Below are 113709 nucleotides of genomic sequence, written 5' to 3'. Positions count from 1 at the left end.
GCCTTGACCAGGCCCTCCAGCCAGTCGGACGGCGCGGTCTGGCGGTGGAACTCATCGAGCGCGGCCGCGAAGGGCTCCATGGCGCCGGTCGGCTCCGCGTCGATCGCGGCCAGCCGGTCGCGCAGCCGCTGGAAGTGGCCGAATTCCGCCGCGGCCATCTTCGCCAGCTCTGCCTTGTCGTCCAGCGTGGGGGCCAGCTTCGCGTCCTCGGCGAGGCGCTCGAAGGCGGCCAGCTCGCCGTAGGCGAGGGCGCCCAGCAGGTCCACGACCGCCGCGCGGTACTGCGGGTCGGCGGATGCCTGAGCCCAGTCCTGGGCGGCGATCCCGGTGAGCGCCTCGGCGGGCTCGTTGGCGTTCTCAGCGTTGTCGGACGTCTCCATGGAGCGCACAATAGCCCGCTTCGCAACCCGATGAAGGCCCAGGTCAGCCACTTCATCCGGATCTGTCCGAAGGATTGTCCGGACACACATGCGCCTTTCCGGGGTACAGTGGTAATGCGCCTGTCGAGTGTGTCGGCAGGCAGTCCCATGCTGTGTCTTCCGGGGGCGTCTCTCGCCCCAGCCCCTGGACCTCCAGCGGATGCCCGGTCGGTGGCCCGATCGGCTTCCAAAACCGACCGCCCTCCGCGCGGCGCACACGAGACGTGTGCACCAGGAGGGATCCGCTCGCGGCACGTGTGCTCGAGCGAAGGCAGTGGTCCCGCGCCATCCGGCGTCCCCAGGCCGGACAGTACTCCGGCGTGGTCCGTACGACCTTGTACGACCCCCTTCGCCGCCCAGCGCCGCCGCGTCTCACAGAAGAGGCAAGATCCTGTCCACTCCTTCGAACCCCTCGACTTTCCGAGATCTGGGAATCCTCCCCGAGACTGCCGAAGCGCTCGAAGCCGTCGGCATCGTGCACCCCTTTCCGATCCAGGAGATGACGCTCCCGGTCGCCCTCTCGGGCTCCGACGTCATCGGCCAGGCCAAGACCGGCACCGGCAAGACGCTGGGCTTCGGCCTGCCCCTCCTGGAGCGCGTCGTCGTCCCCGCGGACGTCGAGGCCGGCCGGGCGAAGCCCGAGCAGCTGACCGACGCCCCGCAGGCGCTCGTCGTCGTCCCCACCCGTGAGCTGTGCCAGCAGGTCACCAACGACCTCCTGACCGCCGGCAAGGTACGCAACGTGCGCGTCCAGGCGATCTACGGCGGCCGTGCCTACGAGCCGCAGGTCGAGGCCCTCAAGAAGGGCGTCGACGTCATCGTCGGCACCCCCGGCCGCCTGCTCGACCTCGCCGGCCAGAAGAAGCTCAGCCTCGCGCACGTCAAGGCCCTCGTCCTGGACGAGGCCGACGAGATGCTCGACCTCGGCTTCCTGCCGGACGTCGAGCGCATCATCACGATGCTCCCGGCCAAGCGCCAGACCATGCTCTTCTCGGCCACCATGCCGGGCGCGGTCATCTCCCTGGCGCGGCGTTACATGTCCCAGCCCACGCACATCCGCGCCACCTCGCCGGACGACGAGGGCCAGACCCACGCCAACATCGCGCAGCACATCTTCCGCGCCCACAACATGGACAAGCCGGAGATGGTCGCCCGCATCCTGCAGGCCGAGGGCCGCAACCGCGCGATGATCTTCTGCCGCACGAAGCGCACCGCCGCGGACATCGCCGACCAGCTCCTCCGCCGCGGCTTCGCCTCCGGCGCGGTCCACGGCGACCTCGGCCAGGGCGCCCGCGAGCAGGCGCTGCGCGCCTTCCGCAACGGCAAGGTCGACGTCCTGGTCTGCACCGACGTCGCCGCCCGCGGCATCGACGTCGACGACGTCACCCACGTCATCAACTACCAGTCCCCCGAGGACGAGAAGACCTACCTGCACCGCATCGGCCGCACCGGCCGCGCGGGCAAGTCGGGTACGGCCGTCACCCTGGTCGACTGGGACGACATCCCGCGCTGGAAGCTCATCAACAAGGCGCTCGAGCTGCCGTTCGACGAGCCGGAGGAGACGTACTCCACCTCCCCGCACCTGTACGAGGTGCTGGGCATCCCCGCCGGTACGAAGGGCATACTGCCGCGCTCCGAGCGGACCCGTGCCGGGCTCGCGGCGGAGGAGATCGAGGACCTCGGCGAGACCGGTGGCCGTAGTGCCCGCGGCGGCCGTGGCGGTGACCGTGATCGTGGCCGTGACCGCGATCGTGACCGTGGCCCGCGCCAGGAGTCCGAGGAGCGTCCCGCCCGTACGCGTACGCCGCGTCAGCGCCGCCGCACCCGCGGCGGGGCGGTGCTCGGCGCCGAGACCGCGGCCGCTCCGGCCGCGGCCGCCGCTCCGGTGACCGAGAGCGCGCCCGCCACGCCGTCGAAGCCGCGTCGCCGCCGCCGTACGCGCGGCGGTGCGGGCTCGGCCGCCGCCGTGACGCCGGCCGCCACGGAGACCGTGGTGACCACCGAGGCCGTCGCTCCCGCCGAGACCGCCGTCGCGGCGCCCGCCGTGGAGGTTCCGGCCCAGCCGCGCCGCCGCCGTACGCGCGCCGCGAAGCCGGAGGCCGCTGCCGCGGTCGTGACGGCGGAGACGATGCCGGCCGAGGCCGCGCCGGTCGTTCCGGTCCAGGAGACCCAGGAGCAGGCCGAGGCCGAGCCGGCCCGCCGCACCCGTGCCAAGAAGGCTGCCGCCGCCCCCGTGGCGGAGGTCGTCGCCGAGGCCGAGGCCGTGGCCGTGACTGAGGCTCCGGCCGAGGTCAAGCCCAAGCGCACGCGCGCCAAGAAGGCTGCCGCCGCGCCCGCCGAGGTCGCCGCCGAGGCGACCGAGGTCGTCGAGACCGTGGAGGCCAAGCCGAAGCGCACCCGCGCCAAGAAGGCCGCCGCCCCCGTGGCGGAGCCGGCCGTCGAGGCCGAGGCCGAGGTCAAGCCCAAGCGCACCCGTAAGGCCGCCGCTCCCAAGGCGGACGCCACGGAGACCGCCGAGGTCAAGCCGAAGCGCACGCGCGCCAAGAAGGCTGCCGCCGCGCCCGCCGAGGTCGCCGCCGAGGCGACCGAGGTCGTGGAGACCGTAGAGGCCAAGCCGAAGCGCACCCGCGCCAAGAAGGCCGCCGCCCCCGTGGCGGAGCCGGCCGTCGAGGCCGAGGCCGAGGTCAAGCCGAAGCGCACCCGTACCACCAAGAAGGCTGCGGCCGCGGTGGAGCCGGTGGCCGAGGCCGCGACCGAGGTCGCGGAGAAGCCCAAGCGGACCCGCAAGACCGCCGCGGCCAAGAAGGCCGAGGCCGAAGCCGCGGTTGACACCGCCGAGGCCGCCGAGGTGAAGCCCAAGCGCACCCGCACCACGAAGAAGGCCGCCGCCGCGGTGGCCGAGCCCGTGGCCGACGCCGAGGCCAAGCCGAAGCGCACCCGTAAGGCCGCCGCCCCCAAGGCGGACGCCACGGAGGCCGTGGCCGAGGTCAAGCCGAAGCGCACGCGCAAGGCCGCCGCTCCCAAGGCCAAGGCCGAGGCCGGCACGGACGCCTGACGCCCGGTCCGCTGACGAAGGCCGGTCACTCCACTGCAGTGGAGTGACCGGCCTTCGCCGTCCCACCGGCCGGTTCGGCACCGCCGGATACGACGCTGGTGGGTTACGCACCGCTGCGGCGGAGAGAAGTGCCCCGTCCCCGCCCCTTCACCGTTTCCCGGGGGCGAGCCCCCGGCCCCCGCCCGGGAGCCCGGCGGGCGTTAGCCTCGACCCATGAGCAGGCCCCCCTTCCTCACCTTGCCCCCGTGCGCCCGCGCCCACCGGCTGTCCACCCCCCGCGGGGAATTCGCCGTGCACGATGCGCAGCCCTCCTCGCCGCCGCGCGGCACCGTGCTGCTCGTGCCGGGGTTCACCGGCAGCAAGGAGGACTTCATCGCGCTGCTGGAGCCGATCGCCGCGGCCGGGTACCGGGCCGTCGCCGTGGACGGGCGCGGGCAGTACGAGACCGAGGGGCCGCGTGACGAGGCGGCGTACGCGCTGGGCGAGTTGGCGAGCGACGTCCGCGCCCAGGCGGAGGCCCTCGGCGGCGACGGCGGCGGGGTGCACCTGCTGGGGCACTCGCTCGGCGGGCTGATCTCCCGCGCGGCGGTACTGGACGACGCGTCCCCGTTCCGGTCGCTGACCATCATGAGCTGCGGTCCGGCCGCGATCTGCGCCGCGCAGCAGGAGCGTACGCGGCGCCTGGTCGCGGCGCTGGGCGCGTACGACATGGGCGCGGTGTGGCTGGAGATGCGCAGGGCGGACGGGGAGAGCGCGCCGGCCGCGCCCGTCCCGCCGGAGCTCGACGCGTTCCTGCGCCGCCGCTGGATGGGCACGGTGCCCGAGCAATTGATGGCCACGGGCAGGCAGTTGACGGCCGAGCCGGACCGTACGGCGGAGCTGGCGGCGGTGCCGCTGCCCAAGCACGTGATCTCGGGCGCCGTGGACTACGCCTGGCCGGTGCCGTCGATCGACGCGATGGCGAAGGAGCTGTCGGCGGTTCGTACGGTCGTCGAGGGCGCCGAGCACTCCCCCAACGCCGAGCGCCCCGGCCCGACGGCGGAGGCGCTCATCCGCTTCTGGGACCTGTCCTGAGCCCGCCTACGCGCACGGCCGGCCCGCGAGCGGTCAGCTCCGTGCGGCGGTCGTGACCGTGAAGAGCCCGCCGTCGGGGTCGCGCAGCGTCGCCTCGTGCCCCACCTGCGACTCCCCCGGCTCGGCGACGACCGTGCCGCCGGCCGCGAGCGCGGACTCGACGGCCTTCTCCACGTCGTCGACGCAGAAGTAGACGTGCCAGCGCGGCCGAATCTGCGGGTCGGGGGCGGCCTCGATGGCGCCGCCGCGCAGGCAGGCCACGGTGTGACCGCCGGACCGCACCATGACGACGTCGTCCTCGTAGCGGACCTCGCAGCGGTCGGGCCGCCCCGTGGCCCACTCGAAGACCTCGCCGTAGAAGATGGCGGAGGCGAAGGCGTCGCGGGTGCGCAGCTCCAGCCAGGCGGGGGCGCCCTGCCGGCCGATCCTCCACTCGCGCAGGGTCTTGCCCTCCCAGAAGCCGAAGACGGCCCCCGCGGGGTCGGCGGCCAGCGCGGCGCGGCCGGGCCCGACGGTGAGCGGGCCGACGGCGACGGTGGCGCCGCGCTCGCGGATGCGCGAGGCGGTCACATCGGCGTTCTCGACGGCGAAGTAGGAGGTCCAGGAGACGGGGACGTTGACGTTGACGCCCATGCGGCGGGCGACGTTGCTGATGCCGGCGACGGGCCTGCCGTCGGAGAGCGCGACGGAGAAGTCCTCGCCGAGGCTGCCGCGGCGGAAGGTCCAGCCCATGACGGCACCGTAGAAGGCCTGCGACGCGGCGAGGTCGCCGGTCAGCAGGCTCACCCAGCACGGTGCCCCGGGCACGGCACGGTCAGTGAGCGACATGGCCGATCGCCTCGTTTCTGTTCCGGATTGCGGGTCGGGGATCCCCGTCAGGGGTGGCCGGGCCGGTGGCCACGACCCCCTGCCAGGGTTCCACTCGGCTTCCCCGTATGCATTTCCGGCACGCGCGTTCCCCGCGGAGTTCGTCCTATCCGAGGGAGACCCGGCCGCCTGTGCGGACGGCCGCACGGCCGGGCCGCCGGAACCGCGCGGTCGGAAGCGGTCAGAACTGGGTGTGCAGGTGGTCCCAGAATCCGTCCCGAAGTGCCCGCCGCAGGTCCGCGTGCCCGCGCAGGGAGAGCCCGAGCAGCGCCTCGGCCTCGACCAGCAGCTCCTGGTCGACGGCGCCGGGCAGGATGGGGTGGCCGGGCAGCAGCTCGGCGACGGTGTCGCGGCCGCGCGAGGCCAGCCACTGGGCGGCGACCTGGGCCCCGACGAAGCGTACGTCGTCGCGGCCGGGTGCGGGGCGGCCGGCGGAGGCGGCGTCCGCGAAGAGCTCGGCGGCGGGGCGCCGGGTGACGTACGGCTTGCAGAAGTCGAGGTCGAAGGTGCGCTGGCTGTCGACCTCCCACAGCAGCGGCTCGGCCTGGTTGCGCCCGCCGGTCGCCTCGATGCCCCACAGGTGGACGCGGGCGCCGTAGCCCTGGGCGGCCTCGACGGCCGAGACGAGGTCCTCGTCGCCGCCGATGAGGGCCGCGTCGCTGATGGCCCGGTGGCGGGCGAGTGACTCCAGGTCGGTGCGGATGAGGGAGTCGACGCCCTTCTGCTGGTTGTTGGCGTTGAGGTTGCCGAGGCGGACCTTGACGTCGGGGAGCTCGGCGATGCGCTGCTGCTCGGTGGTGTGGATGCGACGGCGGGCGCCGTCGTACCAGTAGACGCGCAGCAGCCGGCTGTCGGGGAAGATCGTGCGCGCCCGGTCGATGAAGGCCTCGATCAGCCCTTCGGCGTCGAGGTCGAAGGAGCGGCGGTCCTCGGTGCCGGCGACGAGGCGGCCCGCCGCGGCGTACACGTAACCGGCGTCGACGAAGATCGCGTGGGTGGACGGGGTGGTCGCGACCTCGGCCAGCACGCGCGTCAGGAGGTCGTTGGTGCGCTCGACGGCGGCGGCGATCGCGCGCAGGTGCTCGGGGGAATCAGCCATAGGATGTCATCTCGTTCGGTTACACGCCGGACACGTTCCGTTGCACGGATTTAACAACTCTTAGTCAAGTTAAAAATTTCCTTAGCGTAGGGAATGTTTTCAGGGGTAACCTCGTTGTACCCGTACGGAACGCGCCCCGCCGACGCGGCGTGCTCCGTCAGCCATGCAGTTCTCCTCAGGAGGATCAGACGAAGGGAGAAGCCTTGCGCTTCGAAATCATGCGCCTGGACGACGTCGACGGCTCGGCCGTCGACAGCACCGTCGTGGACGCCGCCTCCGTCAACCGGATCGTGCAGCAGGCCGCTTTCACCGGCCAGCGCATCTACATCCGCCCAGCCACCTCCGCGGCACAGTAGCGGGCACAGTAGCGCCGACGCTTCTTCGCGAACGGCGACACCCCCGTACGGACTGTCCGTACGGGGGTGTCGTCGTTGGGCGTCACTGTTACCCGGTCTCGTTACCCGGCCTCGATCACCTGCGTGATGCCGTTGATGATCTGCTGGACGGCCAGCGCCGAGAGCATCATGCCCGCGAGCCGCGTCACCAGCACCACACCGCCGTCCTTGATCACCCGGATGATCAGCAGCGAGTAGCGCATCACCAGCCACAGCACGACGTGCATGGCGGCGATGGCCGACCACACCGAGATCTGCCCGCCGACGGAGTCCGCGTGCTGCACCGCGAGGATCACCGAGACGATCGCACCCGGGCCGGCCAGCAGCGGCATGCCGAGCGGTACGAGCGCCACGTTGACGTCCTTGGTCTGCGTCGGCTCCTCCGACTTGCCTGTGAGCAGGTCGAGCGCGATCAGCAGCAGGAGCAGGCCGCCCGCGATCATCAGGGCGGGGGTGGTGATGTGCAGGTAGTCCAGGATCTGCTGGCCGCAGATGCCGAAGACGGTGATCACGCCGAAGGCGACCGCGGCCGCCTGCCAGGCCATCCGGCGCTGGACCTTGGCCGGGCGGCCCGAGGTGAGCGCCAGGAAGATCGGGGTGATCCCGGGCGGGTCCATGATCACAAAAAGGGTGAGAAAGAGGGATCCGAAGACGGCGAAGTCGAACACAGTTGAGCCTTGCGGGAGTGGGTGGTGCGAGCAGGTGCGGGGCGCCCGCCGGGCCCGTACGGGCGTACGGACGGCGCGGGCAGGGGCGTACGGGCGCGGTCACCCGCGCACGGCATCACTGGGATGGGGACGTGCGGACGCGACCGGGCCCGGAAGAGGGGTGGGTGGGTGCGGTCAGCCGCCGGCGCCGGGGACGGGGAACGCGCCCGTGGCCCGGCGCGTGATCTCGCCGTAGATTTCCGGATCGGTGGTGAACTCGCCGAGCGCGCAGGTCTTGCGGCTGCCGTGGTAGTCGCTGGAGCCGGTGGTCAGCAGGGAGAGGTCGGCGGCCAGGCCGCGCAGCCGGGCGCGGGTCGGGGCGTCGTGGTCCATGTGGTCGACCTCGATACCGTCGAGCCCGGCCGAGGCCAGCTCGGCTATCGCGCTCTCGGAGGCGCAGTTGCCGCGCTTGAGTGCGAACGGGTGCGCGAGGACGGTGACCCCGCCGGCCGCCTTGACCAGGCGGATCGCGTCGAAGGGATCGAGCTCGTGCTTCTCGACGAAGGCGCGGCCGTCACCGGCGAGCCACTCGGAGGTGAAGGCGTCGGAGACGCTGCCGACGACGCCCAGCTCGACCATGGCGGTGGCCACGTGCGGCCGGCCGACGGCGCCGTCGCCCGCGATCTGCGCCACACGCTCCCAGCTGACCGGCACGCCGAGCTCGTTGAGCTTGGCGACCATGGCGCGGGCGCGGGGGACGCGGTCGTCGCGGACGAGATCCCGCTCGCGGGCCAGCTCGGGCTCCAGCGGGTCGAAGAGGTAGGCCAGCATGTGGACGCTGAAGCCGTCCGGGCCGCCGAGCCTGCAGGAGAGCTCCGCACCGGTGACGAGGGTCAGCCCGGCGGGGAGCGCCGCGATCGCTTCGGCGTGCCCGCCGACGCCGTCGTGGTCGGTGAGCGCCACGACGTCCAGCCCGGCGGCGGCCGCGTTGCGGACCAGCTCGGCGGGGGTGTCCGTGCCGTCCGAGGCCGTGGAGTGGGTGTGCAGGTCGATACGCACGACACGACTCCTCACGACTTGCGGCGGACAGGGACCGGTTCAGGATAACCGGCCCGCAGCCCCGCACCGGGCCGCGCGGGAACAAGACGGACGGACCGCGCCCGCGACTGCCGGGCCGCGCCCGGGGGACGGCTCGGCCCGGCGCCCAGACGCCGCGCGGCAGCGTCAATACCTATCGCCCCGCCGACGGCAGCAGGCGGGGCGATAGTGCGCCGCACGGCAGGAGGTCGACTTCCGCTCCCGCGTCCCGCAGGTCCGTGAGGACCAGTTCGTCGTACATCAGCAGTCCCGACTGCTCCGGCCAGACCACGGCCCACAGCCACAGCCCGCGCGCCTCGCCCGCGAACACGGCCCGGTCCTCCGGGGCGCCCTCGACGTGCCAGAGGGGGGTGGGGCGGCCGGCGGCGTGGACCTTGGCGTGCGGGGAGCGGTCGACGCGGAGGTAGGGGCCGGGGTCGGGGCCGGCGACGCCCGCGTAGCGCGCGCCGAGGCCGACGCCGAGCTCCTCGGCCACGAGGAGCAGCTCGCCGGGGCCGCCGAGGGGGCTGGGGCCGGAGCAGGCGACGGCGGTCGCCCGCCCGCCGCTGCGGTCGTCCCCCGCGCAGACCACGCCGGTGAAGAGCCAGCCGACGGGGAGGGGCCAGGGCATCCACACGGGCACCTGGGCCCGGCCCGCGACGACGGCCAGGGCCTCCACGCTCGGCGGGACGACGGGCTGCAGAGGGTGCACCGTGCCGTGGACGTCGCACTGCCAGGAGTCGGCGAAGAGACCGGGCGCTCGCACCCGGCCACCGCACTTCGGGCAACTGGGTTCGCCCCTCATAACCTCCAACGGTCCTCCCAGGCCGCCGCCGCGTCAAGGACGATCACCCGTCCGGACGTCGCAGGCCCGGCCGGTCATCCCAGGGGTACCCCGGAGCGCATCGGGTCACGCAGATCGGTGCCGTTCCTCAGCCACCGCTCCTCCAGCGCGGCCGCTCCCTGCACCCTCTTCCAGGCCGCCTCGTTGGGGGTCATGGGCAGCAGCGGGAGGAAGCGGACGGGGTCCATCGGCTCGTCCAGCTCCAGGTCCTCGACCAGGCCGCCGGACCCGGCGACGAGGACGGAGGTGAAGGGCGCCCCGGGCCAGAGCGGTTCGCCGGTGTCGAGGGAGGCGCCGGGCGCCACGATCAGGCCCTCCACCTGTGGGGAGGCGGCGAGGACGGCCAGCGGGCGCAGCACCTTGTCGGTGTCGGCGCGGCCGGCGCGGACGGAGAGGACCAGCTCGGCGCGGGGGCCGCGGAGGGGGTCGGTTACCACGGCCGTCGGGTCGGACATCGGCTGGGCGGACATGCCGAGCGTGGCGTAGCGCACGACGTCCCCGTCATGGAAGCGGAGGACCTCGATCCGGTCCGTGCCGAGGAAGGTCACCGCTGCGCGCGCGTCCGGTTCGCCCAGGGCTGTCCGGAGCCGGGCCTCGACCAGTGCGAGAACGTCTGACATGCAGTGAGCATAGAACGCGTATCGAACGGGCAAAGGAGGGTATTGACGGGTCCAGTGGCTGCTAGCCTTGACCTCTGGTCAGGGAGTTACGTTCGTCCCTCAGCGGGGACCGGCCGGAGGAGGTGGGGCTGCGGTGGATCCTAGTCGACCGTGCAGTACCGACAGTTCTCCCGTCCCTTCGCTCCGGACGCACTCCTCGTGATCTGAGATCTTCCGCCCTCGGCAGTGCCGCCGACGTTTTCCCGGAAGTTCTTTCGCGCCCGCAGCGCCGACGGAAGAGCGCCTTCGTCCCGCTTTGTTCCGTGTTCTCCGCGAAGTTCTCTGCTTCTCTGCGAAGTTCTCCGCGAACTGCCGTCAGCCTCGCCGCACCGCACGAAGCGCCGTCCGATTTGCGGACGTGTCCCGCGCACGGCCTCCCGCCGCTCCGGGCCTCACGTCCACGTTCCGGGCCGCGTTGCACTCGCGCTCCGCACCGGCTGGCGGCCGGCCCGTGAAGGAGCCCTGCCATGTCGATGATCCGTGATCTGCGTGAGGCCGTCCGCCCCGCCCTGCGCCGCGGCGCCCTGCCGTACGAGTACGACTCGACCCGGGATCCGTCCGTCAGCAGTGCGGTCGTCGACTGTGCCGTCTACCGCGACGGCAAGCGCCTCAGCGACCACGTCAGCCCCGCCGAGGCGATGCGCCGGGTGCGGGCCGGCGGCGGCTTCGCCTGGATCGGGCTGCACGAGCCGACGGAGCGTGAGTTCTCGGGCATCGCCGCGGAGTTCGGGCTGCACCCGCTCGCCGTGGAGGACGCCGTCCACGCCCACCAGCGGCCCAAGCTGGAACGTTACGACGACACGCTGTTCACCGTCTTCAAGACCATCCACTACGTCGAGCACGCCGAGCTCACCGCCACCAGCGAGGTCGTCGAGACCGGCGAGGTGATGTGCTTCACCGGGCCGGACTTCATCATCACCGTGCGGCACGGCGGCCAGGGCTCGCTGCGCGCGCTGCGCCACCGCCTCCAGGACGACCCGGAGCTGCTGTCCAAGGGCCCCTCCGCCGTCCTGCACGCGATCGCCGACCAGGTCGTGGACGGCTACATCGCCGTCGCCGACGCCGTGCAGGACGACATCGACGAGGTGGAGATCGACGTCTTCTCGCCCGCCGGCAAGGGCGCCTCGCGCGGCGGCGACGCGGGCCGGATCTACCAGCTCAAGCGCGAGGTGCTGGAGTTCAAGCGGGCGGTCGCCCCGCTGCTGCGCCCGATGCAGCAGCTCAGCGAGCGGCCGATGCGGCTGGTCGACCCGGACATCCAGAAGTACTTCCGGGACGTCGCCGACCACCTCGCCCGCGTCCACGAGCAGGTGCTCTCCTTCGACGACCTGCTGAACTCCATCCTCCAGGCCAACCTCGCGCAGGCGTCGGTCGCGCAGAACGAGGACATGCGGAAGATCACGTCATGGGCGGCGATCTTCGCCGTGCCGACGATGATCGCCGGGATCTACGGGATGAACTTCGATCACATGCCGGAGCTGAAGTGGAAGTACGGCTATCCGATGGTGATGATCGTGACGGTCACCATCTGTTTCGCCATCCACCGCGGCTTCAAGCGGAACGGCTGGCTCTAGCCCTTCTTCAGCCCTTCCTCGGCCCTCTTCAGCCCTTCTTCGCCGCGGCGGCCGGCCGTGCTGCGGTCGGCCATGATGACGAGGCCCAGTCCGGCCAGGATCACCGCCAGCGCCGGATAGGAGGCGGCGGGCGGGGTCTGCCCCAGCCACAGCGCGGCGATCAGGGCCGCGCCGGGGGTCTCCAGGAGGATCGCCGTCGAGGTGACGGACGGGCCGAGCCCCTTGACCACGCGGTTGATCAGCGAGTGCCCGAGCAGCTGCGCGGTGACCGTCAGCGCGGCCAGCTTCAGCCAGGTGTCACCGCTGTAGCCCGCGAGGGAGGAGCCGGAGAACAGGCACGCGGCGAGCAGCAGGACGGTCGTCGTCGCGTAGCAGATGTAGCTGTACGTGACCGTGCCCACCGTCCGGCGCACCTCCGCGCCCAGCAGGACGTAGCCTGCGGCCGCCATGCCGCCGGCGAGGGCCAGCGCGTCGCCCGCGAGGGCCCGCGGGGACAGGGACAGGTCGACGCCGGTCAGGATCGCCACGCCCAGGAAGGCCAGGGCGGTGCCCGCCCACACCAGCGCGGGCGGCCGGTGGCCGCGCAGGCGCATCAGGAGCGTCGTCCAGATCGGTGTGGTGGTGACCAGGGCGGTCGAGGACGCCACCGACGTCATGTGCAGGCTCGGCAGCCACACCCCGAAGTGCACGGCCAGGAGCGCGCCGGCAGCCACGGCCAGCAGCAGGTTCCGGCCACCGATGCCGCGGAACTCGGCGCGGTGCCGGACGAGCGCGAGGGGGGTCAGGGCGCCCACGGCCATGGCGTTGCGCCAGAAGGCGATGGCCAGGGCGGGGGCGGCGGTCGCGGCGATCAGGGGAGCCGACAGGGAGAGGCCGGAGATGGCTATCGCGAGCAGGAACAGGTCCGTACGGACGCCGGGGTGGGGGTGGGGGTGGGCGGTCTCCGCCCGGGCAGCGGTCGCGCCGGGCAGGACATCGCTGCGTGTACGGGCACTGGTCACCCGTCCAGGGTAGATCTCCTGGTCGCGGGCACCGGCGCATACAGTAGGCCGTATGACACAGACGCAGGAGCTGCTCGACCGGGCGCTCATCGAGGAGGCCACGAAGAAGTCCGGCCTCATCTGGGTGCAGGGACCGGCGGGGCCGAGCCGTGCGCTGTGGCACGTGTGGCACGAGGGTGCCGTCCACGTCGTGGGCGGCACCGGTGAGCAGCCGCTGGACGGGCTCGGGCTCGCCGACGGCGCCGAGGCGACGGTGACCGTCCGCAGCAAGGACAAGGGCGGGCGCCTGGTCTCCTGGACCGCACGCGTCGCCGAGCTCCCGGCGGGCGGCGAGGCGTGGACGGCGGCGGTCGCCGAGCTGAAGGCGAAGCGGCTGAACGCGCCGGATGCGGAGCGGGTCACGGAGCGGTGGGCGGAGGGCTGCCGCGTCCTGCGCCTGGAGCCGTCCGGGGCCACGGCGGCGCTCCCGGACACGGCCCTGGCGGCCCGCCCGCTGCCGACACCGGCGACGACGCGCCGCCCGATGCCGGCGGCACTGCCGAAACTCCTCCGGAGGGGACGCCGCGGTACGCACTAGCCGCGCCCTCGGCGGGCCGCAGCCGCACGCCCTGCCCCCGGCCGGGGAGCACCCGTGCGCCGCGCGCCCGTCTCCCCGCCGAGGGGTGTCTACTTCGCCGCGCCCGGCAGTGACGAGCCCTCTCCCCCGGAGGGGATGCGCTTGCCGTAGTCGACCGTGTCCTGCTTCGGCGGGGGCGTCAGGGCGAAGTCCTTGCCCCAGTCCGACAGTTCCAGCTGGCCCGCCCCGCCCGCGCGCCGGACGCGCAGGGGGTACGGCGTGTCCATGAGGGAGACGTCGAGCGTGCCGCCCGAGCCGCCGGCGCCGTTGACCCGGATGGTCGGGGTGCCGGCCACCGTGCCGTGCTCCCCGCGGGCGAGCTTGCCGTGCAGGCCGATGAGCCCGTCGAGCAGGACGTCCTTGTCGGTGAAGCCCTTGAACTGCTGGTACGCGGGGTCGCCGGTCGGCACCTTCACGTACTTCTTCTCCAGCTTGCCCGCGGCGGCCGCGCCGTCCCCCTTGCCGTCCTTGGCGTCCTTGCCGCCGCGCGACCAGAAGGCCGCGGGCGCCTTGAGGAAGAGCTCGTCACCGACCCGCAGCAGCTCGAAGGTGCTGGCGTCGGAGGCGACCCGGCCCGTCCCGCCGTCCCGCTTCAGCCGCATGTCGAGCTTGTAGGTGCGCCCCTGGCTGACGACGCTGCCGGAGAGGTGGACGGAGGATGCCTCCCGCGCCGCCGACCGCGCCTTGTCCTGGATCTTCGCGGGGTCGAGCCTGCCGACGCCGTTCGTCCCGGCGTCGGGGTCCTCACTCCCACCACCACCGCCGCCGCAGGCGGTGAGCGCCACGGACAGGCCGGCGCACAGCGCTCCCACGAGAGCCGCCTTCCGGGTTCGCACGTCGCTCCTGCCTCCTGTTCAGCCCTGTTCAGCCGCTGGAGTACGGCAGCGTACCCGTGCCGCCCGCAGGCGGAAGCAAGCAGTCCGGACGGGCGCCTCCCCCGCGCCGGGGAGAACCCGGTCACGTTAGCCTGAACCGGACACCGGACCACGGAGGAGGTGCGCGGCATGGCAGCAGGCGCCCACCGGGTCTTCGTGTCGCACCTCTCGGGCGTGGCGGTCTTCGACCCCAACGGCGACCAAGTGGGCCGTGTCCAGGACCTCGTCGCGATGCTCCGCGTCGGCGGCCGGCCGCCCCGCGTCCTGGGCCTGGTCGTGGAGGTCGTCAGCCGCCGCCGGATCTTCCTGCCCATGACGCGGGTGACCGGCGTGGAGTCCGGCCAGGTGATCACCACGGGAGTGATCAACATGCGGCGCTTCGAGCAGCGCCCCACCGAGACCCTGGTCCTCGGCGAGCTGCTCGACCGGCGCGTACGTCTGGTCGACGGGGGCGAGGAGGTGACCGTCCTCGATGTAGCGATCACCCAGCTGCCCGCCCGCCGCGACTGGGAGATCGACAAGGTCTTCGTGCGCCGCGGCAAGGGCGGGGCGCTGCGCCGCAAGGGCGAGACGCTCACCGTCGAGTGGTCGGCCGTCACCGGCTTCTCCCTGGAGGAGCACGGGCAGGGCGCCGCGAGCCTCCTCGCGACGTTCGAGCGGCTGCGCCCCGCGGACCTCGCCAGCGTCCTGCACCACCTCTCCCCCAAGCGCCGCTCGGAGGTCGCGGCGGCGCTGGACGACGACCGGCTCGCGGACGTCCTGGAGGAGCTCCCGGAGGACGACCAGATCGAGATCCTCGGCAAGCTCAAGGAGGAGCGCGCCGCGGACGTCCTGGAGGCCATGGACCCGGACGACGCGGCCGACCTGCTCTCGGAGCTCCCGGAGGACGACAAGGAGCGGCTGCTGACCCTCATGCAGCCGGACGAGGCGGCGGACGTGCGCCGCCTCCTGGCGTACGAGGAGCGGACCGCGGGCGGTCTGATGACGACCGAGCCGATCGTGCTGCGCCCGGACGCGACCGTCGCCGACGCCCTCGCGCGCGTGCGCAACCGCGACCTCTCCCCCGCGCTGGCCGCCCAGGTCTACGTGTGCCGGCCGCCGGACGAGACCCCCACCGGCAAGTACCTGGGCACGGTCCACTTCCAGCGGCTCCTGCGCGACCCGCCCTTCACACTGGTGGGCTCGATCGTGGACACCGACCTGCGGCCCCTCCCGCCGGGCACCCCACTGCCGGCCGTCACCAGCTACCTGGCCACGTACAACATGGTCGCCGCTCCCGTCGTCGACGAGAGCGGCTCCCTGCTGGGCGCGGTCACCGTCGACGACGTCCTGGACCACCTGCTGCCCGAGGACTGGCGCGAGACCGAGCTGCACCACGGGGCGCCGGGCATGACCGAGCTGCCGGAGGACGTCGATGGCGGGCAATGAGCGGGGGCGGGAGGGCACCCCGGGCCACCGCCCCGACCGGGCGGAGCGGGTCCGGGCGCAGTCGGAGGCCGTGCACCCCCACCCGCACCCCCGCCCGCGCGTCCGGCTGGACCTGCCGCGGGTCAAGCGGCGCGGCTGGCTGCCGGAGTACGACCCGGAGGCGTTCGGCCGCACCTCGGAGCGGATCGCGCGCTTCCTGGGCACGGGGCGGTTCATCGTCTGGATGACGGTCGTCATCATCCTGTGGGTGGTGTGGAACACCACGGCCCCCGGGCACCTGCGGTTCGACAACTATCCCTTCATCTTCCTGACCCTGATGCTCTCGCTGCAGGCGTCCTACGCGGCGCCGCTGATCCTCCTCGCGCAGAACCGCCAGGACGACCGCGACCGGGTCAATCTGGAGCAGGACCGCAAGCAGAACGAGCGCTCGATCGCGGACACGGAGTACCTCACCCGGGAGATCGCCGCGCTGCGGATGGGCCTCGGCGAGGTCGCGACGCGCGACTGGATCCGCTCCGAGTTCCAGGAGCTCGTCAAGGATCTGGAACAGCGCCGCGTATTCCCCGCGGAGAGTGAGGAACGCGACCGCTGACGGCCCTTTCCGGAGGCCCCCTCACGCGCCGTACCATCGTCGGTATGGCTACCGACACGAACGGCACGTCCCCGAGCGAGGACGCGGTCCGCGCCGCGCTCGCGACGGTGAACGACCCCGAGATCCAGCGACCCATCACCGACCTGGGGATGGTCAAATCGGTGGAGATCGCGGCGGATGGTTCGGTCGCGGTGGCGGTCTACCTGACGGTCTCCGGCTGCCCCATGCGGGAGACGATCGTCAGCCGGGTGCAGGACGCCGTCTCGGGCGTCGGCGGCGTCACCGGCGTGACGGTCGAGCTCGACGTCATGAGCGACGAGCAGCGCCGCGAGCTCGCGGCCTCCCTGCGCGGCGGCACGGCCGAGCGCGAGGTGCCCTTCGCCAAGCCCGGCTCGCTCACCCGGGTCTACGCGGTGGCGTCCGGCAAGGGCGGCGTCGGCAAGTCCTCCGTCACGGTCAACCTCGCGGCGGCCATGGCGGCCGACGGGCTGAAGGTCGGCGTCGTGGACGCGGACATCTACGGCCACTCCGTCCCGCGCATGCTCGGCGCGGAGGGCCGCCCCACCCAGGTCGAGAACATGATCATGCCGCCGTCGGCGAACGGCGTGAAGGTCATCTCCATCGGCATGTTCACCCCGGGCAACGCCCCGGTGGTGTGGCGCGGCCCGATGCTCCACCGCGCCCTCCAGCAGTTCCTCGCCGACGTCTACTGGGGCGACCTGGACGTCCTGCTGCTCGACCTGCCCCCGGGCACGGGCGACATCGCGATCTCCGTCGCGCAGCTCGTGCCGAACGCCGAGATCCTCGTCGTGACGACGCCTCAGCAGGCGGCCGCCGAGGTCGCCGAGCGGGCCGGCTCGATCGCCGTGCAGACGCACCAGAAGATCGTCGGCGTCGTGGAGAACATGTCCGGGCTGCCGTGCCCCCACTGCGACGAGATGGTCGACGTCTTCGGCACCGGCGGCGGCCAGGTCGTCGCCGACGGCCTGACCCGCACCACGGGCACCAACGTGCCCGTCCTGGGCTCCATCCCCATCGACGTCCGCCTGCGCGAGGGCGGCGACGAGGGCAAGCCGGTGGTCCTGACGGACCCGGAGTCCCCGGCGGGTGCGGCGCTGCGCGCCATCGCCGGCAAGCTCGGCGGCCGGCAGCGCGGCCTCTCCGGCATGTCGCTGGGCATCACGCCGCGCAACAAGTTCTGAGGGGGCGCGCCGGCGCGCGGGCAGGCTGCTCTACGGCCCTGCCCGCGCGCCGGCGCGCGCACCGCTAGCCCTGGTGCCCCAGGTCCTTCACCGGCGCCGTGGCCGCGTTCTGCTTCACGGACTCGATGCCCTTCTCGCAGGCCGACCGGCTGTTGTACGACTCGCCGACGGCGATGATCTCGCCGTTGCCCGCCTTCAGGCGGTAGCGGTACTTGCCGGAGTTGTCCTCGTACATCTCGAACTTGCCTGGCATGGCTCATCACCTCTCCGAGTGCTGCCCCCTGCCGGAAATTCAAGCCCGGCACGAGGGCGCGCGCAGCCCGGGAGGGCCCGGCGGGTGACCCGGCGGGCGGCCCGGCGGACCGGCAGGAGCCGGACCGGCGGCGGTCAGCCCCGGTAGGCCGTGATGTCCTTGATCACCGAAAAGCCCATGCCGTAGGCGCTCATGCCCCGGCCGTACGCCCCGATGTGCACCCCGCCGCCGCTACCGGCCCCACTACCGGAGCGACCGTCGCCGCGCTCGTCCGTGGCGGAGCCTGCGAGCACCCAGCCGTACTCCGACTCGCGGTAGCGGAAGTCGGTGGGCACACCGTCCACCGGGAGCGACAGCGTCGACCACGCCGAGTCGTCCAGGTGGTCCGCCAGCTCCCAGGCGAGGGCCGTCTGCTGGTCGAGCCAGTCCTGCCGCAGCGCCCGCTCCATCTGCGCGGGCCAGGTGCACGACAGCAGCCCCGACCCGGCCAGCCACGCCGCGGAGGAGACCGAGGTGGCCTCCAGGACGCCCGTGCCGTCGGCGCTGCGGCGGCCGGGGCGGCCGGCGACGGTCACGACGACCGCGAAGCGCTGCTTGGCGGCGTGGGGATCCGCGCGCTCGCTGCGCAGCGTGGGCTCCTCGCCGTGGCCCGTGGAGCCGTGCTCCACCGTCCCGTCGGCGGCGGTACCGACCTGCATCAGCCAGCGCGGCCCGGTGTAGGCCTCGTCCAGGCCGTACCACGGGAACGACGCCCGCAGATAGCCGTCGGCCGCCCGCCGGTCGGCCGGGCCGCCCGGTGCGTCCTGCGCTGCGGCGTCCACGGCGTCCACGGCGGACGCGTCGGCCGTGCCGGCCCCTTGAGCCCCAACCCGACTCGTCGTCTCCATCTGCGCGGCGCCTCCTTGTTGCCCGGTGTCCTGGGCGAGCCCGCCCCCCTCGGACGACTTCACCCCAAACACAGGGAGGATAGCCACCCCCGTCAATGGCGCACGGGATGCGCGGAACTCAGGTGGCGTCGGAGTCGAACGGAGGACGCTCTCCGGGGTCCGGCTTGTCCTGCTTCTTGAGCAGGTCCGGGCGGGCGGGAGAACCGCCGTTCGAGGGAGCCGGGGCGGCGGCGCCGGAGGCCGGGGCCGCCGTCGTGTCGCCGCTGCGGCCGTGGACGGCGTCGGCGACCTCGTTCATCTCCGACTTGAGGTCGAAGCCGTTGCGGATCTCCTTCAAACCCAGCTCGTCCTTGTCCAGCACGTGCTTGCGGACGAAGGTCTTGGGGTTGAGGTCCTCGAACTCGAAGTCCTTGAACTCGGGGCCCAGCTCGGAGCGGATGTCCTCCTTGGCGCTCTCGGAGAACTGCCGGATCTTGCGCAGCGTGCGGGACACGTCCTGGATCATCTTCGGCAGCTTGTCCGGTCCGAAGATGAGCACAGCGAGCACCACGAGCGCGACCAGCTCGAGGGGTCCTATGTCGAGCACGTTGAAGCTCCTTGATGCGTCAATGGCCGACGGTCCAGGCCACCTATCACGGTACCTGGCCCTGCGGGGTCGAAGGGATACACCTGGGGCAAGATCAGGCCAAAGCCGACGCCGGTGACCGTTCCGGGGCCCGCCCCGGGCCGGCCCCGCAGGACGCGGGCGTCAGCGGGCACCCGCGGAGCCGAGGGTCAGCTCGACCGACCGCTCCCGGCCGTCCCGCTCCACGGTCAGCGTGAGCCGGTCGCCCGGACGATGACTGCGGATCTTGACGATAAGCTCCCGGCCGCTGTGCACGGCCACTCCGTCGACCTTTTTGATCACGTCGTTCGGCCGGAGGCCGGCCTTGTCGCCCGGGCCGCCGGGGGTGACGGGCGCGCTGTCGCCGCTCTTGGTGTTCACCCGGGCGCCGTCGCCCGAATACCCCATGTCCAGCGTCACGCCGATGACCGGGTGGGTGGCCTTGCCGGTGTTGATGAGCTCCTCGGCCACCCGCTTGGCCTGGTTGATCGGTATGGCGAAGCCCAGGCCGATGCTGCCGCCCTGGCCGCCGCCGAGCTCGCCGCTGTCGCCCGCGGAGCGGATCGCGCTGTTGATGCCGATGACCCGGGCCTCCGAGTCCACCAGCGGGCCGCCTGAATTGCCCGGGTTTATCGGGGCGTCGGTCTGCAGGGCGTCGACATAGCTGACGTCGCTGCCGTCCCCCTTCCGGCCGCCCGCGGTGATCGGGCGCTCCTTGGCGCTGATGATCCCCGTCGTGACCGTGCCCGCGAGGTCGTACGGGGCGCCGATGGCGACCACGGAGTCGCCGACGCGGACGGAGTCGGAGTTGCCGAGGGCGAGGGGGGTCAGGCCTGACACGCCCGAAACCTTGATCACGGCGAGGTCGTAGCTGCTGTCCCGGCCGACGAGGGTGGCCTTGGCGGTCTGACCGCTGCTGAACGTCACCGATATGTCACCGGCGGCTCCCGCGGGCTCCACGACGTGGTTGTTCGTGAGGATGCGGCCCTCCTTGTCGAGGACGAAGCCGGTGCCGGTGCCCTGGTCGCTGCCACCGCGGACGTGGATCGTCACCACGCCCGGCAGGGCGCGGGCGGCGATGCCCGCGATGCTGCCCGGGGCGCGCGCCGAGCGGTCCGCGGTGGCCTGGGGCAGGCTGACGTGCCGGCCCATGGCGCCGTCCCGCTCCAGATACGCCCCGACGCCGCCGCCGATGCCGCCGGCGACCAGCGCCACGAGCAGCGCCCCGGCGAGGAGCCGCCCGCGGCCGCGCTTCCCCGGAACGGGCTCCGGAGTACGGGCCGCGGACACGGCCCAGGGGTCGTACTGCCACGGCCCCGGGGTGCCGGGCCCTGCGGGCGGCAGCGGCGTGCCCTGCGGCGGCGTCACCCCGGGCGGCGGAAAGGCAGCGCCATGCGGCGCGGGCGGCCCTGGAACGGGCCCTGCGGCTTGCCCTGCGGGCGGCAGCGGCGTGCCCTGCGGCGGCGTGACGGGCCGCTGTACGGGCGGCGCCGGCGCCCACGGCCCGGGCCGCCCGTACGGAGGCGTGCCATAAGGATCGGGAGCGTGCAAGGGAACGGCCCCGGCGCCGGGAGCCGCATCGGGGCGGTACGGCGGCAGCGGCCGCGTCGCCGGCTCAACCCCAGGCTGGGCAGGCGCGGGCGCCGGCCGCGGGGTGGCGGACGTGTTCGGGCCGTATGCCGGGAGCGGGCGTGTTTCCGCCTCCGAGGGGGTGGTCCCGTCCGCCGGGGACAGGGCCGCGTCCAGGAACTGCGGGCCCTCGTGCCCGGCCGGCTCGGCCGGCGCCGGGTCGGCCGAGCCGACCGGGCGGCTCCACCACTGCGGCGCGGACGTCCGCGCCTTCCCCTCGTCCATGTTCTCCCCACCGATCGCCGGAGGGCGCACGGCATCGCCCGAGGGATGCGCGGCCCACAGGAATTCAACCAGGTCTGCACACAGGTGCGCAGGGGGCCCGGGCGGGGGTCAGCGCCGGGCGGTGTCCCCCGGCGGCGCTCCCGGTGCCGGGTGCCCCCTCCGTATCAGCGGGGGCAGCAGGGGCGCCGCGGAGGGGCGCAGCAGGGACACTTCCCGCACCGGCACGGCGGCCGACGGGGCGGACCCGCCGGAGCGGGCGAGGCGCCGGTCGCGCCCGGCCGCCGACGAGGCTGACGAGGCCGACAGCGGGGTGGTCGCGGTGCGCGGATTCTCGGCGCGCGGGCCCTGGGGGCCGGCGACCGAGGTCAGCGGGGCCGCGCCGCCGAGGGCGAACGCGGCCAGCGAGACGGCTCCGGCGGCGGCGAAGGCGATCCGCCGCCCCCGTATGCCACCGCGGGGCGGCTCGGGCATCTCGTGGATCCGGAAGCCGCCCTCGCGGGGCCGCGCGGCACCGCCGGGGATGAGGCCGAGGGGCGCGAGGGAGTCAGCCCGGGCCCCGAGGCCGGCTTTTCCCGGCCCTCCGGGGCCCTCGTGGCCCTCCCGGGCGTCCGGGCGGTGGTCGGCCCGGCCGTCGTGGTCGGCGCCGAGCGGGGCGCGGGGATCACCGCCGGCCAGGCCCTGAAGCCGGGCCAGGAAGTTCTCCGAGAGCGGCGGGAGCGCCGCTTCCGCGAATACGCTTTTGAGCCGGCGCTGCGCGTCGGCTTCGGCTTTGCACTTCCAGCAGGTCGCCAGGTGGGCGAGCACCCGCTCCCGAGAATCGTGTCCCAACTCCCCGTCGACCAGGGCCGCGAGGCGGTCGCCGAGATGGTGCTCGGCGGGGGACTGACCGCCTGAACCGGTCACGCGATCCCTACCTCCCCACCGAGAGCAACGCCGGGGGCCACGCCCGCCACGGCACGCTGCTCGGCCCGGGCGGCGGGCGAGCGGTGCTGGAGCGCCTTGCGCAGGTGGGAGCGGCCGCGGTGGATCCGGCTGCGGACCGTGCCGAGCTTCACGCCGAGCGTCGCGGCGATCTCCTCGTAGGACAGGCCCTCGATGTCGCACAGGACGACGGCGGCGCGGAACTCCGGGGCGAGCGTGTCCAGCGCCTGCTGGACGTCCGCGTCGAAGTGCGTGTCGTTGAAGTGCTGCTGGGGGGAGGGCTCGCGGCTGGGGAGCCGCTCCGCGGCGTCCTCGCCGAGCGCGTCGAAGCGGATGCGCTGGCGTCGCCGGACCATGTCCAGGAAGAGGTTGGTGGTGATGCGGTGCAGCCACCCCTCGAACGTGCCGGGGGTGTACGTGGAGAGCGACCGGAAGACCCGGACGAAGACCTCTTGCGTGAGGTCCTCGGCGTCGTGCTGGTTGCCGGTGAGGCGGTAGGCCAGGCGGTAGACGCGGGCGCTGTGCGTGCTGACGATCTCCTCCCAGGTGGGAGGCGTCCACGCCTGCGAGTCCGCATCGGTGGCGAAGGTCGCGGTCTGTGCGGAGTCGTTGGTGCGCGAACGGTCAGCGGTCTTGGTCACGGATTTCGGCTCGCCGGCGGACCTGCGAAAGCGCTTGAGCACTCCCCGACGGTCGTCGGCCGCAGCCGCACCTCCCCTGTCGGCTCTGGTGGTGTCCAGTAGAGCCCCTACCATATCCATCCCGCCCGTTAGCTCCGGATAAGGAATTTTGACCTGCATTTGGTCTTGCTTCCCCCGCTCTCCCGGCCATCCCCTCCATTTGCCGTCCCACCCCGCCCCTTCTCGTCAACGCACGGTCCCATCTGCGGGTTCCCGTGGTCAGCGGATACAGTCACGGTTGCGTCGACTACGGGGACAGGAGAGGGCCATTACCGGCAACCGGCAGACGAGCTGGGCGTTCGCCGATGCGTTCGTCGCCGAGGACGAGGCGCTGCGCTGGGCCCGGGACCGGGCCCTGGAGGCAGGCCTGCGCTCGGTGTCGTCCGGCACCGGCGCCGCGCTGCGCCTGCTCGCCGCGGCGGTGGACGCCAAGGCGGTGGCCGAGATCGGCACGGGCACCGGCGTCTCCGGCATCCACCTCCTGCACGGCATGCGGCCCGACGGCGTGCTCACGACGGTGGACAGCGACCCCGAGTGCCAGCAGTTCGCCCGGCAGGCGTTCCGCGCGGCGGGCTTCGCGGGCAACCGCGCGCGCTTCATCCCCGGCCGCGCCCTGGAGGTGCTGCCGCGCCTCGCCGACGGCGGCTACGACCTGGTCTTCTGCGACGGCGACCGGCTGGAGTGCCTGGACTACCTAGCCGAATCGTTGCGCCTGCTGCGGCCCGGGGGCCTCGTCTGCTTCGAGGGCGTCTTCGCCGACGGCCGCACGGTCGACTCCGCCGCCCAGCCCGCCGAGGTGCAGCGGCTGCGCGAGCTGCTGCGGGCGGTGCGCGAGTCGCGGGTGCTGGTGCCGTCGCTGCTGCCGGTGGGCGACGGGCTGCTGTGCGCGGCCCGGCGCGGCTGACCCGGCGCGGGCGCCCCGCCCGCCGGGCGCTCCCCCGGGGCCGGTGCTCCCCCGGAGCCGGTGCCGACGCCCCGGCCCGCCGCCGCCCCGGCCCGCCGCCACGCGCGGCGCGCACCCCGGATGCACCACTGCCCCGGCAGCCGGTGCGGACCGGCTGCCGGGGCAGCGTAAGAACGGTGGTTCGGCGTGCGTCAGCCGACAACCTTCTTCAGGGCGTCTCCGAGGGCCTCGGCCTCATCCGGGGTCAGCTCGACGACGAGCCGACCGCCGCCTTCGAGCGGAACCCGCATGACGATGCCCCGCCCCTCCTTGGTCACCTCGAGCGGGCCATCGCCCGTCCGCGGCTTCATGGCCGCCATGCTCGTTCCCCTTCCTGAAACCAGCTCATCGTCAGCCGACGGCCCCACGACAGGCCCGCGTCACCGGCATCGAACACATTGCTTCCAGGCCATTATCTCGCATCGCGTGACCCAATGAACAACATCGGTCCGTATCCCTTCGGCAACGCGATCGCGCAAAACCACTCAATTCGGCGATCGGACTGCGATACTGCGCCGCTTCGACCATGCATCTGTGGCCGGATTCTTTGACGCAGGTCACATATCGGTGTCCGGTGATCTCCGGCATGCTGGGCCCGGAACGCCGCCGACGGGGCTTGCGACGAGGGAGGGACCGGCACATGGCCGACTCCGTGCTGTACGAGGTGACGGACGGGCTCGCGACGATCACGCTGAACCGTCCCGACGCGATGAACGCGCTGAACACCGACACCAAGGTCGCCCTGCGCGACGCCCTGCAGCGGGCCGGTGCCGACGCCGCCGTCCGGGCGGTGCTGCTGACCGGCACGGGGCGCGCCTTCTGCGTCGGGCAGGACCTCAAGGAGCACGTCGAGTCGCTGGCGGCCGACCGCGCGAGCGGCACGGGGCGCACCATGACGACGGTCAAGGAGCACTACAACCCCATCGTCACGGCCATCGCCGGCATGCCGAAGCCGGTCGTGGCGGGGGTGAACGGGGTCGCCGCCGGCGCCGGGGCGGGGTTCGCCTTCGCCGCGGACTACCGGGTGGTGGCCGACACCGCCGCGTTCAACACCTCCTTCGCGGGGGTCGCCCTGACCGCCGACTCGGGGGTCTCCTGGACGCTGCCGCGCCTCGTCGGTCACAGCCGGGCCTCGGACCTGCTGCTGTTCCCGCGCAACGTGCCGGCGCAGGAGGCGTACGAGCTGGGTATCGCCAACAAGGTCGTGCCGGCGGCGGAGCTGGCCGCGGAGGCCTCGGCCGTCGCCCGGCGCCTGGCCGAGGGGCCCACCGGGGCCTACGCCGCGATCAAGGAGTGCCTCGCCTACGGGGCGGGGCGGCCCCTGGCCGAGGCCCTGGCCAAGGAGGACGAGCTGCAGACCCGTGCGGGGGCCTCCGAGGACCACGGGATCGCGGTGGACGCGTTCCTGAAGAAGGAGAAGCCGCGATTCGTGGGGCGCTGAGCACAGCCCTGCGTCAGGCTGAGCAGAGCCCTGCGTCAGCGGGCCCCCGCGCTCTCCCTCGCGTGACACCCCGCCAGGTGGTCGTTCACCAGCCCGCACGCCTGCATCAGTGCGTACGCCGTCGTCGGCCCGACGAAGCGGAAGCCTCGCTTCTTGAGGTCCTTGGCGAGGGCCGTCGACTCCGGCGTCACCGCCGGGACGTCGGCGGCCGTGCGCGGCGCGGCGGCCGGCTCCGGGGCGTACGACCAGATCAGGGCGTCCAGCTCGCCGGGCGCCCACTCCGCCGCGACCCGCGCGTTGGCGATGGTGGCCGTGATCTTGGCGCGGTTGCGGATGATGCCGGGGTCGGCCAGCAGCCGCTCCGCGTCGGCGTCGGTGAAGGCCGCGACCTTGGCGATGGAGAAGCCGGCGAAGGCGGCCCGGAAGCCCTCGCGGCGGCGCAGGATCGTCAGCCACGAGAGCCCGGACTGGAAGGCCTCCAGGCACATCCGCTCGTAGAGGGCGTCGTCCCCGCGCACGGGGCGGCCCCATTCGGTGTCGTGGTAGAGGCGGTAGTCCGCCATGGGCTCCGCTTCGAGGCCCCACGGGCAGCGGTGCAGCCCGTCCGCCCCTATGACCGGTGCGCCGCTCATTCCTTCTCCCCCTCGTCCTCACGCCGGTCGCGGCTCTCGCTCCCCCCGGGGCCGGCCTTCGCGCCGCCGGCCATGGCCGCGGCCTGCGCGCCCGCGAGGGCGGCCTCCAGCTCGGCGATGCGGGCGTCGCGCTCGGCGAGCTCGGCGCCGAGGCGGTCCAGGGCATCGTCCGTCTCCGCCATGCGGTAGCCCCGCAGGGCCACGGGCAGGCGCAGGGTCTCGACGTCGGCGCGGGCCATGGGGCGGTCCGCGGGGAGCGGCCAGACGGTCCGGTCGGCCGCGGCCTCGGGCAGCGCCGCACCGCTTCCGCCGCCGGCGACGAAGAGCGCGACTGCGGCGACCACCACGACCAGCGCGATGAGCAGGAACCAGAACACGACCATCTCCCAGGAACACGGACTGCGATTCCGTCCACCCCGATCGTGCCATGCCGCACTGACGGTTAAGGTCGCTGCGGACCACCGAGAGGGAGTAGGGACATGCTGCGGCTGGGACGACGCGAGTTCGATGCGCACGAGCCGGTGATCATGGCGATCGTCAACCGGACGCCGGACTCCTTCTACGACCAGGGTGCGACGTTCAGCGACGAGCCCGCCCTGGCCAGGGTGGAGCAGGCCCTCGCGGAGGGCGCCGCCATCATCGACATCGGCGGGGTGAAGGCCGGCCCCGGCGAGGAGGTGACCGCCGAGGAGGAGGCCCGGCGGACGGTCGGCTTCGTGGCCGAGGTCCGCAGGCGCCACCCGGACGCGGTGATCAGCGTCGACACCTGGCGGCACGACGTGGGCGAGGCGGTGTGCGAGGCCGGCGCGGACCTCCTCAACGACGCGTGGGGCGGCGTGGACCCCAAGCTGGCCGAGGTCGCGGCCCGTTACGGCGTGGGCCTGGTGTGCACGCACGCGGGCGGCGTGGAGCCGCGCACGCGCCCGCACCGGGTGGAGTACGAGGACGTGATGGCGGACGTCCTGCGGGTCACGCTCGGGCTGGCCGAGCGCGCGGTGGCGCTGGGCGTCCGGCGCGACGGCATCATGATCGACCCGGGGCACGACTTCGGGAAGAACACCCGGCACTCGCTGGAGGCGACCCGGCGGCTGGGGGAGATGACGGAGACGGGCTGGCCGGTGCTGGTCTCGCTGTCGAACAAGGACTTCGTCGGCGAGACGCTCGACAAGCCGGTGAAGGAGCGCGTCCTGGGCACGCTCGCGACGACGGCCGTCTCGGCGTGGCTGGGCGCGCAGGTCTACCGCGTCCACGAGGTGGCGGAGACGAAGCAGGTCCTGGACATGGTGGCGTCCATCGCCGGCCACCGGCCACCTGCGGTCGCCCGCCGCGGCCTGGCCTGAGCCCCGGCCCACGACCCGGCGGACGGAGTCCGGCGCAGCCTCCCGAAGCCGGTGAGGCGCCCCGGCGCCAAGCCCCGCGAGGAAGGCATCAAGAGGCACAGCCGAAGCCGGTCCTGGACATGGTGGCGTCCATCGCGGGCCACCGGGCACCTGCGGTGGCCAGGCGCGGGCCGGCCTGAGCCGCGGCAGGGCAGGCACCGCCGGGCCGCCTCGTCGTGGTCGCGCGCCGTTGCGGCGGAAGAAGAATCCCGCCGCAACGCCCCCGCGGCGAAGGTCGGCGCCATGCGCAGCCGCCGCGACCTGCGCGTTCGTCACGGCCCGCCGCAGGCGGCTACGCCCCCGCCTCCTTGGTCACCAGCCGCACCGCCTCCTCCACGTCGTCCGTGACGTGGAAGAGGTGCAGGTCGTTCGGGCCGGCCTTGCCTCCGGCGATGAGCGTGTCCCGGAACCAGTCGACCAGGCCGCCCCAGTAGGCGGAGCCGAACAGGACGATCGGGAAGCGCGTGACCTTCTTGGTCTGGACGAGGGTCAGCGCCTCGAACAGCTCGTCCAGCGTGCCGAGTCCGCCCGGCAGGACGACGAATCCGCTCGCGTACTTCACGAACATCGTCTTCCGCACGAAGAAGTAGCGGAAGTCGACGCCGAGGTTGACGTACTGGTTGAGCCCCTGCTCGAAGGGCAGTTCGATGCCGAGGCCGACGGAGATGCCGCCCGCCTCCGTCGCCCCCTTGTTGGCGGCCTCCATCGCGCCCGGTCCGCCGCCCGTGATGACCGCGAAGCCCGACTCGACGAGGCCGCGCCCGATGGCGATGCCGGCCTCGTACTCCGGCGAGTCCCGGGGCGTGCGGGCCGAGCCGAAGACGCTGATGGCGGGTGGCAGTTCGGCGAGGGCCCCGAAGCCCTCGACGAACTCGGACTGGATGCGCATCACCCGGAAGGGGTCCTCGTGGACCCAGTCCGCGGCCCCTCTCGTGTCCAGCAGGTGCTGGTCCGTGGTGCCCGCCTGCATCTGGCCGTACCGGCGTACCACCGGCCCCCGGCGCTGCTCCCGCCGCGCGCGCGACCCTTCGGGATGTGCCATGGTGTGCTCCCTCCGCTGCAGATCGTTGCTGTTCAGCGTAGGCCCACGCGCGCGGTGACCCGGCGGGTCAGGCGGTCAGCCAGGCCCGCAGCCGCTCCTCGCAGTCGTTGATCAGCGAGGCGCGGACGCGCTCGTCCCGCTTGTGGGCGAGCGTCGGGTCGCCGGGGCCGTAGTTGACGGCGGGGACTCCGAGCGCGCTGAAGCGGGAGACGTCGGTCCAGCCGAACTTGGGCTTGGGCGTCCCGCCGACGGCCTCGACGAACGCGGCGGCGGCGGGGTGGGAGAGCCCGGGCAGCGCGCCGGGCGACTCGTCGTCCACGACGAGCCCGGCGAGGCCGCAGTCCGCGAAGACCTCGCGGACGTGCTCCAGGGCCTGCGCGGGGCTGCGGTCGGGTGCGTAGCGGTAGTTGACGGTGACGGTGCACGCGTCGGGGATGACGTTGCCGGCGACGCCGCCCTCGATGCGGACGGCGTTGAGGCCCTCGTGGTACTCCAGGCCGTCGATGACGGGGCGGCGCGGCTCGTAGGCGGCGAGGCGGGCGAGGATCGGCGCGGCGGCGTGGACGGCGTTGCTGCCCATCCAGCTGCGTGCGGAGTGGGCGCGCTCGCCCGCGGTGTGCAGGTGGACCCGGAGGGTGCCCTGGCAGCCGCCCTCGACCTGGGCTTCGGAGGGCTCCAGGAGGACGGCGAAGTCGGCGGCGAGCCAGTCGGGGTGGGCGTCCGCGATGCGGCCGAGGCCGTTGAGGTGGGAGGCGACCTCCTCGTTGTCGTAGAAGACGAGGGTCAGGTCGCGGTTGGGCTCGGGCACGGTGGCGGCGATGCGCAGCTGCACCGCGACGCCGGACTTCATGTCGCTGGTACCGCAGCCCCACAGGAAGCCGTCCTCGTCCAGCCGGGAGGGGACGTTGCCGGCGATGGGGACGGTGTCGATGTGGCCGGCGAGCACGACGCGCTCGGCGCGGCCCAGGTTCGTGCGGGCCACCACGTTGTTGCCGTACCGGTCCACCGTCAGGTGCGGCAGTGCGCGCAGGGCGATTTCGACGGCGTCGGCCAGCGTCTTCTCGCTCCCGCTCTCGGACGGGATGTCGACGAGCTGGGCGGTGAGGGCGGCGGCGTCGAGGGACAGGTCGAGTGCGGCGTCATCCATGCGTGCGACTCTAGCCCGGGCGGTGCGGGCGCGGCCGGGCCGGAGGGCGGCCCCCGGCCGGCGCCTGTCCTCTCCAGTAACGTGGGCCGCATGTCCCGGATCTTCGTCACCCGACGTGGCCGCTTGTTGCGCATCGTGGCCGCCTGCGCCGTGCTGCTGGCGCTGGTCGGCTACGGGATCGCCCAGCTGGTGACGGGCGGCCCGGGAGCGCCGCGCTGCACCGTGCGCGCCGACGGCGCCTCGTACTCCCTCTCGCCCGAGCAGGCGGTGAACGCGGCGACGATCTCGGCCGTGGGGTCCGAGCGGGGGCTGCCGGAGCGGGCGGTGACGATCGCCCTGGCCACGGCCATGCAGGAGTCGGGGCTGCGCAACATCCACCACGGCGACCGGGACTCGCTGGGGCTGTTCCAGCAGCGGCCCACGCAGGGCTGGGGCTCCGCGCGGCAGATCACCGACCCCGTGTACGCGGCGGGGAAGTTCTACGACCACCTGGTGGAGGTGCCGGGCTACTCGCGGCTGCCGCTGACGGTGGCCGCGCAGAAGGTGCAGCGCAGCGGCTTCCCGCAGGCGTACGCCAAGCACGAGCCGGACGCGTCGCTGCTGTCGTCCGCGCTCACGGGCCGGGCGGAGGCGGCCTTCAGCTGCACGACGAGCCCGAGCGACGGCAAGAAGGGGGACGTCGCGGCGGTACGGGCCAAGCTGCGCCGGGAGTTCGGTGCGGAGGCGGTGCCGGTGGCGGAGACCCTGGCGGCTCCGGGGAGCGGCGGTTCGGGCGCGGCGGGCGGTGCCGCCGCGCGGACGCTGGCGGTGCCCGTGCCGGACAAGCCGACGGGGCCGGGCGAGCCGGCCGGCAGCGGCCGGGAGCGGCGCGGCTGGCAGCTGGCCTCGTGGGCGGTGGCCCACGCGAGCGAACTGCGGATCGAGCGGATCTCCTTCGGCGGCCGGGTGTGGACGGCGGCCGGCTCGCGGGACGGCTGGCGCGAGGACGGCAAGGGTGCGGCGGAGGCCGGGAATTCCCCCGGGAACGCGGCCGCAGAGGTACGGATCGCGACCGCTCAGTAGTGCGACCGTCCCCCCGCCGGGGGTAGGCACAACAGCCTCGCGCGCTTAATGGGCAACGCCCGCCCCAGGCGTCCGGATTTCCCGGGAATTCCTTGTGACTAAAGGCTTGTCAGCCTTCCCGACCTGCATACTGCGCGCCCGGTTTGCCCCGCTTTTAGGGGGACAGATAATGCGACGCATTACCAACTCTTTACCGTGGCGCACCGCAACCTTCCACGGATTCGCGCGGTAGTCACTGCGTCCGCTCGCCGGACAGCCAACGTCCTCAACTCCGCTAAAGGAGCATCATGTCCCTCCCCCTGACGCGTCGGATCGCCCGGGCCGCCCTGCTGGTAGCCGCCGGTGCGGCACCCGTCATCGGTGCGGCCGGAGCGGCGAGCGCCGCCCCGCAGGCCACCGACCTGGCGAGCGGCCTGACCGCGGTGGACGGCGCGAACCTCGGCACCAACGTCGACGCGGCCGCCCACAAGGCCGGGGACACGGTTTCGGGCGTCGGCACCAGCGCCATCAAGACCACCGTCCCGGGCGCCGCCGACGCCACCGGCAAGGCCGCCAAGACCGCCGCCCCCGCCGTCCAGAAGGTCGCCGGCCAGACCGCGGGCACCACCTCCGGGCTCGCGGGCGAGGCCACCAAGACGGCCGGCGGCCTCAACGCCAAGGGCCTGCCCCTCGGCGGCGGCCAGCTCCCGATCGGCGGCTGACCCAGCGCACGCACGAGCACGCGAGAGGGCCCGGGAGACGTCTCCCGGGCCCTCTCGCGTGTCCTCCTCCGCGGGCGGCTACTGCGCCAGGCGGCGGACCGCGGCCTCGACCCGCTCGTCGGTCGCGGTGAAGGCGATCCGCACGAACTTCTCCCCGGCCTCCCCGTAGAAGACGCCGGGCGCCACCAGGATGCCGAGCCCGGCCATGGCCGCGACGGTGTCCCAGCAGGGCTCGTCCCGCGTGGCCCACAGGTACAGCGACGCCTCGCTGTGCTCGATGCGGAAGCCCGCGCCCTCGAAGGCGGCCCGCAGGGCGTCGCGCCGGCGGGCGTAGCGCGCCCGCTGCTCGGTCACGTGCGCCGTGTCCCCCAGGGCCGCGACCGTGGCGGCCTGGACCGGGGCGGAGACCATCATCCCGCTGTGCTTGCGGATCTGCAGCAGCTCACCGAGGACGGCGGGGTCACCGGCCAGGAAGGCCGCGCGGTAGCCGGCCAGGTTCGACCGCTTGGAGAGCGAGTGCACCGCGACGATGCCCTCGTACGAACCGCCGCAGACGTCCGGGTGCAGGACGGAGACAGGGTCGGCCTCCCAGCCCAGCTCCACGTAGCACTCGTCGCTGAAGAGCAGCACCCCGTGCTCGCGGGCCCACGCGACGGTGCGGCGCATCTCCTCGGCGGACAGGACGCGGCCGGTGGGGTTGGACGGGGAGTTGAGCCAGAGCAGCTTCAGGCCCGTGGGGTCGAGCTCCGTAGGGTCGTCGTAGACGACGGGCTCGGCGCCGGCGAGGCGCGCGCCGACCTCGTAGGTCGGGTAGGCCAGGCGCGGGTAGGCGACCTTGTCGCCCGCTCCGAGGCCGAGCTGCGTCGGCAGCCAGGCCACCAGCTCCTTGGAGCCGACGATCGGCAGTACGTTGCCGTGGGCCAGGTCCCGGGCGCCCAGCCGGTGCTCCGCCCAGCCGGTCAGCGCGTCGCGCAGCGCGGGCGTGCCCCACACCGTGGGGTAGCCGGGGCTGTCGGCGGCGTCGGTGAGCGCCCGCTGGATCAGGGCGGGCACCGGATCGACGGGGGTGCCGACCGAGAGGTCCACTATTCCGCCGGGGTGGGCTGCCGCTTTCGCCTTGTAGGGGGCGAGCCGGTCCCAGGGGAAGACGGGGAGGCGGGAGGAGACTGCGCTCACGGTGTTCGCTCTCTTGCTCTGGGGGTGACCGGCGATACGCCGCGGCCCCGCACGGCGGCGGCCGTACGGGGCCGGGGGGCCGCTCGGGTCAGTGCTCCGGGTTGATGTCCGCGGGCAGCGCGGCGATGAAGGGGTGGTCGCGCTCGATCAGGCCGAGCTTCGAGGCGCCACCGGGCGAACCGAGCTCGTCGAAGAACTCGACGTTCGCCTTGTAGTAGTCCTTCCACTCCTCGGGAGTGTCATCCTCGTAGAAGATCGCCTCGACGGGGCAGACCGGCTCGCAGGCACCACAGTCGACACATTCGTCCGGGTGGATGTACAAGGACCGGGAACCCTCGTAGATGCAGTCGACGGGGCACTCCTCGATGCACGCCTTGTCCTTCACGTCGACACAAGGCTGCGCGATGACGTAGGTCACGCTGTCGTTCCTCCTCGGTAGGGCTCATCTCGCGCGGGAGCGCGGCGTCGTCGATGCCCACACCTAGTATCTCCGTTCCCGGGCACTTGACGAACAAGAGGGGCGAGGAGAGCTGTGGAATTCACCACGGGCGGACGGCTGGAAATCAGGATCAGTACCGCTGATGTGGGAAAAAGGGTATCCGTACGCCGTCTGAACCCCTCCGCAGGGCCTTCGGAGGGATCTTCCGAACGGTTCACGGACACCGTCGGCACCCTTACCTCCTGGGAGGGCGGAGTGCTGCGGATCACACGGCGGACCGGAGAGATTGTCACTTTCGACGAGGCCTCGCTCGTGGCCGGCAAGGTCGTCCCCGGCCCGCCGCCCCGCCGCCGCGGCCCCGCGGCGACCGTGCGCGAGCTCCAGGAGATCGCGGCCCGCGGCTGGCCCGCGCGCGAGACCGCACGGCTCGGCGCCTGGATGCTGCGCGCGGCGAGCGGCTTCACCGCCCGCGCCAACTCGGTCCTGCCGCTCGGCCCTTGCGGGCTGCCGCTGCCGGAGGCCGTGGACCGGGTGACCGCCTGGTACGCCGCGCGCTCCCTGCCCGCGCTGATCCAGATCACCACCGGAGACCCGGAGCAGGACGCCCTCCTGGACGGCGAGCTGGCCCGGCGCGGCTGGACCGAGGAGCGCCACGCCCTGATGCGGACGGCGGCGCTGGCGCCGATGGCCGATACGGGGGCGGCCACGGAACACGTACAGCTCTCGCGCACGCCCGACGAGGCGTGGCTGCGCGCCTACGGGCGCACGGACGGCGGCACCGCGGACGCCCTCGCCGTGCTGGGCGGCGGGCCCTCGGTGTGGTTCGCGACGGTCCCCGGGGCGCCGGGCGAGGGGCCGGTGGCCGTCGGGCGGTGCGTGGTGGACGGCCGGTGGGCGGGCTTCTCGGCGGTGGCCGTCAGCCCGGAGCACCGCAGGCGCGGGCTGGCCGGCCAGGTCATGGCACGCCTCGCCGAGCAGGCGCTGAGCGAGGGCGCCTCGGCGGCGTACCTGCAGGTGGAGACGGACAACGGCGCGGCGGCGGCCCTGTACGACGAGCTGGGCTTCACGACGCACCACGCGTATCACTATCGCCGTGAGCCGCGTCCGTAACACTCGTTTGCGGTGATCATCCATTCCGCCGGACCCTCGCCGTCGTGGTACCTCACCATGGCGGCGGGGAGGACGGCCCGGCCGTGGCAGCGCGACGAAGGCGTCGCCCTGGCGGCGGGAGTCCGGCGGAATACGCAGTCTGCGCGACCGGCGCGCACCATGGAAGGCGGGAGGCGGAGGCACCATGAACGACACCACCGGACGGCAGCGGTTCGCGGACGCGGCGCGCGAGGATCGGCCCGACCTCGCGCTGCTGTGCCTGCTGATCGCCGCTGAGGCCGACCCGGAGCCGGGCGAGGAGGCGATCGACGCCGCACAGATAGAGCTGGACCGGCTCGCCGGGCTGCTCCCCGCGCTGGGCCGGCAGGCCGCCCCGCGCCGGTGGGCGGAGGCCCTCGCGGAGCTCCTGGGCGAGCGGTGCGGCTTCCACGGCTCCCCGGCCGACTACCGGCGCCTGGAGTCCTCGCTGCTGACCGAGGTGCTCCGGCGGCGGCGCGGGCTGCCGATCCTGCTGTCCGTGGTGTGGATGGAGGTCGCGCGGCGGGCCGGGGCGCCGGTGTACGGGGTGGCGCTGCCGGGTCACTTTGTCGTCGGCTTCGGTGACCCCCTGGGCGGGCACGCCCTGGCCGACCCCTTCGACGGTGGCCGGATCCTGTCCGAGGAGGAGGCGGGCCTGCTGGTGGCGGGCGCGACGGGCACCCCGCTCGCCCCCTCGATGTTCTCCCCCGCCGAGCCGGTGGAGATCGTGCTGCGCGTGCTGAACAACATCCGTGCCTGGGCCGCGGCCCGCCCCGAGCGCAGCGACGTCCAGCTGTGGGCCGTCGAGCTGTCCCTGCTGCTGCCCAGCCACCCGGCCAGACTCCGCTACGAGCGCGCCGAGCTGCTCGTGGAGCGCGGCGACTTCGTGGCGGGCGCGCACGAGATGGAGGAGTACGCGGAGGTCATCGACGCGCTGGAGCCGACGGTCGCGGAGACGGTGCGCCGGCAGGCCCGGGCGGCCCGGGCGATGCTCAACTGACGGGCGCCGGGGGCGGTGGACGCCGCCGTCACAGCCAGCCCTTGTCCCGCGCGATCCGTACCGCCTCGGCGCGGTTGCGCGCGCCCGTCTTCTGGATGGCCGTCGAGAGGTAGTTGCGGACGGTCCCGTTCGACAGGTGCAACGCCCTGGCCAGCTCCGCGTTGGTCGACCCGTCGGCGGAGGCCCGCAGCACCGCGCGCTCGCGGTCGGTCAGCGGATTGGCGCCCTCCGCGAGCGCCGCCGCCGCGAGGGTGGGATCGATGACGCGCTCGCCGCGCAGCACCCTGCGCAGGGCGTCCGCGAGCTGGGCGGCGGGCGCGTCCTTGACGAGGAAGGCCTCCGCGCCGGACTCCATGGCCCGGCTCGATGTCGAGCAGGACCACGTCCAGGTCGTGGGCGCGGGCGGCGTCGAGGACTTCGTCGCCCCGGGAGACCTGGGCGACGACTTCGATGTCGTCCTCGAGCCCGAGCAGCGCCGCCAGCGCCTCCCTGACCATGGACTGGTCCTCCGCGAGGAGGACTTTGATGATGCGTCGGCCGGCCGGATCGGCGAGGTGGTGCTGGTCTGTCACGACGACAGGGTAGGCCGCTCCGGGGCGAGGCTGCGCGAGAGAGGGACGCATGCGCGCAAGCGGAAGCCCCCTCGCGGGCCCGGGCCGGTCTCCAAGCGCCCGTCGGCGAGGTGGAGCCGCTCGGACAGGCCCGTCAGGCCGTTGCCGGGAGGGCCGCCGCCGGGGCCGCGGCCGTCGTCGCTGACGGTCAGGCAGAGCTCGTCGCCCTCCTCGGCCAGCGTGATCTCGCAGCGCCGTGCGGCGCTGTGCCGCACCACGTTGGTCACCGCCTCCCGCAGCGCCCAGGCCAGCGCGCCCTCCTCGTCGGGCGGCAGGTCGGGATGGTCGGTGGCGGCGCGGGTGAGGTCGGCGGCGATGCCGGCCGCGGCCAGGGCCGTCCGGGCACCGGCCAGCTCGGCCTCCAGCGTGGGGCGGCGGAAGCCGCTCACCGCCTCCCGGACGTCCACCAGGGCCTGCCGGCTGACCCGTTCGATGTCGGCCACCTGCTGGGCCGCCTGATCGGGCCGGCCGGGGAGCATCCGCCCGGCCAGCTCGCTCTTGAGCGTGATGAGCGACAGGGAGTGCCCGAGGAGGTCGTGCAGATCGCGGGCGAGGCGCAGCCGCTCCTCGTTGGCGGCGAGGTGGGCGACCGTGGCGCGGGCCTCGCGCAGCGCGCGGGTCGTCATCGCCATCTGACGCACCCCCACCATCGCGAAGCCGCCGAGCAGCGCCGGGATGGCGAGGGCGGCCAGGTATTCGGAGGCGCCCGGCGTCATCGCACCCAGTCCCGCCAGTACCCCCGTGACCAGCGGAATCATGATGCGTGACAGCTTCGTCGGCAGGACCGCGCCGGAGGCGACGCAGACGTAGACGAAGAGGACGAGCCAGGCGCCCCCGAGCGTGAGGGACAGCGCGACCGCGAGGGACACCAGCGCGGCGAGCGCGCCGAGCACGCGGGCGCGCTCCAGGGGACGGGACGTGTGCCGGAAGACCAGGGTGAGGTAGCCGGCGACGAAGGCCGCGAGACCGCCGCCGCCGAGGACGTCGCCGGTCAGGGTGTGGTGGTCGCCGAGGACGTCCTCGACGGGGGCCGCCATGTAGGCGAACCAGATGGTGATCCAGATGAGCTTGATGATCACCTGTCGGCGGTTGTCGGGCTCCATGCCGATGCCGATGGTGTACGACGGGTCGTCATGGACCTCCATGGCGGCGCGCCATGGGTTCCGGAGCCACGGTCGTGCTGCCATGCCCTGCCTGTCTTCCTGGTCTTCCGCAAGTCCGCTCAGGACTTGCGGGTGTCCTTGCGGTACAGCCAGGCTGCCATGCCGGCGAACAGCACGAGGTAGACCGCGAGGAGCGCCACGTGCTTCGCCTCGGGGGCGTTCGCCTGCTCGATCGACCGGCCGAGACCGGCGTACGCGTAGGTGGGCGTCCACTCCGCGACCTTCTGCAGCCACGTGGGGAAAGTGGTGGTCGGCATCCACAGGCCGCCGAGCATCGACAGCGCGAAGTAGATGATCATCGTAAGGGGGCGGACGGCGTCGCCCGTGGCGAGGTAGCCGACGGCCACGCCGAGCGCGGCGAAGACGATGCTGCCCGCCCAGATCGCCCCGACGAGCGCGAACCACTGCCAGGTGGCGCCCATCCGGACGTCCTTGACGAGCGCGGCGACCAGGAAGACCACCAGGATCGAGGGGAGCGAGACCACGGCGGCGGAGGCGACCTTGGCCGTCACGTAGCCGCGGCCGGGCAGGGCGGTGAGGCGCAGCTGGCGCACCCAGCCCTTCTCGCGCTCCTTGGCGATCCGCTCGCTGTTGCCCACGAGGACGGCGGTGATCGCACCGAAGGAGGCCATGGAGACCATCATCAGCAGCGGCAGGGTCAGCCCGGTGCCCTCGACGATCTCGGTGGAGCTCGCGCCGCCCGCGATCATCAGATAGAGGCCGGCGGGGTAGATCACCGAGAAGAACATGAACTTCTTGTTGCGCAGGGTGCGCGCGATCTCGAGCTTGATCAGGGTGTTCATCAGAGTGCGCCTCGCGAAACGGATCCGAGCACTGCGGTGGGGCTGTGGTGGCGGCCGGGGGTCCGGGGGCCGTCCCCCGGGAAGATCAGCATCAGGCCGCCTCCTCGGCGGTGGCGGCGTCGGTGATGGCGATGAAGGCCTGCTCCAGGCCGAGCCCCGCGACCTCCAGGTTGCGCGGGTAGAGGCCGAGCCCGTAGACGGCGTGGACCGTGGCGTCGGCGTCGTGGGACCGGATGCGCACCGTGCGGCCGGATATCTCCAGGGAGGACAGGAACGGCAGCTCGCGCAGGGCGGCTTCGCCGATGTGCCCGTCCAGGTCGAAGACGATGCGGCGGGCCCCGGCCTTCGCCTTGATCTCGGCGGCCGAGCCGTCCGCGAGGACCCGCCCGCGGTGCAGCACGATCACGCGGTCGGCGATGGCGTCGGCCTCTTCGAGGTAGTGCGTGGCGAAGAGGATGGCGCGCCCGGCCCGGGCCTGCTCGCGCATGACGCCCCAGAACGCCTGGCGGGCGGAGACGTCCATGCCGGTCGTGGGCTCGTCCAGCACGATGAGCTCGTTGGCGCCGGCCGTCGCGAGCGCGAACCGCACCCGCTGCTCCTGGCCGCCGGAGAGCTTGTTGACCTGGCGGTCGGCTATCTCGGTGAGATCGGCGGCGGCGAGCACCTGGTCGACGGGGTGGCGACGGGGGTGCAGATCACAGCCGAGCTTGACGATCTCGCGGACGGTCACGTCCTCCATCAGGCCGCCGGACTGCAGCATCGCGCCGACCTTGCCCTGGGCGAGGGCCTGCTGCGGGCTGGTGCCGAAAAGCTCGACCCGGCCCGCGTCGGGGTTCCTCAGGCCGAGGAGAAGGTCGAGGGTGGAGGACTTGCCGGCGCCGTTGGGGCCGAGCAGGGCGACGGTCTCGCCCGGGTACAGCTGCAGGTCCAGATCAGCTACGGCACGCACCGCGCCGTAGCTCTTGCTGACGTTCTCGAAACTGACCACGGGGGCGCCGGTGCGGCGCCCGTCCCCCGTGTACGTGACTGCTGTGGTGGTCATGTGCACCATCGTGGCCGGTGGGCGGGGGTCCGCGGCAGTGTCAGCCGTACGGTCCTGGCGATGACAGATGTCATGGGTGGCCCGACAGCAGCGCGCCCCCGCGCCACGGGGGCGCGGGGGCTCGCACGGCCTGTCGGCCGGCCGGACGGGCGGGCCGTCAGCTGAGCGGGATGGTGCCGATCCGCTCGGCGGGCGTCTTGCCCGTGAGCGCCTTGCGCAGCGCGCCGACCACGTCCTGCGGGGTGACCTCCGTCTTGCTGCCGTTGCCGCGCTGGATGAGGACGCCCTTGAACTTGGTGCCGTACAGCTCCTTGAGCGCTTCGAGGTCGTAGTTCTCGACGAGCTTGCCGCCCACCTCCTTGACGGAGAGGATCTGCGGCAGCGAGCGCTCCGGGCCGAACTGGATGCTGTGCACAGCATCCGTGCGCACCGTGACCAGGCCGGACATCGCGGGCTTCGCGAACTCCGTCATCATCCGGTCGACCTCGGCGTTGCTCACCTTCGGCTGCCGGCTCGCGCTCGGCAGCGCCACCGTGGCCTCCTGGCCGGTGGCGGCGCGGTCCTTGTACGCCTTGGCGACGGCGTCGACGCCCTTGTCGCCGTCGATGCCCTCGTACGGCTTGCCGTAGACCGGCACGGCCTTGCCCGGCTCGAACTTGATCGTGCCGTCCTTGGCCGCGCCCGACTCGCCCGCGAGCGTGTGCAGCGCGGCCGCGATCTTCTCCTCGTCGGCGACGATCACGGGCTCGGCCGTGCGCGTGCCGCCGATGAGCGAGGGGATGACGGTCAGCGGGTTGTAGTCCCGGCCGGCCGCCGCGCGCACCGTGGCCTGGGTGTCGATGGACAGCCCCGCCACGGAGGGCTTGAGCTGCGCCTCCTTGCCGCCGATGGAGACCTTCAGCGGCTTGGTCGCCCGGTCGCCGAGCGCGGAGTCGAGCTTCTGGACGGCCTGCTCCTTGGAGGAGCCGCCGATGTTCACCCCGAGCACGGTGGTGCCGTTCGGCACGTCCGCGTGGTCGAGCAGCAGCCCGGCGCCGTACGCGACACCGGCCAGGCCGACGACCGCGCCGCCCAGCAGCACGAGCTTGGAGCGGCCCTTCTTCTTCGGCTTGGACTTCGCGGGCGCGCTCTTCGCGGGTGCGCTCTGCGCGGCGCCCTTGGGAGCCGCGCCCTTGGCCGGGGGCGGCGGGACGGCCGGCCCGGCGCCGGGGCCCGGCACCTTGGGCTTGGGCACGGCGATGCGCGGCGCACCGCTGTCCACGGGCTTCTTGGGCTGCGCTGCCCCGCCCGGCCCGGGCGGGGGCACGGCGGGCACACCGCCGACGAGCGTCGCGCCGCCCGCCCGTGCGCCGGCCGCGGGGGCCTGGGAGCCGCCCTTCTTGCCGCCCTTGCCCTTGGCCGCCTTGCCGCCCTTGGGCGCCTGGGGCGCCTTGCCGGGGGCCGCCGGAGCCGCGCCGGCGGCGGACTGCGCGCCGACGGGGGGCGCGGGCACGCGGGGCACGCCCTCGTGCGGGGTGTCCGTACGCCCTATGCCGCCGGCGGCGGGGGCGAACGGTGCCGCGGCGCCCTGGCCCATGGCGGGCGCGGGGAACTGCTGCGTGCTCTCCGGCTCGGTCCACTGCGTGCTGGTGCTCGGCGGCGTGCCCGGGGCCTGCATGATGCCCATGGGGCCGGTGCTCACCGGGTCGTCGGGCCAGGGGGAGCCGCTGCCGTTGCCCGGGGCGGGCGGCTGCGGCATCGAACCGGTCGTCTGCGCCTCACCCGGCCACGGCGTGGCGGCCGTGGTGGAGGGACCGGCCGGCCAGTCGTCCACGGGTGCGGCGGGAGCGGAGGAGGCCGACGGGGCGCCCGGCCAGTCGTCCTGCGCACCGCGCCGCTGCGCCCTGCCACCGCCGGCCGCACCACCGGGCACACCCGTACCACCGGACACACCGGCGCCCGGAATGTCGTTCATGCCTGCGTTCATACCCGGGTTCACGCCCAAGTTCATGCCTGCGTCCCACGACGTCGCGCCCGTGGCCGAGGAGCCGCCGGGCCAGTCGTCCTCCGCGGCGCGCCGCTGCGCCGCGCCGCCCGCCTGGGGGGCGACGCCCTGCGTGGTGTCGCGCTGCCAGCCGTTGCCCGGGGCGGGCGGCTGCGGCATCGAACCGGTCGTCTGTGCGTCACCGGGCCACGGCGTACCGCCCGTGACCGAGCCCATGGCCGGGCCCGCGGCGGCAGGAGCCTGCGGGGCGTTGCGCGGGCCGGAGTGCTGCGGAGCACCGGAGACCGGCGCACCGCCCTGCGGTGCGCCCGCGCCGGGAGCACCGCCCTGGGCCGCGGACCGGCGGGCCGCTGCGCTCCCCGAGGGGGCGGGGCCGCCGGACTTGCGCGGGGCGAACCAGTCGCTGGCCTTCTCGCCCTTGGCGCCCTGGTCCTTGTCGCCGGAGCGGTCCTGCGGCTTGCGGCCGGGAGGCGTCGTGGCGGCGGGGCGGCGCGGCAGTTCGGCCTTGCGCTCGCCCGCCGGGGCGCCGCCGGCGGCCGGGGCGGCCGGCTTGGCGGGCGCGCTCGCGGGCCCGGCCTCGCCGTCGACGGGGGTGCGCATGATGACCGGCGGGATGGGCCGCGATCCCGGGATGTTGATACGGATCCGCGTCGTCAGCGTGGTCTCGGTCTTGGGCTCTTCGGGCCTGGAGGCCGCGGCCGCGCGGGCCTGCTCCTCACTGCCGTACGGAGGGGTCCCGGACGGGTAGGCGGCGCCACCGCGCCCCTGGGGCCCGGAGGACGAACTGTCAGATTCACGGCTCAAAGCAGGTTCTCCCGGTTAGCTCCGCCGCCCGTCATGACCTCGCTCGGGCGGCTCGGCGGCGCGCACCACCATACTGGGCACCGCGCACACGCACTTGACGACCGCCGGTTCACGCCGGCGGGCGGGAGCGCGCTGCGTGGCCGCGCGCCGTCGGCCCGTCACGGGACAAGTCCGGCAGATGCCGGATGACCTGCTCGGGAGCCGAACGACACTCAGGCAGAAATCGTCACGTCACTTGCCAAGTCGGACCGAAGGTCCGTTTGGTTGCGGCAGTTTCGGCACAGTGGCGCACATCACAGCCAGCGCCATCCCGCCCAGCAGGAAGACGTACGCGCCGATTCCGGCGCCGAAGAAGAAGTCGCCCTCGGGGCGCGACGAGGTCATCAGGAGCACCGCGACGAGCCAGCCGCCGCCGGCCACCGCACCCCCGGCGCGGGTGCCGGTCGCGGTCACCGCGCCGTAGCTGAGGCCCGCGACGGCGAGCAGGGCCAGCGACAGGCCGCCGGGGAACCAGCCGCCCTGGGTGAGCGCGCCCGCGAAGCCGGTCGCGGCGCCGAGGACGAAGAGGCCCACGAACGCGGCGATGCGCCCGGCGCTCAGCGGGGCGATCATCCCGTTCACGCGTCCACCCCGGCGAACAGGTCGTCCTCGCGGGGGCCCGCGGCCCGGCCGCGGACGAGCTTGTAGTACTCGTCGGCGAGGATCGGCTGGCCCAGGTCGTTGGAGAGCGCGAAGAACGGGCCGTCCACGGCGATCTGGGTGGCGTGGGCACGCATCGCCGCGGCCTTGGCCTCCGCATGACCGGCGGTCGCGATCGCGGCCGTCACCTCCTCGTCGGGGACGACGCCCGGCACGTCGGCCGGGGAGGCGATGCCCGGGAAGGGGATCTCGCGGCCCGCGGCGCGCAGCCGGGCGAAGCCCTCCTCCACGACGGACAGCGGCACGCAGTTCCAGTAGACCTTCGCGATCTCGTGGGGGTCGCCGAGGTCGCGCCGGAAGGCCGGCTCGCCGGCGAGCTCCGCGGCGCGCATCGCGACGCGGTGCGCCTGGATGTGGTCGGGGTGGCCGTAGCCGCCGTTCGGGTCGTAGGTGACGAGCACCTGCGGACGCACCTCGCGAATCACCTCAACGAGGGACGCGGCGGCCTCGTCCACGTCCGCCCGCCAGAAGCATCCGGGGTGGTCGTTCTGCGGCGCGCCCATCATTCCCGAGTCCCGGTAGCGCCCGGGGCCGCCGAGGAGGCGGTGGTCGGTGACGCCGAGCTCCTTCATGGCGGCGGAGAGCTCACCGGCGCGGAACGGCCCGAGGGCGTCCTCCCGGTCGGCGGCGAGGTGGGCCAGATCGGCCGGGATCACCTCGCCCTCTTCGCCGAGCGTGCAGGTCACGAGCGTGACGTGGGCCCCTTCGGCCGCGTACTTGGCCATGGTCGCGCCGTTGTTGATGGATTCGTCGTCCGGGTGCGCGTGCACCAGGAGGAGCCGGCGACCCGGCAGGAAGGAGCTGTCGGTCATGGGACCAGCCTACGAGTCCTGCGGGCCCGGCGGAGCCCCGCCCGCGGACCCGGGGCGGACGCCCTCAGAACTTGATGTTGCTGATCACGTCGGTGGCGCTCTTGGTCACCTGGTGGATCGTCGGCCCGAGGGACGAGCTCGCCAGATAGAAGCCCAGCAGGACACAGACCGCTGCGTGACCGGCCTTCAGCCCGGACTTCCGGCACAGCATGAAGACGACGATCGCCAGCAGCACCACCGCCGAAATCGAGAGTGCCACGGCGGTTCACCTCCAGTAAACGCGCGGTTGGACGGATGACACACGACGAACAAGCGACGAACAAAAAACGACGAAACGCCGAACGGGCAGGCCGAACGGGGTGGAGCGGTTGTCACGCGAAACTCATCGGCTATGCGTCCGTGATCATAACTTTCCAGAGCGTGACCCAGCACTGGGTGCATGGGGGCAATTCCGGGGCGCACGGCGGATTCTCGCCGCCTCGCCGTAGGCTCGGCGGCATGACCGGACAAGTCTCGTTCCCGCGACAGTACGCCCGTACGCAGCGCTTCTCGCTCGGCGCGCCGCGCTCGTTCACCGCGTCACCCGACGGCTCACGTGTCGTCTTCATCCGCTCGCGTTCCGGCACCGACCGCTCGGGCGTGTTGTGGGTCCTCGACCCCGCCACGGGAGGGGAGTTCCCCGCCGCCGACCCGGCCGTTCTGCTGGCCGGGGCCGGAGAGGAGCTGTCGGCCGAGGAGAAGGCCCGGCGCGAGCGGCTGCGCGAGGGCTCGGCGGGTGTCGTCGGCTACGCCGTGGACAGCGCGGTGGAGTTGGCGGCGTTCCCCCTGTCGGGCCGGCTGTTCGTGGCGGAGCTGCGCGGCGGCACCGCCCGTGAACTGCCCGTTCCCGGCCCGGTCACCGACCCGCGCCCCTCCCCCGACGGCCGCCGGGTCGCCTATGTCGCGGGCGGCGCGCTGCGCGTCGTGGACGTGGAGCCGGCGCCGGGCGAGGCGTCCGGCGGGGTTGCGGACCGGGCCCTGGCCGAGCCGGACGGGCCCACGGTGACCTGGGGGCTCGCGGAGTTCGTGGCGGCCGAGGAGATGGACCGCCACCGCGGCTTCTGGTGGGCCCCGGACGGGGAGTCCCTGCTGGCCGCGCGGGTGGACGACGCCCCGGTGCAGCGCTGGTGGATCGCCGACCCGGCCAACCCGGGCAGCCCGCCCGCGGAGGTGGGCTACCCGGCGGCGGGCACGCCGAACGCCGAGGTGACGCTCTCGCTGCTGGGCCTGGACGGGACCCGTACGGACGTCCGGTGGGACCGCGCGCGCCACCCGTACCTCGCGCGCGTGCACTGGTCGGCGGGCGGGCCCCCGCTGCTGCTGGTGCAGAGCCGCGACCAGCGCCACCAGGCGTATCTCACCGTGGACACCGGGACGGGCGCCACGAGCGTGGTCCACGAAGAGCAGGACGCAAAGTGGCTTGAATTGTTCCCCGGTGTTCCCGCCTGGTCGCCCGACGGGCGCCTGGTGCGCATCTCCGACGAGGACGGCTCCCGGGCCCTGGTGGTCGGCGACCGCACGCTGACCGGAAGCCGGCTGCACCTGCGCGCCGTCCTCGACATCGGCGACGACGACGTGCTGGTCTCCGCTTCCGCCGGGGCCGGCGCGCAGGAGCCCGAGACCGGGGAGACGCACGTCTACCGGGTGAACGAGCAGGGCGTGGAGCGCGTCTCGCAGGAGCGCGGCTGGCACTCGGCCGTGCGCTCGGGGGCGGTCACCGTCCTGGTGTCCGCGGTACCGGAGCGCGCCGGGGCCACCGCCCGGGTCCTGCGCGACGGCGCGGAGGCGACCGGCGTGACCTCGTATGCCGAAGCGCCGGTGCTCACCTCGCGCGCACGGCTCACCGAGGCGGGCGCGCGCCGGATCCCGTGCGCCGTACTCCTTCCGACGGGCTATACGGAGGGCGACGGGCCGCTTCCGGTCCTCATGGACCCCTACGGCGGTCCGCACGGGCCGCGCGTGGTCGCCGGGCACAACGCCCACCTGACCTCGCAGTGGTTCGCCGACCAGGGCTTCGCCGTGGTGGTCGCCGACGGCCGGGGCACCCCGCACCGCTCCCCCGCCTGGGAGAAGGCGATCCACGAGGACTTCGCCGGCGTCACCCTGGACGACCAGGTCGAGGCCCTGCAGGCGCTGGCCGCGGACTTCCCCCTGGACCTGGACCGGGTGGGCATCCGCGGCTGGTCCTACGGCGGCTACCTCGCGGCGCTGGCCGTGCTGCGCCGCCCTGACGTCTTCCACGCGGCCGTCGCGGGCGCCCCGGTGACCGACTGGCGGCTGTACGACACGCACTACACCGAGCGCTACCTCGGCATGCCGGACGAGCAGCCGAAGGTGTACGACCGCAACTCCCTGGTCACCAACGGCGGGCTGGCGGAGGCAGCCGCGCAGGTCCGGCCCTTGATGATCGTCCACGGCCTGGCGGACGACAACGTGGTCGCGGCGCACACCCTGCGGCTGTCCTCGGCGCTGCTGGCGGCGGGCCGGCCGCACGAGGTGCTGCCGCTGTCCGGCGTGACGCACATGACCCCGCAGGAGCAGGTCGCGGAGAACCTCCTGCTGCTCCAAGTCGACTTCCTCAAGAGGTCCCTGGGCATGGCCTGACCCCTTCGCCCCCGCACTGCCCGTCCCCTCTCGGTCGGCAGCCCTCTTGACTGCGCTGTGAATCCGTTGCGAAAGTCCGCTCAACCCACTGCGCGCGCGGTGCGTCCGCGGCGGGTTCGACGACGACAGTGCGGGGGATTACGCGATGACGAGTTCCTCCCCGGCCCCGGTGGCGCATCCGGAACCGGTCGGCAGATCACCCGGACAGCTGATGCGGCGGCGCTTCAAACGCGACCGTCCGGGTGTCGTCTCCGCCTACGTGGTGACGTTCTTCTTCCTCGTCGCGCTGGCGGCGCCGCTGATCTCGAAGCTCTACGGCAGGAATCCGACGGAGACCTACGGGCTGAACGAGCCGGGCCTGCTCAACGAGTTCGGCTATCCGGTGAAACCCAACGGAGGGATTTCGGGGAGCTTCTGGTTCGGCATCGAACCCACCCTCGGCCGGGACGTGCTGACCCAGCTGATCTACGGAATCCGTACGTCCTTGCTCATCGCCGCGGCCGCCACGGTCCTGTGCGTCCTGACCGGAGTGCTCATCGGAGTGACGGCCGGCTATCTGGGCGGCCGGACGGACTATCTCCTCGGCCGCTTCATCGACTTGCTGCTGGCCTTCCCGAGCCAGCTGTCCTTCATCGCCTTCACCCCGGTCGTCTACTCGCTCTTCGTGAGCCCGGAGAAGGAGACCCCGACCTATCTGCGCGTGCTGACGCTGATTCTGGTGCTGTGGGTGCTGGGCTGGATGGGGCTGGCGCGGCTGCTGCGCGGGCAGGTGCTGAGCCTGCGGGAACGGGAGTTCGTCGAGGCGGCGCGGGTCACCGGTGCGTCGCCCTGGCGGATCATCACCAAGGAGCTGCTGCCCAACCTCTGGACGCCCATCCTGGTGCAGTCGACGCTGATGCTGCCCAGCTTCGTGACCATCGAGGCCGGGCTGTCCTTCATCGGTGTCGGCATCGTGGAACCCACCCCGGACTGGGGCCGGATGTTCGCCAACGGCGCCCACTACTACGAGAGCGACATCACCTACATCTTCTTCCCCGGCCTCGCGATGATCGTTTTCGTGGTCGCCTTCAACCTGCTCGGGGACTCGGTCCGGGACGCCTTCGACCCGCGGACCGGACGCTGAGGACGTGCACACAGGAACCGCCGACGACGGACAGGCAGGTGCATCGCCCATGACGCCCACGACGAAGCCCACCACGGGAACCCTGCGGTCCAGAGGCCGGCTCGCGGCCGCAGCGGCCGCCCTGGCCTCCGGCGCCCTCGTCCTCTCCGCGTGCAGCAGCGGAGGCGGCGGGGGCGGCGGTGACAAGAGCGCCGGGCCCGGCACGGACAAGAACGCCTCCGCCAACTACTCGATCGGCACCAAGGAGGACTCCGCCGGGCCGGCCCCCGAGGTGCCCGGCGCGAAGAAGGGCGGCACGGTCGGCGTCCTGCAGCGCGACGCCTTCGTCCATCTCGACCCCGGGCAGATCTACTACAACGACATGCTCGCCAACCAGATGCTCTACAACCGCACGCTCACCTCGTACAAGGTGGACGACAAGGGCAAGGTGAAGATCGTCGGCGATCTGGCGACCGACGCGGGCACGTCGTCCGACGGCGGCAGGACCTGGAAGTTCACCCTCAAGGACGGGCTGAAGTTCGAGGACGGCTCGCCCATCACCTCCAAGGACGTGCGCTGGAGCATCGAACGGCTCTACGCCGACTTCGAGACCGACGGCCCGCAGTACATCCCCCAGTGGCTCTCCGGCGACGGCACGGCCTTCCGCAAGGCGCTTCCCGACGGCCCGTACAAGGGCGCGCACCTGCCCGCGTCCGTGCTGGACACCCCGGACGACAAGACGATCGTCTTCCACTTCCGTCAGCCGCACGCCGACACCCCCTTCGCCACCGCCATGCCGAACATCGGCGCCGTCAAGGCGGAGAAGGACACGCAGCGCAAGTACGACAACGCCCCCTTCGCCTCCGGCCCCTACAAGGTCGGCGAGTACAAGGTCGGCAAGTCGCTGACGCTCGTGCGCAACGAGCACTGGGACGCGAAGACCGACCCGATCCGGCACCAGTACGCCGACCGGTTCCAGATCAGCTTCGGCCACCAGTACGCGGACTCCACCCGGCGCTACCTCGCCGACCAGGGCGGCGACAAGAACACCCTGTCGTTCACCAATGCCGTCGCCCCGGAGATGACCGAGAAGGTCCTCGGCCAGGCCGACACCAAGGCGCGCCGGCACGTGGAGATCCAGCCGTACGTGGACTACATCAGCTTCAACATGGACCGGCTCAAGGACGTGAACGTCCGCAAGGCGCTCGCGTACGCGATGCCCAACGGGCAGATCCTCCAGCAGAACGGCGGCGCGACGGCCGGGGTGGTCGCCACCAACTTCCTCTCCCCCGCCATGGACGGCTACCGGCCGACCGACCCGTTCCGGAAGAAGGACAAGCCGGCCGGCGACCCGGACAAGGCCCGCGAACTGCTCAAGGCGGCCGGCAAGGAGGGCCAGGAGATCGTCTACGCCTACGCCAACACCGACATCCAGCAGAAGGTCTCCGTGGTCATCGCCCAGGCCCTGGAGCGCGCGGGCTTCAAGGTGCAGAAGAAGGAGATCGACGCCAACACCTGGCGGACCGCGATCGCCGAGGTGAAGAACAAGTTCGACATCTACCGCACCTCGTGGGGCGCGGACTGGCCCGTCGCCTCGACCGTCGTGCCGCCCCTCTTCGACGGCCGGCAGATCGCCGACGGCTCCCAGAACTACGGCCACCTCGACAACCCGGCCGTCAACAAGGAGATCGACCGGATCAACGCGATCCCGGACGTGAAGCAGGCCGCGCCCGAGTGGCAGAAGCTCGCCGACAAGATCCTCACCGAGGACGTGCCGGGCGTGCCGACCTTCTACAACACCCAGTTCTCCCTGTGGGGCTCGAACCTGGGCGGTGTCCGCTACCAGCCGGTCTACGGAACCGTCGACCCGACCGGCGTCTACGTCAAGTAACGCTCCCCCGGACGGCGGACCATGCTGCGCTTCCTCGCGCGCCGCTCGCTCGGCGCCCTCGTCATCATCGTGCTGATCAGCGCGATCACCTTCACCCTGTTCTTCGCGCTGCCCTCCCAGCCGGCCCTGATGTCCTGCGGCAAGAACTGCACCCCGGACGCCATCGCCCTGATCAACAAGAACCTCGGTCTGGACGAGCCGGTGCCCGTGCAGTACTGGCACTACATGGCGGGCATCTTCACCGGCCGCGACTTCACCGTCGGCCACTGCCCGGCGCCCTGCTTCGGCTACTCCTTCTCCAACCAGCAGCCGGTGTGGGGCACCATCGTGGACCGCTTCCCCACGACCTTGTCCATCACGCTCGGCGGGGCCGCCGTCTTCCTCGTCGTCGGCGTCGGCATCGGCATGATCGCCGCCGCCTTCCGCGGGACCTGGATCGACAAGTTCTTCAGCTCCCTCTCCCTCGTCGGCAACGCCCTGCAGATCTACTTCGTCGGCGTCATCGCCCTGGCCGTGTTCGTCAGCGGACTGCACTGGATGGACAACCCGGCCTACCACCCGATCACCGAGGACCCGGTGAAGTGGTTCACCGGCATGCTCATCCCCTGGCTGGTGCTGTCCATCATCTTCATCGCCAACTACAGCCGGATGACGCGCTCCCAGATGATCGAACAGCTCGGCGAGGACCACGTGCGCGCGGCCCGCGCCAAGGGGCTGGGGCGGCGCGCGGTCTTCTTCCGCTACGCCTGGCGGGGCGCGCTCGCACCCATCGTCACCATCTTCGGCATCGACCTCGGGTCGCTCTTCGGCGGCGCGATCATCACCGAGTTCACCTTCAGCCTGCACGGCCTGGGCCGGCTCGCGGTGTCCTCGGTGAGCGAGACCGACCTGCCGACCCTGATGGCGGTGATGCTCGTCGGCTGCACGGCGATCGTCGTCGCCAACATCGTGGTGGACGCCGCCTACGCCGTCATCGACCCGCGCGTGCGGCTCGCCTAGCCGTCAGGAGACCGCAGTTGACCCCCTTCCTCTCCGTGCGCGACCTGTACGTGCGCTTCGCCACCGAGGACGGCACCGTGCAGGCCGTCGACGGCCTGTCCTTCACCCTGGAGCGCGGCCGCACGCTCGGCATCGTCGGCGAGTCCGGCTCCGGTAAGTCCGTCACCAATCTCGCCGTGCTCGGGCTGCACGACCCGCGCACCACCGAGATCCGCGGCGAGGTCCGGCTCGACGGGCAGCAGCTGACCGGGGCGCCGGAGTCCGTCCTGGAGAAGCTGCGCGGCAACAAGATGGCAATGGTCTTCCAGGACTCGCTCACCGCCCTCTCCCCGTACTACACCGTCGGCCGGCAGATCGCCGAGCCGTACCGCAAGCACACCGGCGCCTCCCGGCGGGAGGCCCGGCTGCGGGCGATCGAGATGCTGCGCCGGGTCGGCATCACCGATCCGGCGCTGCGCGTGGACGACTACCCCCACCAGTTCTCCGGCGGCATGCGGCAGCGCGCGATGATCGCGATGGCGCTGGTCTGCGACCCCGAGCTGCTCATCGCCGACGAGCCGACGACCGCGCTCGACGTCACCGTGCAGGCCCAGATCCTCGACCTGCTGGGCGAGCTCCAGCAGCAGACCGGCGCGGCCATCGTCCTCGTCACCCACGACCTGGGCGTCGTCGCCGGCACCGTGGACGACCTGCTGGTGATGTACGCCGGGCGCGCCGTCGAGCACGGCCCCGTGCGCGAGGTGCTGCGGGCGCCCCGGCACCCGTACACCTGGGGTCTGCTGGGCTCCATGCCCCGGCTCTCCTCCGACGTCGGGCAGCCGCTCACCCCCATCCCCGGCACCCCGCCCAGCCTGCTGGCCCCACCGCCCGGCTGCCCCTTCCACCCGCGCTGCGCGTACGCCGCCGACGTGGCGGAGGACCGCTGCCGCACGGAGCGGCCGGCGCTGCCGCCCGGCCGGGGGGCGGCCTGCCACCTCGGGGAGGAGCGGCAGCGGAGCGTGTTCGCGGAGCAGATCCGACCCCGGCTCGGCTGAGGAGCAGCGACCATGGACGAGAAGAGCCCCCGGGCCGGCGAGCCGCTGCTCGTCGCCGAGAACCTCACCAAGCACTTCCCGGTGCGCGGCGGATTCCCCGTCCGGCGGACCGTCGGCGCCGTGCAGGCCGTCGACGGCATCGACCTGACCGTACGAGCCGGGGAGAGCTTCGGCCTGGTCGGCGAGTCCGGCTGCGGCAAGTCGACCACGGGGCGGCTGCTCACCCGGCTGCTGGAGCCGACGGCCGGGCGGATCCGCTACCGGGGCCGCGACATCACCCACGCCGGGCGCAAGCAGCTCGCCCCCGTCCGCTCCGAGATCCAGATGATCTTCCAGGACCCGTACGCGTCGCTGAACCCGCGGCAGACGGTCGGCCGGATCGTCTCCGGGCCGCTGGAGATCCACGGCATCGAGCCGCCGGGCGGGCGCGAGGCGCGCGTGCGCGAGCTTCTGGAGACCGTGGGGCTGAGCCCCGAGCACTACAACCGCTTCCCGCACGAGTTCTCCGGCGGGCAGCGGCAGCGGATCGGAGTGGCCCGGGCGCTCGCCCTGGACCCGAAGATCGTCGTCGCCGACGAGCCGGTCTCGGCGCTCGACGTCTCCATCCAGGCGCAGGTCGTCAACCTGCTGCAGTCGCTGCAGCGGGAGCTGGGGATCGCCTTCCTGTTCATCGCCCACGACCTGGCCGTGGTGCGGCACTTCTCGCAGCGCGTCGCCGTGATGTACCTCGGCAGGATCGTGGAGACCGGCTCCCGCGACGACATCTACCGTCGGCCGCGCCACCCGTACACGCACGCGCTGCTGTCGGCGGTGCCGGAGGCGGCGGACGCGGAGGATACGACGCGGCGCGAAAGAATCCGCCTCACCGGTGATGTCCCGTCCCCGGTCGCCCCGCCGTCGGGCTGCCGCTTCCGCACGCGCTGCTGGAAGGCGCGGGAGCGCTGCGCGACGGAAGTCCCGGCGCTGGAGGAGGCGGACGGCTCGGCCGAAGGCCACCTGTCGGCGTGCCACTTCCCGGAACCACCGACGACGGTGGCACGGCCCGGCGCCTGACGGGACGAAGCCCCGCGTCACCTTGCCGCAGGCAAGAACTCCCGCCGCAACGGCGCTCAACCACAACGGCGCAGCCCGGCGGTGCCGGACCGGGCCCGGCCGGGTCCCGGCCCGGTCAGCGTGGGGGAAGGGCCTCGCCCGGCGACGCGCGTTCCTCCGCGTAGTGGCACGCCGACGCGTGCGCCTCCGGGCCGGCGCCCTCCAGGAACCAGTCCGGGATCTCCAGGGGCGGTACGACCCGCGCACACTTCTCCTGGGCCTTCCAGCAGCGGGTGCGGAAGCGGCAGCCGGACGGCGGGTTGGCCGGCGAGGGCACGTCACCGGTGAGGATGATGCGCTCGCGCCCCTCCCGCGCCCGCGGGTCCGGGACCGGTACGGCCGACAGCAGGGCCTGCGTGTAGGGGTGCGTGGCGTGCTCGTAGATCTGGGCATCCGTGCCCGTTTCGGCGAACCGCCCGAGGTACATCACCGCGACCCGGTCCGAGATGTGCCGGACCACCGACAGGTCGTGGGCGATGAAGACGTACGCCAGGTCGAACTCGGCCTGGAGCCGTTCCAGGAGGTTGACGACCTGGGCCTGGACGGAGACGTCCAGCGCCGAGACGGGTTCGTCGGCGACGATCACCTCGGGCCGCAGGGCGAGCCCGCGCGCGATGCCGATGCGCTGGCGCTGGCCGCCGGAGAACTGGTGCGGATAGCGGTTGATGTACTCGGGGTTGAGGCCGACGACGTCGAGCAGCTCGCGGACCTTGGCGCGCCGGTCGCCCTTGGGCGCCACCTCGGGGTGGATGTCGTAGGGCTCGCCGATGATGTCGCCGACGGTCATCCGCGGGTTGAGGGAGGTGTACGGGTCCTGGAAGACCATCTGGATGTTGCGCCGGACGGCCTTCAGCGCGCGCCCGGACAGCCTCGTGACGTCCTCGCCCTTGTAGAGGATCCGCCCGGACGTGGGGCGCTCCAGGTGTACGAGGAGCTTCGCGACCGTGGACTTGCCGCAGCCGGACTCGCCCACGATCCCCAGCGTCTCGCCGCGCCGCAGGTCGAAGGAGACGCCGTCGACGGCGTGCACGGCACCGATCTGCTTCTTGAAGAGGACGCCCTGGGTGAGCGGGTAGTGCTTGACCAGGTCCCGCACCTCCAGAACGACCTCGCCGTTACCCGGCATCTTCGAGGGTCTCCTTCCAGAAGTGGCAGGCGCTGGCGCGCCCGGGGGCGACGTCGAAGAGCGGCGGCCGGTCGGTGCGGCAGACCGCCCGGGCGCGCGGGCAGCGCGGGTTGAAGGGGCAGCCGGCGGGGATGTCGGTGAGGCTGGGCGGCAGGCCCTTGATGGCGTAGAGCTCCTTGCCCTTGTGGTCCAGGCGCGGGATGGAGCCGAGCAGGCCGGCGGTGTAGGGGTGGGCGGGCGCGGCGTACAGCTGGTGGACGGGTGCGGTCTCGACGATCCGCCCGGCGTACATCACGGCGATCCTGTCGGCGACGTCGGCGACCACGCCCAGGTCGTGGGTGATGAGGATCAGGCCCATGTTGTACTCGCGCTGCAGCTCGGCGAGCAGGTCCATGACCTGGGCCTGGACGGTGACGTCGAGTGCGGTGGTGGGCTCGTCGGCGATGACGAGGTCCGGCTCCAGGGCCAGCGCCATGGCGATCATGATGCGCTGGCGCATGCCGCCGGAGAACTGGTGCGGGTAGTCGCCGGCGCGTTCGGCCGCGGCGGGGATGCGGACGCGTTCCATCAGCTGGACGGCCTTGTCCCGGGAGTCCTTGCGGGTCATGCCGTCGTGGACGGAGAACATCTCGCCGAGCTGGGCGCCCACGCTCATCACGGGGTTGAGGGCCGAGAGCGCGTCCTGGAAGATCATCGACAGCTTGGAGCCGCGGATCCGGCGCCGGGCCTCCCCGCCCATGGTGAGCAGGTCCCGGCCGCGGAAGAGGACCTCGCCGCCGGTGACGTGGCCGGGCGGGGAGTCGAGGATGCCCATGACGGCCTGTGCGGTCACCGACTTGCCCGAGCCGGACTCCCCCAGCACGGCGAGGGTCTCCCCGGCGCGGACGCTGTAGCTGACGCCGTTGACGGCCTTGGCGACGCCGTCCCGGGTACGGAACTCCACGTGCAGGTCGCGCACGTCCAGCAGGGGTACGGCGGCGTCCGCCTTTCCGGTGGGCTGTGTCATCCGCCCGCTCCTCAGCGCAGTTTGGGGTCGAGGGCGTCGCGGACCGCGTCGCCGAGCATGATGAACGCGAGCACCGTGATGCTCAGGGCGCCCGCGGGCCACAGCAGCATGTGGGGGGCGTTGCGGATCTGGGTGGAGGCGTTGGAGATGTCGATGCCCCAGGACACGGTGGGCGGTTTGAGGCCGACGCCCAGGAAGGACAGCGTGGCCTCCAGGGCGATGTACGTGCCGAGGGCGATGGTCGCGACGACGATGACGGGGGCGACGGCGTTCGGCGCGATGTGCCGCAGCAGCAGGCGCGTGCTGCCCGCGCCGAGGGCCCGCGCCGCCTGGACGTAGTCGTGCTGCTTGGCGGTGACGACGGATCCGCGGGCGATGCGGGAGATCTGCGGCCAGCCGAGCAGCACGATGAAGCCGACGACGGGCCACAGCGAGCCGCTGGTGACCACCGAGAGGAAGACCAGGCCGCCCAGGATGATGGGGATGCCGAAGAAGACGTCGGCGATCCGGGAGAGCAGCGCGTCCCACCAGCCGCCGAAGAAGCCGGCGAGCCCGCCGAGCACGCTGCCGAGCAGGGCGGCGCCGGCGGTGGCGCAGATGCCTACGGTGATGGAGGCGCGGGCGCCGTGGACGGTGCGGGTGTAGACGTCGCAGCCCTGGGTGTCGAAGCCGAAGGGGTGGCCGGGCCGGGAGCCCTCCTGGGCCTTGGCGAGGTCGCACTGCAGGGGGTTTCCGCTCGCGATCAGCGCGGGCCACAGGGCGATCAGCACGAGAAAGACGATGATCAGCGCGGAGACCAGGAAGACGGGGTTGCGCCGCAGGTCGTGCCAGGCGTCGGACCACAGGCTGCGGGCCTTGCCGCTGGCGGTGCCGCCGGGGATCGGGCCGCCTTCGAGCGTCTCCGCGTCGCTGGTGGCCAGCGACGACGCGCCGCCGCCGGCGGGGGTGACGGCTGCGTCGGGGTCGGAGGGATCGAGCTCAGGCATAGCGGATCCTCGGGTCGAGCACGGCGTAGAGGAGGTCGACGAACAGGTTCGCCAGCAGGAAGACGATGACGAGGATGGTCACGAAGCCGACGACCGTGGGCGAGTTCTGCCGCAGGATGCCCTGGTAGAGCTGGAAGCCGACGCCGTGGATGTTGAAGATCCGCTCGGTGACGATGGCGCCGCCCATCAGCGCGCCGATGTCGGTGCCGATGAAGGTGACGACGGGGATGAGGGAGTTGCGCAGCAGGTGCCGGGTGACGACGCGGCGGCGCGGCAGGCCCTTGGCGACGGCCGTGCGGACGTAGTCGGCGCGGGAGTTCTCGGCGATGGAGGTGCGCGAGAGGCGGGTGACGTAGGCGAGGGAGGTCAGGGCGAGGACGATGCCGGGCAGCAGCAGCTCGTCGAAGGGCGCCTCGGGGGACACGGACGGCGAGACGATCGCCCATTTGACCCCGAAGAGGTACTGCAGCACGTAGCCGCTGACGAAGGTCGGGATGGAGACGACGATCAGGGTCAGCAGCAGCACGGTGGTGTCGGCGGAGCGGCCGCGCCGCAGGCCGCTGAGGACGCCGAGGGTGATGCCGATGACGATCTCGAAGAGGATCGCCACGAGCGTGAGCCGGAGGGTGACGGGGAAGGCCTCGCCCATCAGCTCGGTGACCGGCTGGCCGTTGAAGGCCGTCCCGAAGTCGCCCGAGAGGATCTGGCCCATGTAGTGCCCGTACTGCTTCCACAGGGGCTCGTCGAGGTAGAGCTCCCGGCGGATGCGGGCGGCCGTCGCGGGGTCGGGCGCCTTGTCGCCGAAGAGGGCGGCCACGGGGTCGCCCAGGGCGTAGACCATGAAGAAGATCAGGAACGTGCTGCCGATGAACACCGGGACCATCTGGAGCAGCCGCCGGACCACGTACCGTCCCATGGACGCGTCAGCCCACCTTGATCTGCTCGTAGACCGGCACGCTGAAGGGGTTGAGCGTGACGTCGGAGATCCGCTCGGAGTAGCCGGCGCTGCCGTTCTGGTACCAGAGCGGGATGGCGGGCATCAGCCGGGCGAGGATCCGCTCCGCGTCGTGGAACCTGGTGTTGGCCGCGTCCTGGGAGCTCTCGGCGTTGGCCTCGTCGACGAGCCGGTCGAACTGCGCGTCGCTGAACTTGCCGTAGTTGGAGGAGGCGTCCGTGTAGTAGAGCGGCTGGAGGAAGTTCTGGATCAGCGGGTAGTCCATCTGCCAGCCGGAGCGGAAGGGGTTGCTGAGGCGGTGCCCGGAGATCTGGTTGCGGAAGTCCGCGAAGGTGCCGACCGGGTTGACGACGCAGGCGTTGTCGTTGCCGAGGGCGTTATTGATGCTGTTGCAGACGGCGTCCAGCCACACCCGGTGCGAGCCGGTGTCGACGTTCGAGGTGAGGGTGATCCGGCCGCCGGGCAGCCCCCCGCCGTCCTGGATGAGCTTCTTCGCGGCGGCGGCGTCGAAGGTGCAGGCGTCCCCGCACAGCCCGGCCTTGTAGCCGCCCTGGCCGCCGAGGGCGGGTGAGGTCCAGTCCGTCGCCGGGGTGCGGGTCTTGTGGTAGATCTGGTCGGTGATCTGCTCGCGGTTGATCGCCATGGACAGCCCGCGGCGGACCTTCTCCATGCCGCTCTTCGACCAGTTCGTGTCGTACATGGGGAAGACGAGGGTCTGGATGATGCCGGCGGGCTGGTTGATGTAGCGGTCGCCCAGGTCGGTCTTCACGTTCTTGAGCTGGGCGCTGGGGATGTCGTCGACCAGGTCGAGGTTGCCGGCCTGCAGGTCGGTGTACGCGGTGTTGTTGTCGGTGTAGACGCGCAGCTCCACGCCGCTGTTGCGCGCCTTGTCGTCGCCCGGGTAGCCCTCCCACTTGGTGAGCTTCATCGCCGAGCCCTTGGCGTAGGAGTCGACGGTGTACGGGCCGTTGCCGACGGGCTTCTTCAGCCAGGCCGCGTGGTCGTCGAAGAACGCCCGGGGCAGGGGTGCGTAGGCGGCGTAGCCGAGGGTGTCGGGCCACGTGGAGAACTTGGTGCTCAGCTTGACCGTGAAGGTCCGGTCGTCCTTGACGGCGAGCCCGGAGAGGGTCTTGGCGGTGGCGGACCCGCTCGCCGGGTGGACCTTGTCGTAGCCGTCGACGTACTCGAAGAAGGAGGCGTTCTTCTGCTTGTTGTCGACGAGGGCCGCGTAGTTCCAGGCGTCCACGAAGGACTTCGAGGTGACCTTCTCGCCGTTGGAGAACGTCCAGCCGTCCTTGAGGGTGATGGTGAAGTTCTGCTGGTCCGAGGTCTCGATCTTCTCGGCCAGCATGTTCTCGGCGGCGCCGCTGCGGGGGTCGTAGCGCTTGAGCCCACGGAAGATCATGGCCAGCACCTTGCCGCCCTGGACCTCGTTGGTGTTGGCCGGCTCCAGCTGGTTCTGCGGGTCGCCCCAGGAGGAGCGGACGACCCCGCTGCCGCCGCCGCTGCCGCCGCCGCACCCGGCCGCCGCGGCGGCCAGCACCGCCGACAGTGCACAGACGGCCCACCGGGCGCGCGTGGCTCCACGCATCGAGTGCCTCCTCCAGGTCCCAAGTGTCACTTAGGCCCAGATAACACCCCATTCGGTGGTGTGATGCACCTCTGTGGCGGCTTTCCCCGGCCGAACCACACGAAAGGGCTCCCCCGGGGAAACCCGGGAGAGCCCTTTCGGCAGTACGGGCGGCGCTACGCCGCGCCCACCACCTGCTTCACCTCGGCGAAGTGGCACGCCGACTCGTGCGCCGCCGGGGTGTCCTTGCCCTCGTAGAGCTTGGGCACGGCCAGGAGCGGCAGCTCCTCGGCGCACTTGTCCTCCGCCTTCCAGCAGCGGGTGCGGAAGCGGCAGCCGGACGGCGGGTTGGCCGGGGAGGGCACGTCACCGGTGAGGATGATGCGCTCGCGGCCCTCGCGGGCCTCGGGGTCCGGCACGGGGACGGCCGACAGCAGCGCCTGGGTGTAGGGGTGCGTCGGGTGGTCGTAGATCTCGGTGTCCGTGCCGATCTCGGCCATCTTGCCCAGGTACATCACGCCGACGCGGTCGGAGATGTGCCGGACGATGGACAGGTCGTGCGCGATGAAGAGGTAGGAGAGGTTGAACTCGTCCTGGAGCCGCTCCATCAGGTTGATGACCTGCGCCTGCACCGAGACGTCCAGCGCCGAGACGGGCTCGTCGCAGATGATGATCTCGGGGTTGAGCGCCAGGCCGCGGGCGATGCCGATGCGCTGGCGCTGACCGCCGGAGAACTGGTGCGGGTAGCGGTTGACGTACTCGGGGTTGAGGCCGACGACGTCGAGCAGCTCCTGGACCCGCTTGCGCCGGTCGCCCTTCGGCGCCACCTCGGGGTGGATCTCGAAGGGCTCGCCGATGATGTCGCCGACCGTCATCCGCGGGTTGAGCGAGGTGTACGGGTCCTGGAACACCATCTGGATGTTGCGCCGGACCGCCTTCAGCGCCCGCCCGGACAGCTTGGTGATGTCCTGGCCCTTGTAGAAGACCTCGCCGGAGGTGGCCGTCTCCAGCGTCATCAGCAGCTTGGCGACCGTGGACTTGCCGCAGCCGGACTCGCCGACGATGCCCAGCGTCTCGCCCTCGTAGAGGTCGAAGGAGATCCCGTCGACGGCCTTGACCGCACCGACCTGCTTCTTGAACAGCAGCCCCTGCGTCAGCGGGAAGTGCTTGACGAGGTTGCGGACCTGGAGGATCGGCTCCCGCTGACCGGACGCCCCGGCCTTGCCGGCCTGCTCGGCCTGCTTGGTCGCGTCAGCCATGGATCGTCTCCTTCCAGAAGTGGCACGCGCTGCCGCGGCCGTCGAGCTCGGTGCCGTCCTGCTCCGACACCGTCAGCAGGGCGGGGATGTCCTCCCTGCAGACGTCCTGGGCCTTGGGGCAGCGCGGGTTGAAGGCGCAGCCGGTGGGGATCCGCAGGAGGTTGGGCGGCAGGCCCTTGATCGCGTACAGCTCCTGGCCCTTGTGGTCCAGGCGCGGGATCGAGTCCAGCAGGCCGCGGGTGTACGGGTGCGCGGGGCGCTTGTAGAGCTCGTGCACGGGCGCGGTCTCCACGATGCGGCCCGCGTACATCACGGCGATCTTGTCGGCGACGTCCGCCACCACGCCCAGGTCGTGGGTGATCAGGATCATGCCCATGTTGAGCTCGCGCTGCAGCTCCGCGAGCAGGTCCATGACCTGGGCCTGGACCGTCACGTCGAGGGCCGTGGTCGGCTCGTCGGCGATGATCAGATCCGGCTCCAGGGCCATCGCCATCGCGATCATGATGCGCTGGCGCATACCGCCCGAGAACTGGTGCGGGTAGTCGCCCACGCGCTGCCTGGCGGCCGGGATGCGCACCCGGTCCATCAGCTCGATCGCCTTGGCCTTGGCGTCCTTCTTCGACATGCCCTGGTGCACCCGGAACATCTCGCCGAGCTGGTTGCCGACGGAGAAGACGGGGTTGAGGGCGGACAGCGCGTCCTGGAAGATCATCGCCATCTTCGGGCCGCGCAGCTTGCGCCGCTCGCTCTCCGGCAGCTTCAGGATGTCCTGGCCGTGGAAGAGGATCTCACCGCCGGCCACGCGGCCGGGGGGCGAGTCCAGGATGCCCATGATGGCCTGGGCGGTGACGGACTTGCCGGAGCCCGACTCGCCGAGGACGGCGAGGGTCTCGCCGGCGTCGACGCTGTAGCTGACGCCGTTGACGGCCTTGGCGACGCCGTCCCGGGTCTTGAACTCGACGTGCAGGTCGCGCACTTCGAGCAGCGGGCCGGACTTCTTCGCGTCCTTGCCGCCCTTGCCGTCCTGCGGTGCGGGGCCGGGCGCCCCTTCGGTCTTTTCGGTCGTGGTCATCGGGACGTTCTCCTCAACGCAGCTTCGGGTCGAGGGCGTCGCGCAGCCCGTCGCCGACAAACACAAATCCGAGCACCGTCAGCACGATCGCGGTGCTGGGGTAGGCCCACAGGAAGTCCTTGACACCGAGGAAGTCCCTGGCGGAGGAGATCATGTTGCCCCACTCGGGCACCTCGGGGCTCACGCCGATGCCGAGGAAGGACAGCGAGGCCTCGGCCACGACGGCGGTGCCGACGCTGAAGGACACGTACGACATCACGGCCGCGATGGAGTTGGGCATGATGTGCCGCACGATGATGCGGGTGGTGCTCGCGCCCAGCGCCTTCGCCGCCGTCACATAGTCCATCTCGCGCACGGACAGGATGCTGGAGCGCAGCAGGCGGGCGACCGTGGCCCAGCTGAAGACGGCCAGCGAGACGATGACGGGCAGCACGCCGCGGCCCATCACCAGAATGATCACGATCGCGCCGATGAGCAGCGGGAACGCGAAGAAGATGTCGGCGGTGCGCATGATGACGCTGTCGACGGCCTTGCCGAAGTAACCGGACAGGGCGCCGAGGATGCAGCCGATCACACAGGCCAGGAAGATCGAGGCCAGGCCGACGATGACGGCGATGCGGCTGCCGTAGACGATCCGGGAGAACTGGTCGCGGCCGAGGGCGTCGGTGCCGAACCAGTGCTCCCCGCCCGGGTCCTGCAGGGTGTTGCCCAGGTCCTGCGCGTACGGGTCGTGCGTGGCGATGAGCGGCGCCGCCGCGGCGACGATGAAGAGCAGGACGACCAGGCCGAGGCCGACGACGGCGAGCTTGTTGGCCATGAAGCGGTGGCGGATCTCGCCCCACTGGGTGATGCGGGCCGGTGCGGGCTCGGCGGTGTTGTTCGCAACTGCTGACTGTGCGGTCGCGGCGTCCGGCCCCTGGTCGCTCTTGGTGAGCTCAGTCATGGGTGACTCCTAGAACGGGGTATGACCTGGCGGTCAGCTGAGGCGGATCCGCGGGTCGAGCACCGCGTACAGCAGATCGACCAGCAGGTTGAGCAGGACGAAGACGGCGACGCCGTAGGTGACGACACCGACGATGATCGGGTTGTTCTGCTGCTGGATCGCGGTGACCAGCGCGTAGCCGATGCCGTCCCAGTTGAAGATCGCCTCGGTGATGAGGGCGCCACCGAGCAGACCGCCGAAGGAGATGCCGATGTAGGTCACCACGGGGATGATCGAGTTGCGCATGACGTGCTTGAGGAGCACCGTGCGCCGCGGGAGGCCCTTGGCGATGGCCGTCTTGACGTAGTCCGCGCGCAGCACCTCGAGCATGGTGCCGCGCATCAGCCGGGCCACGAGTGCCGCGTCGATGATGGCCAGCGTGAACGCCGGCATGATCATCGAGTTGAACGACCCGTCCGAAATCAGCGGGAACCAGCCGAGGTTCACGGCGAACTGGCTCTGGAGGATCATGCCGATGACGAAGCTGGGGAAGCCGATCGCCATCGTCGTGAGCAGTGTGACCAACACGTCCCAGAACGAATATCTGAACAGGGCCGCGATGAGACCGGCCAGGATGCCGAGCACCACGTCGATGAGGATCGCCGCGACGGCCAGCTTGGCGGTGTTGCCGAGCTTCGGCGAGAGCACCTCCGTGACCTCGCGCCGCTGGGTGTAGTCCTCGCCGAGGTCGCCCTTGACCAGGTTGCTCACATAAGTGCCGTACTGCACGGCGAGTGGCTTGTCCAGCCCGTAACGCTCGCGCAGCTGCTGGACGACGGCGGGGTCGCGCGCCTTGTCACCACCGAGCGAGCCCACCGGGTCGCCGGGGAGAACGAACAGACACGCGAACAGGATGAGCGTCGCACCGAAGAGCACGATCACCATCTGCCCGATCCGCCGGATCACATATTTGCCCACGTTGCCTCCTTGACTTGCTGCCGCCGTGGGGCGTTGCCCGCCGCCTCGGGGAAGGGGGAGGCGAGCCGGGCGCGGCGGGCCACGTGGGCGCGCGCACGCCAGGCGAAGGCCGTGGCACCTCAAGCCGTAGCTCGGGGTACCACGACCTTCACGGGATTTTGGCTAGAGGGTGACGGTTACTTGATGCCGATCTCGGCGATGTTCGGGTCCTCGAAGAAGTCCAGCTTCAGATTGGTGAACTTCTTGGAGTTGGCGAGGCGGTACTGGGTGCGCTTCCACAGCGGGATCGCGGCCTGGTCCTCGTCGATGGCGAGCTTCTCGGCCTCCTGGTACACCTTGGCGCGCTCGGCGGCGTCCTTGGTGTTACGGGCCTTGACGAGCATCTCGTCGAACTTCGGGTTGCTGTAGCGGCCGCGGTTGTCGCCCTGGGCCTTGCCGCTGGCGTCCGGGTTGATGCCGCTCGTGGACAGCAGCGGGGTCAGGAAGTTGTCGGCGGTCGGGTAGTCCGCGGACCACGCCTGGCGCCAGATGCCGATGGTGCCCTTGTCCTGCTGCTTGGCCAGGGCCTCCTTGAACGGCAGGCCGTTCAGCTTGACCTTGACGCCGAGGACGTCCTCGACCTGCTTGGCGACGGCCTGGACCCACTCCTCGTGGCCCGCACCGGTGTTGTAGCCGAAGTCGAGGGTGTCACCCGCCTTCAGGCCGCCCTTCTCCGCGTACTCCTTGGCCTTCGCCTTGTCCTGCTTGACGCAGGAGGAGCACTGGTCCGCCTTGTAGACCTCCTTGAAGGTCGGCGGCAGCAGGGAGGTCGCCGGCTCCTGGAGACCCTGGTAGACACCCTTGGCGATCTCGGCGCGGTCGATCGCGTAGGAGACGGCCTTACGGGCGTCGGCCGACTTCATCGGCCCGTTCTCCTGGAACGTCAGGATGTAGTTGATGCCGGGGCTGTCGAACTTGATCCACTTGCCCTGGGGCTCGTACTTGGCCTTGGCGACGGGCAGCTGCGGAGTGGGCATACGGGCCCAGTCGAACTCGCCCTTCTCGAAGCCCTTGTACTCGAGGGTGGCGGCGTTCGCCGGGTTGAGGATCGTGAACTCGACCTTCTCGACGGCCGGCTTCTGCAGCGCGTAGTCGTCGTTGCGGACGAGCGAGATCTTCTTGTTGTGCTCCCACGAACCGGCCATCTTGAAGGGGCCGTTGCCGATGGGGGCGTCGTTGAACGACTTGTTGTCGCCGGCGCCCGCGACCTTCGGGACGGGCATGTAGACCGGGTGCACGGTCTTCTTGTCGAACTCGAAGTCCGGGTGGGAGAGCTTCACCTTGATGGTGCCCTCACCCTCGGCGGTGGCGCCGGAGAGCTTGTCGCTCTTGCCCGAGTGCAGGTCCCCGTAGCCGACGATGTTGTCGAGGTGGTAGGCCACGTCGGAGGCGGCGTTCTTGGCCGCGGCGCGGGTCCAACCGCGGATGAAGGCCTCGGCGTTGACGGGCTCACCGTTGCTGAACTTGGTGCCCGTCTTGAGCTGGAGCTCCCACTCGTCGCCCTTGTCGTTCGCCTTGGCCGACGTGGCGAGCAGCGACTTCAGAGTGCCGTCGTCGTTCACGCCGTACAGGCCCGTGAAGAGCTGACGGGCCACCAGCGTGCCCTCGGACTCCTGGGCGTTCACCGGATCGATCGCGGTGGGCTCGGTGATACCGAGCCGGAAGACCGCTCCGCCCTTGCCACTGTCCTTGCTGTCACTGCCACCACAAGCAGTTGCCGCCATGGCAACGACTATCGCGCCGACGACCCACTTGGCGCTCTTGGCACCGCGCATGGGTATGCCTCCTCAAGAGTCCACTTTTCACTACGAGAGAGGCGCCGGCCCCACGCTGACACCCCTGACAGCGGAGACGGAACCGGCACCTCGAGTGTGCTCGTGAGTCGGCGCTCCCCACAGCGCGTGACCCATTGACCCGAGCTCAATGAACCCAACTATTAAGTACGTCCGCCTTGTAAACCACACTTAAAGGGTCTCGCTTTGGTCACATCGAGCCCTCTGAGCGGTTCGAAAACCGGACAAAGCCAGCACAGACAGACAGCCGCGAAACGGACTGTTAACACAACTTCCGGCACCGGCGGACCGCTATCCGGACAACTTCGACAAGCGGGCAGCAATGCGGACTGTCTTATTCCGGTTGCCCGGATACGCCGGAGGCCCGGAACCGCTGCCGGGGAAAGCAGGGGTTCCGGGCCTCCGGACGGGGCGTCACTCCTGGCGGAGCGTCAGCCTTAGCGCTTCGCGCGGGACGCCGTGCGGCCGCGCTCCTTCTGGTCCAGGACGACCTTGCGGATGCGGACGGCCTCCGGGGTGACCTCGACGCACTCGTCGTCGCGGCAGAACTCCAGGGACTGCTCCAGCGACAGCTTGCGCGGGGGCACGATCGCCTCGAAGGAGTCGGCGGAGGAGGAGCGCATGTTGGTGAGCTTCTTCTCCTTGGTGATGTTGACGTCCATGTCGTCGGCGCGGGAGTTCTCGCCGACGATCATGCCCTCGTACACCTCGGTGCCCGGGTCGGTGAAGAGCACGCCGCGCTCCTGGAGGTTCGTCATCGCGAAGGCGGTGACGGCACCGGAGCGGTCGGCGACCAGGGAGCCGTTGTTACGGGTCTTCAGCTCGCCGAACCACGGCTCGTGGCCCTCGTGGATGGAGTGGGCGATACCGGTGCCGCGGGTGTTCGTCAGGAACTCCGTACGGAAGCCGATCAGGCCGCGGGACGGGACGACGAACTCCATGCGGACCCAGCCGGAGCCGTGGTTCGACATGTTGTCCATGCGGCCCTTGCGGGTGCCCATGAGCTGGGTGACGGCGCCCATGTGCTCCTCGGGCACGTCGACCGTCAGGCGCTCGACGGGCTCGTGGACCTTGCCGTCGACCTCCTTGGTGACGACCTGGGGCTTGCCGATGGTCATCTCGAAGCCCTCGCGGCGCATCTGCTCGACCAGGATGGCCAGCGCCAGCTCACCGCGGCCCTGCACCTCCCAGGCGTCGGGGCGCTCGGTGTCCAGGACGCGCAGCGAGACGTTACCGACCAGCTCGCGGTCGAGGCGGTCCTTGACCTGGCGGGCGGTGACCTTGCGGTCCTTGACCGCGGACTTGGCGTCCGCGCCCTTGCCCGTGCCGCCGCGGCCGACCAGCGGCGAGGTGTTGGTGCCGATGGTCATGGAGATCGCGGGCTCGTCGACCGTGATCAGGGGCAGCGCGACCGGGTTCTCCGGGTCGGCCAGGGTCTCGCCGATCATGATGTCGGGGATACCGGCGACCGCGCAGATGTCACCGGGGCCGGCGACCTCGGCGGGCTTGCGGGTGAGCGCCTCGGTCATCATCAGCTCGGTGATGCGGACGTTGGAGATCGAGCCGTCACGCTTGATCCACGCGACCGACTGGCCCTTGCGCAGCTCGCCCTGCTCGACGCGGAGCAGCGCGATGCGGCCGAGGAAGTTGTCGGCGTCGAGGTTGGTGACGTGGGCCTGGAGCGGCGCGTCCTCGTCGTACGTCGGGGCCGGGACGTGCTCCAGGATGGTGGAGAAGAACGGCTCCAGGTTGGTGCTGTCCGCGGGGACGGTGCCGTCCTCCGGCTTGGTCAGCGAGGCGACGCCGTCACGGCCGCAGGCGTAGACGATCGGGAACTCGATCTGGTCCTCGTCGGCGTCCAGGTCGAGGAAGAGGTCGTACGTCTCGTTGACGACCTCGTCGATGCGGGAGTCCGGGCGGTCCGTCTTGTTGATGCACAGGATGACCGGCATCCGCTTGGCGAGCGCCTTGCGCAGCACGAAGCGGGTCTGCGGCAGCGGGCCCTCGGAGGCGTCGACGAGCAGCACGACCGCGTCCACCATCGACAGACCGCGCTCGACCTCGCCACCGAAGTCGGCGTGGCCGGGGGTGTCGATGATGTTGATGGTGATCGGCTCGCCGCCGTCCTTGGGGTGGTACTTCACCGCCGTGTTCTTGGCGAGGATCGTGATGCCCTTCTCACGCTCCAGGTCGTTCGAGTCCATGACGCGGTCGTCGACGGACTCGAGCTGGTGCGCGGCGAAGGCGCCGGCCTGCTTGAGCATGGCGTCGACGATGGTCGTCTTGCCGTGGTCGACGTGGGCGACGATGGCGACGTTACGAATGTCGTGGCGGGTGGGCATACTTGCGGCGCTTCTCCCGGAATCGTGGATGGCGGCGCGTACGGTCCGGCACGCGCGCCCGCCGGGCAGATCACGCCGCGGCCACTTCCATGGTACGGGCCCGCGCCGACTTCGGCCGCCCCAGGCCTCCGGCAGGGGCCATGACCTGCGGTTTCGCCCCTCCTCGCAGAGCAGGGAGGCTGCCCCTGGGCCGGAAATATCCCGCCGCGACGGCGGGCAACCCCCACCGGGGAGCCTCTAGCCCGCCGCGAGGCGACCCCGGGTCGCGCCGCCCCCGAACGTCGCCGGCAGCAGCCCGGCCAGGACGATGCCGCCGAGGAGCGCGCCGCCCAGGGCCCGGGCGGGGGGCGGGGTGCCGGGGTCGTAGCGGGTGCCGTAGGTGCCCACGTCGTGTTCGGCCAGGGCGCGGGCCTGGCGGGCGAGGGAGTCCGCGTGGCCCGTCTCCGAGCGGATGGTGCGCAGGTCGCAGGCGGCGCGGGCGAGGGCCAGGTGGCGTTCGGCCTCGGCGAGGCGGGTGCGGGCCCGGCAGCCGACCGCACCCCGGTGGGTGGTGACGAAGTCGCGGGCGGCGGCCACCTCGCCCCGTACCCGGCGCAGGGCCCGCCCGGCCCGGGCCCGCGCCCGGTCCTCGTGCCCGGCGTCCAGGGCGGCAGACGTCTCCTCCACGTGCCGCAGCACGGCCCGCGGGTCGTACCGCCCGCTGTCGACTTCGCGGCGGGCGCAGGCGAGGGCGCGGGCCTGGGGGCTGCCGCGCGGGGCGCGCGCCTCGGCTTCCGCGAGGGCGGCGGGGAGCCGCCTGGTGGCGCCGGTCAGCTCGTGGGCGCGGCGCAGGGCGGCCAGGGTCAGGACGCGGGCCTGGGACAGGGCCGCCTCGCCGGCGCGCAGGGAGATCGCCGCGCCGTCGGTGTCGTCGGCCGCGAGGGCGCGCCGGGCCTCGGTCAGGGCGGCGGTGGCGAAGGAGAGCCGGTCGCGGGCCTCTCCGGGGTGGCGGGCCACGGCGGCGAGGGCGGCCGGGGTGCAGTGCCCGGCGAGGGCGGCGAGGGCGGCCTCGGCGGTGGCGACGCGGGGGGAGAGGGACCGCGCGTCGGCCTCGGCGCGGGCCAGGATGCCGGCCGCGTTGGCCCTGAGGCCGCGCAGCCGGTCGAAGGACTCGGATTCGGCGTCCAAACGCCGGTTCGCGCTGGTGCAGTGCGAGCAGATCTCGTCCAGGGTCCGGCGGCGGATGTCCTCGTCCTCGTAGGGCGCGTCGTCGAGGGCCTGCCGCAGCCGGAAGGCGTCGGCGAGCTCCTCCTTGGCGTAGGCCACGGCCTCGGCGAACGGCCGGGCGGCCTCCTCGCCCAACTGGGCGGCGGCGAAGAGGAGTTCCTCGGCGCTGGTGCGGACCGCGTCGTCGGTCTCGACGAGGGCGCGGACGGCCTCCGCGTCGAGTTCGGGCAGCGGCGTCAGCGGCTGGGCGAGGCGGGCGCGGGCGGGCGGCGCGGCGGGCACGGGGGCGTACGGCCGCTCCTGTTCCGCGCGGCGTCTTCGGGAGGTGCGCCGGGCGCACAGGTACAGCCCCAGGAGGCACAGCCCGGCGCCCATGGCGACGGGGAGCCAGACCCTGCGGTGCCCGGGGACGAGGCCTTCGCCGCCGGGGTCCTTGGTGCCCGGGGAGATGGCGGGCGGGCGCACCGGTTCGCCCTGGAGGACGGCCCGGTAGCCGTCGGCGGCGCCGATGGCCGCCCCGGCCCAGTCGTGCTGGGCGACGGCGGGGGCGATGGCGGTGTCGGCGACGGCCTTGAGCTGGTCGGCGCGGAAGCCGGAGCGCTTGTCGGCGGAGACGGCGTACTGCTGGCCGTGGGTGGCGACGGCGAGCAGGACCTCGTGCTCGCCGAGGCCGTTGCGGTCGGCGGTGGCGTCCGCCCAGGCGCGCGCCGAGCGACCGGAGAAGTCACGGACGTAGGTGACGTAGAGCTGGACGCGCTGGGTGGTGCGCAGCCGTTCGATCGCGGTGGTCACCTGAGCGCGGCGCCGGCCGAGCGCGCCGACGGTGTCGGTGATGCGGCCGCCGGCGTCCAGGTCGAGGGGGGTGTCGGCGCGGGTGGCGGGGGCCGGGAGCAGCAGGGCGCACAGCGCGAGGAGAGCGCCGGCGACGGCCCGTCCCGGCGCCCCCTTCCCGTACCGCCTCGAAAGCCGCGTCACACTTGGGAGCGTATGGCGGTAATGCCCGCTCCGCTACTGGGAGCAAGGAGCTGAATACGGAGCGTATGCACGCTCCCGCGTGCGCCCGGCTCACGCCCGGCGGGCGGGCCGCACCGGGCGGGCGGGGGTCACACCCGGCGGCGGATTTTGCTCCCGAGCCAGACCAGCGGGTCGTACTTCCGGTCGACGGCGCGCTCCTTCAGCGGGATCAGCGCATTGTCGGTGATCTTGATGTGCTCGGGGCAGACCTCCGTGCAGCACTTGGTGATGTTGCAGTAGCCGAGCCCGTGCTCCTCCTGCGCGGAGCGCTTGCGGTCGATGCCCGCCTCGGCCGCCCCGTCCAGCGGGTGCATGTCCAGCTCGGCGACGCGCATCAGGAAGCGGGGGCCGGCGAAGACCGGCTTGTTCTCCTCGTGATCACGCACCACATGGCAGGTGTCCTGGCACAGGAAGCACTCGATGCACTTACGGAACTCCTGGGAGCGCCCCACGTCCTCCTGCTGCATCCGGTACTCCCCGGGCCCGAGCCCGGCCGGCGGGACGAAGGAGGGGACCTCGCGCGCCTTGGCGTAGTTGAAGGACACGTCCGTCACCAGGTCCCGCACCACGGGGAACGCCCGCATCGGGGTGACCACGACGGGCTCGTCCGGGTCGAGCAGCGACATCCGCGTCATGCACATCAGCCGCGGCCGCCCGTTGATCTCCGCGCTGCACGAACCGCACTTGCCCGCCTTGCAGTTCCAGCGCACGGCGAGATCGGCGGCCTCGGTGGCCTGGAGCCGGTGGATGATGTCGAGGACGACCTCACCCTCGTTGACGGTCACGGTGTAGTCGACGAGGGAACCGCCGTCCGCGTCGCCCCGCCACACCTTGAAGTGGGCCTCGTAACTCAAGAGGTCAGCTCCTCGTCCGTCAGGTACTTCACCAGCTCCTCCTTGTCGAAGAGCGCGAGCAGGTCGTCACGGATGGGCGGCATGGCGCGCCGCTCCAGGCGCACCCGGCCCAGCAGCGGGTCCGCGCCCGGCTCCGTGCTGTCCCCGTTCAGCCGGCACTGGAGGTTCAGCCGGCGCCACCGCCGGTCCATCGCCGGGTGGTCGTCGCGGGTGTGGCCGCCGCGGCTCTCGGTGCGCTCCAGCGCCGCCCGGGCCACGCACTCGCTGACCAGCAGCATGTTCCGCAGGTCGAGCGCGAGGTGCCAGCCGGGGTTGAACTGGCGGTGGCCCTCCACGCCGGCCCGCCGGGAGCGGGTGCGCAGCTCGGTCAGCCGGCGCAGCGCCTCCTCCATCTCCGGGCCCTTGCGGATGATGCCGACCAGGTCGTTCATGGCCTGCTGGAGCTCCTGGTGCAGGGCGTAGGGGTTCTCGGCCGGCCCCTGGGCGGCCGCCGGGTCCTCGCCCTCCGCGCTGAACGGGCGCAGGGCCTCCGCCTCCGCCGCCTCGATGTCGGCGTCGGAGACCACGGGCCGGCCAGCGCCGGGGAAGGCGGCGGCGTGCTCGGCCGCGTACAGGCCCGCCCGCCGGCCGAAGACCAGCAGGTCGGAGAGGGAGTTGCCGCCCAGCCGGTTGGAGCCGTGCATCCCGCCGGCGACCTCGCCGGCGGCGAACAGGCCGGGCACACCCACCGCCGCCGCCGTGTCGGGGTCGACGTCCACCCCGCCCATCACGTAGTGGCAGGTGGGGCCGACCTCCATCGGCTCGGCCGTGATGTCGACGTCCGCCAGCTCCTTGAACTGGTGGTGCATGGAGGGCAGTTTGCGCTTGATGTCCTCGGCGGGCAGCCGGGTGGAGACGTCGAGGAAGACGCCGCCGTGCGGGGAGCCGCGGCCCGCCTTGACCTCGGAGTTGATGGCGCGCGCCACCTCGTCGCGCGGGAGCAGCTCGGGCGGGCGGCGGTTGTTGTCGGGGTCCTGGTACCAGCGGTCGCCCTCGGCCTCGGACTCGGCGTACTTCTCCTTGAAGACGTCCGGGACGTAGTCGAACATGAACCGCTTGCCGTCGCTGTTGCGCAGCACCCCGCCGTCGCCGCGGACGGACTCGGTGACGAGGATGCCCTTCACGGACGGCGGCCAGACCATGCCGGTCGGGTGGAACTGCACGAACTCCATGTTGATCAGCGACGCCCCGGCCAGCAGCGCGAGCGCGTGCCCGTCGCCGGTGTACTCCCAGGAGTTGGACGTCACCTTGAAGGACTTGCCGATCCCGCCGGTGGCCAGCACGACGGCCGGGGACTCGATGGCGAAGAACCGGCCGGACTCGCGCTCGTAGCCGAAGACGCCCGCGATGCGGTCGCCGTCCTTCAGGAGGCGGGTGACCGTGCACTCCTGGAAGACCTTCAGCCGGGCCTCGTAGTCGCCGAACTCGCGGTGGTCCTCCTGCTGCAGCGAGACGATCTTCTGCTGGAGGGTGCGGATCAGCTCCAGGCCCGTACGGTCGCCGACGTGCGCCAGCCGCGGGTACTCGTGGCCGCCGAAGTTCCGCTGCGAGATCCTCCCGTCCCGGGTGCGGTCGAAGACGGCGCCCCAGGTCTCCAGCTCCCAGACCCGGTCGGGGGCCTCGCGGGCGTGCAGCTCGGCCATCCGCCAGTGGTTGAGGAATTTGCCGCCGCGCAGGGTGTCGCGGAAGTGGACCTGCCAGTTGTCGCCCTCGTTGACGTTGCCCATGCTGGCGGCGATGCCGCCCTCCGCCATCACGGTGTGGGCCTTGCCGAAGAGCGACTTGCAGATCACGGCACAGCGCATGCCCCGCTCACGGGCCTCGATGGCGGCGCGCAGCCCGGCGCCCCCGGCACCGACCACGACCACGTCCCAGGCTTGTCGGGCCGTACGCGACATCAGAAAGCACCTCTCCCTTGTGCTGTGAACATGTGCCGTTGAAGGCCGGATCGTCTACCGGATCGTCCGCCGGGCCGGATACCCCGCCGGTCAGAAGAAGCGCGGGTCGTCGAAGACGCCACTGGCCACCAGGTAGACGTAGAAGTCGGCGACCGCCACGCTGACCAGCGACGCCCAGGCGAGCTGCATGTGGCGGGCGTTGAGCGCGCTGACCCAGCCCCACATGCGATAGCGCACGGGGTGCTTGGAGAAGGTGCGGATCCGGCCGCCGACGATGTGCCGGCACGAGTGGCAGGAGAGGGTGTACGCCCAGATCAGAACGATGTTGGCGAGAAGGACGAGGGTGCCGAGGCCCATGTGGCCCCACTCGCCCCGCGCATTACGGAAGCCGAGCGCCGTGTCGTAGGTGAGGATGCCCGCGACGATCACCGCGAAGTAGAAGAAGTAGCGGTGGACGTTCTGCAGGATCAGCGGGAAGCGCGTCTCGCCGGAGTACGTGCGGTGCGGCTCGGCGACGGCGCAGGCCGGGGGCGAGGCCCAGAAGCCGCGGTAGTACGCCTTGCGGTAGTAGTAGCAGGTCAGCCGGAAGCCGAGCGGGAAGATCAGGATCAGCAGGGCCGGCGACAGGCTCCACCAGGAGCCGAAGACCTCCCAGTCCGCGCCGTCCTTCATCGGGACGCAGTTCTCCGCGATGCAGGGCGAGTAGAACGGGGAGACGTAGGGCGCCGCGTAGTAGTCGTCGCCCGCGAAGGCCCGCCAGGTCGAGTAGACGACGAAGGCGAACAGCCCGGCCGCGGTGGCGGCGGGCTGCAGCCACCAGCGGTCGGCGCGCAGGTGGCGGGCGGGGATCGTGGCGCGCGAGGGGTGATGGACCCCGCCTTGGGCGGGCACCCCGGCGGAGGTCGCGGATCGGGGGTCGGTACCAGTGGCCAAGAGGGACTCCGGGGAGGAGCGGAAGGGGGGTCGGTTGCTGCCGCGCTGCCCGGCCCCGTCAGGGGGCGTGCCGGTCCCGGGCGCCGAGCCCCTCCTCGTCCGCGTCCTTCCACAAGGACGCGTCGTACGGGGCGTCGGGGATCGGCACCGGCTCGGGGCGCGGCCGCTCCGCGGGGTGGACGTCGCGCAGAAGGGTGACGCTCTCGCGCAGGTGGGCGGCGTCCGTGCGCACCCGGCGCAGTTCGAGGTCCTGGCTGCCCAGGTGCTTCTCCAGCCGTGCGAGCGCCCGGCCGAGATCGTCCAGGCAGCGCTGGACCGCGGTCACTTCGTCTTGCAGGGACATGTCTGACCCTCACTTCCGCTGTCGGCGGTTGCGGGTGGCGACGGTGATGCGACTGAGAGTGTCGCGCGTCACACCCCTCCGGGGGAAGATAGCGATCGCGCCTTCGCCGGAACGGGTGCGGCGCGCGCCGGGGGGCTGCAGAAACGTTCGTTCATGGTGCGCCCACCAGTGGGCGGGGGCCGCGGAATCGTTCGTCCACGCGGGTGGCGTACACCCGGGCGGCGCCGTGTCGGCGCGCAGCCGGACCGACTGTCGCATTCAGTGGTGAGCAGTAGATGCGATCAGCGGCGCATTACGCCGAAAGAGCCCGGCGACCGAGTCCGGCGGAGGTGGCACCACCCATGGCCTTTAACCGATCTCTGCGGTCTCTACGGTCTCTGTGGTCTCCCCGGCCTCCCCGGTCTCTACGGACTCTCCCATCCCTCCGGTCCCGTACGCGCCGCCGTCGCTGTGCCGCCCTGCTCACCGCCGGGATCCTGCTCACCGGCTGCGGCCTCGACCAGGACGGCGACGGCGTCGTCACCCCGCAGGACGTCGCGGCCGCGCCGCGGGCCAAGGTCGCCGACGGCGGCACCCTCACCTGGGCGGTCGACACCCTGCCCAGCACCCTCAACACCTTCCAGACGGACGCCGACGCCACCACGCAGCGGGTCGCCGCCGCCGTCCTGCCCGCCCTGTTCACCACCGACGGGCGCGGCCGCCCCCAGCGCAACGCCGACTACCTGCGCTCGGCCGAAGTCGCCCAGCGCGAACCCCACCAGGTCGTCGTCTACAAGCTCAACCCGAAGGCCGTCTGGAGCGACGGCAAGGCCCTCACCGCCGCCGACTTCGAGGCCCAGTGGAAGGCCCTGCGCGGCAAGGACAGCGCCTACTGGACGGCCCGCAACGCCGGCTACGACCGCATCGACCGGGTCGAGCAGGGCGCCGACGCGCACGAGGTGAAGGTCACCTTCGCCCGTAGCTGCGCCGACTGGCCCGCCCTGTTCACCCCGCTCTACCCGAAGGCCGTCATGAGCAGCGCGGACGGCTTCAACGACGGCGCCCGCAACGAACTCAAGCTCTCCGCCGGGCCCTTCCGGGTCGCCGGGCGCGACAACAAGCAGGGCACCCTCACCCTCGCCCGCGACCCCAAGTGGTGGGGTGACCCGGCCAAGCTGGACCGGCTCGTGCTGCGGACGGTGCCACGCGCCGAGCGGGCCGCGGCGCTGGCGGCCGGCAAGCTCGACCTCGCCGACGTGACCGCCGCCGACGCCCGCCGCATCACGGACGCGAACAAGCCGAAGAAGCAGGACAAGGGGGACAAGCCTCCGGCCGCCGCGGCTCCGCGTTCGCCCGCCCTGCGCGGCGTCGTCGTCCGCAAGTCCCTGGAGCCCGGGTACACCCAGCTCGCCCTCAACGGCGCCGCCGGCCCGCTCGCCGACGAGCGCGTCCGCCGGGCCGTCGCCCGCGCCATCGACCGCCGGGCCGTCGCCAAATCCGTCCTCGGACCGCTGGGCCTGCCCACCGAGCCGCTCGGCAGCCACCTCTTCCTCGCCGGCCAGGACGGCTACGAGGACAACAGCGACGCCATCGGCGGCCCCGACCCCAAGGCCGCCAGGGCCCTGCTCGCGGAGGCCGGCTGGAAGCAGGGCCGCGCCGACGGCTCCAGGACGGCGGCGGGCGCGGACGGAGCCGACGACCGCTCCGGTACGCCCGGCAGGACCGTCGAACTGCGCCCCGGCCCCCGGGCCGGGCCCGACCCCGCCGACGGGGACGAGACGGAGGGCACCGCCGAGGACTTCGCGGACCTGCACGACCTTGAGGACGGCGCGGCCGGCGCGGATAGCGTGGACGGCGCGGACGAGGCCGGCCTGCCCGACGGTGACGGCAAGCGGACCGCCCGCGACGGCGGAGGCAAGGCGGCCGCCGCCCCGGTCCGCATGAAGAACGGCAAGAAGCTCACCCTCCGCTTCGTGGTGCCGGTGAGCGCCGGGACCGAGTCCCTGCGGTCCGTCGCCGACCACATCGCCCGGCGGCTCGACGCGGTCGGCATCGCCACCGAGATGACCAAGGTCGGGGACGTCGGTTTCTTCAAGGACCACATCGCCGCCGGCAGCTACGACCTGGCCCTCTACTCCTGGCCCGCCACCGCCTTCCCCGCGACCGACGCCCGCCCGCTCTTCGCCAAGCCCCAGCCCGCCGCGGACGGCTCCCTGGTCGTGGAGCAGAACTACACCCGGGTCGGCACCGACCGCATCGACCAGCTCTTCGACCAGGCCTCCACCGAACTCGACGCGGAAGCTTCCCGCGACCTCGCCGGCCGCGCGGACGCCCGCATCTGGGCCCTGGCGGGCTCGATCCCCCTCTACCAGCGCCCGCAGCTGGTGGGCGCCCGGAAAACCGTGGCGAACGCGGGCGCGTTCGGGCTGGGGTCGCCGCGCTACCAGGACATCGGGTTCCGGCGGGGTTAGCGGGGGGCGGGTAGGGGGCGGACGGGATGTGGGCGCCGTATAGGCGCCGTATACCCCCGTCCGTACGGGTACCACTGCGATTTCAGGAGCTGCGCCGCCGAGGGCGCGGGTCAGAACAGGCTGGCAGCGGGGGGAGGGGTGGGGGGCTCGGGTCCGGTGGGTTGGCTGTGCGGCCGGTGGGGTGTTGGCCGCCGTACTCCTGCCGTCACGGATGCACGCGCGTAAGGAGACCGGACGCTCCGGCCGTGGCTGAGGGGGAGCTGGCAGCTGCCGCGATGTGCCTGGGCCCGGTGGGGGCGCTTCGCTCAGCGCGCCACCATCGTGGCTGGGCAGGCGGCTGCGGATTGGTGGGGGCTGGCGGCCTTCCAGGCCCGGAAATCACCCGGCCCGCCGGCGTCGCACGGCGGATAAGTGACCCCAGTTACCGTCCCACCGGGGAATCTGCGCCTCGGAAGCCCCGCCCAGGGGCGGTCGGACGCCTCACGCGGCTGTCCCACCAGGGAGCCCGTGTCTCAGAAGTCCCCACTCAGGGACAGCCGGACGCCCGGCCACGATGGTGGCGCGCTGAGCGAAGCGCCCACGACGGGCTGCACCACATCGCGGCAGCAGCCAGCTCCCCCTCAGCCACAACCGGACAGACCGGTCTCCTCACGCACCCGCATCCGCGACGGCGCGAGTACGGCGACCGGCCGCCCACCGGCCGCACAGCCAACACGCCGAACCGAAACCCCCCACCCCTCCCCCCGCTGCCAGCCTGCCTTGACACCGGCCCCTACGAAGGGACAGTCGGCCACGGTCAAAGCAAGTGATCAGCCTTGCCGGCCTTGACCTCACGGATCAGCGCGCGCAAAGCGTCACGGGTGTCAGTGACGTAGTGATCCTCAGCCCCGCTGACAGCGATGTACGCGTTGCCGACGGAGTCGGTGCCTATTCGGAAACATGCATTTCCGTCACCGCAGAACGGGTCTTCCCAGAGGATGTGCGACATGGTCGCCTTCCTGGCAGTCGGCCGCGGTCAGAGCAGGTGGTCGGCCTTGCCCGCCTTGATGTCACGGATCAGGGCGCGCAGGGCGTCACGGGTGTCAGTGACGTAGTGGTCCTCGGCGCCGCTCACGGCGATGTAGGCGTTGCCCGTGGAGTCAGTGCCTATTCGAAAGCAGTTGCTACTGTCGCCGCAGAACGGATCTTCCCAGAGGATGTGCGACATGGTTGCCTTCCTTTAAAGATCGGATGCGATTCTGTGGATGAAGTCGCGCGATTGCGTCACGTCAAGAGCGGCCTGTTCCATCCAGTCCAGGTGGGCCCGGTAACGGGCGATCTGCGACTCCGCGGACAGGAAGATCGGCCCGCCCACCGCGTCGAGCAGAACGGTGTCGAGCTGAGGCACCGGCCCGTCGACGTACGTCATCGCGTTGCCTGCGCCCGGGAATACCCCAGTCTCCACGGGTACCACCCGGAGCACGACGTTCCTGCGCTCGGACATGAGCAGCAGGAATTCGAGCTGCTCCCGCATCACCTTGCTGCCGCCGAACCGCATACGCAGAGCCGCCTCATGGATGAAGCCCGTGTATTCCATCGGGTCGGGATCGTCTAGGACTTGTTGACGCTGCATCCGATGGGTCACACGGAGCTCAACTTCCAGCCGGGGAAGTGCTGGTAGCACCCCGTCGAAGATCGCGCGGGCGTATTCCTCCGTCTGGAGGATCCCTGGTAGATGCATCACCTGTGTGGTGTGCAGTCGAGCTGCGTGCCACTCCAACTCCGCGATGTCCAGTAGCCCTACGGGGAGGGTGCCTCGGAACTGTTCCCACCAGCCACGCTCGCGCTTCTGGGCCATGGAGGCAAGAGCCTCGATGTAGTCCCCGTCCGCGCATGCGTAGTGGCAGGCCAGGGTGCGGAGTCGGTCTGGCGTGATGACGCGTACCCCGGATTCGATGTTGGAGATCTTCCCGCGATCGAGCCCGAGCAGCCCGGCTGCGTAATCGGTCGAAATACCTGCAGCTGTACGCATCTTGCGCAGTTCGAAACCCAGCCGCTTCTGTCGCTCTGTCGGCGTAGTCCTCGGTGGCATAGCTCCTTCCTACAGCCTTGCTGCGCGGAACGTCCGAGTCAGTTCAAACGTCCACTCTTCCGGGTTAATGACCACCGAAAAAGTGGCGCGGGGCCACCATCGACTCTACGTTCATTGTCGCCGCCAGCGCACGGCGCAGCCGGAAGCGCATCGTACGGGCGCCGTACTACCTCCCGCCCTGAGACAGGCCACCGGCTCAACACCCCCACACCTCACCCCACTCCACCCCACCCCGGGAGCCGCCGCATGCCCGCCGCCGGAACCGACCGCACTCTCTGCCCCCTGATCACCCCCGTCCCGTCCAACCCCTCCACCCTCGCCACCACCCACCGCCCCGCCTACATCCCCCGCTCCCCCGACCCCACCACCCTCGCCTACAGCTTCACCGTCCCCGGTGACCCCCGCTCCGCCACCGTCGTCCGGGCCACCATCCGCAGCGTCCTGCGCACCCACGGGCTCACCGCCATCGAAGAGGCCGCCCTCTCCGTAGCCGGGGAGCTCGTCGCCTGCGGGACACGGTTCGCGCCCGGGCAGGACCTCTACCACTCGCTCCGCTGGTGCGACGGCGCGCTCCGGATCGTCAACTGGGACGCCCACCACGCCCACTCCGACACCCGCCAGGCCGCCCACTGCACCGCCTGCCGCAAACGCACCCTGCTCCTCCTCGCCGCCGTAATCCACGAATGCCGCGGGACCTGGGGCATCAGTGAGCCCGGGTCCACCAGCGAGGGGACCCGGGTGTGGGCGCGGATCCCGGTGCCCGGAGCCTGACGTCAGTACAGGCTCAGCAGCGCCTCCACCGCGTCCGGTGCCGGGAACTCCCCGTCCGGCAGGGCCAGCTCGAACCAGACCGTCTTGCCGTGGGGGATGCGGCGGCTGCCCCAGGCGGCGCTCAGCAGGCCGACGAGCTGCAGGCCCCGCCCGCCCTCGTCGGTGTCGCGGGCGCGCCGCCGCCGGGGCTGGACCAGGCCGCCGTCCCAGACCTCGCACACCAGGGTGCGGTCCAGGAGCAGCCGGAGCCGGATCTCGCCCTCGCCGTAGCGGAGCGCGTTGGTGACGAGCTCGCTCACCAGCAGCTCGGTCGTGTCGACCAGGCTTTCCAGGCCCCACAGGGGGAGCTGTTCCCGGGCGAGTTCGCGGGCGCGGGCGACCGAGCGCGGTTCGGCGGGCAGCGTCCAGTCGCCCACGTGCTCGGCAGGCAGCCCGCGCAGGCGGGCCATGAGGAGGGCGATGTCGTCCTCGCCGTGGTGGGTGTCGAGCGCGCCGAGGACGTGCTCGCAGACCTCCTCAAGGGGGCGGGCGGGGCCGGTGAGGGCCTCCTGGAAGGCCTCCAGGCCCTCGTCCAGGGCGTGCTCGCGGGATTCGACGAGGCCGTCGGTGTAGAGGGCCAGCAGCGCGCCGTCCGGCAGGTCGACGACGGTTTCCTCGAAGAGCTCGCCGCCGACGCCGAGCGGCATGCCGGGCGGGACGTCGAGCAGCTCGGCGGGGCGTCCGGCCTTGACCAGGACGGGCGGCAGGTGGCCGGCGTTGGCGATGGTGCAGCGCCGGGTGACGGGGTCGTAGACGGCGTAGACGCAGGTGGCGAGGTAGACCTCGGAGAGGTCGGCGGCGCGCACCCCGCCCCGTACGCCCCGGGTGGAGGACTGCTTGCCGCCGGGGCGGCCGAGCCCGTGGGCGATCTCGTCGAGGGCGGAGAGCACCTCGGCGGGTTCGAGGTCGAGCATGGCCAGGGTGCGGACGGCCGTGCGCAGCTCGCCCATGGCGACGGCCGCGCGCAGGCCGCGGCCCATGACGTCGCCGACGACGAGGGCCGTGCGGTGGCCGGGCAGTTCGATGACGTCGAACCAGTCGCCGCCGACCTCGGTGGCCGCGTTGGCGGGCAGGTAGCGGCAGGCGATCTCCAGGCCGGCGGCCTCGGGGTCGCCGGGGGGCAGGAGGCTGCGCTGGAGGATGACGGCGCGCTCGTGTTCGCGCCGGTAGAGGCGGGCGTTGTCGATGCAGACGGCGGCGCGGGCGGCCAGCTCGACGGCGAGGGCGGTGTCGCGTTCGCCGAAGGGCTCGCTGCCCTTCGTGCGGGAGAACTGCGCGAGCCCCACCACGGTGTCGCGGGCGACCATCGGCACGGCGAGCGTGGACTGGATGACGGCGCCGAGCTCGGGGCCGTCCTCGCCCTCCCGGCGCGGGATGAACTGCACCTGCGCGGTGCGCAGCGCGGCGGCGCACGGCGAGTGGAAGGCGTAGCGGTGCACCTCGCCGACCTGGACGGGCTTCTCGCCGCCGGCCAGGGGCGCGCCGGTGACCGCGCTGGCGTAGGCGACGCGGCGCAGCTCGGCGCTGCCGTCGGCGAGCCCGGGCGGGGCTTCGTCGCCGGCGAGCAGGCCCTGGTAGAGGTCGACGGAGGCGAGGTCGCAGAACTGGGGGACGGCGACGTCCAGCAGTTCGCGGGCGGTGGTCTCCAGGTCGAGGGAGTTGCCGATGCGGGCCCCGGCCTCGTTGAGCAGGGCCAGGTTGCGGCGGACGCCGGCGGCTTCGCGCTCGGCGTGGCGGCGGCGGGTGACGTCGGTGGCGAGCGCGGCGACGCCGATGGGCCGCCCGCTGCCGCTGTGCAGCCGGTAGAGCGAGACCGACCAGCGGCGGCGCTCGCTGTGCCCGGGCACGGGCCCGACGAGCTGGATGTCCGACACCGGCTTTCCGGTGTCGAGGACTTGGCGCAGGGCGGCGGTGAGCCGCTCGGCCTCGCCGCGGGGCAGGAAGTCGTGCGGGGTGCGGCCGCGGTGCCAGTCGGCGGGCCGGCCGAAGGCCTGTGCGAAGCTCTCGTTGACGCGCAGCAGCGTGAGGTCGGTGCCGAAGAAGAAGAATCCCAGCGGAGATTGGCCGAAAACGGCTTCGGAGGCCGCGATGTCGGTCTCTATTCCGCGCAGGGCCCGGACGTCGACGGCGACGCAGAGCGCGGCGCGCTCCCCGCGCTCGTTCTGCGTGGGCATCACGTAGATCTCGGCGAGCCCGGACTGCTCGGCGGCGGTCCTGCCGGTGGCGGACGCCCCGTCACCGGCCCCCGGTCCGCCGCCCGCTCCGGGATGGCGGCCGCCGCGCTGATACGGGATCAGGCCCGTCCACTCGCGCCCGTCGAGGCCGCCCTCGCCGAGGAAGGGGGCGGACGGGTGCGGGCGGCCGTGCCCGTCGGCCGGGGTCAGCACCTCCAGCGGGTCCTTGCCGACGGCGTGCCGTGCCGCTATTCCGAAGAGCTCGGCGGCGCGCTCGCTCCACTGCTCGATCCGCCCGTCGGGCCCGAGGGAGAAGGAGGCGACGCGGATGTAGTCGTAGAGGGATCCGGGCGGGTTGTTCTGCCACATCTCCGTGGCGCGCGATCCCTGCGCCGTACCACCCGCCGCACCCGCTGGCTTTTCGCTCACGTGCCCGTCCCCTCCGGCTCATGTGCTCGCACCGGCATCAGAAGGCCGAGTATCCAGCACAGGGGGCCTTCGGAACACGGACTTCACGATCACAGCACGGTCTCAACCCGCTACGAGTCCTTTCCCCGGTCAGTGGCCGGGCAGGCTCAGTTCGAACCACACGGTCTTGCCCGTGTTCCCCCGTCGCGTTCCCCAGCGGCGGGAGGCGCATGCCACGAGCTGCAGCCCGCGTCCGCCCTCGTCGTCGGGGTCGGCCACGCGCTCGCGGGGCGGGTCGGGGAGGGGGTCGGAGACCTCCACCAGAAGGGTGGGGCCCGCGTGGGAGTACATCCTTACTCCGATCGGTCCGCTCGCGTACCGCAGGGAGTTGGTGACGAGCTCGCTGACGAGCAGCACCGTCACGTCGGTGACGCCTTCCATGCCCCAGTCCTGCAGGGTGTCGCGGACGAGCGTGCGTGCCTTCCGGACGGCGCCGGGCTCGGCAGGGAAGCTCCATTCGGCGAAGCCGGGTGTCGACGCCAAGGTCCCCGCGCTGTCGTTCACGCCGACCACTTCCCAGACCGCTGCGGTCCCGCCGGGTTTACCCGGTTCGGGGTGAATAATCAGCACATACCCGGTATGAGGGGCCGACTATCTTCTTCTGCGGTCCGAGGTCGCCGCACGTGCGGCAGATGGCGTAGCGGGCTGCGCGGGGGCTCATCCGAGCACGCGGGGGGCGGGCGGTGAAAGCCCCGCTCACGGCACCGTGCGCCGCAGCAGCCCCGCGGCGAGCGCCACGGCGGGGCGGTCCTGGTCGAGCCAGTCGACCTCGTCCAGCTCGTCGGGGGTGAGCCAGCGCAGCTCGTCGTGGTCCTGGAGGGGGCGGGCCTCGCCCGCGAGCAGCCTGGCCGTCCAGACGTGCAGCACGTACGGCGGGCGCAGCGGCCACTCTCCCGCGACGCGCTCCAGCGGCTCGGCCTCCACGCCGAGCTCCTCGCGCAGCTCCCGGACGAGCGCCTGCTCGGCGCTCTCGCCGGGCTCCAGCTTGCCGCCGGGCAGCTCCCAGCGGCCGGCGAGCTCGGGCGGAGCGCTCCGCCTCGCGGCGAGCAGGCGCCCTCCGTCGAACAGGGCTGCGCCCACCACTACGCGTACGGTCGTCATGGGCCCCCAGCGTAGGGCCCTCCCGGCGGGCTACGGCCTACGGGTCCGGGTGCGATCGGATCCCCCCGGACCCTCGCCGCCGTGGTCGAGCACCGTCGCGGCGGGGCTGATTTTTCAGGCGGAGCTGACTTTCAGGACGCCGCCCGGCCCACGCGTTCGACTATGTAAACCTGCCGGCGGCCGCCGGCGTCGAGCCGGCCGACCACCTTCTCCGCCTCGGCCCGGGTGGCGTACTGCCCCACGCGGTAGTAGTTGCCGTTCTCCTCCTGGCGGATTACCTGCCACGGCAGGACCGGTCCGCTGTCCGTCATCGCCCCTGCCCTTCCGCCGCGGTGAGCGCCCGCGCACGCCCCTTGTCCATTCCCGGAGAAACCGCAGTACGCATATGCCCGAGCGTACGCCCGACCTTTACGCAGCGGATACGGTTTTTTACGAAGAGGCACGCATTCGGCCACCGGCGGCCGGGGCACGGATGCGAGAAGGGGCGGCCGACGACCCTCGCGGGCCCTCGGCCGCCCCTGCGCGGCACTGGAGATCTTCCGGACTACGACTTCGCCATGGAGGGCTCGGAGCACCCCTCCGGGTCGTCGGAGGCCCCGGAGGCCTCGGCGGCCTCGGCGGCCTCGGCGGCGGCCATCTCCTTCTCGGTCTCGACGAGGGTCGGGTTGCGCCAGGCGCTGCGGACGCCCCAGAAGTAGAACGCGAGCGCGATCAGGGCGACCACCACGATGTCCCAGCCCTGAGCCAGGTAGCCCTTGCCGCCGAACTCGGTGCCGCCGGCCCACGAGACGAAGGCCATGACGAGCAGGTAGGCGACCATCCAGGCGCCGGCCTTCAGGTGCGGCTTGAGCTCGGCCCACGGCTTGCGCAGCTCGTACCAGGCCCAGATCGGCAGGCCGATGGCCATGATGAAGATGACCTTGCCGGTCAGCGGCCAGCGGGCCCAGTACATGACCAGGGAGCCGAAGATCATCGCGATGGGCGCGATGACCGGCATGGCCTTGAGCTTGACCGGGCGCTTCATGCCGGGCGCGATGCGGCGCAGCGACATCACGGCGACGGGGCCGGTGATGTACGAGATGACGGTGGCGACACCGACGATCTCGGCGATCGAGCCCCAGCCGCGGAAGACGGCGAGGAAGACGAAGGAGATCGCCAGGTTGAGCAGCAGGGCCGGCTTGGGCACACCGGTCTTGGGGTCGACCTTGCCGAAGATCTTCGGCAGGTGGCCGTTCTCCTGGACGCCGTTGATCATGCGGGAGGTGGTGGCCGCGTAGATCATGCCGGTGCCGGAGGGCGAGACGAAGGCGTCCGCGTAGAGCAGCAGCGCGAGCCAGTTCAGGCCCCAGGCCACGGACAGGTCCGCGAGCGGGGACTTGTAGGCCAGGGAGTTCCAGCCGCCGGAGAGGTCCGCCGCGGGGACGGCCATCAGGAAGGCGACCTGCAGGGCCAGGTAGATCACCAGGGCGATCAGGATGGAGCCGATGACGGCCTTCGGCAGCGACTTGCCGGGGTTACGGGCCTCGGCGGCCATGTTGAGCGGCGACTGGAAGCCGTTGAAGGCCCAGACGATGCCCGCGACGGCGACGGCGCTGAAAACGGCGCTCCAGCCGTTCGGGGCGAAGCCGCCGTGGTCCGTGACGTTGCTGGTGTCGAAGTGCGCGAAGACCAGCGCGCCGGCGGTGAGCGCGGGCACGACGACCTTGAACACGGTGATCGCGTTGTTCGTCTTGGCGAACAGGGTGATCGCGAACCAGTTCAGGAAGAAGTAGAAGACCAGCAGCACGCTCGCGAGCGCGATGCCGGTGCCCGTGAGCTCCTTGCCGTCGTAGAGGTTCTTGGCCCAGCCGAAGTCCCACGAGCTCATGTACTGGATCGAGGCGGTCGCCTCACCCGGGATCACCGAGACGATGGCGATCCAGTTCGCCCACGCGGCCATGTACCCGGCCAGCGAGCCGTGCGAGTACTGGCCGTAGCGCACCATGCCGCCGGCCTTGGGGAACATCGAGCCGAGCTCGGTGTAGGTGAGGGCGATGGTCAGCGCCACGACGGCGCCGATGACCCAGGCGAAGATGGCAGCCGGGCCGGCCAGTACGGCGGCACGCTCGGCGCCGAAAAGCCAGCCGGAGCCGATGATCGACCCGAGACCGACGGCCGTCAGGGCCGTCGTGCCCAGGGTCCGGCGGTAATTCGAGTGGGAACCCTGTTCGGTACTCAAGCTCCGGATCTCCTTTTCTCTCTACTCCCCTACGCAGGACACAAACCGCGCCATCGTACGAGCGTTTTGGAGGACCGGATTCCGCGAAAAGCCCCTGACCTGGGCGTATGTGAGTTTTGCAACAGAAAAAATGACCCGATTACATCGGGTCGAACCCGGACAAACCGTCCACTACTTACCCGGGGGTAAGGAGCGGTGGACGGGGCCCGGACCCGCCGAAGACGGCGCCGGTACAGGGAGTTCACCCCGGCGCCGTCTTCACGTCACGGCTACTTCACCGGAAGGTGGTACGCGACGCGGTAGCGGTCGGCGAGGGCGACGATCTCGGCCGTCTCCACCGGGCAGCCCCCCGCGAAGTACGTGCGCGTGACGACCACGACGCAGTGGCCGGGGACGCCGCCGAGCGCCAGGACCTCCTCCGCGAGCCCGGGCCGGGCGCCGACCTCCTCCGCGACGTTGTCCACGACGAGGTCGATGGCGGCCATCCGCTCGACGACGCCGCGGCCCGCCAGCGGCCCCTCCTCCGGGAGCATCACCGGCGTCCGCCCGGTGACGGACAGGGGCTCCCAGGAGGTGGAGAGCATGACGGGCTCGCCCTGCGCCCGGAAGACGTAGTCGGTGCGCATGGTGCGGTCGCCCGTGGCGATGCGCAGGCGGCGGGCGACGGCGGCATCGGCCGGGACCTGCTCGCTGCGCGACTCCCAGGTGCCCTTGACCCGGCTGTCCGCCTGCTCCTGGCGGAAGGGCGTCGACTCGCCGGCCGGGCGGTACCCCGTGCGGACGAGGGTGCGCGGAACGGGCTGCTCGCGCACATAGGTGCCGGAACCGGACCGGCCCTCCACCAGACCCTCCGCCATCAGGACCTTGCGGGCCTCCAGGGCCACGGTGTCCGAGACGCCGTACTGCTCGCGGATGCGCGCCTGGGACGGCAGCCGGGTATGCGGCGGCAACTCACCGGCGACGATCTTCTGACGCAGATCGCCGGCCACTCGAAGGTACGCGGGCTGGTCACCGAAGGCCACGGCCACTCCCAATAGGTTGACAGTCCGCAACAGCTTGGCAACCCTCGGTTGCTGCCCGCAACTCAAGGCCATTGATTCACTAGATGTAGTGAATTGCAGCTCAGGGACGCTTAGTTGGCGGCAACACCCACGCATGCAGCGAGGACCACCCCCGGCACATCCGCAAATATGCACCGCCCGATGCATACCCAGCCCACACGCCGCAAACACGCTCCGTTACGGAAGAGGGTGACGCCGGGTCGGCCGCCCTGGCCGGCTATCAGGCGGTCGGCCTGCTGCGTGCGGCGAATCACCGGAATTCCTCCGGCCGGGATGATTGCCTCTTCAGCCTGAGACGCGGGCCGCTACCGTGAAGCCATGACCGCACTGCCCGACTGGATGATCCCGCCCCGTCCCGAGGGGTGGCTCGCGGAGGACCTGGACCGCCTCCAGGAAGCCCCTCGTCACACAGAACTGATCGACGGAGCGCTGATTTTCATGATGTCCCCGCAGCGATGGTGGCACGGCGAGCTCGTCCACTCGCTCACCTCAGCGCTCAAGGAACTGGCCCCCGCCGGCTTCAGGGTCGGGCGAGAGATGACCATCCGGCTCGACGAGCGCAATCGCCCGGAACCCGACATCCTCGTGACCACAGCCCCCTTCGACCGCAACCTCACCTGGTTTACGCCCGATGACGTCCGGCTCGTGGTCGAGGTGGTCTCACCCGAGTCCGCCCACCGCGACCGCACCGTCAAGCTGCACAAGTACGCCGAGGCCGGCATCCCCCACTACTGGTGCGTCGAGGACGAGGACGGCGCCGCCGTCGTCCACGTCTACGAACTGGACGAGCCGACCGCGACCTACGTCCCGGTCGACATCTGCCGCGGAAAGCTCAGCCGGCCGGTTCCGTTCGAGATCGAGATCGACTTGGACGGCCTGACGCCGGGCGGCAGGGGCTGAGGAACGCGAAAGGGCCGCACTCGGCGAGTGCGGCCCTTCGGTGCGTCGTCGTCAGACGTTAAACCTGAACTCCACCACGTCGCCGTCGGCCATCACGTACTCCTTGCCCTCCATGCGGGCCTTGCCGGCCGCGCGGGCGTCGGCCACGGAGCCGGCCGCGATCAGGTCCTCGAAGGAGATGACCTCGGCCTTGATGAAGCCCTTCTGGAAGTCGGTGTGGATGACACCGGCCGCCTCGGGGGCCGTGGCGCCCTTCTTGATCGTCCAGGCGCGGGTCTCCTTGGGACCGGCGGTGAGGTAGGTCTGCAGGCCCAGGGTGTCGAAGCCGACGCGGCCCAGGGTGGCGAGGCCGGGCTCGTCCTGGCCCATGGACTGCAGCAGCTCCAGCGCCTCCTCGTCGTCCAGCTCGATGAGCTCGGACTCGATCTTGGCGTTGAGGAAGATGGCCTCGGCCGGGGCGACCAGCGCGCGCTGCTCGTTCTTGAAGTCCTCGTCGACCAGCTCGTCCTCGTCCACGTTGAAGACGTAGAGGAAGGGCTTGGTGGTGAGCAGGTGCAGCTCGTGCAGCAGGTCACCGCGCTCGGTGCCCTTGGTGATGCCCGCGGAGAACAGGGTCTGGCCCGACTCCAGGATCCCCTTCGCCTCCTCGACGGCGGCGAGGACGGCGACCTTCTCCTTCTGGAGGCGCGACTCCTTGGTCAGGCGCGGAACGGCCTTCTCGACCGACTGCAGGTCGGCCAGGATCAGCTCGGTGTTGATCGTCTCGATGTCGTCCTTGGGCGAGACCTTGCCGTCGACGTGGACGACGTTCTCGTCCTTGAAGGCGCGGATGACCTGGCAGATGGCGTCGGACTCACGGATGTTCGCGAGGAACTTGTTGCCCAGGCCCTCGCCCTCGGAGGCGCCGCGGACGATGCCCGCGATGTCGACGAAGTCGACCGTGGCGGGGAGGATCTTCTGCGAGCCGAAGATCTCGGCCAGCTTCTGCAGCCGGGCGTCGGGGACGCCGACCACGCCCACGTTGGGCTCGATGGTGGCGAACGGGTAGTTGGCCGCCAGCACGTCGTTCTTGGTCAGGGCGTTGAACAGGGTCGACTTGCCGACATTGGGCAGACCGACGATTCCGATCGTGAGCGACACGTGGCGACTTCCCGTAGGTTCCAAAGGGTCCGCGGCCCACTGCCGGGCCGGTCATCCAGTCTACGGGTCCACTCGTCCGGCGGGCCCGTACGGACTATCAGTCGAACGTACGGCCAAGGTGGCTCAAACCGCGTGTCCAACGCCGGATTCCTCCCGCTTGTCGACCTAGTTTGGTCGGGTGGAGCAACCCAGCACGCGCACGCCCCAGGGCAAGGCCCGCCGTGTCCCTCCCGTGCCGCGCCCCGCGGCCCCCGTGGGGCAGGGGCCGGCCGCCGCCGTCCGCCGGCCCCGCAGCGGGGCGTCCACCCAGCAGCTGCGGGCCCTGGGGCGGCTGCCGGCGCCGCGCCTGACCGGCCTCGGCAGCGGTGTGCTCACCACCGCGTGGATGCTCGGCGTCGGCTGGCTGGACTCCCTGGCGGGCGGCTCCTACGCCGTCTACGGGCTCTTCTTCCTGCTGGCGGGCACCGTGTGCGCGCTGTGGGTGCGGCCGGCCGACCTGATCACCGCGCCCGTCACCGCCCCCATCGCCTTCGCCGTGGGCGCCGTGCCCCTGGCCGGCGGGGGCGACGGGGCGGGCGCCAAGGTCATGGGCCTGGTCACGCTGCTGTCGCTGAACGCGGGCTGGCTCTACGCGGGCACCCTGCTGACCGCCCTGATCGCGCTGGCGCGCAGGATCGTGCTGATCAGGCGGCGGAGACGGGCACGGCTGCGCCGGTCGCAGCGGCAGCAGCCATCGCGGCCCCCACGATCCCGGCGTTGTTCTCCAGCTCCGCAGGCACGATCTCGGCGCTGACGCCCTCGATCAGCGGCAGGAACTTGGCCGCCTTGCGGCTCACGCCGCCGCCGATGACGAACAGCTCGGGCGAGAACAGCATCTCCACGTGGGCCAGGTAGCGCTCCACGCGCCGGGCCCAGTGGTTCCACTTCAGGCCCTCCTCCTCCTTGGCCCGGGTCGAGGCGCGGGTCTCCGCGTCGTGGCCCTGCAGCTCCAGGTGGCCCAGCTCGGTGTTGGCGACGAGCTTGCCGTCGGTGAAGACGGCGCTGCCGATGCCCGTGCCGAAGGTGAGCACGATGACGGTGCCGCGCCGCCCGCGGCCCGCCCCGAAGTGCATCTCGGCCAGGCCCGCGGCGTCGGCGTCGTTCAGCACGGTCACCGGTGCGCCGAGCCGCTCGCCGAGCAGCCCCGCCGCGTCCTGGCCGATCCAGCCCTTGTCGACGTTGGCGGCCGTGCGCGTCCTGCCACCGACGACCACGCCGGGGAACGTGGCCCCGACCGGCCCGGCGGGCGTGCCGAAGTGCTCCATGACCTGCCGGACGCCGTCCGCGACGGCGTCCGGGGTCGCCGGGTGCGGAGTGAGCACCTTGAAGCGCTCCTGGGTGAGCTCGCCCCGCAGCACGTCGACCGGAGCGCCCTTGATGCCCGATCCGCCGATGTCCACGCCGAATACGTTCATGGCCACCACGCTACGGCGTGGCGGCCATGAATGCAGGGTCCCTGCGCGGTCCGGGGGACCTCAGGCCTGCTCGCCCCCGGCCAGCCCGGCCGCCTCCGAGCGCAGGTCGCGGCGGAGCTCCTTCGGCAGGGAGAAGGTGATGCTCTCCTGGGCTGCGGTGATCGTCTCGACGTCGCCGTAGCCGCGCTCGGCCAGCCAGTCCAGGACGCCCTCGACGAGGATCTCCGGAACGGAGGCGCCCGAGGTCACGCCGACCGTGGTGACGCCTTCCAGCCACGCCTCGTCGATCTCGTCGGCGTAGTCCACCAGGTGGGCGTCCTTGGCGCCGGCGCCCAGGGCGACCTCGACCAGGCGGACGGAGTTGGAGGAGTTCTTCGAGCCGACGACGATCACCAGGTCGGCGTCGGCGCCCATCTGCTTGACCGCGATCTGCCGGTTCTGCGTGGCGTAGCAGATGTCGTCCGACGGCGGGGAGAGCAGGTTGGGGAACTTCTGCTGCAGCGCACCGACGGTCTCCATGGTCTCGTCGACCGAGAGCGTGGTCTGGGAGAGCCAGACGACCTTGTCCGGGTCGCGGACCTCGACGTTCGCCACGTCGCCGGGGCCGTCGACCAGGGTGATGTGGTCGGGCGCCTCGCCGCTGGTGCCGATGACCTCCTCGTGGCCCTCGTGTCCGATGAGGAGGATGTCGTAGTCGTCCTTGGCGAAGCGGACGGCTTCCTTGTGGACCTTGGTGACCAGCGGGCAGGTGGCGTCGATCGTGGCGAGCTTGCCGCGCCGGGCCTCCTCGTGGACGACCGGGGCGACGCCGTGCGCGGAGAAGATGACGATGTTGCCCTCGGGCACCTCCTCCGTCTCGTCGACGAAGATCGCGCCCTTCTTCTCCAGGGTCTTCACCACGTACTTGTTGTGGACGATCTCATGACGCACGTAGACGGGGGCGCCGTACTGCTCCAGGGCCTTCTCGACGGCGATCACGGCGCGGTCCACACCCGCGCAGTAGCCACGGGGGGCGGCGAGGAGGACCTTGCGGGCGGTGGGTGCAGTCATGCCGTCCATCGTAAGGGCCCGCGGCGGTCGACCGGCGGCGGGCGGCAGGGTGGGGCACGATGACGGAAGCCGCGATTCCGTCCGCTCTAGGGGCAGCCCATGACCGCACCCGTGACCGCACCCCCCGGCGGCACCGACGGAAAGCTTCACCGCACCCTCACCTTCCGGGACCTGATCGTCTACGGGATGCTGTTCATCGCCCCCATGGCGCCGGTGGGCATCTTCGGCACGCTGGACGCGAAGTCGCGCGGGGCGGTGGCGCTCGTCTACGTCGTCGCGACCGTGGCGATGGCCTTCACCGCCTTCTCGTACGCGCAGATGGTGCGCGTCGCCCCGCAGGCCGGCTCGGTCTACACGTACGCGCGCGTGGGGCTCGGCGAGGGCCCGGGGTTCATCGCCGGCTGGATGGCGCTGCTGGACTACCTGCTGATCCCCGCGGTGGCCTACCTCTTCTCGGGGATCGCCTTGCACGCGCTGGTGCCGTCGGTGTCGCAGTGGGTGTGGACGGCCGTCGCGGTGGCGGTGACGACCGCCCTGAACCTGGCGGGCGTGCGGACGGCCGCCGTCGTCGGCTTCCTGGTGCTCGCCATGGAGATCGCCGTCCTGCTGGTCTTCGTCGCGTGCGCGGTGTTCGCCCTCGCGGAGCACGGGGCCCGGCGCGGCTGGCTGTCGCCGCTGACCGGGGAGGGGGACTTCGCCATGGGCGCGGTGGTCGCCGCGGTGTCCGTGGCGGTGCTGTCGTACCTGGGCTTCGATGCGATCGCGGCGTTCGCGGAGGAGGCCGCAGGGGGCTCGGAGCGCGTCGCCCGGGCGGTGATGACGTGCCTGGCGGTGGCGGGCGTGCTGTTCATCGTCCAGACGTACCTGGCGGCGCTGCTCGCCCCGATGTCGGCGGCGGAGCTGGCGGCGGACCCGGCCGCGCAGGGATCGGCGTTCTACGACACGGTGGACTCGGCGACGGGCACGTGGCTGCACGACCTGGTGGCGGTCAGCAAGGCCGTCGGGGCGGCGTTCGCGGCACTGGCGGGGCAGGCCGCGGCGGGGCGGCTGCTGTTCGCGATGGCGCGGGACAGGAGGCTGCCGGGCCTGCTGTCGAAGGTGGACCCGGCCTCGGGCGTGCCCCGGATCGCGGTGCTGGGCGCGGCGGTGGTCAACCTGGTGGCGGCGGTGTGGGCGGCGCGGCGCGACGACGGCCTGGACCGCCTGGTCTCGGTGGTGGACGTGGGTGCGCTGGTGGCCTTCGCGCTGCTGCACCTGTCGGTGATCGGCTGGTTCGCGGTCCGCAGGCGGGGTCGCGAGCTGCGGCCCGTACGGCACGTGGTGGTGCCCCTGCTGGGGCTGGCCGTGGTGATCGCGGTGATCGCCGAGGCGTCGGCCACGGCGCAGGTCGTGGGCGGGTTGTGGCTGGTGGCGGGGCTGGGGGTGCTGGGAGCGGAGGTGTTCCGCAAGGGCCCGGCGTAGGACGGTACTGCGCGGTGCGGCACCGACGGGCCCGTCCGTGTCAGCTCCCCCCACTACGCTCACTGCATGGCCCTCAACACGTCCCCCGACGCCCCGATCCCGGTGGGGCAGGTGTCCCGGCTCATCGGCGGCTGGATCGACCGTCTCGGCGCGGTGTGGGTCGAGGGGCAGATCACCCAGCTCTCCCGCCGCCCGGGTGCCGGCGTCGTCTTCCTGACGCTGCGCGACCCGGCGCACGACATCTCGCTGTCCGTCACCTGCTACCGCGCGGTCTTCGACCGGGTCGCCGACATCGTCTCGGAGGGCGCGCGCGTCGTCGTGCACGCCAAGCCCGAGTGGTACGCCCCGCGCGGTCAGCTCTCGCTGCGGGCGGCGGAGATCCGGCCGGTGGGCGTCGGTGAGCTGCTGGCGCGGCTGGAGCAGCTGAAGAAGTCGCTGGCGGCGGAGGGGCTGTTCGCCGCGGAGCGCAAGCGGCCGCTGCCGTTCCTGCCGCAGCTGATCGGCCTGGTCTGCGGCCGTGCCTCGGCCGCCGAGCGGGACGTCCTGGAGAACGCCCGGCACCGCTGGCCCGCCGTCCGCTTCGAGATCCGCAACGTGCCCGTCCAGGGCGTGCACGCGGTGCCGCGCGTCATCGAGGCCGTCGAGGAGCTCGACAAGGCCTCGGGGGTGGATGTGATCATCGTGGCGCGCGGCGGCGGCAGCGTCGAGGACCTGCTGCCGTTCTCCGACGAGCGCCTGGTGCGGACCGTGGCCGCCTGCCGTACGCCGGTGGTCTCCGCGATCGGCCACGAGCCCGACTCCCCCCTGCTGGACCTGGTCGCGGACCTGCGCGCGTCCACGCCGACGGACGCGGCGAAGCGCGTGGTGCCCGACGTCGGCGAGGAGCTGGTCCGGGTCCGGCAGCTGCGCGAGCGCGCCCTGCGCTGCGTCACCGCGCACCTGGACCGCGAGGAGCGCGGCCTGGCGTCGGTGCGGGCCCGCCCGTGTATGCAGCATCCGCAGCGCATGGTGGAGGAGCGCGAGGACCGGATCGATGCGCTGACCGCCCGTGCGCGCCGCACGCTCGGCCACCTGCTGGACCGCGCGGACTCGGAGCTGTCGCACACGCACGCGCGCGTGGTCGCGCTGTCCCCGGCGGCGACGCTGCGCCGGGGCTATGCCGTGCTGCAGCACGCGGACGGCTCGGTGGTGCGGGATGCCGCGGAGGTGACGGCGGAGGAGGAGCTGCGGGCCCGGGTCGCGGAGGGCGAGTTCACCGTGCGGCCCGTTGCGGGGTCCGCTGTCGTACCCCCCGCATAGGCTGGTGGCCATGGCGACGACAACGGATGCGCTGGGGTACGAGCAGGCTCGCGACGAGCTGATCGAGGTCGTGCGCCGCCTGGAGGCGGGCGGCACGACGCTGGAGGAGTCGCTGGCCCTGTGGGAGCGCGGCGAGGAGCTGTCGAAGGTGTGCCGGCGCTGGCTGGAGGGCGCGCGGGCGCGGCTGGACGCGGCGCTGGCCTCCGAGGAGGAGGCCGGGGCGGCGGAGGGTGCGGCAGAGGGTGCCGCGGAGGACGCCGGCCTTTAGTTGAAGTTTCATCTACTTGTCGTACAGTGGATCCCGTAAGCCCTCCCCCCGGGATCTTCCGTACGCAAGAAGGTGCACTCCCCATGTCCCTCGCCCTCGACGCCGCCGCCCAGGACCTGCTCTTCCGCCAGGCGCACACCGCCAACACCTTCTCCGGCGAGCCGGTGACCGACGAGCAGATCCAGGCCGTCTACGACCTGGTCAAGTACGCCCCGACGGCGTTCAACCAGTCGCCCCTGCGCATCGTGCTGATCCGCTCCGAGGAGGCCCGCGAGCGCCTCGCGCCCCTCATGGCCGAGGGCAACCGCGAGAAGACCCGCAACGCCCCGCTCGTCGCGATCCTCGCCACGGACAACGAGTTCCACGAGGAGCTGCCGGAGCTGTTCCCGCACTTCCCGCAGGCCAAGGACGTCTTCTTCACCGAGCGCCCGGTCCGCGAGCGGTCCGCCGCGCTCAACGGCTCGCTGCAGGCCGGCTACTTCATCCTCGGCATCCGCGCGGCGGGCCTGGCCGCCGGCCCGATGACGGGCTTCGACTTCGCGGGCGTCCAGAAGGAGTTCCTGGACGGCGACCACACCCCGCTGATGATCGTCAACATCGGCAAGCCGGGCGAGGGCGCCTCGTACCCCCGCTCGCCGCGCCTGCCCTACGAGCAGGTCGTCACGACGGTCTGAGCCGTCCGGACAGCATGAAACCGCGGGGACGGTCTTGGACCGTCCCCGCAGCGGCGCCGGCCGTCGCGCTCTCTCAGCCCTTCGCGGACTTGAGCGCGGCGGCCATTTCCGCGAGCCGCTCCGCGGACGCGGTGCCGGTGACCACCGTGGTCACCCCGCGCTCCTCGCGCACGAGCGCGTTGTACTTCTCGCCCTCGTAGCGCCGCCACGTGGCATCGCCCACGCGCTGCGTCTTGTCCGTCTTCACAGCGCGCTGACTCGCACCGTCGATGAAGGCACCCGCCGGGCCGTCGCTCTGCTCGACCGCCACGTACTGCGTGTCCGGGTCGAGGAAGCCCAGGTGCCAGACCGAGCCCTCCTTGCCGCCCGACCCGCCCGCCCGGTACGAGACGGAGGTGGCGCGCCAGTCCTTGCCCAGCCCGGCCGGGGCCGCGACGGGGTACGGCGCCGCGCGCCGCGCCGTGTCGAGCTCGACGCGGTAGTCGACGGTGGGAACCGCGTTCCCGGCCTTGCTCTCGTCGTGCGGGATGAACACGTAGCTGACAAAAGCGACGGGAATAATCACCGCCATCGCGAGCACCATGTTGCGTACGGTCTGCGCCTTGGGATTCCTACCTGCCACACCCCCATCGTCCCCTATGACCTGGGAGATCTTGACGGCGGCCCCGGGGGCGCGCCGGAGCCCGGTCCGCGACCCGTCCGGGAGACCTTGACGCCGCTCATGCGTGGGGCCCTCTGCTCACTCTCGCAGTAAACAGATAAAGTCATCAGCACCCTCACCTTCTGCCCCTTTCGGGGGAGAGGGGTCCCACGGCCGTCGCCGTACAGAAAGGTGCGTTCCGATGACCGAGCATCATCTGCCGTCCCCGCTCGAGGTCAGCCCCGAGGCTCCCGACCGCAACCTCGCCCTGGAGCTCGTCCGGGTCACCGAGGCCGGTGCCATGGCATCGGGCCGCTGGGTCGGCCGGGGTGACAAGAACGGCGCGGACGGCGCCGCGGTCAAGGCCATGCGCGCCCTGATCGGCACCGTGTCCATGAACGGTGTCGTCGTCATCGGCGAGGGGGAGAAGGACAACGCCCCCATGCTCTACAACGGCGAGCGCGTGGGCGACGGCACCGGCGCCGAGTGCGACGTGGCCGTCGACCCGGTGGACGGCACGACCCTCACCGCCAAGGGCATGGCCAACGCCGTCTCCGTGATGGCCGTCGCCGACCGCGGCACCATGTTCGACCCGTCCGCGGTGTTCTACATGGACAAGCTGGTCACCGGCCCGGAGGCCGCCGACTTCGTCGACATCGACGCCCCCGTCGCCGTCAACATCCGCCGGATCGCCAAGGCCAAGCAGTCCTCCCCCGAGGACGTCACGGTCGTCGTCCTGGACCGCCCCCGCCACGACGGGCTCGTCAAGGAGATCCGCGAGGCCGGCGCCCGGATCAAGTTCATCTCCGACGGCGACGTGGCCGGCGCCATCATGGCCGCCCGCGAGGGCACCGGCGTGGACCTGCTGCTGGGCATCGGCGGCACGCCGGAGGGCATCATCGCGGCCTGCGCGATGAAGTGCCTCGGCGGCACCATCCAGGCCAAGCTGTGGCCCAAGGACGCCGAGGAGCGGCAGCGCGCCCTCGACGCGGGCCACGACCTCGACCGCGTCCTGCACACGAACGACCTGGTCAGCGGCGACAACGTGTTCTTCGTGGCCACCGGCATCACCGACGGGGAGCTGCTGCGCGGCGTCCGCTACCGCGCGGAGACGGCGACCACGCAGTCGCTGGTCATGCGCTCCAAGTCGGGCACGATCCGGCAGATCGACTCCACGCACCGGCTGTCGAAGCTGCGCGCGTACAGCACGGTGGACTTCGAGCGCCCCAGCTGAGCACCCTGCGCCCCGGAAGGCGCGCTTGTCCTCGCATGCCGGACGGGCTGAGATACGGCTGACCCAGCCGCACTCAAGCCCGTCCGGCATGCGAGGAACGGCTCGGTCGGCCCGTCCGCCGGGTCGGGGACGAAGGGGACGAAAGGGCGCCCGGGAAGGACCCGGGCCTCCCGTGCGTCAGCCCGCAGCCGCGATCCGCGTCGTGCGCGCCAGCTCGGCCTCGCGCCGCCGCCGGCGCGCCAGCACCACCCGGCGCTCGGCGGCGGTGAGACCGCCCCACACCCCGTAGGGCTCCGGCTGCAGCAAGGCGTGCTCGCGGCACTCGACCATCACCGGGCAACGGGCGCAGACGCGCTTGGCGGCCTCTTCGCGCGACAGACGGGCAGCCGTCGGTTCCTTGGATGGTGCGAAGAAGAGCCCGGCTTCATCCCGGCGGCACACCGCCTCCGAATGCCAGGGGCCGGCCTGATCCCGCGCGGACGGAATCCGCGGGGACGGTACGGCGGCTTCCTGCAGGGGCTGATGCGGTAGCAGCACGGTCTACTCCTGACGACGGCTTTTGCTTGGCCGGTTGAGTCACCCTTGCCCGCCTCCACTGCGCACGGCCATTCGCACCGGCAGCCGTACGAGAGACGATGCACCAAGCTTTACCCGCTGTGCGCGTGCTTATTCACACCGTTGCCATGAGCGGAACGCGGTAACCCGCAGTAAGTTCACGGTGGTAGGGCGCGCGGCCCTCCATCAGCGGCCCGCGCGAAGGTTCTTGAGCCGCTTGCCCCGCTTCGGTTCGGCGTCCACGCCGCCGAAGACCGCGAAGCCGGTGACGGAGACGACCGGCGCGTCGGGGTCGGGCGCTTCCACGGTCCTGACGTCGAAACCGCCGAATATGCCGGTGCCCGTGGAGCGCAGGGTGACGTTCTCCGGGACCGTGATGTCGACGCTGCCGAAGAACGAGGTGGCATTGATGACGATCTCCCGCTGCTCGAAGAACGCCTCGGTCAGATCGATCTCCACGGCACCGAACAGTGCGAACGCGTTCGTCCGCCGGCTCACCCGCCAGCGCCCCTTGCGGCTCGCGGCGCCGAAGACGGCGACGAGGTTCTCGGCGAGGCCCGCGCCGGCGGTGTGCGCCGGGGCCGCGTGCGGGCGTGCGGGGGCCTGCGGCCGGGCGCGGCCGTCCACCGGCAGGTCGCGGACCAGCGGTTCCAGCTCGCCCAGGGTCCTGGCCCGGTAGACGGCACCGATCCGCTCGGCGTGCTCCTCCGCGGTGATCCGGCCGTCGCCCAGGGCGTCGCGCAGGACGTCGGCGGTGCGGTCGCGGTCGGCGTCGGAGGCGCGCAGCCCGGGCTCCGGCACGGCCGGCCGGTTCTGCCGGGGGCTCTTCTCGAACATGGGTGACGATGGCTCTTCCACGGCAAGCAGGGTAGCCACAACGCGATAGATCGCGATAGAGGGCGGGGTCTTCCCGGGGATTCCCGCTGGTCGGAGCGGGTGAGCCTTACCTCACAAGACCACTCCCCCGCGCGCGCCCTAGGCTGGTACGCGCTGTCGAGGACGCCAGCCACCACTGCCTGCCGAGTGAGGAATCCGCCGCAATGCCTGCCTCTGAGTTCGCCTATACGGACCTCCTGCCCCTGGGCGAGGACAACACTCCGTACCGCCTGGTCACCTCCGAGGGCGTGTCGACCTTCGAGGCCGACGGCCGCACCTTCCTCAAGGTCGAGCCGGAGGCGCTGCGCAAGCTGGCCGCCGAGGCGATGCACGACATCTCGCACTACCTGCGCCCGGCCCACCTCGCGCAGCTGCGGAAGATCCTCGACGACCCCGAGGCCTCCCCGAACGACCGCTTCGTCGCCCTGGACCTGCTGAAGAACGCCAACATCGCGGCCGCCGGCGTGCTCCCGATGTGCCAGGACACCGGCACGGCGATCGTCATGGGCAAGCGCGGCCAGAACGTGCTGACCGAGGGTGGCGACGAGAAGGCCCTCTCGCACGGCATCTTCGACGCCTACACGAAGCTCAACCTGCGCTATTCGCAGATGGCCCCGCTGACCATGTGGGACGAGAAGAACACCGGCTCCAACCTGCCCGCGCAGATCGAGCTGTACGCGACCGACGGCGGCGCCTACAAGTTCCTCTTCATGGCCAAGGGCGGCGGCTCGGCCAACAAGTCCTTCCTCTTCCAGGAGACGAAGGCCGTGCTCAACGAGGCGAGCATGATGAAGTTCCTGGAGGAGAAGATCCGCTCGCTCGGCACGGCCGCCTGCCCGCCGTACCACCTGGCGATCGTCGTCGGCGGCACCTCCGCCGAGTACGCGCTCAAGACCGCCAAGTACGCCTCCGCGCACTACCTCGACGAGCTGCCGGAGGAGGGCTCCCCGCTCGGTCACGGCTTCCGCGACAAGGAGCTGGAGGAGAAGGTCTTCGAGCTCACGCAGAAGATCGGCATCGGCGCCCAGTTCGGCGGCAAGTACTTCTGCCACGACGTGCGCGTGGTCCGCCTCCCGCGCCACGGCGCGTCCTGCCCGGTGGCCATCGCCGTCTCCTGCTCCGCCGACCGCCAGGCGCTCGCGAAGATCACGCCCGAGGGCGTCTTCCTGGAGCAGCTGGAGACCGACCCGGCGCGCTTCCTCCCGGAGACCACGGATGAGCATCTGGAGTCGGAGGGCGACGTCGTCCGCATCGACCTCAACCGGCCCATGGACGAGATCCTCGCCGAGCTGACCAAGTACCCCGTCAAGACCCGCCTCTCGCTGACCGGACCGCTCGTCGTGGCCCGCGACATCGCACATGCGAAGATCAAGGAGCGGCTGGACGCGGGCGAGGAGATGCCCCAGTACCTCAAGGACCACCCGGTCTACTACGCCGGCCCGGCCAAGACCCCCGAGGGCTACGCCTCCGGCTCCTTCGGCCCGACGACGGCCGGCCGCATGGACTCCTACGTCGAGCAGTTCCAGGCCGCGGGCGGCTCCAAGGTGATGCTCGCCAAGGGCAACCGCAGCAAGCAGGTCACCGACGCGTGCGGCAGCCACGGCGGCTTCTACCTCGGCTCGATCGGCGGCCCGGCCGCGCGGCTGGCCCAGGACTGCATCAAGAAGGTCGAGGTCGTCGAGTACGAGGAGCTCGGCATGGAGGCCGTCTGGAAGATCGAGGTCGAGGACTTCCCGGCGTTCATCGTCGTGGACGACAAGGGCAACGACTTCTTCGTGGACCCGGCGCCGGCGCCGACGTTCACGTCGATTCCGGTCCGGAAGTAGCTTCCGGTGCCTCGATCGCCGGACGAGCTGAGAGAACCCAGCCCGTCCGGCGTTTGAGGACCGGGCGTTCGGGGGCGGAGCCCCTGAAGGAAACGGTGAAAGGGCGGGTCAGGGGCTACACGAACTGCTGTGACCTCGACCCGTCACACTGCTGCAGCCGCACCGGATCCTTCGCCACCCCCAGCGTCAGGCACAACCCACTGGCCGCCGCGGGCCGCACCGTGGACCCGCTCCGCACAAATTGCTGATTGCCGCCCCCGTGGCAGTTCCACAGCACCACGGCCGTCCCGGCCGCGTACTTCCCCCCGGGAACGTCCACGCACCGGTCGTGCGAGAGCGCCGTCCGCAGCGCCTTGGTGCCCGCGTCGTACGCCCACTCCTGGTTGCGGCTGCCCGTGCAGTCCCAGCCGCCGACCGCGGTGCCGTTACGGCTGCTCGCCCCGTAGGCGTCGACGCACGTGCCTGTGGCCTCGTTCTTCAGCGGCCGGAAGGCGTCGTCCCACGCGCCCTCGTACAGCACGGGCTTCCCCGTGCTCGCCGGGTCGGCGCAGGCGCCCTCGCGGTAGCCGGCCCGGTAGATCCCGCTCAGGCAGGACGCGAACGCGCCGTGGCCCCGGGCGTTGGGGTGGAAGGACTGCCGCACGGAGTTCGCGTCGGGCGGGAAGGGGTTGGACAGGTCGACGTAGAGGCCGCGCGCCCAGGTGTCCTCCATGCACACCTCGTGGCCGTGGAAGAGGCGCGAGTTGTCGAGGTAGGCCGCGCCCGTGTCGCGCGCGGCCTTGCGCATGCCGCGTTCGAAGGCCGGCACGGCGGAGTTGCGGCCCCAGGCGGCGTCGGAGGTGTGGCCGACGCAGCCGCCGGGGAGCTTGCCGGGGAAGGAGGGGTTGTCCTCGAAGTCGGGGCCGATGGGGCTCGGGTAGCCCATGAGGACGAGCTTGTAGTCGCCGTCGGCGTATCCGGCGTCCTTCATCACGGTGCGCAGGTCCCGCACGGTCTGCTCGACCTTGGGGACGAGTCCGTCGACGCGGGCCTGCCAGCCGGGGGCGTACTTGGGCTCGCAGGTGCCCTGGAGGGTCAGGTAGCGGGTGACGCAGTCGGTCATGACGGGACCGAACTGCAGGTCGTCGTTGGCGCCGGCGACGAGCAGGACCATCTTCACCCGGGTGTTGCGGGCCTTGACGGCGAGGCTGTCGCTCTGGACGAGCTCGTCGGCGTACTGCTTGCTGCCGCCGATGCGGATGTTGGCGGTGGAGGCACCGGAGCAGGCGACGTTGTAGGTGACGTCGGCGGGGATCGAGGTGCGGTGGATGGCGGCGTCGGGCGAGCGGTGGCACCAGTTGGCGGGGCCGTTGGTGCCCGGTTCGTAGGTGCCGACGCCTTCGCCGGAGATCTCGCTGTCGCCGAGCGAGAGGAGCGAGGTCTTGCGCTGCTCCAGGGGGCGCTGGGCGGCGTCCCCGTAGAGCTTGACCGCTTCGGCGGCGCGGATCTTCTCCAGTTCGGGCGACAGGGGCGTCGCGGCGGCGGGTGCGGGCGGCGCGGTGGCCGCGAGGGCGGTCGGTCCGGTGACAGCGAGGCCGCCGAGCGCCGCGGCGAACGCGGCGACGGCGGCGAGTGAACAGCGCAGGGTGGGTCTGCGTGTCATGGTGCCTCCCCGATTTCAGTTGTTACCCGCGGTATTTACTAGGCGGTAGTGCTTTTTGGGAACACCGTGAACCGGACAAACGCTTGGTGTGTCAGGAGGTAGTGACGATGACCGATGGTGAGCAGTACCGGATCGAGCACGACTCGATGGGTGAGGTCCGGGTCCCGGCGGGTGCCAAATGGCGGGCGCAGACCCAGCGCGCGGTGGAGAACTTCCCCATCAGCGGGCAGCGGCTGGAGCGGGCGCACATCGAGGCGCTGGCCCGGATCAAGGCCGCCGCGGCCAAGGTCAACGCCGAGCTCGGCGTGGTGGACGAGGACGTCGCGGAGGCGATCGAGGCGGCCGCCGCCGAGGTCGCCGAGGGCCGCTGGGACGAGCACTTCCCCGTGGACGTCTTCCAGACGGGCTCCGGCACGTCCTCCAACATGAACGCGAACGAGGTCGTCGCCACCCTGGCGAGCGAGCGCCTGGGCCGCCCCGTGCACCCCAACGACCATGTGAACGCGTCGCAGAGCTCCAACGACGTCTTCCCGTCCAGCATCCACATCGCGGCGACGGCCGCCGTCACCCGCGACCTGGTGCCCGCGCTCGAGCACCTCGCGGCGTCCCTGGAGCGCAAGGCCGAGGAGTTCGCCGAGGTCGTCAAGTCCGGCCGCACGCACCTGATGGACGCCACCCCGGTGACGCTCGGCCAGGAGTTCGGCGGGTACGCGGCCCAGGTCCGCTACGGCGTCGAGCGGCTGCGGGCGTCGCTGCCGCGCCTGGCCGAACTGCCCCTGGGCGGCACGGCCGTGGGCACGGGCATCAACACCCCGCCCGGCTTCTCGGCCGCCGTCATCGCCGAGGTCGCCCGCGCCACGGGGCTGCCGCTGACGGAGGCCCGCGACCACTTCGAGGCGCAGGGCGCGCGCGACGGCCTGGTGGAGACCAGCGGCCAGCTGCGCACCGTCGCCGTCGGCCTCACCAAGATCGCGAACGACCTGCGCTGGATGGGCTCGGGCCCGCGGGCCGGGCTGGCCGAGATCAGCCTGCCGGACCTGCAGCCGGGCTCCTCGATCATGCCGGGCAAGGTCAACCCGGTCATCTGCGAGGCCGTCCTGATGGTGACCGCGCAGGTCACCGGGAACGACGCGACGGTCGCGGCCGCGGGCGCCGCCGGGAACTTCGAGCTCAACGTGATGCTCCCGGTGATGGCGAAGAACGTCCTGGAGTCGGTGCGGCTGCTCGCCAACGCCTCCCGGCTGCTGGCCGACCGCACGGTCGACGGCATCACGGCCAACGTGGAACGGGCCCGCGAGTACGCCGAGTCCTCCCCGTCGGTCGTCACGCCCCTCAACCGCTACATCGGCTACGAGGAGGCGGCCAAGGTGGCCAAGAAGTCGCTCGCGGAACGCAAGACGATCCGCGAAACCGTCCTCGACGGCGGCTACGTGGAACGCGGCCTCCTCACCCTGCAACAACTCGACGAAGCCCTCGACGTCCTCCGCATGACGCGACCGTCCTGACGGGGGGGCGGCGAGCGCGCCCGGGCGTCTCCCGCCGGGGCGCGCTCGCACGTCCCCTCCGCCGCCACCGCGTCGCCCGTGAACGGGCGCCGTGCGGTACACATCACGGCGCACACATGTGCCCCGCGCCTAGGATCTCCGCATGACAGCGGACGCGGACACGGACACGGGCACGGTGGACTCCACGAACACGGCCGGCGCGCCTTCCTGGGCGCCCGGGGACCAGATCCTCTGGCGCTACCGGGGCAATGCCACGGACCGCGTCCACATCTGCCGCCCCGTCACCGTCGTGCAGGACACGGCCGACCTGCTCGCGGCCTGGGTCGCGCCGGGCACGGCCTGCGTGCGCCCGCTGCTCGCCGACGGCACCCCGGTCCACCAGGAGCCGCTCGTCACCCGCTATACCAAGCCCCGCACCACGGGCGTCTCCCCGTGGTCCGGCACGGGCGTGCTGAAGCTCGCCCGGCCCGGCGAGCCGTGGTCGGTCTGGCTGTTCTGGGACCGTGACTGGCGGTTCAAGAACTGGTACGTGAACCTCGAGGAGCCGCTGGCCCGCTGGGCGGGCGGCGTGGACTCCGAGGACCACTTCCTCGACATCGCCGTCTATCCGGACCGCAGCTGGCAGTGGAAGGACGAGGACGAGTTCGCGCAGGCGCAGCAGGCGGGCCTGATGTCCGCCGGGCAGGCCGAGCGGGTGCGGGCGGCCGGGCGGGCCGCCGTCGAGCGGATCGAGTCCTGGGCCGCGCCGTTCGCGGCCGGCTGGGAGGCCTGGCGCCCGGATCCGGCGTGGCCCGTACCCGCCCTTCCGGACGACTGGGACCGTTCCCCGGCCCGGATCCGGGCATGAGCCGTGACGAAACCCCGGAGAGAACCGGCAACCGCTTGGCGTCGGCCCTCCGGGCAATCGTAGGATCGGCCTCCGCGATACTGCACAGCAGCACGGCACGAGCAGAGCACGGCATGTGACGCTTGTTCACGGAAATACGGTCACAGAGAGGGCGGGCGCCGTGAGCGGTGACCAGGACCAGCGGGACTACGACGGCTATGCCCGTTCGGGGCTGGACCGCAGCGGTCAGGCCGAGGCATTCGACGCGATAGGCCACCGCTACGACGAGGCCTTCCCGCACAAGGAGGGCCAGCTCGGCGCGGGCGCCTGGCTCGCGGCCGCCCTGCCGCCCGGCTCCCGCATCCTCGACGTCGGCTGCGGCACCGGCCTGCCCACCGCCCTGCAGCTGGCCGACGCGGGCCACCGCGTCGTGGGCGTCGACCTCTCCGCCGGCATGCTGGAGCTGGCCCGGGAGAACGTCCCCAAGGCCGACTTCCACCTGGCGGACCTGGCGGACCTGCGGGACGGCCGGCTCGGCGCCTTCGACGGCGTCACCGCGTTCTTCTCGCTGCTGATGCTGCCCCGCACGGAGATCCCGCACGCCCTGCGGATGCTCCACGGGCTGCTGAGACCCGGGGGGTTGCTCGCCCTGTCGATGGTCGAGGCCGACGTGGACGACTACGCGATCCCGTTCCTGGGCAACACGATCCGGGTATCCGGATACCTGCGGGACGAACTGCGCCAGGTCGTGCGCGAAGCGGGTTTCGAAGTCGCCGGGGAGAACTCGCTGGCGTACGCCCCGGCGAGTACGGACGTACCACCCGAGATCCAGCTCTTCCTCAATCTGCGACGCGCCTGACCCACGGTGCACCCGCGCGAGCGGGCGCACGGCCCCGACGGATGGAACCCCACGCGTGACGGAGCACACCGACTCCCACGGAAGCCAGCGGATCGCCGCGGTGCGGCAGGCCGCCGCGCCCGCCGCTGCCTCTGCCCCGGACCCGGAACCGGGGCGCCCGCGACCGGCCCCCGGGCCGGAGGGCGCGGGCGGTCCGGACGACCGGGGCACCGCCCTGCCCGGCGCCGCGGACGGACCGGCCCCGCAGGGCGTGCCGCCCCAGCGACGCGACGACTCGCACGCGGGGACGCGCCCGGCGGCGGACGCCCCTTCCCGCGCGCGGACGCGCGGGAGCTCCCACCCGGAGCCGGAGGGCCTCCCGGCCCAGGGCACGCCGGCGGCCGCGGGCCCGGCGCCTTCGCCCGCCCCCACGGAGCCCCGGGCCGCACGGTCCCGGGCCACCGGGTCTCCGGCTGCCGGCTCCCGGCCCGCCGGGCCCGAGGCCGCACAGACCGGGACCGCCCGGTCCCGGACGGCCGCCTCCCGGACCACCGGGTCCCCGGCGGACGGGCCCCGGGCCACGAGGTCCCGGACGGCACGGTCCCGAGTGGCCGGGTCCGAGGACCCCGCCTCCCGGACCGCCGGATCCCCGGACGGCGGGGACCGCCCGTCCCCGGACGGCGGGGCCCCGGCTGCGGGCTCCGGCAGGGGCGGATCCCGTGCCCGCACCCGCGACGCGGCCTCCACCGCGCCGCCCGCAGCCACGGCCGAGCGGGATCCCGCTGCGGCCGCTGACAACGATGCCCGGAAGCCCACCGCAGGCGCCCCGCGTACGGAAGGCGCCGACCCACCCGCGGACCGCACGGGCGCCGGGACCGCCGGTCACCCGGGCCCGGCCGTGCCCGGGGACGGCACCGGCGCGCAGGCCGCTGCGCCCGCGGCGCCCGCGGACACCACCGGCCACCTGGAAGCCGGGCCCGGAAGCCATCCGGCCCCGGCCGGCCCGGAGTCCGCCGGCCCGGAGTCCACCGGCTCGCCGGCCGGCGCGAGCGGCCCGGACGCGGGCGCGGCCGGCATCCCCACCGGCGGCGAGCGCCTGCGGTTCGTGGGGGCCGCCACGCGGCGGATCGCCCGGGGCATCGACCTGGACGAGATCGTGCTCGGCCTGTGCCGGGCCACCGTGCCGACGTTCGCCGACGCGATCCTGGTCTACCTGCGCGACCCGCTGCCGGTCGGCGACGAGCGGCCCGTGGGCCCCGTCGTGCTGCGGCTGCGCCGCACCGACCAGCTGCCCGAGCACGTACGCGGCGTGGGCGAGCCGGACGCGGCGGACCCCCTGGCCGAGCGCGTCGTCGCCGAGCCCGTCCCCGACCTGGCCGGCTGCGCCTCCGAGCGCTGCGAAGTGCGCATAGGGGGGCCGCTCGCGGAGGTGCTGCGGGGTGTCAGACCGGTCTTCGGGGACTCCTCCGCCGCGCGGGCGGCCCTTCCCGAGCTGCTGGGCGACGACCGTCCGGTCCCGGACCGGCACCGGACGATCCTGGCGCCGCTGCGGGGGCGGCGCCGGGTGATCGGCGCCGCGGTGTTCATCCGCCGCCCGGACCGGGCCGCGTTCGAGAACGACGACCTGCTGGTGGCCGCGCAGCTGGCGACGCACACCGCCCTCGGCGTGGACAAGGCCGTGCTCTACGGCCGCGAGGTCTACATCGCGGACGAGCTGCAGCGCACGATGCTGCCCGACTCCCTCCCCCAGCCGACCGGCGTCCGGCTCGCCAGCCGCTACCTGCCGGCCGCCGAGACCGCCCGCGTGGGCGGCGACTGGTACGACGCGATCCCGCTGCCGGGCAACCGGGTGGCCCTGGTCGTCGGCGACGTCATGGGCCACTCCATGACCTCGGCCGCGATCATGGGCCAGCTGCGCACGACCGCGCAGACCCTGGCGGGCCTGGACCTGCCCCCGGCCGAGGTGCTGCACCACCTGGACGAGCAGGCCCAGCGCCTCGGTTCGGACCGTATGGCCACGTGCATGTACGCGGTGTACGACCCGGTCGCGCACCGCATCGTGATCGCCAACGCGGGCCACCCGCCGCCGATACTGCTGCACCGCGGCGGCCGCGCGGAGGTCCTGCGCGTCCCGCCGGGCGCGCCGATCGGCGTGGGCGGGGTCGACTTCGAGGCGGTGGAGCTGGACGCGCCCGCCGGAGCGACGCTGCTGCTGTACACGGACGGCCTGGTGGAGTCGCGGATCAGGGACGTCTGGACGGGCATAGAGCAGCTGCGCGAGCGGCTGATCGAGACCGCCCGGCTGACCGGCCCGAACCCGCCGCCGCTGGAGCCCCTGTGCGACGAGGTGCTCGGCATGCTCGGCCCGGGCGACCGGGACGACGACATCGCCCTGCTCGCCGCCCGCTTCGAGGGCATCGCGCCCAGCGACGTGGCCTACTGGTTCCTCGACCCGCGCCCGCAGACGGCCCGTCAGGCGCGCCGGCTGGCCCGCCGCGCCCTGACCCGCTGGGGCCTGGAGGAGCTCACGGACTCCGTGGAGCTGCTGGTCAGCGAGGTGATCACCAATGCCGTGCGGTACGCGGAGCGGCCGATCACGCTGCGCCTGCTGCGCACGGACGTGCTGCGCTGCGAGGTGGGAGACGACGTGCCGCAGCTGCCGCGGCTGCGCCAGGCCCGGCCCTCGGACGAGGGCGGCCGCGGGCTGTATCTGGTCAACCGGCTGGCCAGGCGGTGGGGCGCGACCCGGCTGAGCACGGGGAAGGTGGTGTGGTTCGAGCTGGCGCTGCCGGCCCGCGCCCGGTGAGCCGCGCCGGGCGGCGCCCTCTCGTACCCGCTCCGGCCGGTCTCGAACACGAAGACACCCGTACGCGGTGAAATTCTGGACAGTGTCCAGACGCCCGTTGCCGACACCGCGTCGGCGGAGTTCACTGGCGAGTTGGAGGGCGGGCACTGCCGCGCGCCCTCACCGTCCCCGTACCGGGAGGTGTCCCATGACCGACTCGGCGCAGCAGACCCCGTACACCACGGACAACGCCGGAATCCCCGTCGAGAGCGACGAACACTCGCTCACCATCGGCGACTCCGGCCCCATCCTCCTCCAGGATCACTATCTGATCGAGAAGATGGCCCAGTTCAACCGGGAGCGGGTCCCCGAGCGGGTGGTCCACGCCAAGGGCGGCGGCGCGTACGGCACCTTCCGCGTGACCGGCGACGTGAGCCGGTACACCAAGGCGGATCTCTTCCAGCCCGGTCGCAGCACGCAGATGCTGGCCCGCTTCTCCACGGTGGCGGGCGAGCAGGGCAGCCCCGACACCTGGCGCGACCCGCGCGGCTTCGCCCTGAAGTTCTACACGGACCACGGCAACTACGACCTCGTCGGCAACAACACCCCGGTCTTCTTCGTCCGTGACCCGATCAAGTTCCAGGACTTCATCCGCTCCCAGAAGCGCCGCACCGACAACGGCCTGCGCGACAACGACATGCAGTGGGACTTCTGGACCCTCTCGCCCGAGTCCGCCCACATGGTCACGTGGCTGATGGGCGACCGCGGGGTCCCGCGCACCTGGCGCCACATGAACGGCTACGGCTCGCACACCTACATGTGGGTCAACCGGGGTGGCGAGAAGTTCTGGATCAAGTACCACATCAAGACGGACCAGGGCATCGAGTTCTTCACCCAGGCGGAAGCCGACCGCATGGCGAGCGAGGACACCGACTTCCACCGGCGCGACCTCTTCGACGCCATCAAGAGCGGCGACGCCCCGTCCTGGACGATGTACGTCCAGGTCATGCCGTTCGACGACGCCCCGGGCTACCGCTTCAACCCCTTCGACCTCACCAAGGTGTGGCCCCACGGCGACTATCCGCTGATCGAGGTCGGCCGGATGACGCTCGACCGCAACCCCGACGACTTCTTCGTCCACATCGAGCAGGCCGCCTTCGAGCCGTCGAACCTGGTGCCGGGCATCGGCCCGTCGCCCGACAAGATGCTGCTGGGGCGGCTCTTCTCCTACCCGGACACCCACCGCTACCGCATCGGCCCCAACTACGCCCAGCTGCCGCCCAACCACCCCCGCTCGGGTGTCCGCTCCTACGCCAAGGACGGCCCCATGCGCTACGAGCCCAGCCGCACGGCCCGCCCCTACGCGCCCAACTCCTACGGCGGCCCGGCCGCCGACACCGGGCGCTTCGGGGACGTCGCCGGCTGGCATGCGGCGGGCGAGATGGTCCGCGAGGCGTACAAGCTCCACCGCGAGGACGACGACTGGGGCCAGGCGGGCACGATGGTCCGTCAGGTCCTCGACGACGCCGCCCGTGACCGTCTCGTCTCCAACGTCGCCGGTCACGTGAGCAACGGCGTGAGCAAGGCGGTCCGGGAGCGGGCCCTGCAGTACTGGCGCAACATCGACAAGGAGGTCGGCGACCGCATCGCCACCAAGGTCAACGGCGGCTGAGCGGTCTCCCCCAGGGGGCACGGCCGGAGCCGGGGTACCGAAAAACCCCGGCCGCTCACCCTGCACAGAGGGTGAGCGGCCGGGGCGGAGAGCTGACCGGGGGTCAGTCGCGGATCGGTTCGCGGTTTCCGTTGGGCTGGAGCCCGCCGGTGCTGCCGCTGGGCGGCGGGCTCGACGGCTTGCCGCTCGGCGAGACCGGCGGGACCGGCGGCCGCGAGGACGGCGGCTGCGAGGACGGGCCGCGGGAGGGGGTCCGCGAGGACGAGGCCGACGGCGACTGCGAGGGCCGCGAGGGCGACGGCGACGGGCTGTGCGAGGCGGGCGCCGAGGGGCTGGACGAGGCGGGCGGGCCGGGGATGACCGGAACCGTCGTGCTCATGTTCGTCTCGAGGTCGAACTCCTCGGTGTCCGAGCCCTGGAGCGCGTTGGCGGTGTAAGCGGCCCAGATGCGGGCCGGGTACGTACCACCGTTGACGCGGCCGTTGCCGCCGGTGCCCTTGAGGGTGACCTGCTTGCCGCCCTCGCCCTCGCCGAAGAGGCCGACGGCGGTGACCAGGTCGGGGGTGTAGCCGGTGAACCAGGCGGACTTGTTGTCGTCGGAGGTGCCGGTCTTGCCCGCGACCGGGCGGCCGACGCTCTGCACGGCGGAGGCCGTACCGTCGTCGACCACGCCCTTGAGGACGGTGGTGACGCCGTCGGCGGTGTTCCGCGAGATGGCGTCGCCGCCGATCGGGTTGTCGAGCGACAGCTCCTTGCCGTTCTGGGAGGCCGACTTGATGATCGAGGGCGTGACCTTCTTGCCGTGGTGGGCGAGGGTCGCGTAGACGCCGGCCATGTGCAGCGGGCTGTTGCCCATGGAGCCCAGCGACATGGCGGGCTGGGCGACGAAGTCGCGGACCTTGCCGTTCATGCCCATGTCGACGGCGGTCTTCTTGACCTCGTCGAGGCCGACGTCGATGGCCATCTGCGCGAAGACGGAGTTGACCGAATCGTTCATGGCCTTCTGCACGGGGATCATGCCGTGCGAGTAGCCGTCCTCGTTCTCCGGGGCGAAGTGCTCGCTCGTGCCGGTGACCGGGCGCTCGGTGGTGGAGTCGTAGAGGGTGCCGGCGTTGATGCGCACCTTGTCCTGGGTGGTGGACTTGTTCTCCAGCGCCGAGGCGAAGATCAGCGGCTTGAAGGTCGAGGCGACCTGGTAGTCCTCGCGGGTGGCGTTGTTCGTCCAGTGCTGGAGGGCGTCGGTGCCGCCGTAGAGGGCGACGACCTTGCCGGTCTTCGGGTCGACGGAGGCGGCGCCGACCTGGACGTTCTTGTCGACCGCGCGGGCCTTGGGGTCGAGGTCGTCGAGGAGCTTGTCCTGGACGGCCTTCTCCAGGGCCCTCTGCTTCTTGTTGTCGACGCTGAGGGTGATCGTCCAGCCGCCGGCGTCGAGGTCGCTCTCGGGACGGCCGTCCTTGGCCAGCTTCTTGCGCATCTCGGCCTTGGCGGCCTCCACCAGGTAGCCGTTCTGGCCGGTCAGGCCCTTGGCGGCCGGCGGCTTTCCGGGCTCCTTGAACTGCATCGTGGCGCGCTTGTCCTTGTCGAGCCACTTCTGCTCGACCATCTTGTCCAGGACGTAGTTCCAGCGGGCCTTGGCGTTCTCCTTGCCCGCGGGGGTGGCCACCGTCCAGTCGTACTGGCTGGGGGCCTGGAGCAGCGCGGCGAGGTAGGCGCCTTCCTCGAGGCTGAGCTTGTCGACGTCCTTGTTGTAGTACGCGCGGGAGGCGGCCTGGATGCCGTAGGCGCCGCGGCCGTAGAAGCTGGTGTTCAGGTAGCCCGCGAGGATCTCGTCCTTGGACTTCTCCTTCTGCACCTTGAGGGAGATGACCAGTTCCTTCACCTTGCGGGTGACGGTCTGGCGCTGGTCCAGGTAGTAGTTCTTGACGTACTGCTGGGTGATGGTGGAGCCGCCCTGCTTGCCGCGGCCCATCACGGTGTTGAGGACGCCCCGGGCGGTGCCGAAGACGTCGACGCCGGGATCCGTGTAGAAGTTCTTGTTCTCGGCGGCGACGACGGCGTGCTGCACGTCGATCGGGATCTTGTCCAGGGACACTTCCTGGCGGTTGACGTCACCGCTGCGCGCGATGGTCTTGCCGTCGGCGTCCTTGAAGACATTGCTCTGCAGCTTGGCCTGGCTGTTGCCCTTGGGGACGTCCACATAGAGGTAGAGCGCCACGCAGGCTCCCGCCCCGAGAGCGACGAGCACCACGAAGTAGGCGAGCAGCTTCTTCCAGGTGAAGAAGCGGCGTATGCCGGACTTCCCGGCCTTCTTGGGCTTCTTGCCCTTTGCTGTGCGGGTGCTCTTCTGCGCCCGTCGCGCTTCCGCTCGGCCCATCTCTCCCGTAGCTCCAGTCTTTCCGCCCCCAACCCAGCTCATGAAGCTAACACCGCAACTGTCACCAAACGCCCATTGATCAAGGCTTTGGGGCACGTGACATACAGCACCCCGGCTGGCGGGAACCGGGCGCGGCGCAGTGCGGGAAACCGTACAGGGCTCCGGTTCCGGATCCGATTCGGCAGCCCGAACAGCGGGCGCACGAGGGGCCGTCGGGGTCGGCGGCCACTGATGGCAGGGGCCATTGACCGGTCAGCCGTAGGCGATTTTCAGCCAGCTATACGTCATGTGTATACACACGATGTACAGTCCGGACATGTCAATCGGACACACCCTGCTCGCGCTCCTGGAGTCCGGCCCGCGCCACGGCTACGACCTCAAGCGCGCCTTCGACGCCCGCTTCGGCCACGACCGCCCGCTCCACTACGGCCAGGTCTACGCGACCATGTCGCGGCTGCTGAAGAACGGCCTGGTGGAGGTCGACGGGGTCGAGCAAGGCGACGGCCCCGAGCGCAAGCGCTACGCGATCACCGACGCCGGCGTCACGGACGTGGCGCACTGGCTCGCCCGGCCCGAGAAGCCCGAGCCCTACCTCCAGTCCGTCCTCTACACCAAGGTCGTCGTGGCCCTGCTGACCGGCCGGGACGCCGCCGACCTGCTGGACGCCCAGCGCGCCGAGCACCTGCGGCTGATGCGCGAGCTCACCCGGCGCAAGACCGGCGGCGACCTCGCCGACCAGCTGATCTGCGACCACGCCCTCTTCCATCTGGAGGCCGACCTGCGCTGGCTGGAAATGACCGCTGCCCGGCTCGACCAGCTCGCCGGGGCGGTGCGCTCATGACGCCGTCGGGCTCCCTGCTCGCCGCGACCGGACTGCGCAAGGCGTACGGGCCCACGACCGCACTGGACGGCGCGGACTTCTCCGTCCACCCGGGCGAGGTCGTCGCCGTCATGGGCCCCTCGGGCTCCGGCAAGTCGACTCTGCTGCACTGCCTGGCCGGAATCATCCGCCCGGACACGGGCACCGTCCGCTACGGCGCGCGCAAGCTTTCGGAGCTCTCCGACGCCGAGCGCAGCGCCCTGCGGCGCGGCGAGTTCGGCTTCGTGTTCCAGTTCGGGCAGCTGGTCCCGGAGCTGACGTGCGTGGAGAACGTGGCACTGCCGCTGCGGCTGGGCGGGCTCCGGCGCAAGGAGGCCGAGCAGCAGGCCATGCGGTGGATGGAGCGGCTGGAGGTCGCCGACGCGCGCGGCAAGCGGCCCGGCGAGGTCTCCGGCGGCCAGGGCCAGCGCGTCGCCGTCGCCCGGGCGCTGGTCACGACCCCGCGCGTGATCTTCGCGGACGAGCCGACCGGCGCCCTGGACTCCCTCAACGGAGAGCGCGTGATGGAACTGCTGACCGAGGCCGCCCGTGACACCCGGGCCGCCGTCGTCCTGGTCACCCACGAGGCGCGCGTCGCCGCGTACTCCGACCGCGAGGTCGTCGTGCGCGACGGACGGGCGCGCGACATGGCGGGGGCGAGGCTGTCATGACCGCACGCGACGACGAGAGCGGGCCCGAGGGCGTGCCCGAGAGCGGGGCCGCGCGCCCCGGCCACGGCCCCGCGGACCGGCCCGCCGGGCCGTCCGGCCCCGCCGCCTGGCTCCGCGACCTGCTCATGGGCGCGCGCTTCACCGTCACCGGCGGCCGCGAGGGCCTGCTGCGCGCCGCCCTCACCGCACTGGCCGTCGGCCTCGGCGTGGCCGTCCTGGCGATCGCCGCGTCCGTGCCTCAGCTGCTGGACGAACGCGACCAGCGCACCACGGCCCGCAGCGTCTTCCCGGCGGGGGCGGACATCCCGCCGGACGACCAGCCGCGCAAGGGCACGGGAACGCTCCTCTACCAGCGGGCCTCCACGGACTTCCGCGACCGGCTGGTCGACGGCGCGATCCTGCGCCCCGAGGGCCCCGGGGCGCCGGTGCCGCCCGGCGTCACCGCGCTCCCCGGCCCCGGCGAGATGGTCGTCTCCCCCGCCCTCGGCCGGCTCCTCGCCTCCGACGAGGGGAAGCTGCTGCGCGAGCGGTTCCGCCACCGGACCGTGGGCACGATCGGCGACGCGGGGCTCATCGGCCCCGACGAGCTCTTCTATTACCTGGGCAGCGACCGGATCGCGCAGGGCGGCGGCGTCGTCCGTATCGACGCCTTCGGCAGCGACCAGGACGAACCCGTGGACCCGCGCATCGTCGTCCTGGCGGCCATGGTGTGCGTCGTGCTGCTGCTCCCGGTCGCGGTCCTCATCGGCACGGCCGTCCGCTTCGGCGGCGAGGGGCGCGAGCGCCGGCTCGCGGCGCTGCGGCTCGTCGGCGCCGGCATCGCCTCCACCCGGCGGATCGCTGCCGGTGAGGCGCTGTGCGGCGCCCTGCTCGGCCTGCTGGCCGGGGCGGGGATCTTCCTCTTCGTCCGCGGCTTCGCCCCGCACGTCGTGATCCGCGAGGTCGGTGTCTTCCCCGCGGACGTCACCCCCGCCCCGGTCCTGGCCGCGCTGATCGCCGTCGCCGTACCCGCCCTGGCCGTCGCCGTGACGCTGTTCGCACTGCGCGGCGTCGCGGCCGAACCGCTGGGGGTCGTCCGCGACGCCCCGGTCCGGCGCCGGCGGCTGTGGTGGCGGCTGCTCGTCCCGGCCGCGGGCCTGGCCCTGCTGGCGCCCGGCGTGCTGGAGACGCGCGGCGCCCTGGTCTTCGGCTCCGCCTTCGCCGGCTCCGGGCAGCCGGTCCTGGCGGCCGCCGGTGCCGCGCTGCTGCTCACCGGGGTCGCCGTGATCCTGCCGTGGCTGGTCGAGGTGTGCGTGGCCCGGCTGCGGGGCGGGCCTCCGGCCTGGCAGCTGGCCACACGGCGGCTGCAGGCGGACAGCGGTCCGGCCGCGCGGGCGGTCGCCGGCATCACCGTGGCGGTGGCCGGGGCCGTCGCCGTCCAGATGATGGCCTCCGGCATGCGGGGCGACTACGAGGGGCCCCCGGGGACGGTCGCGAGCCACTCCCAGGTGCAGGCCGCCTACCGCCCGGGGACGCCGGACGAACTCCGTGCGTACACCGAGGCGTTCCGGGCCACGCCGGGCGTCCGCGACGCCGTGGCCTTCGTGGAGCAGTACGCCACCAGCGGCTCGGGCCCGGAGCGGGGCGTCACCACGGTGCACGTAGCCGACTGCACCACCCTGAGCCGCATGGCGAAGCTGGACTCCTGCCGCGACGGAGACGTGTTCGTGGCGCAGGAGAAGGACGGCGACGTCGACACGGCCCGGCGGTTCCCGCCCGGCACCGTACTGGAGATGGACGGTTTCGAGGAGGCGAGGGCCAAGGGCACGCCGGTCTACCGGTGGACGGTGCCGCGTACCGCGCGCGTCGTGGAGACCCGGACCGCGCCCGCCGGATCGGACACGTTCGGCATCCTGGCCACGCCGTCGGCCATCGACGCCCGGGCGATCCCGGACGCCCGCACCACCGTGCTGGCGCGGGTCGACCCCGGCGACCGCGACGACGCCGTCGAACGGTTCCGCAACACCGCCGCCGCCATCGACCCCGGCATGCGGGTGTGGCGCATGGGCGGCGTCGTGAAGGAGGACCACTTCGCGGCCGTCGAGGCGGGACTGACGACCGGTGGGGCCGGTGTCCTCGTCCTCGTCGGGCTGAGTCTCCTCGTCGCCACGGTGGAGCAGCTGCGCGGGCGGAGGCGGGCCCTGTCCGTGCTCGTCGCCTGCGGGACGAACCGCTCGACGCTCGCCTGGTCGGTGCTGTGGCAGACGGCGGTCCCCGTCGCCGTGGGCCTGGTGCTGGCGACGGCGGGCGGCCTCGGGCTGGGGCGGCTGATGCTGGCGCTGGTCGACGAGCGGGTACGGGACTGGTTCGTCTTCGTCCCGCTGGTCGGCGCCGGCGCAGCCGTCATCGCCGCGGTGACGCTGCTGGCGCTGCCCACCCTGTGGCGCCTGACACGGCCGGAGAGCATGCGGACGGAGTGACGGGCGCGGGCGCCCGGGGGCCCGGGCGGATGGCCGGACGTACGGGGCGGCCATCCGCCCCCGGTCACCCGTTGACGATCCGTACGGGCAGCTTCCGCATCGCGGTCCGCAGGGATGCCGCGAACTGCTCGAACTCCCCCTGCCGCGCCGCCCCGGTGCGCATCGCCAGGGCGATCCTGCGCGAGGGAACCGGGTCGGCGAAGTGCCCGGTGGCGAGCTGTTCGTTGCGCTCGGTCTCGACGCGCAGGGCCGTGCGCGGCAGCAGGGTGACGCCCATGCCGCCGCCGACCAGCTGGACGAGCGTGGACAGGCCGGCCGCGCTGGTGGTCACCGCGGCGCCGGTCGTCCGGCCGGCCTCGCGGCAGATGTCCAGTGCCTGGTCGCGCAGGCAGTGGCCCTCGTCGAGGAGGAGCAGCTCCAGCTCGCGCAGGGCCTCCCGCGGGATGTCGCCGCGCTCGGCCAGCCAGTGGTCGCGCGGGGTGACCAGGACGAAGTCCTCGTCGAAGAGGGGGATTTCGCTGACGCCGGGCGCGCCGAGCGGCACGGCGAGCAGCAGCAGGTCCAGCCGGCCCTGGGTGAGGCCGTCGAGCAGCGAGGACGTCTGCTCCTCGTGGACCTGCA

General features: G+C 72.1%; 102 protein-coding genes and 1 pseudogene (2 of these 103 only partly in view). 39 read left to right on the top strand and 64 right to left on the bottom strand.

Annotated elements, in window-relative coordinates; all coding sequences use genetic code 11:
• Positions 1–380 carry the 5' portion of a ferritin-like fold-containing protein gene (locus tag FGW37_RS21300; RefSeq protein ID WP_179082514.1) on the bottom strand. The gene continues 367 nt to the left of window position 1, outside the view, so only the first 380 of its 747 coding nucleotides appear in the window; the start codon lies at positions 378–380; its stop codon lies beyond the left edge, outside the window.
• Positions 381–918: 538 nt separating this feature from the next.
• Between FGW37_RS21300 and FGW37_RS21295 the strand changes: the two genes are divergently transcribed.
• A complete protein-coding gene (locus FGW37_RS21295; RefSeq protein WP_246430483.1) occupies positions 919–3474 on the top strand; it encodes a DEAD/DEAH box helicase in 2556 nt (851 codons plus the stop codon).
• 213 nt (positions 3475–3687) lie between these two features.
• Positions 3688–4548: an alpha/beta fold hydrolase gene (locus FGW37_RS21290; protein WP_179082512.1), complete on the top strand. Its 861-nt coding sequence runs from the start codon at positions 3688–3690 to the stop codon at positions 4546–4548.
• Positions 4549–4581: 33 nt separating this feature from the next.
• On the opposite strand, the gene FGW37_RS21285 is transcribed toward FGW37_RS21290, so the two are convergent.
• On the bottom strand, positions 4582–5376 hold the full coding sequence (locus tag FGW37_RS21285; protein ID WP_179082511.1) for a VOC family protein: 795 nt from the start codon (positions 5374–5376) through the stop codon (positions 4582–4584).
• Positions 5377–5596: 220 nt separating this feature from the next.
• Positions 5597–6514 (bottom strand): NYN domain-containing protein, encoded by a 918-nt coding sequence (locus tag FGW37_RS21280; protein WP_179082510.1) that lies wholly within the window; start codon positions 6512–6514, stop codon positions 5597–5599.
• Between the two features lie 203 nt (positions 6515–6717).
• Between FGW37_RS21280 and FGW37_RS21275 the strand changes: the two genes are divergently transcribed.
• Positions 6718–6870, top strand: a complete 153-nt coding sequence (locus FGW37_RS21275) for a hypothetical protein (RefSeq protein ID WP_179082509.1) — start codon at positions 6718–6720, stop codon at positions 6868–6870.
• 101 nt (positions 6871–6971) lie between these two features.
• Here FGW37_RS21275 and FGW37_RS21270 read toward each other — a convergent pair whose 3' ends face one another.
• The 4 genes from FGW37_RS21270 to FGW37_RS21255 all read right to left on the bottom strand — a co-directional run bounded on the left by FGW37_RS21270 (position 6972) and on the right by FGW37_RS21255 (position 10097).
• A complete protein-coding gene (locus FGW37_RS21270) occupies positions 6972–7577 on the bottom strand; it encodes a MarC family protein (protein ID WP_179082508.1) in 606 nt (201 codons plus the stop codon).
• 174 nt (positions 7578–7751) lie between these two features.
• Complete coding sequence (locus FGW37_RS21265; RefSeq protein WP_179082507.1) at positions 7752–8615, bottom strand: PHP domain-containing protein; 864 nt, start codon at positions 8613–8615, stop codon at positions 7752–7754.
• A gap of 172 nt (positions 8616–8787) precedes the next feature.
• Positions 8788–9438, bottom strand: a complete 651-nt coding sequence (locus FGW37_RS21260) for a DUF6758 family protein (RefSeq protein ID WP_179082506.1) — start codon at positions 9436–9438, stop codon at positions 8788–8790.
• Between the two features lie 74 nt (positions 9439–9512).
• Positions 9513–10097, bottom strand: a complete 585-nt coding sequence (locus FGW37_RS21255) for a suppressor of fused domain protein (RefSeq protein WP_179082505.1) — start codon at positions 10095–10097, stop codon at positions 9513–9515.
• 506 nt (positions 10098–10603) lie between these two features.
• Here FGW37_RS21255 and FGW37_RS21250 point away from each other — a divergent pair.
• Complete coding sequence (locus tag FGW37_RS21250; protein WP_179082504.1) at positions 10604–11710, top strand: magnesium and cobalt transport protein CorA; 1107 nt, start codon at positions 10604–10606, stop codon at positions 11708–11710.
• Here FGW37_RS21250 and FGW37_RS21245 read toward each other — a convergent pair.
• A complete protein-coding gene (locus tag FGW37_RS21245) occupies positions 11707–12711 on the bottom strand; it encodes a DMT family transporter (RefSeq protein WP_425506567.1) in 1005 nt (334 codons plus the stop codon). The two genes, FGW37_RS21250 and FGW37_RS21245, sit on opposite strands and share 4 nt — an antisense overlap.
• Before the next feature lie 52 nt (positions 12712–12763).
• Here FGW37_RS21245 and FGW37_RS21240 point away from each other — a divergent pair, with 52 nt between their 5' ends.
• The gene (locus tag FGW37_RS21240; RefSeq protein WP_179082502.1) at positions 12764–13288 is read left to right on the top strand and encodes a hypothetical protein; all 525 of its coding nucleotides are present in this window, start codon (positions 12764–12766) and stop codon (positions 13286–13288) included.
• An 89-nt stretch (positions 13289–13377) separates the two neighbouring features.
• Here the strand turns inward: FGW37_RS21240 and FGW37_RS21235 are convergent, their stop codons facing one another.
• Complete coding sequence (locus FGW37_RS21235) at positions 13378–14163, bottom strand: hypothetical protein (protein ID WP_179082501.1); 786 nt, start codon at positions 14161–14163, stop codon at positions 13378–13380.
• A 168-nt stretch (positions 14164–14331) separates the two neighbouring features.
• Between FGW37_RS21235 and FGW37_RS21230 the strand changes: the two genes are divergently transcribed.
• Genes FGW37_RS21230 through FGW37_RS21220 form a run of 3 tightly spaced genes read left to right on the top strand, consistent with a single transcriptional unit; the run spans position 14332 to position 17424 of the window.
• On the top strand, positions 14332–15630 hold the full coding sequence (locus FGW37_RS21230; RefSeq protein ID WP_179082500.1) for a magnesium transporter MgtE N-terminal domain-containing protein: 1299 nt from the start codon (positions 14332–14334) through the stop codon (positions 15628–15630).
• Complete coding sequence (locus tag FGW37_RS21225) at positions 15617–16222, top strand: DUF1003 domain-containing protein (protein WP_246430482.1); 606 nt, start codon at positions 15617–15619, stop codon at positions 16220–16222. Before FGW37_RS21230 ends, FGW37_RS21225 begins: the two co-directional genes overlap by 14 nt.
• A 44-nt stretch (positions 16223–16266) precedes the next feature.
• Positions 16267–17424 carry an Mrp/NBP35 family ATP-binding protein gene (locus FGW37_RS21220; RefSeq protein WP_179082499.1) on the top strand — a complete coding sequence of 386 codons (1158 nt, stop codon included), beginning with the start codon at positions 16267–16269 and terminating at the stop codon, positions 17422–17424.
• A 64-nt stretch (positions 17425–17488) separates the two neighbouring features.
• On the opposite strand, the gene FGW37_RS21215 is transcribed toward FGW37_RS21220, so the two are convergent.
• The 6 genes from FGW37_RS21215 to sigE form a co-directional block, all read right to left on the bottom strand.
• On the bottom strand, positions 17489–17677 hold the full coding sequence (locus FGW37_RS21215) for a YegP family protein (RefSeq protein ID WP_179082498.1): 189 nt from the start codon (positions 17675–17677) through the stop codon (positions 17489–17491).
• Between the two features lie 134 nt (positions 17678–17811).
• A complete protein-coding gene (locus tag FGW37_RS21210) occupies positions 17812–18564 on the bottom strand; it encodes a hypothetical protein (protein WP_246430481.1) in 753 nt (250 codons plus the stop codon).
• A 118-nt stretch (positions 18565–18682) separates the two neighbouring features.
• Positions 18683–19150, bottom strand: a complete 468-nt coding sequence (locus FGW37_RS21205) for a sec-independent translocase (RefSeq protein ID WP_179082497.1) — start codon at positions 19148–19150, stop codon at positions 18683–18685.
• Positions 19151–19312: 162 nt separating this feature from the next.
• On the bottom strand, positions 19313–21022 hold the full coding sequence (locus FGW37_RS21200) for a S1C family serine protease (RefSeq protein WP_179082496.1): 1710 nt from the start codon (positions 21020–21022) through the stop codon (positions 19313–19315).
• Positions 21023–21130: 108 nt separating this feature from the next.
• Complete coding sequence (locus FGW37_RS21195) at positions 21131–21925, bottom strand: anti-sigma factor family protein (RefSeq protein ID WP_179082495.1); 795 nt, start codon at positions 21923–21925, stop codon at positions 21131–21133.
• Positions 21922–22698: an RNA polymerase sigma factor SigE gene (gene sigE / locus FGW37_RS21190; protein WP_179084828.1), complete on the bottom strand. Its 777-nt coding sequence runs from the start codon at positions 22696–22698 to the stop codon at positions 21922–21924. Before sigE ends, FGW37_RS21195 begins: the two co-directional genes overlap by 4 nt.
• A gap of 163 nt (positions 22699–22861) precedes the next feature.
• On the opposite strand from sigE, the gene FGW37_RS21185 reads away from it, so the two are divergent.
• Positions 22862–23527 carry an O-methyltransferase gene (locus tag FGW37_RS21185; protein ID WP_058046100.1) on the top strand — a complete coding sequence of 222 codons (666 nt, stop codon included), beginning with the start codon at positions 22862–22864 and terminating at the stop codon, positions 23525–23527.
• A 191-nt stretch (positions 23528–23718) separates the two neighbouring features.
• On the opposite strand, the gene FGW37_RS21180 is transcribed toward FGW37_RS21185, so the two are convergent.
• Positions 23719–23886 carry a DUF3117 domain-containing protein gene (locus tag FGW37_RS21180; RefSeq protein WP_009997451.1) on the bottom strand — a complete coding sequence of 56 codons (168 nt, stop codon included), beginning with the start codon at positions 23884–23886 and terminating at the stop codon, positions 23719–23721.
• A gap of 320 nt (positions 23887–24206) precedes the next feature.
• Here FGW37_RS21180 and chcB point away from each other — a divergent pair, with 320 nt between their 5' ends.
• Complete coding sequence (chcB, locus tag FGW37_RS21175) at positions 24207–25007, top strand: 2-cyclohexenylcarbonyl CoA isomerase (protein WP_179082494.1); 801 nt, start codon at positions 24207–24209, stop codon at positions 25005–25007.
• A 35-nt stretch (positions 25008–25042) separates the two neighbouring features.
• Here chcB and FGW37_RS21170 read toward each other — a convergent pair whose 3' ends face one another.
• Complete coding sequence (locus FGW37_RS21170; protein WP_179082493.1) at positions 25043–25639, bottom strand: DNA-3-methyladenine glycosylase I; 597 nt, start codon at positions 25637–25639, stop codon at positions 25043–25045.
• Positions 25636–26022, bottom strand: a complete 387-nt coding sequence (locus FGW37_RS21165) for a hypothetical protein (RefSeq protein WP_179082492.1) — start codon at positions 26020–26022, stop codon at positions 25636–25638. Before FGW37_RS21165 ends, FGW37_RS21170 begins: the two co-directional genes overlap by 4 nt.
• A gap of 96 nt (positions 26023–26118) precedes the next feature.
• Here FGW37_RS21165 and folP point away from each other — a divergent pair, with 96 nt between their 5' ends.
• The gene (folP, locus tag FGW37_RS21160; protein WP_179082491.1) at positions 26119–26979 is read left to right on the top strand and encodes a dihydropteroate synthase; all 861 of its coding nucleotides are present in this window, start codon (positions 26119–26121) and stop codon (positions 26977–26979) included.
• A 331-nt stretch (positions 26980–27310) separates the two neighbouring features.
• On the opposite strand, the gene FGW37_RS21155 is transcribed toward folP, so the two are convergent.
• On the bottom strand, positions 27311–28060 hold the full coding sequence (locus FGW37_RS21155; RefSeq protein ID WP_058046096.1) for an LOG family protein: 750 nt from the start codon (positions 28058–28060) through the stop codon (positions 27311–27313).
• 67 nt (positions 28061–28127) lie between these two features.
• Positions 28128–29207 carry a succinyl-diaminopimelate desuccinylase gene (gene dapE, locus FGW37_RS21150; RefSeq protein WP_179082490.1) on the bottom strand — a complete coding sequence of 360 codons (1080 nt, stop codon included), beginning with the start codon at positions 29205–29207 and terminating at the stop codon, positions 28128–28130.
• Between the two features lie 90 nt (positions 29208–29297).
• Here dapE and FGW37_RS21145 point away from each other — a divergent pair, with 90 nt between their 5' ends.
• A complete protein-coding gene (locus FGW37_RS21145; protein ID WP_179082489.1) occupies positions 29298–30269 on the top strand; it encodes a VldE C-terminal domain-containing protein in 972 nt (323 codons plus the stop codon).
• Positions 30270–30556: 287 nt separating this feature from the next.
• The gene (locus FGW37_RS21140) at positions 30557–30970 is read left to right on the top strand and encodes an ATP-binding protein (RefSeq protein ID WP_179082488.1); all 414 of its coding nucleotides are present in this window, start codon (positions 30557–30559) and stop codon (positions 30968–30970) included.
• 78 nt (positions 30971–31048) lie between these two features.
• Here FGW37_RS21140 and dapC read toward each other — a convergent pair whose 3' ends face one another.
• Together dapC and fdxA are read right to left on the bottom strand one after the other, a co-directional pair.
• Entirely contained in the window at positions 31049–32146 is a 1098-nt protein-coding gene (dapC, locus tag FGW37_RS21135) for a succinyldiaminopimelate transaminase (RefSeq protein ID WP_179082487.1), read from the bottom strand.
• An 88-nt stretch (positions 32147–32234) separates the two neighbouring features.
• Positions 32235–32564 (bottom strand): ferredoxin, encoded by a 330-nt coding sequence (gene fdxA / locus FGW37_RS21130; RefSeq protein WP_030366150.1) that lies wholly within the window; start codon positions 32562–32564, stop codon positions 32235–32237.
• A gap of 114 nt (positions 32565–32678) precedes the next feature.
• Between fdxA and FGW37_RS21125 the strand changes: the two genes are divergently transcribed.
• Positions 32679–33695 carry a GNAT family N-acetyltransferase gene (locus FGW37_RS21125; RefSeq protein WP_179082486.1) on the top strand — a complete coding sequence of 339 codons (1017 nt, stop codon included), beginning with the start codon at positions 32679–32681 and terminating at the stop codon, positions 33693–33695.
• 184 nt (positions 33696–33879) lie between these two features.
• A complete protein-coding gene (locus tag FGW37_RS21120; protein WP_179082485.1) occupies positions 33880–34713 on the top strand; it encodes a transglutaminase-like and tetratricopeptide repeat-containing protein in 834 nt (277 codons plus the stop codon).
• 28 nt (positions 34714–34741) lie between these two features.
• Here the strand turns inward: FGW37_RS21120 and FGW37_RS21115 are convergent.
• From FGW37_RS21115 to FGW37_RS21080, 8 genes and pseudogenes are all read right to left on the bottom strand, one after another.
• Positions 34742–35210 (bottom strand): annotated as a pseudogene (locus FGW37_RS21115) (response regulator transcription factor).
• Positions 35211–35281: 71 nt separating this feature from the next.
• On the bottom strand, positions 35282–36511 hold the full coding sequence (locus FGW37_RS21110; protein WP_425506564.1) for a sensor histidine kinase: 1230 nt from the start codon (positions 36509–36511) through the stop codon (positions 35282–35284).
• Between the two features lie 35 nt (positions 36512–36546).
• Positions 36547–37290, bottom strand: coding sequence for an ABC transporter permease (locus tag FGW37_RS21105; RefSeq protein ID WP_179082484.1), 744 nt, complete (start codon positions 37288–37290; stop codon positions 36547–36549).
• 91 nt (positions 37291–37381) lie between these two features.
• Complete coding sequence (locus tag FGW37_RS21100; protein WP_179082483.1) at positions 37382–38332, bottom strand: ABC transporter ATP-binding protein; 951 nt, start codon at positions 38330–38332, stop codon at positions 37382–37384.
• Positions 38333–38489: 157 nt separating this feature from the next.
• Positions 38490–41120: a hypothetical protein gene (locus FGW37_RS21095; RefSeq protein ID WP_179082482.1), complete on the bottom strand. Its 2631-nt coding sequence runs from the start codon at positions 41118–41120 to the stop codon at positions 38490–38492.
• Between the two features lie 231 nt (positions 41121–41351).
• The gene (locus FGW37_RS21090) at positions 41352–41732 is read right to left on the bottom strand and encodes a DUF6113 family protein (protein WP_179084826.1); all 381 of its coding nucleotides are present in this window, start codon (positions 41730–41732) and stop codon (positions 41352–41354) included.
• Between the two features lie 5 nt (positions 41733–41737).
• A complete protein-coding gene (mshB, locus tag FGW37_RS21085; protein WP_179082481.1) occupies positions 41738–42631 on the bottom strand; it encodes an N-acetyl-1-D-myo-inositol-2-amino-2-deoxy-alpha-D-glucopyranoside deacetylase in 894 nt (297 codons plus the stop codon).
• A 64-nt stretch (positions 42632–42695) separates the two neighbouring features.
• Positions 42696–42890: a hypothetical protein gene (locus tag FGW37_RS21080; protein WP_030366139.1), complete on the bottom strand. Its 195-nt coding sequence runs from the start codon at positions 42888–42890 to the stop codon at positions 42696–42698.
• Between the two features lie 239 nt (positions 42891–43129).
• Between FGW37_RS21080 and FGW37_RS21075 the strand changes: the two genes are divergently transcribed.
• The 6 genes from FGW37_RS21075 to FGW37_RS21050 all read left to right on the top strand — a co-directional run bounded on the left by FGW37_RS21075 (position 43130) and on the right by FGW37_RS21050 (position 51353).
• Positions 43130–45274: a S9 family peptidase gene (locus FGW37_RS21075; RefSeq protein WP_179082480.1), complete on the top strand. Its 2145-nt coding sequence runs from the start codon at positions 43130–43132 to the stop codon at positions 45272–45274.
• A gap of 145 nt (positions 45275–45419) precedes the next feature.
• Complete coding sequence (locus tag FGW37_RS21070) at positions 45420–46397, top strand: ABC transporter permease (protein ID WP_179082479.1); 978 nt, start codon at positions 45420–45422, stop codon at positions 46395–46397.
• 49 nt (positions 46398–46446) lie between these two features.
• Positions 46447–48267 (top strand): ABC transporter substrate-binding protein, encoded by a 1821-nt coding sequence (locus FGW37_RS21065; RefSeq protein WP_179082478.1) that lies wholly within the window; start codon positions 46447–46449, stop codon positions 48265–48267.
• Positions 48268–48288: 21 nt separating this feature from the next.
• Positions 48289–49266, top strand: coding sequence for an ABC transporter permease (locus FGW37_RS21060; protein ID WP_179082477.1), 978 nt, complete (start codon positions 48289–48291; stop codon positions 49264–49266).
• Positions 49267–49283: 17 nt separating this feature from the next.
• Positions 49284–50300: an ABC transporter ATP-binding protein gene (locus FGW37_RS21055; RefSeq protein ID WP_179082476.1), complete on the top strand. Its 1017-nt coding sequence runs from the start codon at positions 49284–49286 to the stop codon at positions 50298–50300.
• A gap of 12 nt (positions 50301–50312) precedes the next feature.
• Positions 50313–51353, top strand: a complete 1041-nt coding sequence (locus FGW37_RS21050; protein WP_179082475.1) for an ABC transporter ATP-binding protein — start codon at positions 50313–50315, stop codon at positions 51351–51353.
• Between the two features lie 115 nt (positions 51354–51468).
• On the opposite strand, the gene FGW37_RS21045 is transcribed toward FGW37_RS21050, so the two are convergent.
• The 16 genes from FGW37_RS21045 to FGW37_RS20970 all read right to left on the bottom strand — a co-directional run bounded on the left by FGW37_RS21045 (position 51469) and on the right by FGW37_RS20970 (position 71727).
• Positions 51469–52518, bottom strand: a complete 1050-nt coding sequence (locus FGW37_RS21045; protein ID WP_179082474.1) for an ABC transporter ATP-binding protein — start codon at positions 52516–52518, stop codon at positions 51469–51471.
• A complete protein-coding gene (locus tag FGW37_RS21040) occupies positions 52508–53524 on the bottom strand; it encodes an ABC transporter ATP-binding protein (protein WP_179082473.1) in 1017 nt (338 codons plus the stop codon). Before FGW37_RS21040 ends, FGW37_RS21045 begins: the two co-directional genes overlap by 11 nt.
• Positions 53525–53535: 11 nt before the next feature.
• Positions 53536–54510, bottom strand: a complete 975-nt coding sequence (locus FGW37_RS21035; RefSeq protein WP_179082472.1) for an ABC transporter permease — start codon at positions 54508–54510, stop codon at positions 53536–53538.
• Positions 54503–55426, bottom strand: coding sequence for an ABC transporter permease (locus FGW37_RS21030; protein ID WP_179082471.1), 924 nt, complete (start codon positions 55424–55426; stop codon positions 54503–54505). The genes FGW37_RS21035 and FGW37_RS21030 overlap by 8 nt, the downstream gene beginning before the upstream one ends.
• 7 nt (positions 55427–55433) lie before the next feature.
• Positions 55434–57056: a peptide ABC transporter substrate-binding protein gene (locus FGW37_RS21025; protein ID WP_179082470.1), complete on the bottom strand. Its 1623-nt coding sequence runs from the start codon at positions 57054–57056 to the stop codon at positions 55434–55436.
• A gap of 155 nt (positions 57057–57211) precedes the next feature.
• Positions 57212–58294, bottom strand: a complete 1083-nt coding sequence (locus tag FGW37_RS21020) for an ABC transporter ATP-binding protein (RefSeq protein WP_179082469.1) — start codon at positions 58292–58294, stop codon at positions 57212–57214.
• On the bottom strand, positions 58287–59366 hold the full coding sequence (locus tag FGW37_RS21015; RefSeq protein WP_179082468.1) for an ABC transporter ATP-binding protein: 1080 nt from the start codon (positions 59364–59366) through the stop codon (positions 58287–58289). The genes FGW37_RS21020 and FGW37_RS21015 overlap by 8 nt, the downstream gene beginning before the upstream one ends.
• Before the next feature lie 13 nt (positions 59367–59379).
• The gene (locus FGW37_RS21010; RefSeq protein WP_179082467.1) at positions 59380–60309 is read right to left on the bottom strand and encodes an ABC transporter permease; all 930 of its coding nucleotides are present in this window, start codon (positions 60307–60309) and stop codon (positions 59380–59382) included.
• A gap of 33 nt (positions 60310–60342) precedes the next feature.
• Positions 60343–61266, bottom strand: coding sequence for an ABC transporter permease (locus FGW37_RS21005; RefSeq protein ID WP_246430480.1), 924 nt, complete (start codon positions 61264–61266; stop codon positions 60343–60345).
• A 176-nt stretch (positions 61267–61442) separates the two neighbouring features.
• Positions 61443–63080 (bottom strand): peptide ABC transporter substrate-binding protein, encoded by a 1638-nt coding sequence (locus FGW37_RS21000; RefSeq protein WP_179082466.1) that lies wholly within the window; start codon positions 63078–63080, stop codon positions 61443–61445.
• 455 nt (positions 63081–63535) lie between these two features.
• Positions 63536–65440, bottom strand: a complete 1905-nt coding sequence (gene typA / locus FGW37_RS20995; RefSeq protein WP_179082465.1) for a translational GTPase TypA — start codon at positions 65438–65440, stop codon at positions 63536–63538.
• A 237-nt stretch (positions 65441–65677) separates the two neighbouring features.
• Positions 65678–67621, bottom strand: coding sequence for a TPM domain-containing protein (locus FGW37_RS33905; protein ID WP_179082464.1), 1944 nt, complete (start codon positions 67619–67621; stop codon positions 65678–65680).
• Between the two features lie 128 nt (positions 67622–67749).
• A complete protein-coding gene (locus FGW37_RS20985) occupies positions 67750–68514 on the bottom strand; it encodes a succinate dehydrogenase/fumarate reductase iron-sulfur subunit (RefSeq protein WP_179082463.1) in 765 nt (254 codons plus the stop codon).
• Positions 68511–70451 carry a fumarate reductase/succinate dehydrogenase flavoprotein subunit gene (locus FGW37_RS20980; RefSeq protein ID WP_179082462.1) on the bottom strand — a complete coding sequence of 647 codons (1941 nt, stop codon included), beginning with the start codon at positions 70449–70451 and terminating at the stop codon, positions 68511–68513. Before FGW37_RS20980 ends, FGW37_RS20985 begins: the two co-directional genes overlap by 4 nt.
• Before the next feature lie 90 nt (positions 70452–70541).
• The gene (locus FGW37_RS20975; RefSeq protein WP_179082461.1) at positions 70542–71384 is read right to left on the bottom strand and encodes a hypothetical protein; all 843 of its coding nucleotides are present in this window, start codon (positions 71382–71384) and stop codon (positions 70542–70544) included.
• Between the two features lie 58 nt (positions 71385–71442).
• Complete coding sequence (locus FGW37_RS20970; RefSeq protein WP_179082460.1) at positions 71443–71727, bottom strand: hypothetical protein; 285 nt, start codon at positions 71725–71727, stop codon at positions 71443–71445.
• Positions 71728–72068: 341 nt separating this feature from the next.
• Here FGW37_RS20970 and FGW37_RS20965 point away from each other — a divergent pair, with 341 nt between their 5' ends.
• A complete protein-coding gene (locus FGW37_RS20965) occupies positions 72069–74177 on the top strand; it encodes an ABC transporter substrate-binding protein (RefSeq protein WP_179082459.1) in 2109 nt (702 codons plus the stop codon).
• Positions 74178–74973: 796 nt separating this feature from the next.
• Here the strand turns inward: FGW37_RS20965 and FGW37_RS20960 are convergent.
• Genes FGW37_RS20960 through FGW37_RS20950 form a run of 3 tightly spaced genes read right to left on the bottom strand, consistent with a single transcriptional unit; the run spans position 74974 to position 76248 of the window.
• Positions 74974–75165 carry a hypothetical protein gene (locus tag FGW37_RS20960; protein WP_179082458.1) on the bottom strand — a complete coding sequence of 64 codons (192 nt, stop codon included), beginning with the start codon at positions 75163–75165 and terminating at the stop codon, positions 74974–74976.
• 27 nt (positions 75166–75192) lie between these two features.
• Entirely contained in the window at positions 75193–75384 is a 192-nt protein-coding gene (locus FGW37_RS20955) for a hypothetical protein (protein ID WP_179082457.1), read from the bottom strand.
• 12 nt (positions 75385–75396) lie between these two features.
• Complete coding sequence (locus FGW37_RS20950) at positions 75397–76248, bottom strand: helix-turn-helix domain-containing protein (RefSeq protein WP_179082456.1); 852 nt, start codon at positions 76246–76248, stop codon at positions 75397–75399.
• Positions 76249–76494: 246 nt separating this feature from the next.
• Here FGW37_RS20950 and FGW37_RS20945 point away from each other — a divergent pair, with 246 nt between their 5' ends.
• Positions 76495–77019, top strand: coding sequence for an ATP-binding protein (locus FGW37_RS20945; RefSeq protein WP_179082455.1), 525 nt, complete (start codon positions 76495–76497; stop codon positions 77017–77019).
• Between the two features lie 2 nt (positions 77020–77021).
• Here the strand turns inward: FGW37_RS20945 and FGW37_RS20940 are convergent, their stop codons facing one another.
• The 6 genes from FGW37_RS20940 to FGW37_RS20915 form a co-directional block, all read right to left on the bottom strand.
• Positions 77022–79601, bottom strand: a complete 2580-nt coding sequence (locus FGW37_RS20940; protein WP_179084824.1) for a SpoIIE family protein phosphatase — start codon at positions 79599–79601, stop codon at positions 77022–77024.
• 189 nt (positions 79602–79790) lie between these two features.
• Positions 79791–80213 carry an ATP-binding protein gene (locus FGW37_RS20935; RefSeq protein ID WP_058046054.1) on the bottom strand — a complete coding sequence of 141 codons (423 nt, stop codon included), beginning with the start codon at positions 80211–80213 and terminating at the stop codon, positions 79791–79793.
• A 183-nt stretch (positions 80214–80396) separates the two neighbouring features.
• A complete protein-coding gene (locus tag FGW37_RS20930; protein WP_179082454.1) occupies positions 80397–80801 on the bottom strand; it encodes a (deoxy)nucleoside triphosphate pyrophosphohydrolase in 405 nt (134 codons plus the stop codon).
• A gap of 131 nt (positions 80802–80932) precedes the next feature.
• Positions 80933–81112 carry an SPOR domain-containing protein gene (locus tag FGW37_RS20925; protein ID WP_179082453.1) on the bottom strand — a complete coding sequence of 60 codons (180 nt, stop codon included), beginning with the start codon at positions 81110–81112 and terminating at the stop codon, positions 80933–80935.
• A 233-nt stretch (positions 81113–81345) separates the two neighbouring features.
• Positions 81346–83019 carry an APC family permease gene (locus FGW37_RS20920; RefSeq protein WP_179082452.1) on the bottom strand — a complete coding sequence of 558 codons (1674 nt, stop codon included), beginning with the start codon at positions 83017–83019 and terminating at the stop codon, positions 81346–81348.
• A 269-nt stretch (positions 83020–83288) separates the two neighbouring features.
• On the bottom strand, positions 83289–84041 hold the full coding sequence (locus tag FGW37_RS20915) for a GntR family transcriptional regulator (protein ID WP_168093508.1): 753 nt from the start codon (positions 84039–84041) through the stop codon (positions 83289–83291).
• Between the two features lie 357 nt (positions 84042–84398).
• Between FGW37_RS20915 and FGW37_RS20910 the strand changes: the two genes are divergently transcribed.
• Complete coding sequence (locus FGW37_RS20910; RefSeq protein ID WP_179082451.1) at positions 84399–84980, top strand: Uma2 family endonuclease; 582 nt, start codon at positions 84399–84401, stop codon at positions 84978–84980.
• 51 nt (positions 84981–85031) lie between these two features.
• Here FGW37_RS20910 and ychF read toward each other — a convergent pair whose 3' ends face one another.
• On the bottom strand, positions 85032–86120 hold the full coding sequence (ychF, locus tag FGW37_RS20905; RefSeq protein WP_179082450.1) for a redox-regulated ATPase YchF: 1089 nt from the start codon (positions 86118–86120) through the stop codon (positions 85032–85034).
• A gap of 178 nt (positions 86121–86298) precedes the next feature.
• On the opposite strand from ychF, the gene FGW37_RS20900 reads away from it, so the two are divergent.
• A complete protein-coding gene (locus FGW37_RS20900) occupies positions 86299–86913 on the top strand; it encodes a DUF6542 domain-containing protein (protein WP_179082449.1) in 615 nt (204 codons plus the stop codon).
• Here FGW37_RS20900 and ppgK read toward each other — a convergent pair.
• Both ppgK and FGW37_RS20890 read right to left on the bottom strand, forming a co-directional pair.
• Positions 86804–87574: a polyphosphate--glucose phosphotransferase gene (gene ppgK / locus FGW37_RS20895; RefSeq protein ID WP_179082448.1), complete on the bottom strand. Its 771-nt coding sequence runs from the start codon at positions 87572–87574 to the stop codon at positions 86804–86806. The genes FGW37_RS20900 and ppgK overlap by 110 nt on opposite strands.
• Positions 87575–87634: 60 nt before the next feature.
• The gene (locus tag FGW37_RS20890) at positions 87635–88633 is read right to left on the bottom strand and encodes a 4-hydroxy-3-methylbut-2-enyl diphosphate reductase (protein WP_425506563.1); all 999 of its coding nucleotides are present in this window, start codon (positions 88631–88633) and stop codon (positions 87635–87637) included.
• A 90-nt stretch (positions 88634–88723) separates the two neighbouring features.
• Between FGW37_RS20890 and FGW37_RS20885 the strand changes: the two genes are divergently transcribed.
• The 4 genes from FGW37_RS20885 (at position 88724) to FGW37_RS20870 (ending at position 92326) form a co-directional block, all read left to right on the top strand.
• Positions 88724–90085, top strand: a complete 1362-nt coding sequence (locus FGW37_RS20885) for an APC family permease (protein ID WP_179082446.1) — start codon at positions 88724–88726, stop codon at positions 90083–90085.
• 66 nt (positions 90086–90151) lie between these two features.
• Complete coding sequence (gene xseA / locus FGW37_RS20880) at positions 90152–91384, top strand: exodeoxyribonuclease VII large subunit (protein WP_179082445.1); 1233 nt, start codon at positions 90152–90154, stop codon at positions 91382–91384.
• A 10-nt stretch (positions 91385–91394) separates the two neighbouring features.
• Positions 91395–91652, top strand: a complete 258-nt coding sequence (locus tag FGW37_RS20875) for an exodeoxyribonuclease VII small subunit (RefSeq protein WP_179082444.1) — start codon at positions 91395–91397, stop codon at positions 91650–91652.
• An 83-nt stretch (positions 91653–91735) separates the two neighbouring features.
• Positions 91736–92326 (top strand): malonic semialdehyde reductase, encoded by a 591-nt coding sequence (locus FGW37_RS20870; protein WP_179082443.1) that lies wholly within the window; start codon positions 91736–91738, stop codon positions 92324–92326.
• A 73-nt stretch (positions 92327–92399) separates the two neighbouring features.
• Here the strand turns inward: FGW37_RS20870 and FGW37_RS20865 are convergent, their stop codons facing one another.
• Positions 92400–92948 (bottom strand): DUF4245 domain-containing protein, encoded by a 549-nt coding sequence (locus FGW37_RS20865; RefSeq protein ID WP_246430479.1) that lies wholly within the window; start codon positions 92946–92948, stop codon positions 92400–92402.
• A gap of 220 nt (positions 92949–93168) precedes the next feature.
• Between FGW37_RS20865 and glpX the strand changes: the two genes are divergently transcribed.
• Entirely contained in the window at positions 93169–94200 is a 1032-nt protein-coding gene (glpX, locus tag FGW37_RS20860; protein ID WP_179082442.1) for a class II fructose-bisphosphatase, read from the top strand.
• 177 nt (positions 94201–94377) lie between these two features.
• Here glpX and FGW37_RS20855 read toward each other — a convergent pair whose 3' ends face one another.
• Both FGW37_RS20855 and FGW37_RS20850 read right to left on the bottom strand, forming a co-directional pair.
• Positions 94378–94737, bottom strand: a complete 360-nt coding sequence (locus FGW37_RS20855; RefSeq protein ID WP_179082441.1) for a WhiB family transcriptional regulator — start codon at positions 94735–94737, stop codon at positions 94378–94380.
• 204 nt (positions 94738–94941) lie between these two features.
• On the bottom strand, positions 94942–95592 hold the full coding sequence (locus FGW37_RS20850) for a DUF1707 SHOCT-like domain-containing protein (RefSeq protein ID WP_179084822.1): 651 nt from the start codon (positions 95590–95592) through the stop codon (positions 94942–94944).
• A gap of 203 nt (positions 95593–95795) precedes the next feature.
• On the opposite strand from FGW37_RS20850, the gene FGW37_RS20845 reads away from it, so the two are divergent.
• Complete coding sequence (locus FGW37_RS20845; protein ID WP_179082440.1) at positions 95796–97457, top strand: fumarate hydratase; 1662 nt, start codon at positions 95796–95798, stop codon at positions 97455–97457.
• Between the two features lie 115 nt (positions 97458–97572).
• Here the strand turns inward: FGW37_RS20845 and FGW37_RS20840 are convergent, their stop codons facing one another.
• On the bottom strand, positions 97573–99099 hold the full coding sequence (locus FGW37_RS20840) for a ricin-type beta-trefoil lectin domain protein (RefSeq protein WP_179082439.1): 1527 nt from the start codon (positions 99097–99099) through the stop codon (positions 97573–97575).
• 107 nt (positions 99100–99206) lie between these two features.
• Here FGW37_RS20840 and FGW37_RS20835 point away from each other — a divergent pair, with 107 nt between their 5' ends.
• The 5 genes from FGW37_RS20835 (at position 99207) to FGW37_RS20815 (ending at position 106725) form a co-directional block, all read left to right on the top strand.
• Positions 99207–100604, top strand: coding sequence for a class II fumarate hydratase (locus FGW37_RS20835; RefSeq protein WP_179082438.1), 1398 nt, complete (start codon positions 99207–99209; stop codon positions 100602–100604).
• Positions 100605–100746: 142 nt separating this feature from the next.
• Positions 100747–101451, top strand: coding sequence for a cytidylyl-2-hydroxypropylphosphonate hydrolase (gene fomD / locus FGW37_RS20830; protein ID WP_179082437.1), 705 nt, complete (start codon positions 100747–100749; stop codon positions 101449–101451).
• A 160-nt stretch (positions 101452–101611) separates the two neighbouring features.
• A complete protein-coding gene (locus tag FGW37_RS20825; RefSeq protein WP_179082436.1) occupies positions 101612–102289 on the top strand; it encodes a class I SAM-dependent DNA methyltransferase in 678 nt (225 codons plus the stop codon).
• 586 nt (positions 102290–102875) lie between these two features.
• Positions 102876–105074: a SpoIIE family protein phosphatase gene (locus FGW37_RS20820; protein ID WP_425506656.1), complete on the top strand. Its 2199-nt coding sequence runs from the start codon at positions 102876–102878 to the stop codon at positions 105072–105074.
• A 187-nt stretch (positions 105075–105261) separates the two neighbouring features.
• Positions 105262–106725, top strand: a complete 1464-nt coding sequence (locus FGW37_RS20815; RefSeq protein WP_179082435.1) for a catalase — start codon at positions 105262–105264, stop codon at positions 106723–106725.
• A 103-nt stretch (positions 106726–106828) separates the two neighbouring features.
• On the opposite strand, the gene FGW37_RS20810 is transcribed toward FGW37_RS20815, so the two are convergent.
• Complete coding sequence (locus FGW37_RS20810) at positions 106829–109099, bottom strand: transglycosylase domain-containing protein (protein ID WP_179082434.1); 2271 nt, start codon at positions 109097–109099, stop codon at positions 106829–106831.
• Between the two features lie 316 nt (positions 109100–109415).
• Here FGW37_RS20810 and FGW37_RS20805 point away from each other — a divergent pair, with 316 nt between their 5' ends.
• From FGW37_RS20805 to FGW37_RS20795, 3 genes are read left to right on the top strand one after another with little or no spacing between them, the layout of a single operon-like run.
• Complete coding sequence (locus FGW37_RS20805; protein ID WP_179082433.1) at positions 109416–109940, top strand: PadR family transcriptional regulator; 525 nt, start codon at positions 109416–109418, stop codon at positions 109938–109940.
• Positions 109937–110629 carry an ABC transporter ATP-binding protein gene (locus FGW37_RS20800; protein WP_179082432.1) on the top strand — a complete coding sequence of 231 codons (693 nt, stop codon included), beginning with the start codon at positions 109937–109939 and terminating at the stop codon, positions 110627–110629. The genes FGW37_RS20805 and FGW37_RS20800 overlap by 4 nt, the downstream gene beginning before the upstream one ends.
• A complete protein-coding gene (locus FGW37_RS20795) occupies positions 110626–113088 on the top strand; it encodes an FtsX-like permease family protein (protein ID WP_246430478.1) in 2463 nt (820 codons plus the stop codon). The genes FGW37_RS20800 and FGW37_RS20795 overlap by 4 nt, the downstream gene beginning before the upstream one ends.
• A 64-nt stretch (positions 113089–113152) precedes the next feature.
• On the opposite strand, the gene FGW37_RS20790 is transcribed toward FGW37_RS20795, so the two are convergent.
• Positions 113153–113709, bottom strand: partial view of a LysR substrate-binding domain-containing protein gene (locus FGW37_RS20790; protein ID WP_179082431.1) — the 3' portion only. It continues 445 nt past the right edge of the window; the window shows 557 of its 1002 coding nt (coding positions 446–1002); its start codon lies beyond the right edge, outside the window — the gene reads right to left on this strand; the stop codon is at positions 113153–113155.

The sequence above is a fragment of the Streptomyces rectiverticillatus genome (genome assembly GCF_013394065.1).
Classification (GTDB): Bacteria; Actinomycetota; Actinomycetes; order Streptomycetales; family Streptomycetaceae; genus Streptomyces; species Streptomyces rectiverticillatus.
The sequence above is the reverse complement of the archived record's forward strand: the minus strand, read 5'-3'. Positions and strand labels throughout refer to the sequence as shown.

Coding starts and splice junctions, on each gene's coding strand:
- folP (WP_179082491.1), top strand. CDS start 26,119: ATGCTGCGGCTGGGACGACGCGAGTTCGATGCGCACGAGCCGGTGATC.
- mshB (WP_179082481.1), bottom strand. CDS start 42,631: ATGACCGACAGCTCCTTCCTGCCGGGTCGCCGGCTCCTCCTGGTGCAC.
- FGW37_RS21255 (WP_179082505.1), bottom strand. CDS start 10,097: ATGTCAGACGTTCTCGCACTGGTCGAGGCCCGGCTCCGGACAGCCCTG.
- FGW37_RS21215 (WP_179082498.1), bottom strand. CDS start 17,677: ATGCCAGGCAAGTTCGAGATGTACGAGGACAACTCCGGCAAGTACCGC.
- FGW37_RS20800 (WP_179082432.1), top strand. CDS start 109,937: ATGACGCCGTCGGGCTCCCTGCTCGCCGCGACCGGACTGCGCAAGGCG.
- FGW37_RS21295 (WP_246430483.1), top strand. CDS start 919: ATGACGCTCCCGGTCGCCCTCTCGGGCTCCGACGTCATCGGCCAGGCC.
- FGW37_RS20930 (WP_179082454.1), bottom strand. CDS start 80,801: ATGACGACCGTACGCGTAGTGGTGGGCGCAGCCCTGTTCGACGGAGGG.
- FGW37_RS21035 (WP_179082472.1), bottom strand. CDS start 54,510: ATGCCTGAGCTCGATCCCTCCGACCCCGACGCAGCCGTCACCCCCGCC.
- chcB (WP_179082494.1), top strand. CDS start 24,207: ATGGCCGACTCCGTGCTGTACGAGGTGACGGACGGGCTCGCGACGATC.
- FGW37_RS20885 (WP_179082446.1), top strand. CDS start 88,724: ATGACCGCACCCGTGACCGCACCCCCCGGCGGCACCGACGGAAAGCTT.
- FGW37_RS21240 (WP_179082502.1), top strand. CDS start 12,764: ATGACACAGACGCAGGAGCTGCTCGACCGGGCGCTCATCGAGGAGGCC.
- FGW37_RS20835 (WP_179082438.1), top strand. CDS start 99,207: ATGACCGATGGTGAGCAGTACCGGATCGAGCACGACTCGATGGGTGAG.
- FGW37_RS21045 (WP_179082474.1), bottom strand. CDS start 52,518: ATGCCGGGTAACGGCGAGGTCGTTCTGGAGGTGCGGGACCTGGTCAAG.
- FGW37_RS21025 (WP_179082470.1), bottom strand. CDS start 57,056: ATGCGTGGAGCCACGCGCGCCCGGTGGGCCGTCTGTGCACTGTCGGCG.
- FGW37_RS20870 (WP_179082443.1), top strand. CDS start 91,736: ATGTCCCTCGCCCTCGACGCCGCCGCCCAGGACCTGCTCTTCCGCCAG.
- FGW37_RS20950 (WP_179082456.1), bottom strand. CDS start 76,248: ATGCCACCGAGGACTACGCCGACAGAGCGACAGAAGCGGCTGGGTTTC.
- FGW37_RS21065 (WP_179082478.1), top strand. CDS start 46,447: ATGACGCCCACGACGAAGCCCACCACGGGAACCCTGCGGTCCAGAGGC.
- FGW37_RS21070 (WP_179082479.1), top strand. CDS start 45,420: ATGACGAGTTCCTCCCCGGCCCCGGTGGCGCATCCGGAACCGGTCGGC.
- ppgK (WP_179082448.1), bottom strand. CDS start 87,574: ATGAACGTATTCGGCGTGGACATCGGCGGATCGGGCATCAAGGGCGCT.
- FGW37_RS21250 (WP_179082504.1), top strand. CDS start 10,604: ATGTCGATGATCCGTGATCTGCGTGAGGCCGTCCGCCCCGCCCTGCGC.
- FGW37_RS21120 (WP_179082485.1), top strand. CDS start 33,880: ATGAACGACACCACCGGACGGCAGCGGTTCGCGGACGCGGCGCGCGAG.
- FGW37_RS21145 (WP_179082489.1), top strand. CDS start 29,298: ATGTCCCGGATCTTCGTCACCCGACGTGGCCGCTTGTTGCGCATCGTG.
- FGW37_RS20795 (WP_246430478.1), top strand. CDS start 110,626: ATGACCGCACGCGACGACGAGAGCGGGCCCGAGGGCGTGCCCGAGAGC.
- FGW37_RS20840 (WP_179082439.1), bottom strand. CDS start 99,099: ATGACACGCAGACCCACCCTGCGCTGTTCACTCGCCGCCGTCGCCGCG.
- FGW37_RS21000 (WP_179082466.1), bottom strand. CDS start 63,080: ATGCGCGGTGCCAAGAGCGCCAAGTGGGTCGTCGGCGCGATAGTCGTT.
- FGW37_RS20815 (WP_179082435.1), top strand. CDS start 105,262: ATGACCGACTCGGCGCAGCAGACCCCGTACACCACGGACAACGCCGGA.
- FGW37_RS21015 (WP_179082468.1), bottom strand. CDS start 59,366: ATGACCACGACCGAAAAGACCGAAGGGGCGCCCGGCCCCGCACCGCAG.
- FGW37_RS21260 (WP_179082506.1), bottom strand. CDS start 9,438: ATGAGGGGCGAACCCAGTTGCCCGAAGTGCGGTGGCCGGGTGCGAGCG.
- FGW37_RS21050 (WP_179082475.1), top strand. CDS start 50,313: ATGGACGAGAAGAGCCCCCGGGCCGGCGAGCCGCTGCTCGTCGCCGAG.
- FGW37_RS20845 (WP_179082440.1), top strand. CDS start 95,796: ATGCCTGCCTCTGAGTTCGCCTATACGGACCTCCTGCCCCTGGGCGAG.
- xseA (WP_179082445.1), top strand. CDS start 90,152: ATGGCCCTCAACACGTCCCCCGACGCCCCGATCCCGGTGGGGCAGGTG.
- FGW37_RS20960 (WP_179082458.1), bottom strand. CDS start 75,165: ATGTCGCACATCCTCTGGGAAGACCCGTTCTGCGGTGACGGAAATGCA.
- FGW37_RS21020 (WP_179082469.1), bottom strand. CDS start 58,294: ATGGCTGACGCGACCAAGCAGGCCGAGCAGGCCGGCAAGGCCGGGGCG.
- FGW37_RS21220 (WP_179082499.1), top strand. CDS start 16,267: ATGGCTACCGACACGAACGGCACGTCCCCGAGCGAGGACGCGGTCCGC.
- FGW37_RS21200 (WP_179082496.1), bottom strand. CDS start 21,022: ATGGACGAGGGGAAGGCGCGGACGTCCGCGCCGCAGTGGTGGAGCCGC.
- FGW37_RS20810 (WP_179082434.1), bottom strand. CDS start 109,099: ATGGGCCGAGCGGAAGCGCGACGGGCGCAGAAGAGCACCCGCACAGCA.
- FGW37_RS20875 (WP_179082444.1), top strand. CDS start 91,395: ATGGCGACGACAACGGATGCGCTGGGGTACGAGCAGGCTCGCGACGAG.
- FGW37_RS21010 (WP_179082467.1), bottom strand. CDS start 60,309: ATGACTGAGCTCACCAAGAGCGACCAGGGGCCGGACGCCGCGACCGCA.
- fomD (WP_179082437.1), top strand. CDS start 100,747: ATGACAGCGGACGCGGACACGGACACGGGCACGGTGGACTCCACGAAC.
- FGW37_RS20925 (WP_179082453.1), bottom strand. CDS start 81,112: ATGACGGACAGCGGACCGGTCCTGCCGTGGCAGGTAATCCGCCAGGAG.
- FGW37_RS20980 (WP_179082462.1), bottom strand. CDS start 70,451: ATGTCGCGTACGGCCCGACAAGCCTGGGACGTGGTCGTGGTCGGTGCC.
- FGW37_RS21170 (WP_179082493.1), bottom strand. CDS start 25,639: ATGAGCGGCGCACCGGTCATAGGGGCGGACGGGCTGCACCGCTGCCCG.
- FGW37_RS20955 (WP_179082457.1), bottom strand. CDS start 75,384: ATGTCGCACATCCTCTGGGAAGATCCGTTCTGCGGCGACAGTAGCAAC.
- FGW37_RS20965 (WP_179082459.1), top strand. CDS start 72,069: ATGGCCTTTAACCGATCTCTGCGGTCTCTACGGTCTCTGTGGTCTCCC.
- FGW37_RS20940 (WP_179084824.1), bottom strand. CDS start 79,601: ATGTGGCAGAACAACCCGCCCGGATCCCTCTACGACTACATCCGCGTC.
- FGW37_RS21210 (WP_246430481.1), bottom strand. CDS start 18,564: ATGGAGACGACGAGTCGGGTTGGGGCTCAAGGGGCCGGCACGGCCGAC.
- FGW37_RS21155 (WP_058046096.1), bottom strand. CDS start 28,060: ATGGCACATCCCGAAGGGTCGCGCGCGCGGCGGGAGCAGCGCCGGGGG.
- dapE (WP_179082490.1), bottom strand. CDS start 29,207: ATGGATGACGCCGCACTCGACCTGTCCCTCGACGCCGCCGCCCTCACC.
- FGW37_RS21285 (WP_179082511.1), bottom strand. CDS start 5,376: ATGTCGCTCACTGACCGTGCCGTGCCCGGGGCACCGTGCTGGGTGAGC.
- FGW37_RS21075 (WP_179082480.1), top strand. CDS start 43,130: ATGACCGGACAAGTCTCGTTCCCGCGACAGTACGCCCGTACGCAGCGC.
- FGW37_RS20945 (WP_179082455.1), top strand. CDS start 76,495: ATGCCCGCCGCCGGAACCGACCGCACTCTCTGCCCCCTGATCACCCCC.
- sigE (WP_179084828.1), bottom strand. CDS start 22,698: ATGGTAGGGGCTCTACTGGACACCACCAGAGCCGACAGGGGAGGTGCG.
- FGW37_RS21040 (WP_179082473.1), bottom strand. CDS start 53,524: ATGACACAGCCCACCGGAAAGGCGGACGCCGCCGTACCCCTGCTGGAC.
- FGW37_RS21165 (WP_179082492.1), bottom strand. CDS start 26,022: ATGGTCGTGTTCTGGTTCCTGCTCATCGCGCTGGTCGTGGTGGTCGCC.
- FGW37_RS21140 (WP_179082488.1), top strand. CDS start 30,557: ATGTCCCTCCCCCTGACGCGTCGGATCGCCCGGGCCGCCCTGCTGGTA.
- FGW37_RS20890 (WP_425506563.1), bottom strand. CDS start 88,633: ATGGACGGCATGACTGCACCCACCGCCCGCAAGGTCCTCCTCGCCGCC.
- FGW37_RS21090 (WP_179084826.1), bottom strand. CDS start 41,732: ATGATCGCCCCGCTGAGCGCCGGGCGCATCGCCGCGTTCGTGGGCCTC.
- FGW37_RS20910 (WP_179082451.1), top strand. CDS start 84,399: ATGACCGCACTGCCCGACTGGATGATCCCGCCCCGTCCCGAGGGGTGG.
- FGW37_RS21225 (WP_246430482.1), top strand. CDS start 15,617: ATGGCGGGCAATGAGCGGGGGCGGGAGGGCACCCCGGGCCACCGCCCC.
- FGW37_RS20850 (WP_179084822.1), bottom strand. CDS start 95,592: ATGTTCGAGAAGAGCCCCCGGCAGAACCGGCCGGCCGTGCCGGAGCCC.
- FGW37_RS21110 (WP_425506564.1), bottom strand. CDS start 36,511: ATGGCAGCACGACCGTGGCTCCGGAACCCATGGCGCGCCGCCATGGAG.
- glpX (WP_179082442.1), top strand. CDS start 93,169: ATGACCGAGCATCATCTGCCGTCCCCGCTCGAGGTCAGCCCCGAGGCT.
- FGW37_RS21030 (WP_179082471.1), bottom strand. CDS start 55,426: ATGGGACGGTACGTGGTCCGGCGGCTGCTCCAGATGGTCCCGGTGTTC.
- FGW37_RS21230 (WP_179082500.1), top strand. CDS start 14,332: ATGGCAGCAGGCGCCCACCGGGTCTTCGTGTCGCACCTCTCGGGCGTG.
- FGW37_RS20805 (WP_179082433.1), top strand. CDS start 109,416: ATGTCAATCGGACACACCCTGCTCGCGCTCCTGGAGTCCGGCCCGCGC.
- typA (WP_179082465.1), bottom strand. CDS start 65,440: ATGCCCACCCGCCACGACATTCGTAACGTCGCCATCGTCGCCCACGTC.
- FGW37_RS20970 (WP_179082460.1), bottom strand. CDS start 71,727: ATGTCCCTGCAAGACGAAGTGACCGCGGTCCAGCGCTGCCTGGACGAT.
- FGW37_RS21180 (WP_009997451.1), bottom strand. CDS start 23,886: ATGGCGGCCATGAAGCCGCGGACGGGCGATGGCCCGCTCGAGGTGACC.
- FGW37_RS21100 (WP_179082483.1), bottom strand. CDS start 38,332: ATGACCACCACAGCAGTCACGTACACGGGGGACGGGCGCCGCACCGGC.
- FGW37_RS21290 (WP_179082512.1), top strand. CDS start 3,688: ATGAGCAGGCCCCCCTTCCTCACCTTGCCCCCGTGCGCCCGCGCCCAC.
- FGW37_RS21105 (WP_179082484.1), bottom strand. CDS start 37,290: ATGAACACCCTGATCAAGCTCGAGATCGCGCGCACCCTGCGCAACAAG.
- FGW37_RS21060 (WP_179082477.1), top strand. CDS start 48,289: ATGCTGCGCTTCCTCGCGCGCCGCTCGCTCGGCGCCCTCGTCATCATC.
- FGW37_RS21280 (WP_179082510.1), bottom strand. CDS start 6,514: ATGGCTGATTCCCCCGAGCACCTGCGCGCGATCGCCGCCGCCGTCGAG.